Origin of the sequence: Enterococcus sp. 9D6_DIV0238, from assembly GCF_002174455.2 — a bacterium.
Taxonomy (GTDB): Bacteria; Bacillota; Bacilli; order Lactobacillales; family Enterococcaceae; genus Enterococcus_L; species Enterococcus_L dunnyi.
Genome location: NZ_CP147246.1, coordinates 2,635,343 through 2,750,685, shown reverse-complemented (window position 1 = coordinate 2,750,685; position 115,343 = coordinate 2,635,343). Strand labels below are relative to the sequence as shown.

106 protein-coding genes, 2 pseudogenes and 1 other annotated feature (2 of these 109 running past the window's edge) are annotated in these 115,343 nt (G+C 37.6%); of the genes and pseudogenes, 32 read left to right on the top strand and 76 right to left on the bottom strand.

Annotated features, from left to right (window positions below; genetic code table 11):
- On the bottom strand, nucleotides 1-849 hold the 5' portion of the coding sequence (locus A5889_RS12890) for a glycosyltransferase family 2 protein (RefSeq protein WP_087642274.1). 90 nt of this gene lie to the left of the window's left edge; the window shows 849 of its 939 coding nt (coding positions 1-849); the start codon lies at nucleotides 847-849; its stop codon lies off the left edge, out of view.
- Between the two features lie 411 nt (nucleotides 850-1,260).
- On the opposite strand from A5889_RS12890, the gene A5889_RS12885 reads away from it, so the two are divergent.
- A complete protein-coding gene (locus A5889_RS12885; protein ID WP_087642273.1) occupies nucleotides 1,261-2,748 on the top strand; it encodes a helix-turn-helix domain-containing protein in 1,488 nt (495 codons plus the stop codon).
- A gap of 57 nt (nucleotides 2,749-2,805) precedes the next feature.
- Here the strand turns inward: A5889_RS12885 and A5889_RS12880 are convergent, their stop codons facing one another.
- The 8 genes from A5889_RS12880 to nox all read right to left on the bottom strand — a co-directional run bounded on the left by A5889_RS12880 (nucleotide 2,806) and on the right by nox (nucleotide 10,778).
- Nucleotides 2,806-3,117 carry a HesB/YadR/YfhF family protein gene (locus A5889_RS12880; RefSeq protein WP_087642272.1) on the bottom strand — a complete coding sequence of 104 codons (312 nt, stop codon included), beginning with the start codon at nucleotides 3,115-3,117 and terminating at the stop codon, nucleotides 2,806-2,808.
- A 75-nt stretch (nucleotides 3,118-3,192) separates the two neighbouring features.
- Nucleotides 3,193-3,858 carry a potassium channel family protein gene (locus A5889_RS12875; RefSeq protein WP_087642271.1) on the bottom strand — a complete coding sequence of 222 codons (666 nt, stop codon included), beginning with the start codon at nucleotides 3,856-3,858 and terminating at the stop codon, nucleotides 3,193-3,195.
- 153 nt (nucleotides 3,859-4,011) lie between these two features.
- Nucleotides 4,012-4,644 (bottom strand): response regulator, encoded by a 633-nt coding sequence (locus A5889_RS12870; RefSeq protein ID WP_087642270.1) that lies wholly within the window; start codon nucleotides 4,642-4,644, stop codon nucleotides 4,012-4,014.
- 359 nt (nucleotides 4,645-5,003) lie between these two features.
- Nucleotides 5,004-6,068 (bottom strand): sensor histidine kinase, encoded by a 1,065-nt coding sequence (locus A5889_RS12865; RefSeq protein ID WP_087642269.1) that lies wholly within the window; start codon nucleotides 6,066-6,068, stop codon nucleotides 5,004-5,006.
- Nucleotides 6,065-6,796, bottom strand: a complete 732-nt coding sequence (liaF, locus tag A5889_RS12860) for a cell wall-active antibiotics response protein LiaF (protein WP_087642268.1) — start codon at nucleotides 6,794-6,796, stop codon at nucleotides 6,065-6,067. The genes A5889_RS12865 and liaF overlap by 4 nt, the downstream gene beginning before the upstream one ends.
- 296 nt (nucleotides 6,797-7,092) lie before the next feature.
- Entirely contained in the window at nucleotides 7,093-7,566 is a 474-nt protein-coding gene (greA, locus tag A5889_RS12855; protein ID WP_087642267.1) for a transcription elongation factor GreA, read from the bottom strand.
- 234 nt (nucleotides 7,567-7,800) lie between these two features.
- The gene (mltG, locus tag A5889_RS12850; RefSeq protein ID WP_422389718.1) at nucleotides 7,801-8,967 is read right to left on the bottom strand and encodes an endolytic transglycosylase MltG; all 1,167 of its coding nucleotides are present in this window, start codon (nucleotides 8,965-8,967) and stop codon (nucleotides 7,801-7,803) included.
- A gap of 473 nt (nucleotides 8,968-9,440) precedes the next feature.
- A complete protein-coding gene (gene nox / locus A5889_RS12845) occupies nucleotides 9,441-10,778 on the bottom strand; it encodes a H2O-forming NADH oxidase (protein ID WP_087642265.1) in 1,338 nt (445 codons plus the stop codon).
- A gap of 360 nt (nucleotides 10,779-11,138) precedes the next feature.
- Between nox and A5889_RS12840 the strand changes: the two genes are divergently transcribed.
- The gene (locus A5889_RS12840; protein ID WP_087642264.1) at nucleotides 11,139-11,642 is read left to right on the top strand and encodes a cupin domain-containing protein; all 504 of its coding nucleotides are present in this window, start codon (nucleotides 11,139-11,141) and stop codon (nucleotides 11,640-11,642) included.
- Nucleotides 11,643-11,748: 106 nt separating this feature from the next.
- Here the strand turns inward: A5889_RS12840 and A5889_RS12835 are convergent, their stop codons facing one another.
- Complete coding sequence (locus tag A5889_RS12835) at nucleotides 11,749-12,402, bottom strand: HAD family hydrolase (RefSeq protein ID WP_087642263.1); 654 nt, start codon at nucleotides 12,400-12,402, stop codon at nucleotides 11,749-11,751.
- A 17-nt stretch (nucleotides 12,403-12,419) separates the two neighbouring features.
- Nucleotides 12,420-13,289 carry an SPFH domain-containing protein gene (locus A5889_RS12830; protein WP_087642262.1) on the bottom strand — a complete coding sequence of 290 codons (870 nt, stop codon included), beginning with the start codon at nucleotides 13,287-13,289 and terminating at the stop codon, nucleotides 12,420-12,422.
- Nucleotides 13,290-13,451: 162 nt separating this feature from the next.
- Here A5889_RS12830 and A5889_RS12825 point away from each other — a divergent pair, with 162 nt between their 5' ends.
- Together A5889_RS12825 and A5889_RS12820 are read left to right on the top strand one after the other, a co-directional pair.
- Entirely contained in the window at nucleotides 13,452-14,423 is a 972-nt protein-coding gene (locus A5889_RS12825; RefSeq protein WP_087642261.1) for a ring-cleaving dioxygenase, read from the top strand.
- Nucleotides 14,424-14,444: 21 nt separating this feature from the next.
- Nucleotides 14,445-15,065, top strand: a complete 621-nt coding sequence (locus A5889_RS12820) for a flavin reductase family protein (protein WP_087642260.1) — start codon at nucleotides 14,445-14,447, stop codon at nucleotides 15,063-15,065.
- Nucleotides 15,066-15,186: 121 nt separating this feature from the next.
- On the opposite strand, the pseudogene A5889_RS12815 reads toward A5889_RS12820, so the two are convergent.
- The 6 genes and pseudogenes from A5889_RS12815 to A5889_RS12790 all read right to left on the bottom strand — a co-directional run.
- Nucleotides 15,187-15,327, bottom strand: a pseudogene (locus A5889_RS12815) (DUF3788 domain-containing protein); the annotation flags it as partial.
- A complete protein-coding gene (locus tag A5889_RS12810) occupies nucleotides 15,324-15,677 on the bottom strand; it encodes an iron-sulfur cluster biosynthesis family protein (RefSeq protein WP_087642258.1) in 354 nt (117 codons plus the stop codon). The gene A5889_RS12810 and the pseudogene A5889_RS12815, both read right to left, overlap by 4 nt.
- A 35-nt stretch (nucleotides 15,678-15,712) precedes the next feature.
- Entirely contained in the window at nucleotides 15,713-16,858 is a 1,146-nt protein-coding gene (gene wecB / locus A5889_RS12805) for a non-hydrolyzing UDP-N-acetylglucosamine 2-epimerase (protein ID WP_087642257.1), read from the bottom strand.
- Nucleotides 16,859-16,873: 15 nt separating this feature from the next.
- Nucleotides 16,874-17,365, bottom strand: coding sequence for a gamma carbonic anhydrase family protein (locus A5889_RS12800; protein WP_087642256.1), 492 nt, complete (start codon nucleotides 17,363-17,365; stop codon nucleotides 16,874-16,876).
- Between the two features lie 116 nt (nucleotides 17,366-17,481).
- Nucleotides 17,482-19,248: a multidrug efflux ABC transporter subunit EfrB gene (efrB, locus tag A5889_RS12795; RefSeq protein ID WP_087642255.1), complete on the bottom strand. Its 1,767-nt coding sequence runs from the start codon at nucleotides 19,246-19,248 to the stop codon at nucleotides 17,482-17,484.
- Entirely contained in the window at nucleotides 19,245-20,975 is a 1,731-nt protein-coding gene (locus tag A5889_RS12790; protein ID WP_087642254.1) for an ABC transporter ATP-binding protein, read from the bottom strand. Before A5889_RS12790 ends, efrB begins: the two co-directional genes overlap by 4 nt.
- A gap of 190 nt (nucleotides 20,976-21,165) precedes the next feature.
- Here A5889_RS12790 and A5889_RS12785 point away from each other — a divergent pair, with 190 nt between their 5' ends.
- The 3 genes from A5889_RS12785 (at nucleotide 21,166) to rnjA (ending at nucleotide 23,730) form a co-directional block, all read left to right on the top strand.
- On the top strand, nucleotides 21,166-21,558 hold the full coding sequence (locus A5889_RS12785; RefSeq protein ID WP_087642315.1) for a YbaN family protein: 393 nt from the start codon (nucleotides 21,166-21,168) through the stop codon (nucleotides 21,556-21,558).
- Nucleotides 21,559-21,845: 287 nt separating this feature from the next.
- Entirely contained in the window at nucleotides 21,846-22,058 is a 213-nt protein-coding gene (locus tag A5889_RS12780; protein ID WP_010770914.1) for a DNA-directed RNA polymerase subunit epsilon, read from the top strand.
- A 1-nt stretch (nucleotide 22,059) separates the two neighbouring features.
- Nucleotides 22,060-23,730, top strand: a complete 1,671-nt coding sequence (rnjA, locus tag A5889_RS12775; protein ID WP_087642253.1) for a ribonuclease J1 — start codon at nucleotides 22,060-22,062, stop codon at nucleotides 23,728-23,730.
- Nucleotides 23,731-23,877: 147 nt separating this feature from the next.
- Here rnjA and A5889_RS12770 read toward each other — a convergent pair whose 3' ends face one another.
- Nucleotides 23,878-24,327, bottom strand: a complete 450-nt coding sequence (locus tag A5889_RS12770) for a universal stress protein (RefSeq protein ID WP_087642252.1) — start codon at nucleotides 24,325-24,327, stop codon at nucleotides 23,878-23,880.
- Nucleotides 24,328-24,495: 168 nt separating this feature from the next.
- On the opposite strand from A5889_RS12770, the gene A5889_RS12765 reads away from it, so the two are divergent.
- On the top strand, nucleotides 24,496-24,645 hold the full coding sequence (locus A5889_RS12765; protein WP_087642251.1) for a hypothetical protein: 150 nt from the start codon (nucleotides 24,496-24,498) through the stop codon (nucleotides 24,643-24,645).
- Nucleotides 24,646-25,023: 378 nt separating this feature from the next.
- Here A5889_RS12765 and A5889_RS12760 read toward each other — a convergent pair whose 3' ends face one another.
- The 4 genes from A5889_RS12760 to A5889_RS12745 form a co-directional block, all read right to left on the bottom strand.
- Nucleotides 25,024-25,224, bottom strand: a complete 201-nt coding sequence (locus A5889_RS12760) for a cold-shock protein (RefSeq protein WP_069636133.1) — start codon at nucleotides 25,222-25,224, stop codon at nucleotides 25,024-25,026.
- Between the two features lie 146 nt (nucleotides 25,225-25,370).
- Nucleotides 25,371-26,072 carry a RadC family protein gene (radC, locus tag A5889_RS12755; protein ID WP_087642250.1) on the bottom strand — a complete coding sequence of 234 codons (702 nt, stop codon included), beginning with the start codon at nucleotides 26,070-26,072 and terminating at the stop codon, nucleotides 25,371-25,373.
- Between the two features lie 54 nt (nucleotides 26,073-26,126).
- A complete protein-coding gene (locus A5889_RS12750) occupies nucleotides 26,127-26,789 on the bottom strand; it encodes an HAD family hydrolase (RefSeq protein WP_176372908.1) in 663 nt (220 codons plus the stop codon).
- A gap of 54 nt (nucleotides 26,790-26,843) precedes the next feature.
- Nucleotides 26,844-28,145, bottom strand: coding sequence for a bifunctional folylpolyglutamate synthase/dihydrofolate synthase (locus A5889_RS12745; protein WP_087642248.1), 1,302 nt, complete (start codon nucleotides 28,143-28,145; stop codon nucleotides 26,844-26,846).
- A 365-nt stretch (nucleotides 28,146-28,510) separates the two neighbouring features.
- Here A5889_RS12745 and A5889_RS12740 point away from each other — a divergent pair, with 365 nt between their 5' ends.
- Both A5889_RS12740 and A5889_RS12735 read left to right on the top strand, forming a co-directional pair.
- Entirely contained in the window at nucleotides 28,511-31,078 is a 2,568-nt protein-coding gene (locus A5889_RS12740) for a YfhO family protein (RefSeq protein ID WP_087642247.1), read from the top strand.
- Between the two features lie 20 nt (nucleotides 31,079-31,098).
- Nucleotides 31,099-31,692 (top strand): TVP38/TMEM64 family protein, encoded by a 594-nt coding sequence (locus tag A5889_RS12735; protein WP_087642246.1) that lies wholly within the window; start codon nucleotides 31,099-31,101, stop codon nucleotides 31,690-31,692.
- A gap of 49 nt (nucleotides 31,693-31,741) precedes the next feature.
- Here A5889_RS12735 and A5889_RS12730 read toward each other — a convergent pair.
- From A5889_RS12730 to A5889_RS12695, 8 genes and pseudogenes are all read right to left on the bottom strand, one after another.
- Nucleotides 31,742-31,861, bottom strand: a pseudogene (locus tag A5889_RS12730) (DUF3788 domain-containing protein); the annotation flags it as partial.
- 13 nt (nucleotides 31,862-31,874) lie between these two features.
- On the bottom strand, nucleotides 31,875-34,520 hold the full coding sequence (locus A5889_RS12725) for a valine--tRNA ligase (RefSeq protein ID WP_087642244.1): 2,646 nt from the start codon (nucleotides 34,518-34,520) through the stop codon (nucleotides 31,875-31,877).
- Between the two features lie 90 nt (nucleotides 34,521-34,610).
- Nucleotides 34,611-34,833, bottom strand: a binding site (T-box leader).
- Nucleotides 34,834-34,877: 44 nt separating this feature from the next.
- A complete protein-coding gene (tpx, locus tag A5889_RS12720; RefSeq protein WP_087642243.1) occupies nucleotides 34,878-35,369 on the bottom strand; it encodes a thiol peroxidase in 492 nt (163 codons plus the stop codon).
- Between the two features lie 627 nt (nucleotides 35,370-35,996).
- Nucleotides 35,997-36,650 (bottom strand): redox-sensing transcriptional repressor Rex, encoded by a 654-nt coding sequence (locus A5889_RS12715; protein WP_087642242.1) that lies wholly within the window; start codon nucleotides 36,648-36,650, stop codon nucleotides 35,997-35,999.
- Nucleotides 36,651-36,804: 154 nt separating this feature from the next.
- Entirely contained in the window at nucleotides 36,805-38,010 is a 1,206-nt protein-coding gene (thiI, locus tag A5889_RS12710) for a tRNA uracil 4-sulfurtransferase ThiI (protein ID WP_087642241.1), read from the bottom strand.
- A 133-nt stretch (nucleotides 38,011-38,143) separates the two neighbouring features.
- The gene (locus tag A5889_RS12705; protein ID WP_087642240.1) at nucleotides 38,144-39,289 is read right to left on the bottom strand and encodes a cysteine desulfurase family protein; all 1,146 of its coding nucleotides are present in this window, start codon (nucleotides 39,287-39,289) and stop codon (nucleotides 38,144-38,146) included.
- A 113-nt stretch (nucleotides 39,290-39,402) separates the two neighbouring features.
- A complete protein-coding gene (gene ezrA / locus A5889_RS12700; RefSeq protein ID WP_087642239.1) occupies nucleotides 39,403-41,124 on the bottom strand; it encodes a septation ring formation regulator EzrA in 1,722 nt (573 codons plus the stop codon).
- A gap of 224 nt (nucleotides 41,125-41,348) precedes the next feature.
- Nucleotides 41,349-42,023 (bottom strand): HAD family hydrolase, encoded by a 675-nt coding sequence (locus A5889_RS12695; RefSeq protein ID WP_087642238.1) that lies wholly within the window; start codon nucleotides 42,021-42,023, stop codon nucleotides 41,349-41,351.
- Between the two features lie 192 nt (nucleotides 42,024-42,215).
- Between A5889_RS12695 and A5889_RS12690 the strand changes: the two genes are divergently transcribed.
- From A5889_RS12690 to A5889_RS12680, 3 genes are all read left to right on the top strand, one after another.
- Entirely contained in the window at nucleotides 42,216-43,577 is a 1,362-nt protein-coding gene (locus A5889_RS12690) for an aspartate kinase (protein WP_087642237.1), read from the top strand.
- A 143-nt stretch (nucleotides 43,578-43,720) separates the two neighbouring features.
- A complete protein-coding gene (locus A5889_RS12685; protein WP_087642236.1) occupies nucleotides 43,721-44,485 on the top strand; it encodes an ABC transporter ATP-binding protein in 765 nt (254 codons plus the stop codon).
- The gene (locus A5889_RS12680) at nucleotides 44,478-46,061 is read left to right on the top strand and encodes an ABC transporter (protein WP_087642235.1); all 1,584 of its coding nucleotides are present in this window, start codon (nucleotides 44,478-44,480) and stop codon (nucleotides 46,059-46,061) included. Before A5889_RS12685 ends, A5889_RS12680 begins: the two co-directional genes overlap by 8 nt.
- A gap of 174 nt (nucleotides 46,062-46,235) precedes the next feature.
- On the opposite strand, the gene A5889_RS12675 is transcribed toward A5889_RS12680, so the two are convergent.
- The 4 genes from A5889_RS12675 to A5889_RS12660 all read right to left on the bottom strand — a co-directional run bounded on the left by A5889_RS12675 (nucleotide 46,236) and on the right by A5889_RS12660 (nucleotide 49,664).
- Complete coding sequence (locus A5889_RS12675; protein ID WP_087642233.1) at nucleotides 46,236-46,754, bottom strand: HAD family hydrolase; 519 nt, start codon at nucleotides 46,752-46,754, stop codon at nucleotides 46,236-46,238.
- Nucleotides 46,755-47,069: 315 nt separating this feature from the next.
- Entirely contained in the window at nucleotides 47,070-47,921 is an 852-nt protein-coding gene (locus tag A5889_RS12670; protein WP_087642232.1) for a Cof-type HAD-IIB family hydrolase, read from the bottom strand.
- A gap of 34 nt (nucleotides 47,922-47,955) precedes the next feature.
- Entirely contained in the window at nucleotides 47,956-48,789 is an 834-nt protein-coding gene (locus tag A5889_RS12665) for a DUF72 domain-containing protein (protein WP_087642231.1), read from the bottom strand.
- A 134-nt stretch (nucleotides 48,790-48,923) separates the two neighbouring features.
- A complete protein-coding gene (locus A5889_RS12660) occupies nucleotides 48,924-49,664 on the bottom strand; it encodes an acyl-ACP thioesterase domain-containing protein (protein ID WP_087642230.1) in 741 nt (246 codons plus the stop codon).
- A 399-nt stretch (nucleotides 49,665-50,063) separates the two neighbouring features.
- Here A5889_RS12660 and A5889_RS12655 point away from each other — a divergent pair, with 399 nt between their 5' ends.
- The 3 genes from A5889_RS12655 (at nucleotide 50,064) to A5889_RS12645 (ending at nucleotide 52,772) form a co-directional block, all read left to right on the top strand.
- Complete coding sequence (locus A5889_RS12655) at nucleotides 50,064-50,909, top strand: helix-turn-helix domain-containing protein (protein WP_087642229.1); 846 nt, start codon at nucleotides 50,064-50,066, stop codon at nucleotides 50,907-50,909.
- A gap of 197 nt (nucleotides 50,910-51,106) precedes the next feature.
- Nucleotides 51,107-51,691 (top strand): lytic polysaccharide monooxygenase, encoded by a 585-nt coding sequence (locus tag A5889_RS12650; protein WP_087642228.1) that lies wholly within the window; start codon nucleotides 51,107-51,109, stop codon nucleotides 51,689-51,691.
- Nucleotides 51,692-51,722: 31 nt separating this feature from the next.
- Complete coding sequence (locus tag A5889_RS12645; RefSeq protein WP_087642227.1) at nucleotides 51,723-52,772, top strand: chitinase; 1,050 nt, start codon at nucleotides 51,723-51,725, stop codon at nucleotides 52,770-52,772.
- A 72-nt stretch (nucleotides 52,773-52,844) separates the two neighbouring features.
- Here the strand turns inward: A5889_RS12645 and A5889_RS12640 are convergent, their stop codons facing one another.
- From A5889_RS12640 to A5889_RS12620, 5 genes are all read right to left on the bottom strand, one after another.
- On the bottom strand, nucleotides 52,845-53,465 hold the full coding sequence (locus A5889_RS12640) for a recombinase family protein (protein WP_087642226.1): 621 nt from the start codon (nucleotides 53,463-53,465) through the stop codon (nucleotides 52,845-52,847).
- 62 nt (nucleotides 53,466-53,527) lie between these two features.
- Nucleotides 53,528-55,666: a peptidase domain-containing ABC transporter gene (locus A5889_RS12635; protein WP_254909579.1), complete on the bottom strand. Its 2,139-nt coding sequence runs from the start codon at nucleotides 55,664-55,666 to the stop codon at nucleotides 53,528-53,530.
- 19 nt (nucleotides 55,667-55,685) lie between these two features.
- Nucleotides 55,686-58,799, bottom strand: coding sequence for a type 2 lanthipeptide synthetase LanM (gene lanM, locus A5889_RS12630; RefSeq protein ID WP_087642224.1), 3,114 nt, complete (start codon nucleotides 58,797-58,799; stop codon nucleotides 55,686-55,688).
- 123 nt (nucleotides 58,800-58,922) lie between these two features.
- Complete coding sequence (locus A5889_RS12625; protein WP_140405352.1) at nucleotides 58,923-59,111, bottom strand: serine-rich class II lanthipeptide; 189 nt, start codon at nucleotides 59,109-59,111, stop codon at nucleotides 58,923-58,925.
- Between the two features lie 134 nt (nucleotides 59,112-59,245).
- Entirely contained in the window at nucleotides 59,246-61,696 is a 2,451-nt protein-coding gene (locus A5889_RS12620; protein WP_087642223.1) for a SpaA isopeptide-forming pilin-related protein, read from the bottom strand.
- A 231-nt stretch (nucleotides 61,697-61,927) separates the two neighbouring features.
- Here A5889_RS12620 and A5889_RS12615 point away from each other — a divergent pair, with 231 nt between their 5' ends.
- The gene (locus A5889_RS12615; protein WP_087642222.1) at nucleotides 61,928-62,800 is read left to right on the top strand and encodes a helix-turn-helix domain-containing protein; all 873 of its coding nucleotides are present in this window, start codon (nucleotides 61,928-61,930) and stop codon (nucleotides 62,798-62,800) included.
- Between the two features lie 22 nt (nucleotides 62,801-62,822).
- On the opposite strand, the gene A5889_RS12610 is transcribed toward A5889_RS12615, so the two are convergent.
- The 6 genes from A5889_RS12610 to A5889_RS12585 all read right to left on the bottom strand — a co-directional run bounded on the left by A5889_RS12610 (nucleotide 62,823) and on the right by A5889_RS12585 (nucleotide 69,348).
- A complete protein-coding gene (locus A5889_RS12610; RefSeq protein ID WP_087642221.1) occupies nucleotides 62,823-65,069 on the bottom strand; it encodes a vWA domain-containing protein in 2,247 nt (748 codons plus the stop codon).
- A gap of 31 nt (nucleotides 65,070-65,100) precedes the next feature.
- Nucleotides 65,101-65,760 carry a hypothetical protein gene (locus tag A5889_RS12605; RefSeq protein WP_176372907.1) on the bottom strand — a complete coding sequence of 220 codons (660 nt, stop codon included), beginning with the start codon at nucleotides 65,758-65,760 and terminating at the stop codon, nucleotides 65,101-65,103.
- A 17-nt stretch (nucleotides 65,761-65,777) separates the two neighbouring features.
- The gene (locus A5889_RS12600) at nucleotides 65,778-66,635 is read right to left on the bottom strand and encodes a BsaA family SipW-dependent biofilm matrix protein (protein WP_087642220.1); all 858 of its coding nucleotides are present in this window, start codon (nucleotides 66,633-66,635) and stop codon (nucleotides 65,778-65,780) included.
- Nucleotides 66,636-66,664: 29 nt separating this feature from the next.
- Entirely contained in the window at nucleotides 66,665-67,423 is a 759-nt protein-coding gene (locus tag A5889_RS12595; protein WP_087642219.1) for a hypothetical protein, read from the bottom strand.
- Nucleotides 67,424-67,461: 38 nt separating this feature from the next.
- Nucleotides 67,462-68,508: a BsaA family SipW-dependent biofilm matrix protein gene (locus A5889_RS12590; RefSeq protein WP_087642218.1), complete on the bottom strand. Its 1,047-nt coding sequence runs from the start codon at nucleotides 68,506-68,508 to the stop codon at nucleotides 67,462-67,464.
- A gap of 96 nt (nucleotides 68,509-68,604) precedes the next feature.
- Nucleotides 68,605-69,348 carry a signal peptidase I gene (locus tag A5889_RS12585; RefSeq protein WP_087642217.1) on the bottom strand — a complete coding sequence of 248 codons (744 nt, stop codon included), beginning with the start codon at nucleotides 69,346-69,348 and terminating at the stop codon, nucleotides 68,605-68,607.
- Nucleotides 69,349-69,931: 583 nt separating this feature from the next.
- On the opposite strand from A5889_RS12585, the gene A5889_RS12580 reads away from it, so the two are divergent.
- Nucleotides 69,932-70,501, top strand: a complete 570-nt coding sequence (locus A5889_RS12580; protein WP_087642215.1) for a recombinase family protein — start codon at nucleotides 69,932-69,934, stop codon at nucleotides 70,499-70,501.
- A gap of 70 nt (nucleotides 70,502-70,571) precedes the next feature.
- On the opposite strand, the gene A5889_RS12575 is transcribed toward A5889_RS12580, so the two are convergent.
- The 3 genes from A5889_RS12575 to A5889_RS12565 form a co-directional block, all read right to left on the bottom strand.
- Entirely contained in the window at nucleotides 70,572-70,886 is a 315-nt protein-coding gene (locus tag A5889_RS12575; RefSeq protein ID WP_087642214.1) for a DMT family transporter, read from the bottom strand.
- Between the two features lies 1 nt (nucleotide 70,887).
- Complete coding sequence (locus A5889_RS12570; protein WP_087642213.1) at nucleotides 70,888-71,217, bottom strand: DMT family transporter; 330 nt, start codon at nucleotides 71,215-71,217, stop codon at nucleotides 70,888-70,890.
- Between the two features lie 634 nt (nucleotides 71,218-71,851).
- Nucleotides 71,852-73,180 carry an aminopeptidase C gene (locus A5889_RS12565; protein ID WP_087642212.1) on the bottom strand — a complete coding sequence of 443 codons (1,329 nt, stop codon included), beginning with the start codon at nucleotides 73,178-73,180 and terminating at the stop codon, nucleotides 71,852-71,854.
- 145 nt (nucleotides 73,181-73,325) lie between these two features.
- Here A5889_RS12565 and A5889_RS12560 point away from each other — a divergent pair, with 145 nt between their 5' ends.
- The 3 genes from A5889_RS12560 (at nucleotide 73,326) to A5889_RS12550 (ending at nucleotide 76,033) form a co-directional block, all read left to right on the top strand.
- On the top strand, nucleotides 73,326-73,700 hold the full coding sequence (locus tag A5889_RS12560; protein ID WP_087642211.1) for a GntR family transcriptional regulator: 375 nt from the start codon (nucleotides 73,326-73,328) through the stop codon (nucleotides 73,698-73,700).
- Nucleotides 73,701-73,713: 13 nt separating this feature from the next.
- The gene (locus A5889_RS12555) at nucleotides 73,714-75,096 is read left to right on the top strand and encodes a PH domain-containing protein (RefSeq protein ID WP_087642210.1); all 1,383 of its coding nucleotides are present in this window, start codon (nucleotides 73,714-73,716) and stop codon (nucleotides 75,094-75,096) included.
- 430 nt (nucleotides 75,097-75,526) lie between these two features.
- Nucleotides 75,527-76,033 carry a GNAT family N-acetyltransferase gene (locus tag A5889_RS12550; protein ID WP_087642209.1) on the top strand — a complete coding sequence of 169 codons (507 nt, stop codon included), beginning with the start codon at nucleotides 75,527-75,529 and terminating at the stop codon, nucleotides 76,031-76,033.
- 123 nt (nucleotides 76,034-76,156) lie between these two features.
- On the opposite strand, the gene A5889_RS12545 is transcribed toward A5889_RS12550, so the two are convergent.
- The gene (locus A5889_RS12545) at nucleotides 76,157-76,357 is read right to left on the bottom strand and encodes a heavy-metal-associated domain-containing protein (RefSeq protein WP_087642208.1); all 201 of its coding nucleotides are present in this window, start codon (nucleotides 76,355-76,357) and stop codon (nucleotides 76,157-76,159) included.
- 36 nt (nucleotides 76,358-76,393) lie between these two features.
- The gene (locus A5889_RS12540; protein ID WP_087642207.1) at nucleotides 76,394-76,840 is read right to left on the bottom strand and encodes a CopY/TcrY family copper transport repressor; all 447 of its coding nucleotides are present in this window, start codon (nucleotides 76,838-76,840) and stop codon (nucleotides 76,394-76,396) included.
- A gap of 332 nt (nucleotides 76,841-77,172) precedes the next feature.
- Here A5889_RS12540 and A5889_RS12535 point away from each other — a divergent pair, with 332 nt between their 5' ends.
- On the top strand, nucleotides 77,173-77,787 hold the full coding sequence (locus A5889_RS12535) for a type II CAAX prenyl endopeptidase Rce1 family protein (protein WP_087642206.1): 615 nt from the start codon (nucleotides 77,173-77,175) through the stop codon (nucleotides 77,785-77,787).
- Between the two features lie 71 nt (nucleotides 77,788-77,858).
- Here A5889_RS12535 and A5889_RS12530 read toward each other — a convergent pair whose 3' ends face one another.
- From A5889_RS12530 to nirB, 7 genes are all read right to left on the bottom strand, one after another.
- A complete protein-coding gene (locus A5889_RS12530) occupies nucleotides 77,859-78,392 on the bottom strand; it encodes a dihydrofolate reductase family protein (protein ID WP_087642205.1) in 534 nt (177 codons plus the stop codon).
- A gap of 101 nt (nucleotides 78,393-78,493) precedes the next feature.
- Entirely contained in the window at nucleotides 78,494-79,174 is a 681-nt protein-coding gene (locus tag A5889_RS12525) for a uroporphyrinogen-III synthase (protein WP_087642204.1), read from the bottom strand.
- Nucleotides 79,171-80,079, bottom strand: coding sequence for a hydroxymethylbilane synthase (gene hemC / locus A5889_RS12520; protein WP_087642203.1), 909 nt, complete (start codon nucleotides 80,077-80,079; stop codon nucleotides 79,171-79,173). The genes A5889_RS12525 and hemC overlap by 4 nt, the downstream gene beginning before the upstream one ends.
- A gap of 47 nt (nucleotides 80,080-80,126) precedes the next feature.
- Complete coding sequence (locus A5889_RS12515) at nucleotides 80,127-80,912, bottom strand: formate/nitrite transporter family protein (protein ID WP_087642202.1); 786 nt, start codon at nucleotides 80,910-80,912, stop codon at nucleotides 80,127-80,129.
- A 263-nt stretch (nucleotides 80,913-81,175) separates the two neighbouring features.
- Nucleotides 81,176-82,165, bottom strand: coding sequence for a uroporphyrinogen-III C-methyltransferase (cobA, locus tag A5889_RS12510; protein ID WP_176372906.1), 990 nt, complete (start codon nucleotides 82,163-82,165; stop codon nucleotides 81,176-81,178).
- Nucleotides 82,166-82,167: 2 nt separating this feature from the next.
- A complete protein-coding gene (gene nirD, locus A5889_RS12505; protein ID WP_087642200.1) occupies nucleotides 82,168-82,473 on the bottom strand; it encodes a nitrite reductase small subunit NirD in 306 nt (101 codons plus the stop codon).
- A 1-nt stretch (nucleotide 82,474) separates the two neighbouring features.
- Nucleotides 82,475-84,877, bottom strand: a complete 2,403-nt coding sequence (nirB, locus tag A5889_RS12500; RefSeq protein ID WP_087642199.1) for a nitrite reductase large subunit NirB — start codon at nucleotides 84,875-84,877, stop codon at nucleotides 82,475-82,477.
- 175 nt (nucleotides 84,878-85,052) lie between these two features.
- Here nirB and A5889_RS12495 point away from each other — a divergent pair, with 175 nt between their 5' ends.
- Complete coding sequence (locus tag A5889_RS12495) at nucleotides 85,053-85,292, top strand: hypothetical protein (RefSeq protein WP_087642198.1); 240 nt, start codon at nucleotides 85,053-85,055, stop codon at nucleotides 85,290-85,292.
- A gap of 225 nt (nucleotides 85,293-85,517) precedes the next feature.
- Here the strand turns inward: A5889_RS12495 and A5889_RS12490 are convergent, their stop codons facing one another.
- From A5889_RS12490 to A5889_RS12470, 5 genes are read right to left on the bottom strand one after another with little or no spacing between them, the layout of a single operon-like run.
- A complete protein-coding gene (locus A5889_RS12490; protein ID WP_087642197.1) occupies nucleotides 85,518-85,964 on the bottom strand; it encodes a precorrin-2 dehydrogenase/sirohydrochlorin ferrochelatase family protein in 447 nt (148 codons plus the stop codon).
- Nucleotides 85,952-86,689, bottom strand: coding sequence for a sirohydrochlorin chelatase (locus tag A5889_RS12485; RefSeq protein WP_087642196.1), 738 nt, complete (start codon nucleotides 86,687-86,689; stop codon nucleotides 85,952-85,954). The genes A5889_RS12490 and A5889_RS12485 overlap by 13 nt, the downstream gene beginning before the upstream one ends.
- Before the next feature lie 9 nt (nucleotides 86,690-86,698).
- Complete coding sequence (locus A5889_RS12480) at nucleotides 86,699-87,346, bottom strand: response regulator transcription factor (protein ID WP_087642195.1); 648 nt, start codon at nucleotides 87,344-87,346, stop codon at nucleotides 86,699-86,701.
- Entirely contained in the window at nucleotides 87,343-88,362 is a 1,020-nt protein-coding gene (locus A5889_RS12475; protein ID WP_087642194.1) for a sensor histidine kinase, read from the bottom strand. Before A5889_RS12475 ends, A5889_RS12480 begins: the two co-directional genes overlap by 4 nt.
- 9 nt (nucleotides 88,363-88,371) lie before the next feature.
- Nucleotides 88,372-88,800 (bottom strand): GAF domain-containing protein, encoded by a 429-nt coding sequence (locus A5889_RS12470; protein WP_087642193.1) that lies wholly within the window; start codon nucleotides 88,798-88,800, stop codon nucleotides 88,372-88,374.
- A gap of 102 nt (nucleotides 88,801-88,902) precedes the next feature.
- Between A5889_RS12470 and A5889_RS12465 the strand changes: the two genes are divergently transcribed.
- The 4 genes from A5889_RS12465 (at nucleotide 88,903) to A5889_RS12450 (ending at nucleotide 94,532) form a co-directional block, all read left to right on the top strand.
- A complete protein-coding gene (locus tag A5889_RS12465; protein ID WP_087642192.1) occupies nucleotides 88,903-90,408 on the top strand; it encodes an amino acid permease in 1,506 nt (501 codons plus the stop codon).
- Nucleotides 90,409-90,602: 194 nt separating this feature from the next.
- Nucleotides 90,603-91,373: a MurR/RpiR family transcriptional regulator gene (locus tag A5889_RS12460; RefSeq protein ID WP_087642191.1), complete on the top strand. Its 771-nt coding sequence runs from the start codon at nucleotides 90,603-90,605 to the stop codon at nucleotides 91,371-91,373.
- 276 nt (nucleotides 91,374-91,649) lie between these two features.
- On the top strand, nucleotides 91,650-92,981 hold the full coding sequence (locus A5889_RS12455) for a PTS sugar transporter subunit IIC (protein ID WP_087642190.1): 1,332 nt from the start codon (nucleotides 91,650-91,652) through the stop codon (nucleotides 92,979-92,981).
- Nucleotides 92,982-93,101: 120 nt separating this feature from the next.
- Complete coding sequence (locus tag A5889_RS12450; RefSeq protein ID WP_087642189.1) at nucleotides 93,102-94,532, top strand: 6-phospho-beta-glucosidase; 1,431 nt, start codon at nucleotides 93,102-93,104, stop codon at nucleotides 94,530-94,532.
- A 42-nt stretch (nucleotides 94,533-94,574) separates the two neighbouring features.
- On the opposite strand, the gene A5889_RS12445 is transcribed toward A5889_RS12450, so the two are convergent.
- Nucleotides 94,575-96,800, bottom strand: coding sequence for an ATP-binding cassette domain-containing protein (locus A5889_RS12445; RefSeq protein ID WP_087642188.1), 2,226 nt, complete (start codon nucleotides 96,798-96,800; stop codon nucleotides 94,575-94,577).
- 442 nt (nucleotides 96,801-97,242) lie between these two features.
- Here A5889_RS12445 and A5889_RS12440 point away from each other — a divergent pair, with 442 nt between their 5' ends.
- Complete coding sequence (locus A5889_RS12440; protein WP_087642187.1) at nucleotides 97,243-97,974, top strand: MerR family transcriptional regulator; 732 nt, start codon at nucleotides 97,243-97,245, stop codon at nucleotides 97,972-97,974.
- Nucleotides 97,975-98,097: 123 nt separating this feature from the next.
- On the opposite strand, the gene A5889_RS12435 is transcribed toward A5889_RS12440, so the two are convergent.
- From A5889_RS12435 to A5889_RS12395, 9 genes are all read right to left on the bottom strand, one after another.
- The gene (locus A5889_RS12435; RefSeq protein ID WP_087642186.1) at nucleotides 98,098-98,625 is read right to left on the bottom strand and encodes a DNA-3-methyladenine glycosylase I; all 528 of its coding nucleotides are present in this window, start codon (nucleotides 98,623-98,625) and stop codon (nucleotides 98,098-98,100) included.
- A 116-nt stretch (nucleotides 98,626-98,741) separates the two neighbouring features.
- Nucleotides 98,742-99,665, bottom strand: coding sequence for a transketolase family protein (locus A5889_RS12430; protein WP_087642185.1), 924 nt, complete (start codon nucleotides 99,663-99,665; stop codon nucleotides 98,742-98,744).
- Complete coding sequence (locus tag A5889_RS12425) at nucleotides 99,665-100,495, bottom strand: transketolase (RefSeq protein WP_087642184.1); 831 nt, start codon at nucleotides 100,493-100,495, stop codon at nucleotides 99,665-99,667. The genes A5889_RS12430 and A5889_RS12425 overlap by 1 nt, the downstream gene beginning before the upstream one ends.
- A complete protein-coding gene (locus A5889_RS12420; protein ID WP_087642183.1) occupies nucleotides 100,495-101,862 on the bottom strand; it encodes a PTS ascorbate transporter subunit IIC in 1,368 nt (455 codons plus the stop codon). The genes A5889_RS12425 and A5889_RS12420 overlap by 1 nt, the downstream gene beginning before the upstream one ends.
- A gap of 54 nt (nucleotides 101,863-101,916) precedes the next feature.
- Entirely contained in the window at nucleotides 101,917-102,198 is a 282-nt protein-coding gene (locus tag A5889_RS12415) for a PTS sugar transporter subunit IIB (RefSeq protein ID WP_087642182.1), read from the bottom strand.
- Nucleotides 102,195-104,246, bottom strand: a complete 2,052-nt coding sequence (locus tag A5889_RS12410) for a BglG family transcription antiterminator (protein WP_087642181.1) — start codon at nucleotides 104,244-104,246, stop codon at nucleotides 102,195-102,197. The genes A5889_RS12415 and A5889_RS12410 overlap by 4 nt, the downstream gene beginning before the upstream one ends.
- A 293-nt stretch (nucleotides 104,247-104,539) precedes the next feature.
- On the bottom strand, nucleotides 104,540-104,983 hold the full coding sequence (locus A5889_RS12405; protein ID WP_087642180.1) for a hypothetical protein: 444 nt from the start codon (nucleotides 104,981-104,983) through the stop codon (nucleotides 104,540-104,542).
- A gap of 48 nt (nucleotides 104,984-105,031) precedes the next feature.
- Nucleotides 105,032-105,463, bottom strand: coding sequence for a DUF2188 domain-containing protein (locus A5889_RS12400; protein ID WP_087642179.1), 432 nt, complete (start codon nucleotides 105,461-105,463; stop codon nucleotides 105,032-105,034).
- A 17-nt stretch (nucleotides 105,464-105,480) separates the two neighbouring features.
- Nucleotides 105,481-106,368, bottom strand: coding sequence for an SDR family oxidoreductase (locus A5889_RS12395; RefSeq protein ID WP_087642178.1), 888 nt, complete (start codon nucleotides 106,366-106,368; stop codon nucleotides 105,481-105,483).
- A gap of 332 nt (nucleotides 106,369-106,700) precedes the next feature.
- Between A5889_RS12395 and A5889_RS12390 the strand changes: the two genes are divergently transcribed.
- From A5889_RS12390 to celB, 3 genes are all read left to right on the top strand, one after another.
- Nucleotides 106,701-107,300, top strand: coding sequence for a LemA family protein (locus A5889_RS12390; protein ID WP_087642177.1), 600 nt, complete (start codon nucleotides 106,701-106,703; stop codon nucleotides 107,298-107,300).
- Between the two features lie 6 nt (nucleotides 107,301-107,306).
- Entirely contained in the window at nucleotides 107,307-108,125 is an 819-nt protein-coding gene (locus A5889_RS12385; RefSeq protein ID WP_087642176.1) for a TPM domain-containing protein, read from the top strand.
- A gap of 175 nt (nucleotides 108,126-108,300) precedes the next feature.
- Entirely contained in the window at nucleotides 108,301-109,563 is a 1,263-nt protein-coding gene (gene celB, locus A5889_RS12380; RefSeq protein WP_087642175.1) for a PTS cellobiose transporter subunit IIC, read from the top strand.
- Nucleotides 109,564-109,716: 153 nt separating this feature from the next.
- On the opposite strand, the gene A5889_RS12375 is transcribed toward celB, so the two are convergent.
- A complete protein-coding gene (locus A5889_RS12375) occupies nucleotides 109,717-111,234 on the bottom strand; it encodes a zinc ABC transporter substrate-binding protein AdcA (RefSeq protein ID WP_087642174.1) in 1,518 nt (505 codons plus the stop codon).
- A gap of 242 nt (nucleotides 111,235-111,476) precedes the next feature.
- On the opposite strand from A5889_RS12375, the gene A5889_RS12370 reads away from it, so the two are divergent.
- Entirely contained in the window at nucleotides 111,477-112,199 is a 723-nt protein-coding gene (locus A5889_RS12370) for a GntR family transcriptional regulator (protein ID WP_087642173.1), read from the top strand.
- A 334-nt stretch (nucleotides 112,200-112,533) separates the two neighbouring features.
- Here the strand turns inward: A5889_RS12370 and A5889_RS12365 are convergent, their stop codons facing one another.
- From A5889_RS12365 to A5889_RS12355, 3 genes are all read right to left on the bottom strand, one after another.
- Nucleotides 112,534-113,949 carry a glycoside hydrolase family 1 protein gene (locus A5889_RS12365; protein ID WP_176372905.1) on the bottom strand — a complete coding sequence of 472 codons (1,416 nt, stop codon included), beginning with the start codon at nucleotides 113,947-113,949 and terminating at the stop codon, nucleotides 112,534-112,536.
- Nucleotides 113,950-114,104: 155 nt separating this feature from the next.
- The gene (locus tag A5889_RS12360) at nucleotides 114,105-114,863 is read right to left on the bottom strand and encodes an ABC transporter permease (RefSeq protein ID WP_087642172.1); all 759 of its coding nucleotides are present in this window, start codon (nucleotides 114,861-114,863) and stop codon (nucleotides 114,105-114,107) included.
- Nucleotides 114,844-115,343: the 3' portion of an ABC transporter ATP-binding protein gene (locus tag A5889_RS12355; protein ID WP_176372904.1), read on the bottom strand. Its footprint extends 163 nt past the window's final position; 500 of the gene's 663 nt are visible here — the last part of the coding sequence; the start codon falls outside the window, past its right edge; its stop codon occupies nucleotides 114,844-114,846. Before A5889_RS12355 ends, A5889_RS12360 begins: the two co-directional genes overlap by 20 nt.

Genomic DNA, 115,343 nt, shown 5'->3' with positions numbered 1-115,343 from the left:
GATCCCAAGACAAAGAAGTTGCAGTCCGCCTACAAACAAAATGATACAAACCATAGACGGCCATCCGCTAGTTGGGTCACCAATAATGATCGTTCTAAAGAAAATCACCAGCATCGCAATGACTGATCCAGCACAAGAAAGAGCGCCTACATAAGAAGCTAGGTTCAAAGGCATTTCCGAAAAGTTAACGATACCGTCGATAGAATAACTCAATAAACTCCAAAATGACCAAGAAGTAGATCCAGCTACACGTTCACGATTTTCATAAGATAAGTATTCTGTATTAAATCCGACCCAGCTAAAAATCCCTTTTGAAAAGCGATTGTATTCTGTCAATTCTAGAATCCCATCTACCATTTGACGCGTCATCAAACGAAAATCTCTGGCACCATCGACCATCTCTGTTTCACCGATTTTATTGACTAAGCGGTAGAACATTCGAGCAAAAAAACTACGAATTGGCGGTTCACCTTCACGATCACCACGTCTAGTACCAATACAGTCCAATTCTTTATTTGCTTCCAACATTTGAATCATTTGCGGTAATAGTTCAGGCGGATCCTGTAAATCAACATCCATCACAGTAACTAGACTGCCGCGAGCTTCCTTGAGCCCTGCATACAACCCTGCTTCTTTCCCAAAGTTGCGAGAAAAAGAAAGATAGCGGACTTTATCAGGATGAGCTCTATACAATTTTCTTAATGATTCCAACGTCCCATCTTTTGACCCATCGTTAATAAAAATATATTCAATGTCATATTTGATCTGCACGCTGATTTTTTCCACTTCTTCAAAGAATAATGGAATGGATTCCTCTTCATTATAACAAGGAACAACAATCGACAACATAAGCTTTCCTCCAAAAAACATTCTTTTTTGATTATAACATACATCTAACGGTGAGTTACAAAAAAATGGACAGAGATCTTTGTTTCCTTCTGCCTCCAATTTTTTCTAAAGAAAAAATCACCGATCACCAAAAGAAATATTATTGAAATAAATAACCAATATTTTTTAATTAAAACAAAAAAATATAGCTATCAAGGTTAGAAGAATACCCGATTCACCAAAAAAATTAAAGGATTAATCTAATTTTAAACAATCATTACATTTTCGTTTCTATTTAATTATATAATTGAAATTTGGTCAAAAAGTGGTTATTATAATACCATAGATTAATTTTTATACTTTAAATTTATATGTTATGAATTTTTATATGATCTTTTTTTCAGAATATTTTAAATAGTAGGGAGACTAAATATGTTAGAAGAAATTTTATTAGATGATTCTGCTCAGCGCAAGCTCATCGTTTTCAATCAGCTCATAGCAACTGCAGACGGTACATATAGTGTTCATTATTTTGAACAAATCACTGATTTTTCTTATGCACGTTTAAATTCGATTTTTGCTGATGTCCACGACGATCTTTTAGAAAAGCAAAATATCGAATTGTTGAACAAACAAGGCAAAGTCCAGATCGATAATGCTGCTTTACGGGATATTCCCTATCATCAGTTTTTATTCAGGAAGAGCTTGTCTTACCAATTTTTACTTGCAACCATCTTAGAACGTAACTACACTATTGATAATTTCTGTAAAGATCATTATATCAGCCGAGCGTCCATCATCAGAAAACTTCAACCACTTATCCGCTACCTAAAAAGCTTTAACGTCCAACTAAACTGCTCCCAACTTCAATTAAGCGGAGAAGAGAATTTGATCCGTATCGTCTATCTAAACCTCTTCTGGATCGCGTCTTATGGAGAAGATCTTTTTATAGCTTTGGAAGAGCCTAAACGCGGAATGGACTTATTTGACTCAGAAGACCATCAATGGATGACCTATACCGAACCTAGAGAATGGTACTTATTAAAAACCATCTCAAAATTACGGATCAAGAAAAAACATTACATAATAGAACCGCCATTTAAAGAATTGATTTTTCCCGAGGTAAATGCTTCATTTGTCAGAGAGTTACAGCAAATGAACGTACCTTCACATTACATAGAAAGAGAAAAAACCTTTTTATCTTTCATGATGTTCTACTGGAGTATTTATTTTTATGCAGATGACCCTAGAATCCATTATGTGAAAGAATACATGAACAGCGATCATCAGCCCTTTGGAAACCTGATCGAACGATTTGAAGAATTTTATCTTCCACTATGTTCAGAAAAAAAGTTATCACCCAATGAACAAGAAATACTAAATATCAATTTTTTCAATACTTGCCTCAATCATTCTGTAGTAAAAGGATCTTTGCCATTAGCTATCAATTTTATGGAAGATTTCATCAAAGATCAACAACCTTTATTTGTTCATCTTTCAAAAAAAGTCAGAACATTTTTAACGTCTCTTACATCTGAGCCGGAATTTGCCTGGATCAAAAATAATCTGAATGATTTAGTCTATATCTGTTCTTTTTTCCTACTTCCTTTTTATCAAAGAAGTAACACTAAATATCGTTTAAAAGTTGGAATCATTCTATCGCCGAATGCTATTTTTCTGCAGTCACTTTTTGACTTCCTTGAAAAACTATCATTTATCTCCGTTTCATTTGTTACTTCAACTTCTGACGACAACTATGACTTTTACATCGCAACATCGAAACTTTTACTGCCGGATAAGGCGAAGCAAGAAGAAAATTACCAAATCATTCCTTTGTCTCCATTACTGGATTATCAAGTAAATCTGATTGATAATCTACACCAAAAATATACTGAAAAATCTACCGCTTTGATTGCTTAAGTAAACTAAAAAGGAAAGAGTTGCGTGGACCATAACTCTTTCCTTTTTATGTTGATTTTACTGCTGTAAATCTTCTTTATTTTCAGCAAATACATATTTAGGCTCGTCTTTTTCATGATCATAATCAACTAACAGATCGTATCCTTTAAAAAACCAGTCATCCGTTTCTTCAATGAAATAAGTGATATCATCAATAACCTCTTTCACCATCGGTTGATCTGGTGCCTCGACAGACATCGCAATGGAAAATCCATCATGGACATCTGTTTTTCCATAAATTTTACCGAAAAAGCGAATACCACTATCAGAAGTAACACCTACTTCATTTTTAAACCATTCTTGTGCTTCTGGTGTAATCGTTAATTTCATCTCTATCTCTCCCCTTTGCTCTCACTTGTTATTCTAGCATAAAGTTTAAGGTTCATAGAATAAAGTGCTTACGTTTTATTGATTCATCTTTTCATCCAATAAATCAACGTCATCTGTTTCGCCTACTACTAATAAATTATCATTTTCCCGAACAATTTCTTCCGCTGCTGGTGAAGCGATCACTTCTGATTTAGAACGTCTGATTGCAACAACGGTCAAACCAAAACGCTGACGGAAGTTTAATTCACCTAACGTTTTCCCATAAAATTTCGGATTCGACACACGTACTTCTGCCAAGGAAACATCATTCGATAATTCGATATAGTCCAAAATATTTCTGGACACTAGTTTATGAGCAACTCTGATTCCCATATCACGTTCTGGATGAACGACTAAATCGGCACCGATTTTATCCAATACTCTTGCGTGATATTCATTGACTGCTTTCGCCAATACATTGGGGACACCCATTTCTTTAACCATTAAGGTGACTAAAATACTAGCTTGAATATCTTCACCAATTGCCACAACTACATGATCAAAGTTACGAATACCTAAAGACCGCAGTGTCGTTTCGTCTTGGGCATTTGCTACAACTGCATGTGTTGCAATATTCATATATTCATTTACACGATCTTCATTACTATCAATAGCTAAAACTTCTTGGCCAGATTCGATCAGCGTCTGACATATACTCCCGCCAAATCTCCCAAGTCCGATAATTGCAAAATTCTGTTTCATGCTTACTTCTCCTAGTTTCAAATTTAATCTAAGTATATCAAACCAATAGGTAATTGAACAGGAACACCAATCAATCTAACCCTTCTCTATACCTACAAAAAAAGCGAATAAAGCAACCACTATGAGGCGATTTTATCCACTTTCGATCTTATTCTATTTTGCCAATCCGTGCTGAAACGCGTAAATCGCTGCTTGTGTACGATCTTCGACATCTAATTTTGCTAATATATTCGACACATGCGTTTTTACTGTTTTAAGGGTAATAAATAATTCATCGGCAATTTCTTGATTACTGCGTCCTTTAGCAATCAACATCAAAATTTCATGCTCACGATTCGTCAAGTCTTCATGTAAAACAGGTTCTTGCTTTTTCGTTAAACGCTCCATCATCTTCGTCGTCACTTCCGGCTCTAAAACACGTTCACCTCTAAAAATTTTACGAATCGCATCAGCAATTTCATGCGCTGTCGATGTTTTTAATAGATAGCCAGCAGCCCCAGCTTCAATTGCAGGATAAACCTTTTCATCATCAATAAAACTGGTTACAATAATGATCCGAGCTTCAGGCCAGTCTTTTAGAATCGCTTTCGTGGATTCAATACCATCCATCTCATCCATAACTAAGTCCATCAGTATCACATCTGGTCTTAACTCTAATGCCTTCTCATAGCCGATCCGTCCGTTTTCAGCTTCACCGACGACCTCGATATCATCTTGAATCGATAAATAAGAGGATACACCTAAACGTACCATTTCATGGTCATCCACTAACATTACTTTGATCACTTATACATACCTCCTTAATTTAAAAGCGGAACAAGCTGATTAGCCTTGACAGAAAAATAGGAAAAATGAAATGTGGTGCTTTTTGCCACAATTCATTTTTATCTTTTTTCCGAAAGGCTGGCTTGCGCAGCTGGATAACGATAATAGCGGAACAAGCCGCTTAGCCTTGTCAGAAAAATAGGAAAAATGAAATGTGGTGCTTTTTTGCCACAATTCATTTTTATCTTTTTTCCGAAAGGCTGGCTTGTGCAGCTGGATAACGATAATAGCAGAACAAGCTCTATTAGTCTCAACTAGAAGAGACGCTTTAGGACTCTCGCAACAATCATTCTTCTTCTAAGAGTGACCAACCTCAATACCTAAATCACAGGCACTTTGATCTCCACACTCGTTCCCTGCCCTTTAAAGCTTATGATTTTAACAGTACCACCCATTCCAGCAACTCGTTCACGAATATTTTTCAAGCCGTAACTTCCAGCTTTATTTCCATTTTCACTCATATCAAATCCAACACCATCGTCAACTAATCTAAGTAAAACATTCTTATCTACCTGATGCAGATAAACTTCTAACTCTTTTGCCTTAGCGTGTCGCAATGTATTAGACAACAGTTCTTGGACGATTCTGAACAAATGATCTTCAATGCTACTGTTGAGATGCACATCTTCTACATCCCAAGTCAGTTCAATTTTTATTTTTGTTTGTAATTCTATTAATAATTGCTCGATCCCTTTACGTAGGCTCTTTCCTTCTAAACTTACTGGACGTAAGTGCAGTAATAATGCCCGCATTTCAGATTGTGAAGCATTGATGACGTCTGTTACTGTCACTAACTGCTTTCGAAACATTTCTGGTGTTTCACTGCGTTGGGCCTGCTCGTTTAAAGCCGATAACATCATCATTGCAGCAAACAGCTGTTGACTCACAGAATCATGTAATTCCCGCGCCAAACGATGACGTTCTTCTTCCAGAATTTCTTCTTTTGTTTCTCCATCCACCATTTGTGGTCGACTATTCAATAATTGCAATTCTTTTGACATTTCAACTAATTTTTTTCTGATACTTAAAATGTCCTGATCCACCTCACCGATATATTGATCATTATCGGCATGAGGAACCTTTTTTTCAATCACTGGATTTTCATAGCTGCCTCTGGCAAGTAACCGTAGTTTTTCTTCAATTCTACCATACTGAGCTTTCTGAACAATAGATACGAGTAAAAAAGTCGACAAACCGACCAGCAGTGAAATCAAAAGCATGTGAAAGATCAATGGAATGTAAAAGACTTTTCGCTGAATCAACTCCAGCATCCAGTTTTTTTGTTTGATCGAATAAAAGTATGAAAACAGCGTAAGCAGCACAACAATAAATGTGCTGCAGGCTGCATAAAGAGATAGCATTTGTCGAGACATCCTACCACTCATACACGAATCACCTCGACATCTCCGACCAGCGTATTTGTTATGATTTTCAGACGACGATTATTAGAGTCAAAATCATTACTGTAGACTTTCAACGATTCATTTTTCAAATGATATTTTTCTTCTTCAAAATTAACACTGCCATAAAAAGTAGAATGCTCCAAGGTCACCGCCACTCCTAGAGGAACTAAAATCCTCGTACGGCCAAAGCCTTTGCGAATAATGATAATACTGTCATCTTTCGGAAGTAAAGTATTCCCTAAGTCAACGATCGTATCACCAGAAATAATATCAATATTGATATCGTCCCATTCATAGACATTGCTGCCGATACGTTCATTGGCAAACCAAGGACGCTTAAAACGACGGCCGCCTTTAGGTTCGACATTGGCCGTTTCAACCATAATCATTTGTTTCTTACGCCATGGTGCCCGTTGTGTGATGTCCACTCCTGCGATTTCGACACCTTTTAGCCCGATGAATAAAACACCAATAACTAACATTAGCCAAAATGCCGGACTATTCATTACACCGATCAAAATCAAAATGATTCCTAAGACAAGTTGAAAATTATTAAAATTAGTACGATGAACTTTCTTCATCGCATAGACAACACTTAAAATACCTAAGACCATCAAAACTGCCAGGCCAGGGTTATGTATAATTTGCCACAAAGCAAAAATGAAAAGTAATGATTCAACGACGATAAAAAAGCGCCATGGATTATTCATGAAGATCCCCCCTTCTATGGAACTAGTATAGCTTAATTCCCGTATTAATGTTAGTTGCTAAAGCCCCATTTGGCTATAGGACTTTAGCCCTAATTTTTGAAGAAAACGAGAGGTTGAGCCAAAAAGTCGATCAGGTTCGAACAATTGGTGTAAAAATCGAACAATACACTTTTCGTATTGCTCGATTTTCAGGAAATTGTTGAAGATCTTGACTCTTCTCCACCGTTTATTAAGTTTTAGAGTGCGAAACAAACCGAAAAATCAGTTTTGTTTCGCACTCTCTCAAAGGGTCAAATTTAGCTGACTTTGATAATTTTTACCTGCATATCTCCGCCAGGAGTAGCGATCGCTACTTGATCTTCTAATCGTTTACCGATCAATGCTTGAGCAATCGGTGAATCATTGGAAATTTTCCCAGAAAACGGATCTGCTTCTGCACTTCCAACGATCGTATATTCTTCTTCTTCACCATCCGGCAACTCAATAAACGTCACCGTTTTTCCGATAGAAACTTCGTCAGAATCAACGCCATCATTATCGATGATTTGAGCAAAACGGATCATGTTTTCTAAAGTTGTGATGCGTCCTTCTACAAAGGCTTGTTCATCTTTAGCTGATTCATATTCTGAGTTTTCAGATAGATCTCCAAAGCTTCTTGCGATCTTTATACGTTCAACGATTTCTTTTCGTTTAACTGTCTTTAATTCTTCTAATTCTTGTTCTAATTTTTCTTTTCCTTCAAGTGTCATAGGAAATACTTTTTCTGCCATGTTGAATTCTCCTTCTTAATCTACTACTATGGTTTATTTGAGTCTTTTTTGAAATTCCGTATTCAATCCACAAAAGAGTACCACGCTTTAAGCAAATTGTAAATAATATTCGCTTATTTTTTTATGGTAATTCGATCCAATCTTCCAGTTCTCTTTTACAGCTTGATGGGAAAGCGAAACGAGCCCCGCCTATGTTCTAGGTTGGCTCGTAATTAAGATACGCACGTTTAACTATTATTCACTTTTTTCAGTGTCAGTATTGTTTACATATTTTTCTACATATTCCTGATGCTCTTCATATGTCTCAGCAAAATATACATTTCCTGTTGAAATATCTGCCACAAAATACAAGTAATTATTCGGTGTTGGATTCAATACAGCATTGATTGCCTGCTCACTTGGACTGTCTAGAGGTCCCGGTCCATAACCAGTATTTTTGTATAAGTTATATGGTGAATCAACTTCTAAGTCTTGATATGTCACTAATTCTTTATGTTCTCCTAGAGCATATAAAATAGAGATATCGGACTGCAGCGGCATATTTGCTGAAATTCTATTGAAGAAAACCTGCGCAATTTTTTTGCGGTCGTCTTCTTTGACACCCTCTTTTTCAACCAAAGATGCTAATGTCAAGACTTGCTGGATCGTCATTCCTTTTGCATGCACCATCGGAAGATACCCTTCCATCACACTGTTGGTTTTTGCAATCATTTGCTCTACAAAATCTTCGATCTTCGAATCTTTATAGTAATCATACGTTGCTGGGAACAAATAGCCTTCCAAACGGTAGCGAACATCTGCTGCTTCTCCAGCACTTCCTAGTAATTCTGGATACTTCTGGTTCATCGCATCGAAAAATTCTTGCTTCTTCATCAATTCGATAAACTGATCCTTTTTGAAGTCTGTATTTTTCTCGATGGCATCTCCGATCTTGTCGATATCAAAACCTTCCGGGATCGTCACCTTGCCGTCTGCCAGTTGTGTTGGTTCTGCGGTGCCGCCTTCTCTTAAAAGTGCTCCGATTTCATCAAGTGTCATATCCGGCGACATTTGATAGTAACCAGCTTGAAAGTCAGTCAGATTTTTGAATTTTGCATAATAATTGAATACCATGCCACTTTTGATGACTTTGCTTTCTTCGAGTATATTCGCGATCTTCTTATTAGAAGAGTCTTCAGGGATGTGAACCTGCACAAGTTTGGAATCCTTTTTGTTCAATGGCTCCAAGCCTGTTGTGACATATTTATAAAACGTAAAACCGAAAATCGCAATCACTAAAAGCAAGACTGAGGCTACGATCAACACGATCCGCCCTACGATTCGATCTTCTTTTTTCCTTGTACGTTTTTTTGATTTTTCATCCTGAGATTGTGCTGAATCTGTCGATTTCGATTGATCGATTCGCTTTTGTTGTTCCGAACTTCTTGAGCCGACAGGTTCGATCTCTGGTACGCCAGTTGGCTCCTCTGTATGATTATGTTGCTCTGTATGTTCAGTCTTATGATATTCTGCTTCATTATGCTGTGGTTGATTAGCGTTAGGATCAAAGGAAGCTGAATCATCATTACCGATCTCTTCGCCGCGTAAAGAACGTAGCACTTGATCTTTGAATGAAGAGTTGGAATGATCTTGATTATTTTGGTTATCTTCTGCCAAAACAAATCCTCCTTACTTTCTATGTATCGTCTTTAACTTTTACCATTATACATGAAAGCTTTTTAAATTTAAACTTTTTTAGAGAAAAGTCACCAACTTGTAAGATTTGCTTGTACTTTTTTCATTCAAAAAATGAGACTAAGGTACAACTCTGTGAGTCGTCCTTAATCTCTTTAAATGCCTGTAAACATTCGGTTCAAAGCTTTCTGATCAGATAACTACTCAGCGCTAAGCGCCGCCATCGTAATGTAGTTATATGGTTGATTAAAATGCGGTAAGAAAAAGATATCTAAGAGTTTTAATTTGTCGATAGTCACTTTTTCTTCGATCGCCAAGGAGAACATATGAATCCCCATCGAGATGTCTTCGTAAGAGGCCATTTGAGCGCCAACGATCCTACGAGACTCTTCTTCATAAACGATTCTGATTTTCACAGAGTTGTTTTCTTTCATGAAGCCTGGTTTTTGTAAATCTTCAAATTCTGTATGTTTGACTTTCAATCCTAGTTTTTCTGATTCCTGTACAGTCAAACCAGTCGAAACCATATGATAGCCAAAAATAGAAATACCATTTGAACCCTGAACACCGATCGATTCCAGCGCTGTTCCGCCGACATTATGCGCAGCAACGATACCTGAACGGACAGCATTTGTTGCAAGCGCGATATAGGTCGTTTGTTGAACTGCATTAGAGAAGATCGTTGAACAATCACCTACGGCATAAACATCAGGATCACTTGTTTGTTGGTGAAGGTCTACTAGATATGCACCATTAGTAAACAATTCTAAGTGGTCTTTGCCTAATCCATTATTTGGTCTAAAACCAATTGCATTGATCACTAAATCAACAGCATATTCTCCTTTATCTGTGACAAGTGTTTCGACGTGATCACTGCCTTTGTATTCTTTCGCTAACTCATTATAATGAAGGTCGATCCCATTATCTGCCAACACTTTATCCATGTCTTCTGTGAACCATTTATCATAGTAATTTGGCAAACATCTTTCAGCCGCATCAAATAATAAGACATTTTTCCCACGGCGTTTCGCTGCTTCGGCGATCTCAACTCCGATATAGCCTGCACCGATCACTGCCACTGTTTTGACTTCTGCTTTAGCCATTGCCGCATCAACGGTTTGTCCATCTTGGAAAAGTTTGAGAAATTCTACATTTTTTAGATTTCTTCCAGGAATATCCGGATTGATCGGTGCTGAACCTGTTGCTAAAATCAATTTATCATAGGATTCTGTTAGTTCTGTTCCATCGTGTTTTTTACAACAAACGATTTTTTTGTCAAAATCGATCCGCTCAACTGTTGTCTCCATATAGATTTTAGCGCCTTTTGCTTCAAAAGCTTCTTTATTCGTATAAAAAAGATTTTCGTATGATTCAATTTGACGTCCGACCCAAAGTGCTGTCCCACACCCTAGGTAACTAAGATTCGTATTTCGATCGATCATAACAACTTCTTGGTCTGGGTAATTATCCAACAACGTGTTTGCTGCAGCGATACCTGCGTGATTTGCACCGACGATAACTGTTTTTATTTTGCTCATAAGACTCTCCTTTAAATGTGATTTATTGAACTTAATTATAACCGAAGAAAAGGCTTTCTTTTTTTCAATTTATCAGCGTTTGGCTAAAATATTTGAGAATATTTAATTTTTTTCATCAAAAACTCAGAATTTAAGACTGATTTATAAATAAATATCGTTATAATAGAAGTAGATGGAATACAAAAAATGACTACTCGCGTAGAAACTATGTCGATTTCCTTACCGCTAAATATTTACATTATTTATAAAAAAGGAAACGAGGCATCACTTTCAAGCAACCATACGATGATGTTTCATGATAAGATTGAATCATCAATCATACTATAAAATTTGATCAAAAAAGAAAGCTGGAGGTATTTTATGAAAAAAGATCAACAGTATTGGATCGAACAACTACAATTAGAACCTCATTCAGAAGGAGGCTATTTCAAACAAGTATTAAGTAGTGATCAATCGCTTCAAACATCTGAAAAAGTAGTTAGACCCTATTATACAAGTATTTATTTTCTTTTAACGAGTGAAAATCCGTCGCATTTTCATCGGTTGAAATCTGATGAAGTCTGGTACTATCACGCGGGTTCGCCCCTTAGTATCCATTTGCTTTACCCCGATGGTCACTATGAAATCATTCGATTAGGAAATGATTTGGAAGCTGGAGAGGTATTACAAGCTGTTGTTCCTAAAAATGTGATTTTTGGTTCGACTGTTGACACTGATCAAGCATTTGCTTTAGTTAGTTGTATGGTTTCACCTGGATTTGATTATCAGGACTTTGAATTGTTTACGAAAAGACAGCTTTTATCTTTATATCCGGAACATGAAAAGGTTATTGACCGTCTAGCTTATGATCATTTACCTGATTAAAAAAAAGTGCTTGGGACATAACTTTCCTAGTTATGCCTCAAGCTCTTCATAATCGAATAAACGGCCGGGACAGAAGTGATCACTTCTGTCCCGGCCTCTTCTTTTTCTATTTTTCTAAAATAATGTTTGCTATTTCTTTCGGAGTTGCTGCAAGGTAATCTGCTCCTGCAGTTGTTAGCTCGTCCTGATCTCCAAAACCGTATAACACACCTACACTAGCCAATTGATTTTCCTTCGCTCCAATGATATCATGACTTCGATCACCGATCATCAGTGCTTTTTCTAATGAAGTAACCTTTGCAGATGACAAGGCGTAACGTATCACGTCCCCTTTTTTGGAACGATCGCCATCTAAGCTTGCGCCATAGATACCATCAAAATAGGTATCCAAATCGAAATGAGCTAAAATTTGTTTTGCATACACTTCTGGTTTAGATGTAGCAATATACAACTGACAACCGGCTGTCTTCAAGTCATCCAGTAATACTGTTATACCCTCATATACATGGTTTTCATACATTCCCTTGTCTTGATAATTTTCACGATAGTAGTTCACCGCTTGATCAATAGCTGATCCATCCAATTGATACAGCTTACGAAATGAATCATTCAGTGGTGGTCCAATAAATGAATAGAGCTGCTCCTTATTTGGAACAGGTAAGTTCATTTTTTCTAATGCATAGCTCACAGAATTAATGATCCCTTCACCTGAATCTGTGATCGTTCCATCTAAATCAAATAAAATCGTCGTGTACTTCATAGCAAAACTCACTTTCTTTAGCGCTCAGTCACATCGCCTGTATTAATGACAGGCTGAGTGCCTTTATCAGTAATGATTGAGACTAATAAATTATTGATCAATTGAATCTTACGATCGTCGGTAAAATTGATTTCCTGTCCATCTTCAATTTGCTCTAAAGCCATCTGAGTCATGGACACTGCACCTTCAACGATTGTTTGGCGTGCTGATAAAATAGCTTTCGCTTGTTGTCTTTGCAGCATCGCACTAGCAATTTCAGTCGCATACGCCAGATGATTCAAGCGAGTTTCAATCACCTCAACTCCAGCAACTGCTAAACGCTCTTGCAATTCTTTCGCTAGTTCTTCTGAAACCTCATTAGTATTTCCTCTCAAGGTCAAATCATCGTCATTAAATGTATCATATGGATATTGTGTCGCAATGTGACGAATCGCAGTTTCACTTTGAATTTCCACAAAATCCTGATAACGATCTACATCAAACAATGCTCTTGCTGTATCGACGACTTTGAAAACAATGACTGCAGAAATTTCAACTGGATTACCATCTGAATCGTTTACTTTCAGCAGAGAACTATTAAAATTTCTGACCTTCAATGAAACATTGATTTTTTGAGTTAAAGGAGTCGTCACAAATAGACCGTTTTCCTTGATCGTTCCTAAATACTGTCCAAAAAATAAAATGGCTTTGGCTTGATTCGGGCTAACGATCGTCAACGAGCTTAAGAATAATCCGGAAATCACCCACAAAACAATACTGACTGTGATCATTCCAATACTTTCATCTGTTACCCCAAAATAAAAACAATAACCGCCGATCACAATCAAGATAATCAAAACAACTAAAGCAATGTATCCATTGACATGAAACGTTTTTTTCTCTTCCATTTTTGTCCCTACTTTCCTTCATAGAATGATTATTCTCATCTTACTCTTCTTTCAAGGTTCTATCAATAGTTAGAGAAAGTCAAAGTAGTTGATAAATCAACTATTTTAATGTAAACTTACTTTTAGTAAGTTTACTATTTAAAACATTTGGAGGTTTCTATCATGAATACAACTATCAAAGGCATTCATCACGTTACTGCAATGACATCTAGTGCAGAAAAAATCTATCAGTTCTTTACGGATATCTTAGGGTTACGCTTGATCAAAAAGACAGTCAATCAAGACGACATTCAAACCTACCATTTATTTTTTGCAGATGATTTAGGCTCTGCTGGTACAGACATGACTTTTTTTGATTTTCCTGGTCTACCTAAAGGAACAAAAGGAACGAATACTATTTCCCGTACTTCTTTTCGTGTAAAAAATGATGCTTCATTAGACTACTGGATCGATCGCTTTAATGAACACGACATAGATCATGGTCCAATTCAAGAACGTTTTGGGAAAAAATATCTAGAATTTGAGGATTTTGACAATCAACGTTATCAACTGATTTCAGATGAGCAAAACCATGGCGTGGCTGCTGGTGTTCCTTGGAAGAAAACAGATGTCCCTGCTGAACATGCTTTGATCGGCTTAGGTCCAGTTTTTGTGACAGTAACGAATTTTGAGCATATGCAGTTGGTATTAGCTGAAGTATTAGGATTTAAATTAGTCGATGCGGAAGGAAGTTTTCACTTATTTGAAGTAGGCGAAGGCGGAAATGGTGCCAGCATTATCGTTGAACATCGTGAGGATCTTCCAGAAGCACAAGAAGGCTTCGGAAATGTGCATCATCTGGCATTGCGTGTTGAAGATGAAGATACATTACGTTTTTGGATCGATAAAATCGCTAAACTGCGCTTCCCTAACTCCGGCTTTGTCGAACGCTTCTATTTTAAATCTGACTACTTTAGAGCTGCTCCACAGGTCTTGTTTGAATTAGCTACTGACGGTCCAGGATTTTTAGAAGATGAAACCTATGAATCTGCTGGTGAAAAACTATCTTTACCACCTTTTCTAGAAGGTAAACGACAAGAAATCGAAGCAGATGTTCGACCTTTTGATACTTCTTCGGCTAATATTCAGCGCTAAAAAAAGAATGGGAGAAAAAGAATGCTACATTATTCAACAAAAAATTTATCAAAAAAGCAGAGTTACAAATTTTTATCGGGCAGTATCATCCCTCGTCCGATCGCGTGGGTAACATCTATGAATCATGAATCACAGGTGATCAATGCTGCGCCTTTCAGTTTTTTCAATGCTGCAGCTTCTGAGATTCCCTTAGCAACGCTATCCATTCTTAGACAAAATACTGAGATGAAGGATACTGCTCGAAATATTCTGGATACAAAAGAGTTAGTTATCCATTTAATCAATGACGCACACGTGGAACAAATGAATCAAACCTCTGCTCCATTGCCACCTGAACAAAGTGAAATCAGCCTGAATCAGATCGAAACTGTTCAAAGTCGTTCTGTTAAGGTTCCAGGTATCAAAGGAGCACCGCTTCGAATGGAGGCTCGGCTGCATCAATATGTTCCGATCAAAAATCAACAAGAGCAGATCATTACGGATTTGTTCATCGTTGAAATCACTGACTTTTATTTCGATGAAGAAATTTTCGATCAAGAAAATGAGTATATTTTACCTGAAAAATTCAACCCGCTTGCACGATTAGCAGGTGCAACTTTTGCTCATATCGATGGACTGTTTGATTTAAAAAGACCGAATTAAAAGAAGCTGAGACAAAAGTCGATTTTTAGGAACTTAGCGAATAACCTGACTTTTGATTTCCGTTTATTAAATTTTAGAGTGTCTGGAACAAAACTCTGCGAGTCAAATCCCGTACACCTGTAATCCGGATAAACGGTGAGAGCAGAAGCAATCCCTTCGGAAATAAGAAAGAATTCACAAAAATTTGGAAAGCAATTTTCGTGAATTCTTTCTTATTTCTCGGGATTAAACACTTCTTTCTCAACCTCTCATACTTTTTCACTTTCCTCTTAAATCTACGATTGGAACATTTCCATCTAAAATCCCACTGGAGCTATTTAGCTTTAAAACCTGTAAACGAGGGTCCACTGCTAAGGTCATTTCCTTATCCAAATAACGATGAGAATAATCTTTGATGTAAATTGTTCCTAAATCTGATTCTACCGTAGCGTTAAAATCTGAGCGATCCTGCGCTTGATCCAGTAATAAAATCCGAAAACTTGTATCCAATGAACAAACACCCATTTTTGAATATCTTCCAACACCATCATCTAAATCCAAAACGATCACTGCATTATTTTTCGCATACGGCATCAACTTTTGTTTCGCTTCTTCACTAATATTCAAGTACATATAGATCACTCCTACTCTATTTTATTTAACGATTTTTAAGCTTGAAAGGCAGATGGTGCCTTTTCTGTTTGTTGGAACTCATAAGCGATTGCTTCAAGAATCCTCTGACTTGCTTTACCATCACCGTATGGATTTTCAGCATGAGCCATTTCTTTATAAGCCGATTCATTCGTCAATAACTCAGCGACTGCTTCATAAACGATTTGTTGGTCTGTTCCGACTAGTCTCAACGTCCCTGCTTTGACACCTTCCGGGCGCTCTGTTGTATCTCTTAAAACCAATACAGGAACCCCTAAAGATGGCGCTTCTTCTTGAACACCGCCAGAATCTGTCAATATCAAATAGCTACGTGCTGCAAAATTTTGAAAATCAACGACATCCAGTGGTTCAATCAAGTGAACACGGTCTAGCCCGGCTAAGTAAGTTTCAGCAACCTCACGAACTTTTGGATTTTTGTGCATTGGAAAAACCACATCGATATCAGGATTTTCTTCAACAATTTGATGAACAGCTTTAAATACTTGTTCCATCGGTATGCCTAGATTCTCACGTCGATGCATCGTCATTAAAATCAAACGTTGGCTTTCCCCAATTGCTTCCAAAACCTCATTCTGATAATCATCAGTGATCGTATAATCCATGGCATCGATCGCCGTATTTCCGGTTACATAAATATGCTTTTCCGGGTGATTCTCTTTCAATAAGTTCTCTTTACTTTCAATTGTCGGTGCAAAATAGATATCAGTCAAATCATCTACAAGCTGACGATTCAATTCTTCTGGGAACGGAGAATATTTTTCCCACGTACGTAATCCTGCTTCAACATGTCCGATCCTGATCTGATGATAAAAAGCAGATAAAGCAGCAGCAAATGATGTCGTTGTATCCCCATGAACCAATACAATGTCTGGTTTTTCCGTCTGTAATACATCGGTCAAATTAGTCAGAACCTGACTTGTGATATCAGCGAGTGTTTGTCCAGCTTTCATGATATCCAAATCATGATCGGGTGTGATCTGGAAATCAGCCAGTACTTGATCCAGCATTTGCCGATGTTGCGCAGAAACAGTCACTACGGACTCAAATTGTTCTGGATGCTGTTCTAATTCTTTAATCAGCGGAGCCATTTTAATAGCCTCTGGTCTAGTACCGAATACGGTCATTACTTTGATTTTTTTCATCAGCGATTCATCCTTTCACGTTAAACGGGGATATTTTTCTTCAAGAAATTCTTTTGAGCGTGCGACATACTGTTGAGCATTTTCTTTATTTTTGCGAATCTCTTCTCTCGTCAGCGGTCGAATCACTCTGGCTGGACGCCCAAAGGCCAGCACATTCTCTGGAATTTCAACTTCTTCTGTGACTAGAGAACCTGCTCCGATCAAACTATTTTTACCTATTTTTGCATGATTTAAGATTGTTGAAGCCATACCGATCAACGCACCGTCTTCAATTCTACAGCCGTGGAGCATACATTGATGTCCGATTGTTACATTTTTGCCTATCGTGACCGCCGCGTCCGCATCGACATGGATGATCGTACCATCCTGAACGTTACTTCCTGTATCGATCTTAATCGTATTATTATCTCCTCTTAGTACCGCTTGAAACCAAATACTAACATCTTTGGCTAATTCAACCTCTCCATATACATCAGCACTTGGTGCAATAAAATACTCTTTTGTCATCTGATCCACCTCTTTTATTATCTTTAGTATAACAAATTTTGTGAAATAGTAAGATCAATACGTTCCTTCAAATCAAGAAAAAAAAGGACACCGAATTTGATGTCCTTTTGTAGATACTAATCGTAATCGCCGTCTTCAGCGAACTGACTGTTATAAAGTTTTTCATAAAAACCGCCCTGCTGCAGCAGTTCATTGTGTGTGCCTTTTTCAATGATTTCTCCTTGATTCATCACAAGAATCAAATCAGCTTCTCTGATCGTTGATAAACGATGGGCGATCACAAAGCTTGTCCGTCCTTCCATTACTCGATCCATTGCCTTTTGGATCAAAGCTTCCAATCGAGTATCGACAGAACTCGTTGCTTCATCTAAAATCAAGATTTTTGGATCAGAAATCACAGCTCTGGCAATCGTCAATAATTGTTTTTGACCGAGTGAAACATTATCGCCTTCAGAATTGATTTCCATATCGTAACCATCCGGCATCGTACGGATAAAATGATCTACATTCGCCGTTTTGGCTGCATCGACGATTTCATAATCTGTTGCATCCAATTTACCAAAACGAATATTATCCGCGATCGTTCCTTCGTATAGCCAAGCATCTTGTAAAACCATGCCGAAAACAGAGCGAACATCACTTCGATTTATGGTTTTCGTATCGATCCCATCAACTTTGATGGCTCCTTCATTTACATCGTAAAAACGCATCAATAAATTGATCAATGTTGTTTTACCTGCTCCTGTAGGTCCGACAATCGCCACTGTTTGACCAGCTTTTACTTCAAAATTCAGATTTCTGATCAATGGTTTTTCAGGATCATAGCTAAAGCTGACATTTTCAAACTGAACAGAACCATGTAGCTCCGCTGGTAAAGGAATATCTTGTTCATTCAATTCTTCTTCCGGCTCATCTAAAATTTCAAAAACTCGTGTCGTTGCTGCCGAAGCGCTTTGCAAAGCTGCTGATAATTGGGTGATGTTCCCCATGGGCTGACTTACTTGCCAAATATATTGAATAAAGGCTTGTAATTGCCCCACAACGATCACACCAGTAATAACGTAGTAACTTCCTAAAACAGCCATACCGATATACGTTCCATAAGCAGTCATTTGCACAAGCGGCAACATCAATCCAGAGATAAACGATGCTTTAAACCCAAAATTATTTAAATTGTGGTTGACCTTTTTAAATCCATTCAATGTTTCCTTTTCACGGCCATACAATTTCAATACGCTAAAACCAGTCATATTTTCTTGAACATATCCGTTCAAATCACCAAGGGCATTTTGCATCCCTTGGAAGTATTTTTGTGAAAATCCAACGATCGTTTTTGAAATAAATAGTGATAACGGAATCATCACAAGAGAGATCACTGCCATCAGCCAGTTGATATAAAACATCATTGCGATCGCCATTACGATGCCCAATACTGCAGAGACAATATTGATAAAGCTTTGTTGCATCGCGTTACTTACTGCATCTACGTCATTTGTTACACGAGATAAAATATTCCCTTGTTGATTCTTATCAAAATAAGATACAGGCAAACGATTGATTTTTTCGTCGATGTCCGTACGCAGATCACGCATCGAATGCTGAACCACGGATGCCATCAAATACCCTGATAAAAACTGTGCCGCACAATAACCGATCCCAACAATCAAAATCCAAATCAGGCATTGGATGATGTATGGATAATTCAACCCTTCACCGGCTGCTACGTTTTTACTGATTTCTGTGATCGGCAAACCAGAGACATATGGCATCGCCGCATTAAAAGCAACTGTCAGGATCGTAAAAATAATCACTAAGATAAACGTTCCTTTGTAAGGATTGACGTACCTTCCTAAACGTTTTATAGAAGAGAATGCGTTTTTCATGCTAATTCCTCCTCTGACAATTGAGAAGCCGCAATATCATAATAGATCGGGCAATTCTCAAGTAATTCTCGGTGCGTACCGATACCGACTACATCACCTTCATTTAAAACGATGATCTTATCGGCATGCATGATCGTACCCACACGCTGGGCAACAATCAAGACCGTTGATTCTTTTGTTTCTTTTTTTAATCGAGCTCTTAAATTAGCATCTGTCTGATAATCTAAAGCGGAAAAGCTGTCATCAAAAATATAGACTTCTGGACGACGGATCACTGCTCTAGCAATAGCTAAACGTTGTTTTTGTCCTCCAGAGAAGTTTGTTCCACCTTCTGAAAGCAGTTCATCATATCCATCTGGTTTTTGCGAAATAAATTCTGAAGCTTGCGCAATATCTGCCGCCTGTTCCATTTCTTCCAGCGTCGCATCTTCTTTTCCATACCGCAGATTTTCTGCGATCGTTCCAGTAAACAGCAATGCTTTTTGCGGAATATAGCCGATCTTGTTTCTTAAAGCACTTAGCTTATACTCACGTACATCAATACCATCAAGCAACACTTGGCCTTCTGATACATCGTAAAAGCGTGGGATCAGTTGGATCAATGTTGATTTGCCGCTTCCGGTACTTCCAATAAAGGCAACTGTTTCACCCGGTGAAGCTTTAAAACTCACATTGCGGATCACCGGACTTTCAGAATGACCTGGATAAGCAAATGTTACATTCTTAAATTCTAAGTAGCCCTTTGTTTCTGTTTCTGTGATACCTGCTTCATTTTCACGAATCACAGGCTCCATATCAAAAGCTTCTTGTATCCGACGGGCAGATACAGCAGCTCTCGGATACATCATAAACACACTTGCAAATAACATAAATGAGAACAACGCATGGAAAATGTACTCGATAAAAGCAATTAGATCTCCTATTAATAAGCTGCCGTGATCGATTTGAAGCGCACCATTCCAAATGATCAATACCATCACGATATTGAATAAGAAAAAGAAGCCAGGTTGCGCTGCTGCCATCAAACGGAACAGACTTTTTGAGCTTTTTGTATACTCTTCATTGACCTTACTAAATCGGCTTTCCTCAAATTTCTCATTGACAAAAGCCCGAATCACCCGCAAGCCCGAAAGATTTTCTCTTAAAATACCATTGATTCCATCAAGATTCTTTTGCTGCTTATTAGATAATGGTTCAGAGACTTTAGCAATCAAAACAACCGCGATCAAAAGAAATGGCAAAGCACCCAATACAAACCAACCTAAAGATGGGCTCGTGCGTACGACCATAAACAAACTGACAAAAAACATCATCGGCGTCATAAAACCGATACGTAAAATATTCCCCATAAACAACATGATTTGATAAGCATCATTCGTTGTTCTTGTGATCAAAGAAGAAACACCGATCGTTTCATATTCACGATGGGAAAAAGTCTGTACCTTTTCAAATAAATCATCGCGAATATCCCGAACGATATTCGTCGTTATCCGAGCGCCGAAATATCCCAGCATGATATTCATCGCTACCCCAATAACGGTGATCACAATCATCAATAATCCTTGCTGCTTTACATAATCATAGTCGTTATTTTTAATACCAACATCGATCATACGTGCTAAAATCGTTGGTAAGCCTAGCTCTATCAAAATAAATCCAAACACACAAATGAAATCTAAAAACAATAATTTCTTGTATCTCATCGTGTAACGCCACATCAATTTCAATCAATCATCTCCTCTTTCATTTTTTGATCCAGTACTCCCACTATAGCATAAACATGAGGGGTAGGTAAATTATATTTAGGTGAAATTTTTTATGGAATTATATGTAGGAAAAACAGAACAGCCTCAGCTATGGTATAATGATGATTCCTTGATTTTTACATTATTTAATGAAAGCGATGGACATATTCGAATGAAAAAATTTCTTTATATTTCTTTAGGCAGTTTTACTTTTGGTTTAGGTACTCTAGGAATCTTTTTACCCATTTTACCGACAACCGTCTTTTACCTTCTAACAGCCTTTTTCTGGATGCGCAGCTCAGAAAAATTATATACAAGATTCATCAATTCTAGCTATTATCAAAAATATATTCAAGAATCGATCGTGGAAAAGAAAATCACTCCTCTAGGACGAGTAAAATTATTCACAACTTTATTCATTATTTTCGCGATTCCCTGCTTGATCGTGCGCAATCCTTTTATGACTATGACTTTGAGCTTTGTCTATGTAGTCCACTTGATCGCACTGAATCTATACTTTAATAAAAAGAACGGAAAAGAAACAGAAAAGCCCGAACGATCGTAAGTTTTTCTTTAAAGTCGTAAGTCTGTTTCTATACTTATTTATTATTCTGTGATAAAATACTTATTAATTGTTGTTCAGTACAACACAACGGACGGTTGAAAGAAAGATAATTTCCATAATAAGAACAATGAAGCAAAGTCGAGGCTTCATTACATCATCAACGAATGTTTTTGGTGGCAATTGTTTTTTTAAGGTGGTCAGCCACCTCGTTTTGTTGTGTTCAAAATTACTGTAAAAAATAAGACATACATAATCAACTGCTGAGGCAGATAAAGGAGAAGATACTTATGATCTATAAAGTTTATTATCAAGAAACAAAAACACGCAATCCAAAAAGAGAAGATACAAAATCAATCTATGTTGAAGCTGAAAATGACGTTATCGTGCGTCAGCAAGTAGAAGAAAATACCCCATACAATATTGAGTACATCCAAGCACTTGATGAAAATCATTTAGCTTATGAACAAGAGCATGCGGAATTCTCATTAACGGAGTTTTAATATGAAAGTAAATATTAAAAATAATGAAACCGGCGTTTTTGCAATCGGTGGTTTGGGCGAAATCGGAAAGAACACTTATGGGGTTCAATTCCAAGATGAGATCATTATTATTGATGCCGGAATCAAATTTCCGGAAGATGATCTTTTAGGGATCGATTATGTTATTCCTGATTACAGCTATATCGTCCAAAACCTGCACAAAGTTAAAGCGCTGATCATCACGCATGGACACGAAGATCATATTGGAGGCGTACCGTTTCTTTTACGCCAGGCGAACATCCCAATTTATGCTGGTCCATTGGCGTTAGCTTTGATCACTAATAAATTGGATGAGCACGGGTTATTACGAGATGCTGATCTACACGAAATCAATGAAGATACAGTAATCCGTTTTCGTAAAACGTCTATCAGTTTTTTCCGTACGACGCACAGTATCCCAGACGCTTTAGGTGTTGTCGTTAAAACACCTTCGGGCAATGTCGTTGCTACAGGAGATTTCAAGTTTGACTTCACGCCTGTCGGTGAGCCTGCAAATCTTCATCGTATGGCCAAATTAGGAGAAGAAGGCGTATTGTGTCTATTATCGGATAGTACCAATGCTGAAATTCCAACCTTTACAAAATCAGAAAAAACCATTGGCTCTTCTATTTTGAAAATATTTGAAAAAATAGAAGGACGAATCATTTTTGCCAGTTTTGCTTCAAATATTTTTCGTCTTCAACAAGCTGCAGATGCAGCTGTCAAGACCGGACGTAAAATTGCCGTCTTTGGTCGAAGCATGGAAAATGCAATCGTTAATGGCGAACAGCTGGGTTATATCAATGTGCCTAAAGGAACATTTGTCGATGCATCTGAGCTGAATCAGCTTCCTGCTGGAGAGACGATGATTTTATGTACAGGTTCTCAAGGTGAACCGATGGCTGCACTAAGTCGTATTGCTAATGGTACTCACCGTCAAATTTCTATTCAACCTGGAGATACAGTTATTTTTTCAAGCTCTCCAATTCCAGGAAATACAACAAGTGTCAACCGCTTGATCAATCTGCTTTCAGAAGCTGGTGCTGAAGTGATCCATGGAAAAATCAATAATATCCATACTTCTGGTCATGGTGGACAAGAAGAGCAAAAATTGATGCTGCGTTTGATGAAGCCTAAGTATTTTGTTCCCGTTCACGGTGAATTTAGAATGCTAAAGATCCATGCATCACTTGCTCAGGATGTAGGCGTTCCATCGGAGAATTGCTTTATCATGGAAAATGGAGATGTCTTGGCTTTGACAGCTGATAATGCGCGTATTGCTGGTCACTTTAATGCCAATGATGTTTATGTCGACGGCAATGGCGTAGGAGATATCGGAAACGTTGTATTGCGTGACCGCCGTATCCTTTCCGAAGAAGGGCTTGTTCTAGCTGTTGCTACAGTTGATATCAAAAATAAAGAAATATTAGCTGGTCCAGACATCCTATCACGTGGTTTTGTCTACATGAGAGAATCTGGGGAAATGATCCATGAAGGTCAGCGTTTATTGTTTAATGCAATTCGTGAAGCGCTTCGTGATGAGAATTGTACAGAAGCAAAATTGTGTGATGCAATTTCAGCAGCCTTACAGCCATTCTTATTTGAAAAAACAGAACGACACCCAATGATTTTACCGATGATCATGACATCGTAATCAATATGACAACAAAAGGGTCCGTTTGGAATAATTCCAAACGGACCTTTTTTTATTAGTCTTATTTAATTTTCAGTTCTTACTGTATCTTCAAATATTTGTAAGAAAGTAGATAACTTGCCGATTGTTCATCTTTTTCCAGGTTATTTACATTGTATGATTGACCACCAGTACGTTGGCTTTGGTGTGATTGACAACATAAGACGTTGTTGATCCTACCATCATTCTTTGGAAGCCGTTCAAACCAGTTCGACCGATGACAATTAAGTCAATCGGTTCTTCAGATTCTGAAAAATCAGCAATCAATGTTTTAGGATACCCGTACATCACATAAGTCAATACATTGAACACACCAGCATCTAGAGCTTTCTCTTTTCTTTTTTTCATTTCTTCTTCTTCTTTTACTCGAAGTTCTTCCATCATTGTGCCCATCGACATCGTTAACTCGCCAAAATAGTTTCCCATTTCTTCAATCACATATAAAACATGTAGTGCAGCATTGTTTCGTTTGGCTATCTTGATTGCTTCTTCAAATGCTTTCTCAGCTTGTTCTGAACCATCCACAGCAACTAAAATATTTTTGTACGATTCGCTCATGATAAAAACCTCCTTTGGTTGTATCTCTATTATACAACGAAAAAACGCTTTCAACAAAAGAATTGAAACTTTTCTCTTTACAGCTTTGATAAATCATGATATAGTAACCGTGGAATTTCGTTATCAGATATCGTTGCCTTTCAAAGAACTACGAAAGGAGAATCAACTATGACATTTGGTAATAAAGTATTAAAATACCGTGTAGCGCTTGATACAGAGAAAAATTTGTTTATGGCTATCGATGCAAATAACCAAGCAAATGTTGCTTATGGTATCACGATTACACAAGCAGTAAAGAAATTGAAAAAATCTATTTAAGGAGTTACAACCTAAATGAGCGATTCAAGTTCTAATACGATTTAAAGGCATCTAGTGGATAAATAATCACGGATGCCTTTTTTGTTTGTCCAAAAATTGATTTCTCTGTTTTTGTTTATGTTGAAAAGTATTGGCTTTTTTATCTTATCGATGGCAGGCTATTAACTCAACATCTGCTTTGAACTACTTCCTTATGCTTAGGTGTACTTATCTTCTCATATCCTCATTTTGATTGAATTTCTCCAGGTGTTTCACTAGTAGGGTAACTACGCTCTCTTCGCTCGCCTAGTACTGTTCAACATCTGCTCTGCGCAGCAGTCGCAGTGTTTCACAGCAAAAAAACATCCGACTTTCGTCAGATGTTTTGGAATGGATGAATTAGTTTTTTTCTACGTTAACTGCTTGAGGTCCACGATCTGAATCTTCAACGTCGAAGCTTACTGATTGACCTTCTTCTAAAGTTTTGAATCCGTCTCCTTGGATAGCTGAGAAGTGTACGAATACATCGCTTCCGTCTTCGCGAGAGATAAATCCAAACCCTTTTTCTGCATTAAACCATTTTACTGTTCCTTGTTCCATTCTTTGTTCCTCCTCGTGCTTAAGCACTAAATATTGTAACATTGCCCGTGTACGATAGAGGGTTTTTTAATAAAAACTTCTATATGCCCCAAACAAGATTACACATCCATTGTACATGCGAAGCCTTATTTTTGCAAGAAATCTAATTAGTCTGAACTGAAAAAATTTTCTTCTCTCATACTGATGTAAGATTGCTCACCAATGATGATATGATCAAGAACTTCAATTCCCATCATTTTTCCACAGTCCTGTATTCTTTGCGTAAAATGAACATCACTTTCAGAAGGAACCGGATTACCACTTGGGTGATTGTGGGCAAGAATCAGACGCGCGGCAGAATATTTCACAGCACTACGAAAGATTTCTCTTGGATGAGCCACACTTTGATTCAATGATCCTTTAAAAACAGTTTCTTGTTTTATGACTTCATTCTTTGTATTCAAATATAAACAGACGAGATGCTCCTGCTGAAAATCTTGTAATTCATACATCAGATTTTGGGCAATCTGATAGCTTGACGAAACTTTTCCCAGCTTCATTTGTGTGCTCTGTTGAATGCGATAACCAAATTCGATTGCCGCTCTTAATTCAATCGCCTTTATTTTGCCGATCCCTTTAATTTCCATCATTTCAGTGATCGTCGCATTTTTCAGTTCATAAAGATGATGAAAATAATTCAAAAACTTTGATGCAACTTCCATGACATTTATACTTTTCGAACCTGTTCTTAATAAAATCGCTAATAGTTCTTGATTTGATAAAGCCTTTTCTCCCACAACCTCTAATCTTTCTCTTGGAAGGCAGTCTTCCGGCATCTCTCTGATAAACAGCTTTTCTTCTTTAATCAAAAAATCACTCCTTCATACGTTTCTCTCTATAAGATACGCAAAGGAGTGAAGAAATTATTTTTTCAAAAAGTCAGGAGCTTGGGTCAAGCTTTCAAAGATTTCAATCGTTTTTTCTCTGATTTCTTCTGTTGGCGGTAAAAGATCTGGTACCATGATCACAGGTATACCAGCTGCAGCAGCTGCTGTTACGCCATGGAATGAATCTTCAAAAATCAACGTATGTTCAGCCTCTGTTCCTAGAAAAGCTAATGCCTTTTGGAAGATTTCCGGATCTGGTTTTGCACGAGTCACATCTTCAGCAGAAACAATTCCTGAAAAACGTTCTTTGATCCCTGCTCCATCTAATAAAAGCTCAATAGCTGGACGGACATTGCTTGAAGCAACCATTCTTGGAATTTTTTGTTCATCAAGATAATCCAGTAACTCTATAACACCTTCTTTTAATGGAACTTCACCAGATTCAAACACTTTGATCGTATCTGCATAAGAACGTTCGATAAACTCAGCTACTCGCTCTTCACCAAATTCTTTATAAATTTCATGATAATTTGCCTGTACCTCTTCATCTGATACGCCCAAAAATTTTAAATAGAGTTCTTTGCTATACGGAAATTCCATCACATCGGCAATTTTTTGCGTTGATTGATAGTAAATCAATTCTGTGTCAAACAACAAACCATCCATATCAAAAATAATCCCATCTGTCTTTCTCATCATTTCCTCCTAAATTAAAAGCATCAGGTCATCTTTGTAAGATTCCCTTTGGCTAAATTATAAGTTTAGTAATAACTCACGAACCTGAGAAACAAAGTAAAGTGAACCTGTCACTAGCATAACATCATCCGAAGACATTTTTTCTAAAATTTCACCTAAACCAAACTGCCATAAAGAAACAATCTCGGTCTTATGATCTTCAAGATGCTCCATTTTCGTCAAATCAATGGCTTTTGGATATTCAAAAGTCGTCAAATACAGATGAATATTCGGAACTTGTTTTAGTATACTGATCATCTGATCGACATTCTTTGTAGAAAGAGCGGAAAAAAGAATATGTATCTCACGACCAGAAAATTCCTTTTTAAGATTGTCCGCCAAACGACGAACAGCATGATCATTATGAGCACCATCTAAAATAATCAACGGCTCATCGCTGATTTTTTCCATGCGAGCGGGCCATTGGGCCTTAGCAAGTCCTTGATACACATCTCGATCTCTAAAATTGATCTGACGCAACTGACAATATAAATAGAACAATTGGATCGCAACTGCAGCATTTTCTATTTGATGGCGTCCTAGTAAAGGAATTTTTATATTTGGTAATTTGCCAGCGTCTCCATAAAAATGAAATGTTTCGCCCCAACTTTTATCAGGATGTAGGTAATCGACCTTATAGTCTTGATTATAACGATATATTCGACTATGTCTTTTGTGAGCCTCTGCTTCAATAACGGCTAAGGCATTTTCTTCAATGTTACCTGTGACGACTGGTATATTTTCTTTGATGATACCTGCTTTTTGGAAGGCGATTTTTTCCAGTGTGTCACCTAAAATTTCAGTGTGATCTTTCCCGATCGTCGTAATTGCTGTCAAGATCGGCTTTACTATATTAGTGCTATCTAATAATCCACCTAATCCAACTTCGACAATCGCAATATCTACTTGCTTATCTAAAAAATAATCCAGCGCCATTACTGTCAATGTTTCGAATTCTGTAATACCTGATACGGAAGCATCCTGATCCATTTCCTTGATCAGCGGCTGATATTTTTCTACGTACTTTATGATTTGATGATCAGGTATCCCTTGTCCATTGATCGCTATCCGTTCGTTAAAATGTTCAATGTAAGGAGAGGTAAATGTACCTACCTTTAAGCCCAGCTCTTCTAACATACAACGTAGATATGTAACAGTCGAGCCTTTTCCATTCGTTCCGGCAATATGAATCGTGGGGACTTTTTCTTCTGGGTTTCCGACACGTGTCAATAAAGCTTCGACACGATCAAGTCCTGGTCTTGAGCCAAATGGCAGTCTACTATGGATCCATTCAATTGCTTCTTCTATCGTTAGTGTCATCATATCAACTCCTCATTCTCCATTATAGCGAAAGGCTACCTTCTTTTCACTAATTAATGTTTTTAATTCTGAAAACAGTCAAATTTGTCCAAAAACTTGGACATTTTTTAAAAAAAGAGTAAAAAAATGAGGGGCAACGTCAAATCGTGGGCTGCTATGATAAAATAAACAAGACTATATGTATAAAGTGAGATGCAATATTTTGCCTCATTATTATGTTTCATGCTAGACTTATTTTTTAGGTCTTGTCCAATCTTTTTTTATTTCATAGCTTTGTTGCAGGTAGTTCGTTTGATTTTTTTGATTGATTGAACCTTTATCCTAAAACAGCGATAAATCATTAGTATAAAGGAGTATTATGAACCATGTCGAAAAGAAAAAAGTATTTTTTACTAAGCGGAAGCTTTCTATTTCCATTTTTCCTGCTGATCATTCTTTGGTCTTGCTTAAATCTAGCGCCTTTTGGAAATAATAATTTATTAGTCAGCGATTTAGGAACACAATATATGCCTTTTTTAAGTGCGTTCAAACAATTTTTCCAAGGAGATTCCTATTCTCTCTATTCATTTTCAGATGCTCTTGGCGGAACTATTCTACCGTTGACTGCTTATTATTTGTTAAGTCCTTTCAATTTTCTGGTGTTATTATTTCCTTATGATCAACTGCCGATCGTGATTTTATTGATCATCACATTGAAGATTTCTTTCATGGGAACTTCAATGTTCTATTACCTTAATAAAACATATTCACAAGCATCCACAGCTACCCTATTATTTTCAACTTCTTATAGCTTATGCGGCTTTGTGACTGTTTATAGTTTGAATTTCATGTGGCTGGATGCTTTGATCCTGCTACCACTTCTTGTATTAGGTATTCAGCGATTATGGGACAAGAAGAAATATTGGTTGTATGCCAGCGTTCTCTTTTTCTCCATTGTCACCAATTATTATATGGGCTATATGCTTTGCATTTTCGCTGTTTGTTATAGCCTTTATTGGTACTATCAAAAATCATCTGTTTCTGAGAAAAAATCACTTTGGCATTTCATCAAAGAAGGTCGTTTATTCTTTGTGACTTCTTTCTTTACCGGGATCAGTACTAGTTTCATCCTGATTCCCGCGGTGGAAGGAATGCTTTCGACGAATAAAACAAACTTTGAGTGGCAAACTTTTTTACCTAAGCCCAAATTTGGTCCCGATGTTCTTTCACAATTTGGTTTAGGCAATGTCAATTTTGATACACGTTTAGATCACTTACCAACTGTCTTCTCAGGCATATTGATGGTCTTGCTTTTTCTTGCCTATTTCCAGCTTAGTACGATATCCAAAAAGGAAAAGCTTGGAGCTGCAGCTTTGGTAGGGTTCATTTTCCTTAGTTTTTGGCTGGAGTTAGTCAATACCATTTGGCATATGTTCCAAAGTCCAGCAGGTTTTCCATATCGAAATACATTTATCTTTAGCTTTTTGATCATCAAATTTGCTTATGAAGCCTTTCTGGAATTAAAAAAAGGAGAGAAATTAAGGATCATCGTTCCTAGTGTTTTTTCAGCTTTATTGATTATCGGATATATCTCTTTGAAGTTTTCAAATCACAGAGATTTTTTACTTGAAGATCACTACTATCTTTTTAGTTTGTTCAGCATTTGGATCATTTATGGATTAATCACATTCATTCAGCGAAATAATGGTAGAAAAAAAACAAGTGCATTTATTATAATGTGCCTAGTTGTCAGTTTTGAATTGAGTTTCAATTTTTGGATCAGCTTCAAGGATATTCCTTTTGGAAACCAAGAAACGTTTAGTAAAACAGCAAAAATTCAAAATGAAATCATTTCAGATTTAGAAAATAAGCAGTCTGGTTTATCTCGTATCAAACAAACGATCAATTCTAAAGATGCTGGGTATCAAGAAAAAAATAACGGGTACAACAACCCACTTTTTTATGGCTACGCTGGTGTTTCAAGTTATACATCGACTTTAGAAGCTAAGACTCAAAAAACATTGCAGGAACTAGGACTCTATCAAAAAAATGATCGAAGAATCGCTTATGTCGATGAATCAAATGTGATCAATCTATTATTGAACGTTGGCTATCAAGTGACACCCGATAAAAAAGCGAATCAAGAAGATATCTCCAGAGATCCTTCGACTCACGTTTATCAAAATGCTGAAGCGATCGGCATGGGCTTTCTAGTGCCAAACGAATTTGACTCTATCAAACTTACCAAGAATCAACCGCTAAAAAACCAAGAAACAATTTTACAAAGTATCAGAAAAAAACAGTCCAATTACTTTCAATCTGCCGAAAAAACATTTTGGTCCGTTCAATCTGAGAATAATTATACGTTGACAGTAAAAACAACTGCTAATGGTGAATTATACCTTTATATTCCTGATATCAATTGGAAGAAAATTACCTCTTTCAAGGTAAATGGGAAAAAAATCGAACCCTCTATCTATATTGCAACGAATCAAATTTTCAATTTAGGTTATTATAAGAAAAATGAGATCGTACAATTGCAATTAGAAACGGAAAAAACACTAAAAAAAGATACGATCGACCTGAAAACATTGTCTCAGTCACAGTTTGATTCTTTAGTGGCACAACAAAAAGAACAAGCACTTCAGCTTACCAGACATACTTCTGGTGTATTAACTGGTACGATAACTGTGGAAAAAGATGATTCATCATTACTTTATCTGTCCATTCCTTATGATAAAGATTGGAAAATAACAGTTGACGGAAAAAAAGTGGACAGTCACCGTATTTTAGGCAATTTCACTGGAATAGAACTACCATCAGGTACACACAAAATCAGTATGCGTTATTATCAGAAGAATTTGATCATAGGTACTTTCATTAGCATTTCTGTACTTTTAGGCGTATTCTTTTATCAACTGTTCAAAAGAATTTCAAAGAAAAAATCAGCTTGAGTAAGAGAGGAATTTCCAGTATGGAGAGAACGTTTTTAAAGCGAATCATTTATGTATTGCCGATTCTAGGAGTTCTATGCTTTACAGCTTTAGTAATTTATGGCTATTCTATAGGAATTTTTCGTTCTGTTCAGTCACTTCAAACGTTTATCGATCAGTTTGGTGAATATGCTGTGTTTATTTTCATTTTTTTACAAATCCTTCAAGTCATTGTCCCGATTCTTCCTGGTGGAATTTCCACAGTTGTCGGTATGCTGATGTTTGGTAATCTTCAAGGATTGTTTTATAGCTATATTGGTTTGATCATTGGAGAAATCATTGTTTACTGGCTTGCTCGCTATTACGGCAAATCCTTTGTACGATTGATTTTATCAAAAAAACGTTACCTCAAATTTGAACGAATGGTCGACCGTCCTGAAAAAGGGATCAAAAAACTTATGATCTTAACGTTGTTAGTTCCTTTTGCACCAGATGATTTGGTCTGTTTAGTTGCTGGATTAACTGAGTTGCCATTTAAAGAGTATATGAAAATTCTGTTGATTTTCAAATTTTGGTCTGTAGCTACTTATGGGTACGCTATATTATTTTTATTCAATCGATTCTTGATACGCTAAAAAGGGACTGGGACATAACTCTACGAGTTACACCCCAGTCCTTTTTAAAACGAATAAACGGTGGAAACAGAAGTAACTCCTTCGGAAATAAGCTGAAATTCACAAAAATTTGAAGAGCAATTTTCGTGAATTCCCTCTTATTTCTTGGAGTTGAACACTTCTGTCCCATCCTCTTTTTTCATTTATTCAACGGTACGTAATTGGGCAATTCGTTCTTTCACAACTACTTGTTTTTCTAGATAATCTTTTTCTTTTTCTTTTTCTGCTTGAACCACTTCATCCGGCGCATTCGCTACAAAGCGTTCATTCGCTAATTTTCCTTGCACGCGTTTTACTTCTTGCGTCCACTTTTCTAATTCTTTCTCTAAACGAGCAATTTCTTCTTCAATATTGATCAGTCCTGCAAGCGGCAAATAAAGTTCTGCTCCTGTTAGAACAGCAGACATAGCTAATTCCGGTGCTGTAATATCACTTGAAATCGTCAACTCTTCCGGGTTACAGAAGCGTTCAATATAACTTGTGTTTTCGACCAAAAACTTGTCGACAGCTGCATCATTTGTTTTGATCAATAAGGTGATTGGTTTAGATAATGGTGTATTCACTTCTGCTCGAATGTTTCGGACTGCACGAATCAATTCTTTTAGAACTTCCATTCCGCGAGCAGCCGTTTCGTCAGAAAACTCTTCATGTACGACTGGGTACTCTGCAATGACTAGAGATTCTCCTTGATGCGGGATGTTTTCCCAGATTTCTTCGGTTACAAACGGCATGATCGGGTGTAACAAACGTAAAATCTGATCTAGTGTATACACTAAAATGCTACGTGTTGTTTGTTTAGCCGCTTCATTTTCACCATATAAGATTTCCTTACTCATTTCAATATACCAGTCACAGAAATCATCCCAGATGAAGTTATACAATTGACGGCCGGCTTCACCAAACTCAAACCGTTCAAAGAAGTCAGTTACTTTTTCAACTGTTTCATTCAGGCGTGTCAAGATCCAACGATCAGCAACTGTCTTCTCACCGCTAAAGTCGATGTCTTCAAAAGTCATCCCTTCAACGTTCATGATCACAAAACGGCTGGCGTTCCAAATTTTGTTGATAAAGTTCCAAGCAGCATCCATTTTTTCATAGCTAAAGCGCATATCCTGACCTGGTGCTGAACCGTTTGACAAGAACCATCTTAATGCATCTGCACCATATTTTTCGATAACTTCCATCGGATCGATCCCGTTACCTAAAGACTTACTCATCTTACGCCCATCTTCTGCACGGATCAATCCATGCATCAAGACATTTTTAAATGGTCGCTGTTCTGTAAATTCCAAACTTTGGAAAATCATCCGGCTTACCCAGAAGAAAATAATGTCATATCCTGTAATCAGCGTACTTGTTGGGAAATAACGTTGGTAATCTTCAGCATTCGTGTCCGGCCAGCCCATTGTTGAAAATGGCCATAGTGCTGAACTGAACCATGTATCTAAAACATCGGCATCCTGAATCCAATTTTCTGCATCTTCCGGCGCTTCCATACCAACATACATTTCGCCTGTTTCTTTGTGGTACCAAGCCGGGATTTGATGACCCCACCATAATTGACGGGAAATAACCCAATCGTGGACATTGTCCATCCAGCGCAAGAACGTTTGGTCAAAACGCGGCGGGAAAAATTCAACTGCATTGTCTGTCTTTTGATTTTCGATCGCCTTTTCAGCTAATGGCGCCATTTTAACGAACCACTGTGTAGATAGTCTTGGCTCAACAACAACACCTGTCCGTTCTGAATGACCGACACTATGGTTCATTGTTTCAATTTTGATCAAATGACCCATTTCTTTTAAATCAGAAACGATCATTTTTCTTGCAGCAAAACGGTCCATACCTTCATATTTACCAGCAAGCTCATTCATGGAACCATCTTCATTCATGACATTGACACGAGGAAGATCATGACGGTTACCAACTTCAAAGTCATTTGGATCATGAGCTGGCGTGATTTTTACAACACCTGTTCCAAATTCCATATCGACATATTCATCTGCAATGATCGGGATTTCTTTATTTACCAAAGGCAATGTTACTGTTTTACCAATTAAAGCTTGATAGCGTTCGTCTTCCGGATGAACGGCGATTGCAGTATCTCCTAACATTGTTTCAGGCCGAGTTGTCGCAATTTCTACCACTCCAGTTCCGTCAGTCAGTGGATAACTCATATGGTAAAACGCACCTTCGATATCTTTGTGGATCACTTCGATATCTGATAAAGCGGTCTTCGCTTTGGGGTCCCAGTTGATGATGTATTCCCCACGATAAATCAGATCTTTTTCATATAACGAAACAAACACTTTGCGGACAGCTTGAGATAATCCTTCATCTAAGGTAAAACGTTCACGGCTATAATCTAAAGACAAACCCATTTTTGCCCATTGTTCACGAATATGGGAAGCATATTCTTCTTTCCAGTCCCATACTTGTTCGACAAACTTTTCACGCCCTAAATCATAACGAGAAATTCCTTCTTCAGCTAACTTTTCTTCAACTTTTGCTTGAGTAGCAATTCCAGCATGATCCATTCCAGGTAACCATAATGTGTCAAACCCCTGCATTCTTTTTTGACGAATGATCATATCTTGCAATGTTGTATCCCAGGCATGTCCCAAGTGTAGCTTGCCTGTTACATTTGGCGGGGGAATCACGATCGAATAGGGCTTAGCTTCTTTATTGCCATTTGGTTTGAACAAATCCTGATCCAACCATTTTTGATAGCGACCTTGTTCGATCTCAGTCGGCTGGTATTTGGTTGGTAGATTTTTTTCTTCTGTCATACAAATTCCTTCTTCCTGTTTTTTATCGACTATTTTAGTGAGTATTGATTCAATGAAACACATAAAAATAAGCCCTAAAATACTTGCGTATTCTAGGGCGCATAATCTTTTTATACGTGGTACCACCTAAATTGTGTCTGCAACTACAAACACCACTTCATTCGTGAGGTAACGATCACGACTCGAATCATTCTACTAAATTCAAATCATCGACTCCCAAGCTACCTTCTTACTGGTTATGTGAAAATCTCCCACCAATCGATCTTCTCTCTAAAACGATGCCAGTAATACTCCTCTTGTTCAACGTCTTTGCTACATTCTACCATTGAAGGTGAACAGAAGTCAATTTCAAAAAAATCATCGAGCAGCTTTTGCTTTTTCTAAGGCCAAATCATAATCCGGCTCTTCAGCAATTTCAGTTGAGACAGCTTCGTAGACAAGTGTCCCTTCTTGATCGATGACAAAAATAGCTCGAGCCAATCGACCCATTGCTGGGATAAATAGACCGTAAGCTTCACCAAATGTTCCTTTTGTATCGTGAAGCAACTCCATATCTACACCCTCAGCAGCACACCAATTAGCTTGTTCTTCTTTAGTATTATTGGAAATTGTTATAAATACAACCTCTTCCACTTTAGCAGCTTCTTGATTAAATCGTTTTGTCTGTAAAGAACAAACGCGCGTATCGATATCCGGAACCACGCTGATCAACACTGTTTTACCAGCAATATCCTTAAGACTCACGATTTCATCATCAAGATTTGGCAACGAAAATGCTGGTGCTTTCATACCTACCTTAGGCTGTTCACCAATGATTTCAACTTGCTCACCTTTTTTAGTTACGAACATTAACTTCTCCTCCTTAATTTAAAAGCGGAATGAGCCCGTTTAGTCTCGACTAGAAAATAGGAAAACATGACTGAGGCGCTCTTTACCTCATTCAGGTTTTATCTTTTTCTCGCGAGACTGGCTCATGCAGCTGGATAGCATTAAAAGCGGAACAAATCGCATAATCCTGTAGAAAATTAGGAAATTGACTTTGAGACGCTTTTTGTCTCACTGGCAATTTATCTATTTTCCCAAGGATTGATTTGTGCAGTTGGATATGACAAATGATCAACACTTTCTTTCGAAAGTCTTGTACTGTTCAACATCAGTTCATTTTATTCACTGTGTTTCTCAGCAAAAGCGGAATGAGCCGCTCAATCTCGACTGAAAAATAGGAAAATATAACTGAGGTGCTTTTTGCCTCACACATTATTTATCTTTTTTCCGAGGAGCTAGCCTGTACAGCTGGATAATACAAATGAGCAACACTTTCTTGCGAAAGTCTTGTACTTTCAACATCCATTCAAATTATTCACTGTGTTTCCCAGCAAAAGCGCAAGACATTTTATTACCACTAAAATCCTTTCAACCATCCACATCTATATCAAGTATAGTAGATGCTCACCTAGATAACAATGTTCTTGCTTCTTAAGCTCTGTTACCAGTAAAGGTCTCGTCAAAGTAAATCAACGTCTGTAATTCTGTCGTCAAATCAATATATTGGACATTCACATTGTTCGGTACAGTCACGCGGTCTGGCGCAAAATTCAAAATAGCAGTGATTCCTGCATCAACAATCTTGTCGATGGCCTCTTGCGCATATTGACTTGGAACTGTTGAAATCGCAACAGTCACACCTGTTTTTTCAACTTCTTCCTTCAATTTTTCCATCGGCTGGATCACAATATCATCGATCGACAAACCAACGATTGCTTCTGACGAATCAAAAGCGCAAACGATATTCAGGTTTTCGTTACGGCGAAAATTATTTTTCACTAATGCTTTTCCTAGATTGCCGCAACCGATCAACGCAATTCTCTTTTCTTCTTGCGTATTCAAAATATGGCTGAATACATCAATTAAATATGGTACATCATAGCCATAACCGCTGCGACCTAATTCTCCTAAGTGAGAAAAATCACGACGAATCGTAGCCGGAGGCACTTGAATCACGTCGCTGAATTCTTTTGATTTGATTCTTGTGACACCAGAATCTCCCAACATTTTTAAATAGCGTAAATATAGAGGCAGTCGTTTCGCAGTTGCTTTTGGCATCTTTTTTTCTTTATGTAATTCTTTCATTTCCAGCTCTCCTTGTTACTCATTTCACATAACTAGTTTAGCATGCTTCTTGAGATGAGGCAACTTGTTTGTGAAAAAGAGAGCAGGTATGAGAAAAACCTAATAAATAAAAAGAACAGACTCGATAGCGTTATCAAGTCTATTCTTTCAACTTTTATAGTAAATCAGCAAATTCTTCTGATTGTTCACTCGTTTCAGTTATTTCACTAACTTTTAGACCAGCCATAGCACGTTTCATCAAGCCTTCTACATCTAGACGTGCTTCATACGCTTGTGCCTTATCCAGTCTTGGTCTCGTTTTTGGTTGCGGCGGAGCAAAAATCGTACAGCAATCTTCAAACGGCTGGATCGCAAGTTCAAAGGTATCGATTTTCTCAGCAATTTCAATGATTTCACCTTTATCCATCGAGACAACAGGACGAATGATCGGTGTATTTGTTACTTCATTGATTGCCACCATACTTTGCAACGTTTGAGAAGCAACCTGACCTAAAGATTCACCATTGATGATCACTAGTCCTTTTCTTTCTTCACGTATAGCATCTGTCAAACGTAACATCATGCGACGAGTAACAGTCATCAAATAGCCTTCTGGAACAACTCGTTTGATTTCTTCTTGAATTTCCGTAAATGGGACTTCTATAAATTGCATACTGCCGCCATAAGGTGCGATTTTTGCCGCTAAATCTTTGGCTTTTTGTAATGCTTGTTCGCTAGTATATGGTGGACTGGCAAAATGGACTGCTTCTACTTCCACGCCACGTTTCATAGCTAAATATCCAGCTACAGGTGAATCGATTCCACCGGAAAGCATCAACATACCACGACCTCCCGTTCCAACAGGTAAGCCGCCAGCACCTTTGATCGTTTCATAAGAAAGGTATGCACCTTCGTTTCGTATTTCAACTCGAATTTCAATATCGGGCTTTTTCATTTGAACAGTGATTTCTGGACAAACTTCAAAGACTGCACCACCCAACTCACGATTCAACTCATTAGAATCCAATTCAAAATTATGATCAGAACGTTTGGACGTGATTTTAAAAGTTTGACCTGGCTGATAGATTGTTTTGATGATTGTTTGCACCATTTCGCGAATGACAGGCATTTCTTTTTCTACTTGAATACTAGGAGAAAAATTTTGAATGCCAAAGATTTTTTCTAATTTCGGAATGATCTGCGTGCTGTCCTCTCCATTGAGCAACAAATGCATGCGATCACGGTCAGCATGAATCTTAACTGCGGGAAAATCACTTAGATTCCGTTTTACATTGTACGCAAGTTGAGAAATAAAGCTCTTTTTATTTTTCCCTTTTGTTGAAAGTTCGCCGTAGCGAACCATAATTTCTGTATAGTTCAATTTTCTTCAATCCTTCTTTATAAAGCTTGATTTATCAACGTTTTCAAGGCATATTTTTTTCGTTTTTTTCAAAGTGCTAACATTGAATATTTGCTTGAATTACTATAACATAGTGTTTTATATTTTTAAATGTCTAATTCAATATCGAAAACTTCTTATATAACTGATTAAAGATAATCATAAACTGTTCTGCTTCTGCAATCGTATTACTTTCATCTAAACTCACACGAATCGCGGAAGTCGCTAAGGAATCAGGGACCTTCATTGCGTGTAAAGTACTGCTGGCAATTTTTTTTCTACTAGAGCAGGCGCTAGTGGTCGATGTATAGATTTGTTTTTCCTCTAATGCATGAACTAAGACTTCTCCGCGCACGCCTTTTAGTGCAAAACACAAAATATGCGGAGCAAACGCTGTCGTATCTTTTGAAAAAATTGCTACATTGCTATACTCCTGTAAGGCTTCAAGAAGATAACGACGTATAATTGCTGTATGTTCTGGTTTCTCATTTCTTTTATCCATATATAAACGTAATGCTTTCGCCATTGAAACAATCCCAGCCACATTCTCAGTTCCACTGCGGTGATTCATTTCTTGACCGCCACCATTTAACAACGGCTCTAATTTTCGCCCGTGTTTCCAGTAAATAAAACCGACACCTCTGGGACCATGAAATTTATGTGCTGAAAAGGTCGCAAAATCAACTCGATCTGTCAACCATTGTTCTTGATTTACTTTGCCAATCGCCTGTACTGCATCAACATGAAAATGAATCGTTGGATAAGCTTCTAAACATTCGCTAATTTCCTGAATCGGCTGGATCGTACCAACTTCATTGTTAACAGCCATAACAGATACAAGGATCGTGTCCTTACGAATCAGTTTTGCCAACTCATCTACCTTGACACGACCATTTTCATCTACTGGTGCGATCGAAAGTTCAAAGCCATTTTCTGCTAATTGTTCGGCCGTTTCTGAAACTGCTGGGTGTTCCACATTTGAAATAATGATATGACGTCCGAACTGTTTTTTCTCCAGTGCAGTTCCTTTTAATACCCAGTTGTCGCCTTCTGTTCCACCACTGGTAAAAAAGATTTCACTTGTTTTGACGTGCATCAGCTCTGCAATTTGTTCTCGAGCTTTTTCCAGTAAGCGACCTGCCTGTGTTCCTAAATCATGAAGACTTGAGGGATTACCGATGATTCGTTGACTTGTTTTTACATAAGTATCCAAAACCTGAGGATAAATAGCTGTAGTTGCGCTATTATCGAAATAAATCATTACATTACCTTCTTCTCTTTGAAATTCTTTCTTATTATATACTTTTCGAATTACCAGTTCAACAGGCAGTTTAATAGAAAAGGGTGAGACGACCAGCGTCTCACCCTTTATTTTTAAATTGCATCAAGATTATTGAAATAGAAATCTTCGATTCTTCTGAATGCTCCCGGCTCAACTCGTTCCAGTGCTGTGCCAATTTCATCTAATGCATCTTGGTATCTATATTCTTTTGAGAACAGTTCTAAACTATTTTCCATTGCTACACGAATTGCTTCATGTGTATGGCGATAACGATTTGCATACTGCATCATTTGTTCTGTCAATGCAGCTGAATTAACCAAGTCATTGGTCTTTTTATCTAATAGTTCCAAATCTTCGTTACATAAATCAGAAAGCTTTTTGATCTCTTCCATATTGATTCGAATTCTATTCAATGCCTTGCTTAATTCTTCGATGCGGTCAGTTGCCACAAAGAAAAATTCCAAGTAGTCAGCTGGTAATCCTGGTAAACGTTGTTTTTCAACATAACGTTTGATATTACGCAAACGGAAATCATATTGATCGACTTTTTCTTGTGCTGCTTTTTCGCCTTTACGCAATTCTTTTAATGAGTCATCGATTTCAACTTGTTGATTTTCGATGTCATCGAGAATCTTGTAGCAATCCTTGAAGAATGCTTGAACTTCTGAATAAGGAATTGTATGCTCTTTTAATTTTGGCTCGAAATCTTCATAACGGCGAATCAATTCTTCGATCTCAGACTGGAAGCCTCTTGAGCGTCCTAGCTCATTATGATTCAACGTATAGCTTTGTGATGTGTGATCCAATTCGATCATCAATTGACGATTATTTTTTAGCGTATGTGCAATGTAGTCTCCAACAACTTTGTGATTTGTAACTACATATTTCTTCGCGTTCATCTCACGTTCCATGATTTCATACAATGCATCGATGGCATTGGCAGTATCACGATTCGCTACTTCTACTGCATCAACTTCTGTTTTTTCTAAGTCAACTGTTGAATTTTTCACGCGTTTTTGTACGCGTCTTAATTCTTCAGTAAAATTCTTTTCAGGGAATACATAGTGATCTGCAAGCAGACGTTTGTATCCTTCTTCGATTTCTTTCAATTGATCTGGGAAAGTTCTAGTCAGCTCATCATAAAGCGGTGGAATACGTTTCATGACATCATCTAATTCATAGGTATGACGTTCTGCATTCTCCAAGACTTCACGAGCTTCGATCGGATCACCCGATGTATTCAATGTAACGAATTGAGTAAACTCAAGTTCGATATTTTTGATTTGTTTTTGTAATTCTGGATAGGCTGAACCGAATTCAGCTTTTTCATCATGAAGCAACTTGCTAAGTTCTTCATAAACATCCAGCGCTTTTTGAACTTCAAGTGAATTACGTTCCTCACTTTCACGAAGTTCTCTTAATCCGTTACGGATGATCTCGACTTCTGACTCCATTTCGTCCATCGTATCTTCAGCTGCAGCAACGGCTTTTTTTGCTTTCATAAAACGAAAAGATTCATTCAACTCTTCAACTTCAAATATCTGACTTTCTAGTTCTGCAAAAGAACGAGTCGAAATTTCCGTCCAACGTTGATTCCATTCTCTAAATGTGTTTTGGCTTTGACCAACCATATGCATCTTTTTGACATCGTCAACTTCTTCGATCACTGGTAAGTCAAACAGCTCTTCTTTCCTCTTTTCCAGATTATCGAGTTTCATTTGATTTTTCTTTCTCATAAAAAATCCAACTAAATACAAAACAGCTGCGATGATTATTATAGCTAAAACTACGATAATGATCAGATTATTCTTCATTCAGGGAACCTCCGTTTATTAGTCCATCTATGCTATACGCCCTTCTCTCAGAAGCAACTCTTCTGAATGGATCGGATCGTATGATTCTCTTATCTACTTTAAATAGTCCTTAAAAACACCTACAGAAAATTATATCACAAACCGTTCTTTCAAGCACTAACTAATTGTATTTTTTTAAGAAATGTTTTGAGTTTGTAATATTGGCTCATTTTTTGGGGCAACCATTAGTCAGTGTAACCTATTTTGTCCAACTCTTGCAACTTTTTACACACATCGCTTAATGACTCCAGATCATCATCTGCCAATGATTGATCCATACCGAACTGAGTGTCTTTCAATGCCCAAACAGTCAATCCAGCACTATGAGCCGAAAGGATGCCTTTTTCAGAATCTTCGATAGCCAGACAATCTTCTACTGCTATACCTAACTCTTTTGCTGTATGCTCATAGATTTTAGGATCAGGCTTACTTTTCTCAAACTGAGATCCTGTTATGACTACATCAAAAAAACTTGTTAGCTGCCCGATCTTCAATACTTCCTGAATAACATCCATTTTTGATGATGAGGCCAACCCGATTTTGTAGCCTTTTCTTTTTAAAAATTGTAAAACTCTTTTAGCATCCGGCTCGATCAACTCACTATAGTCGATCGGATGGTTTATTTTATACTGATGGTATTTCTCAGTTAAAAAGACTTCATCATACTCTGTATCATTTTCTTCAAGGATCAATTGCCATAAACTGCGCATGTCTGCCCCAACAAACAATGCGATCGGTAACTTTTCGATGGATAACCCATATTCTTTAAGAAAGGCTTTTCGGCGCTGGTAGTAAAATGATTCACTATCAACTAAGACCCCATCCATATCGAAAATGATCCCTTCGTATTTTCGTCTCATTTTTGTGCTCCCTCTGCTTCAATTCTTGTCCAACTCTACTAGTCTAACAAAAGTTTGAAAAAAAATGAAGAAATTTGTTGAAAAATAACTGAAAATAACAAACAAATAACCTTTTGGTAGTTGATTTTCTATAGATATTTCGGTATCCTTTTACTATTAATGAAAAATTTATTAAAATTAGGAGTGAAAAAAGTGAAAGTCATAAAATTCGGAGGCAGCTCTCTAGCTTCTGCTGCTCAATTAGAAAAAGTTTTAACAATCGTAAAAGAAGACACTTCACGAAAGTTTGTCGTTGTTTCAGCTCCTGGTAAGCGTTCTTCAGATGATATCAAAGTAACTGATTTGCTGATAGCCTATTACAATGCATATTTAAATAATGAAAAAACGACAGCTGCTATTGAAAAAATCGTTGCTCGTTATGAAGCAATTCTTGATGAACTCAACATGAGTAAGGAAATTTTAGCAGATATTACCCAAGCAATCCAACGATTGGCTACATTACCAAAAGAAAATAATCCGCATCTTCTCGATGCATTTTTAGCTAGCGGTGAAGACAATAATGCTAAATTGGTGGCAGCATTTTTCCAGCAGCGCGGATTGAACGCTTGTTACAAAAGCCCGCTTGATTTAGGCTTGATCGTTACAGATGAACCGGGAAATGCCCGTATTTTGCCATCCTCATTAAGTAAAATCAATGCCTTTAAAGCAACTGAAGAGATTTTGGTCATTCCTGGTTTCTTTGGTTTCACAGAATCTGGAGAGATTTGTACATTTTCAAGAGGCGGGTCTGACATTACAGGATCGATCGTTGCAGCTGGTGTAGAAGCGGATATTTATGAAAACTTTACCGATGTCGATGGTATTTTTGTTGCTCATCCGGGCATCGTACGTGAACCAAAAACAATCACTGAATTGACCTATCGTGAAATGCGTGAACTAGCGTATGCTGGTTTTGCTGTTCTTCACGATGAAGCGTTGATGCCTGCTTACCGTGCAAATATTCCAGTAGTGATCAAGAACACGAATAATCCTTCTCATCCAGGTACATTGATCACAACTTCTCGGATGGTCAAACATGATCCAGTAGTTGGGATCGCAAGCGACCAAGGTTTTGCCAGCATTTACATTAGTAAATACTTGATGAATAGAGAGTTAGGATTTGGACGACGTTTACTACAGATTTTAGAAGAATTAGGCTTAAGCTATGAACATATGCCTTCTGGAATCGATGATATTTCGATTATTTTAAGAGAACGTCAACTAACAGTTGAAATCGAAGAAGAATTGATGAATCGCTTAGAAGAAGAACTTGAACCAGATGAATTACGTATCACTCACGGTTTATCTATGCTGATGATCGTAGGTGAAGGAATGCGTCAGCGGATCGGGGTGATGGCTGACAGTACAGCGGCACTTGCAGAAAATAGAATCAACTTGGAAATGATCAACCAAGGTTCTTCTGAGGTCAGTATCATGTTTGGTATTCGTGAAGATCAGGAAAAACGAGCAATACAAGCACTTTATCAAACATTTTTTGCCGACCAGAATAGTTGATCAACAGTCTATTACACAAATATATTAAAAACATGCCAGATTGAACGTTTTCTGGTCTGTTTTTTTATATGCTGTATGTTTTTAATACTCTAGCTGGAGTACAATAGATTTATAACTGAATTTGAAAAAAGGTGGGAATGTATATGATTGAATTGGTCAATGTAACGAAGAATTATGGTACAAAACAAGCATTAAAAGAACTGAATTTGAATATCAAACAGGGAGAAATTTTTGGCTTTTTAGGACATAATGGTGCCGGCAAATCCACAACGATCAAAAGTTTAGTAAGTATTATCCAGCCTTCAAGCGGTTCTATCGCAGTCGACGGATTATCATTATCTGAACATCGTGAAACAATCAAGAAAAAAATTGCCTATGTTCCTGATACACCAGATATTTTTTTACAATTGACTGCTGGCGAATATTGGGATTTGATCGGTGCAGCTTATGGACTTGATGCTTCAAAAAAACAACAGCGTTTGGACGAGCTTGCCACTTTATTTGACATGCAAAGTCATCAAGATGAAACCTTAGCCGGCTTTTCACATGGTATGCGGCAAAAAACAATTATTATTGGCGCCTTGCTGCCAGACCCTGATATATGGATCTTAGACGAACCGTTACAAGGGCTAGATCCGCAAGCAGCATTTGATTTGAAACAAATGATGAAAGCACATGCCGCTAAAGGAAAAACCGTCATTTTTTCAACGCATGCCCTAGATACTGCCCAACAATTGTGCGATGAGCTAGCCATTTTGAAAAAAGGCGAACTGATTTACAATGGTTCTGTAGAGGAATTACTGGAGCAATCTCCCAACGAGTCATTAGAAGAAATCTACTTAAAAATGGCTGGTCGTCAGTCGGATGCACAATTAGCACAAACGCTTGAAGGTGAAGACTATGAATAAAAGTCAGTTACTTGAATTAACACGTGTCAACCTGCGCTATGCCAACCCTCAGGTAACTGACCGAGCCAGAAAAAAAGGAAAAAGCGGAAAAGCCTTAACTCGTTCTTTGATCGGCCAATATCTACTTTCTGGTGTTCTATTTCTATTTATTTACGGCTTGACGATGTTTATCATCGATTTTAGTAAAATGCCTGGTTATTTTACGTATTATGTTGCTCTATTTGGAATTTTAGCGTTCTCTCAAGGCATTTCCGTCATTTATAATGTCTTTTTTGAAAGTCAGGATTTAGCTGCTTATCTACCCTTGCCATTTCGTCAACGTACGATTTTTTCAGCTAAAATTCTTGTTGTGGCCTTAACCGTTGTCCCATTTGTCTTTCCTATGTTTGTCGTCTTTTTATTAACTGGCTGGCGTTCTGGGATATTTATCCCCCTAACGCTACTGCTGTCCATTGTTCTATTTGTTTTGATAATTGCTCTGGTTTTTTCCATCTGCTGTTTGATCGTTTTTGGTTTGACTAGAACGGCTGTTTTTAAAAAGCACAAGAAAATCGTCACTAGTCTTTTGTTAGGTATTTCTATGGCCATCGCCATTATTGGTATCTTATCGATGAATGCTCAAAGTTCGTCGATCGAAACAAGCCAACTTGATAGACAACCAATCAGCTTTTTGATGCCTATTTTTCATATTGCTTCCACTCCATTTTCGGTTGCTGGAATGACAAGTTTTGCAGGGCTTTTGCTCGTGTTTATTTTATTATTAGGTACCATAAAACTATTTATTTTACCGAAACTATATGAACAACTTGCAGATGCTTCATCTGCTACTGAAACGCGCCGACGTAAGCATAAAACTGATCAATCACTAAATCAGCTATTCATTAACTATAACAAACAATTATTGAAGGAACCAAATCTGATCATGCAGGTGCTTTCCAGCTCTTTGTTGATGCCTGTGATTTTCATTGTTTCTTTTGCCTTTAGCGGTTCGCTAAATTTGAGTCATTTAGAAACGCGTTTTATTGGTGTTGTCTTTTTAACTGGTGTTGCACTGGCCTTTATGACAACGAATCAAACTTCTTTTATCAGTAATCTTATTTCATTGGATCAAGAAAATTTTCATTTTGTACGTTCATTACCGATTTCAATGCGTCATTATCTAAAACAAAAATTCAAAGTTGGACTGGTGGTTCAATCGATTTTGACTGGTGGGATCGCTTTGGCTGGCGGCTTACTTTTCCGACTTCCGATCTTATTTCTTATTAGTCTGATAGTCGGTGCACTTTTAGGTAGTTATCTGCTTTGTTTGAGATTTTTTGCTAGAGATCATCGCTTGCTTTTATTAGATTGGACTAATCTGAACCAATTATTCAGTCGAGGCAGCGGAAACGTGGGATTAGTTTTGACTCTGCTTGTTTCAATATTCGGAAGCTTGATCGTTTTAGCGGGTTATGGTTTTGCTGCGGCTTACTTCCCATTTTGGCCTTTGAATTTAGCGGTATTGGCTGTAGTTGGATTCATTTCATTTCTCTTGATTCTTTACTATCAAAAGAACTTTTGGCAACGATTTGATTGATTATTGAAAAAAGTGTCTGGGACAAAACTCTGCGAGTCAAATCCCGGACACCTGGAATCTGGATAAACGGTGAGAGCAGAAGCAATCCCTTCGAAAATAAGAAAGAATTCACAAAAATTTGGAAAACAATTTTCGTGAATTCTTTCTTATTTCTCGGGATTAAACACTTCTTTCTCAACCTCTTTTTGATTCCCGTTGTCGTTCAAGCTCAGCTTTGATCTTGGGTTCAGGAGCAAAGTCCTTTTCCCAATTATCTGGTTTAAGCACTTTGTGTGTGACGGGATGGTAGTGAGGTTTCCCGTCTGGAAATAATTTGCCCATGTTCGCTTCATGAACGATCGAAAAAATTTCTGTCGGATTCACACCTAATAGTGAAAAGGAACCATAAGTAAAATAAAGCAAATCAACTAGTGCATCTACTTGTTCAACTAAAGGATCTGTGACGATTTTTTCTTTACTCAACACTTTCTCTACAGCCTGATCGACAGACTCTTTCAGCTGTTCGATCATTTGTTCAAATTTTTCTGGATCATTATTCGCCGATCCATATAAAAACTCGACTAATTCTTCTATCTTAAAACCCGCTCGTGCTACTGCACGCTCAGGAGAAAACTCCGTTGGTACATCCGGCCGTCTATTATCAAACCGCTCGTGAAATGCCTCAGTTTTTTCAAATGGATCATCGATCTTCATAACATACCTCCTAAATTAAAAGCGGAACAAATCGTCTAATCCTGTAGAAAATTAAGAAATTGACTTTGAGACGCTCTTTGTCTCACTGTCAATTTATCTATTTTCCTAAGGATTGATTTGTGCAGCTGGATAACGATAAAAGCGAAATGAGCTCATTCAAGCGCGACTGGAAAATAGAAAAAATGAATCACTGCGCTCTCCGCTGAGTTTCATTTTTGTCTTTTTTCCGAGAGCTTAGCTCATGCAGCTGAATTATTAAAAATAAAATGAGCTCGATCATGCTCAACACCTTCACTTATTTTCTTCGTCTTGCTTTTAGAAATTATTATCAGAAATAATCCCATAATGCAGTAACGCTTGATAAATCCCGTCTTCTTCATTCGATCGTGTAACAAAATCAGCTGCTTCTTTCACTGCCTCTTCCGCATTTCCCATTGCAACACCTATGCCTACTCCTGATAACATCTCTAAATCATTCCAGCTATCACCGAAAGCCATGATCTCATCCATTTGTATGCCAAATGCTTCAGCGCACTGCTGAATACCGATCAACTTAGAACCACCTGCTGGAATGATATCTACTGTATAGGGATTGGAACGGGTCAGATGACAATCAGGCAATTGTTCTTTTAACCTATCCAATTCTTTTGGCGGACTCAATAATACACATTGATAGATCGGCTCTTTCAAAATACTTAGTTCAGCATAACGTTGATCTTTCCGATGGATCGAAAGTCGGCTTATCAAATTTTTTGTAAAGGTCATTGGTAATCGTTTAGGGATGAAGCGCGATAGCTTTTTAGCCCATTTATTTTGACCAAAGCGCATCAAGGAACTGCCCTCCATACTCCTTCGGCTGCCAAACATGATCTGACGATGGTAACGGTCAGAAAATTGAACAATTCTTTTAAGCGTTTCATCAGGAAAATGAGCAGAACGAATCGTCTTTTCATCATTGTAAACTAGCTGTCCATTATAAGTAACAAACACATCTAAATTCAAAGCATCGATTTTCTGACTAAGATGGATCGGTCCTCTTCCTGTTGCTATCCCGCAAATGATCCCCTGCTGTTGGGCTATGGCGATTCCCTGTTTAGTCGATTCCAGCGCTTTGCCATGCTTGTTCACCAATGTTCCGTCAATATCAAAAAAAATGGCTTTTATCATCCGCTTTCCTTTCTTTAAATTACTCATATTCACACTAAAACAAATCGATCTGCTTTGGATTCAGCTGGTCATACTCTATTCCAAGTGCCGCTTTCATCTCAAGCAAATTTCCTGCTGCATCGCCGCCGGAATTATTATTAAAAATCACCCCGACTTCTTTAGCTGACCCAGCAATCTTTTCCACCGCTTCACTCAAATCTGCAATTTCATCAACATTATAGCGATATAAGGTTCTCTTTTTACGCCAGTCCTTGTCGTTGGCCATCCAACCAGCTGCGTTACGTCCATGCAATCGAAATAAAACAAACTGTTCATTTGTAACAAATGGGAAAAAAGGGACTGGATTGGTTGGGATCTGCGGTTCATCAACGATCACTAGCGAAAATTCATTTTTCTTCATGAAAGACAATGTCTGCTTGAGATACTTCTCTGCATACCATGACCCATTTCGCAATTCGATCGCTAGCGGATAATCGGCAAACCAATGACGGATTTTTTCCAAATACTGAACATTCTCTTTTGTACAGCTAAATGTCCCTGAAAATTGAACCAGAAAAGCATACAATTTGCCGCTTTCGATCATTGGCTGCATGCTCGTTAGAAATGCCGTCACCATTTCCTGCTCATTTTGATAATATTGCTGCCACTCTCCCTGACAGCTGATTCCGCTGTATACTTTCATGACAAAACGAAAGTTATCAGGAACAGATTTTGTCCACTCTGTGACCGACTCTTGTCTAGGAATACCGTAATAAGCCGTGTCCATCTCAACGAATGGTAGATAGCCCGCATATTCATAAAGTGTTGAACGTTTTTTTCCGGTCAACGTATCATGCTCATTAAAAGAAGTCAAACCTAATCGAATCAAAAGAACATCTATCCTTCCTATTTTTAAATTATTACCAACAAATCGTTCAAAGGATCATTCTCTTATTTTATACTAAAAAAGACTGAGACAAAACAAAAAATTGTCCCAATCTTAATATAAATTTCGTGTGATGGCTATTGGCTCTTTTTCCATGTCATATTTGCTTCACAATAGAGTTGACCTGCGATCCGAATTTCATGACGCGTTTGTTTGCCATTTTCATCATCAAGTATTTCAAAGTGACTTTCTATCTCCTGACCATACTCTACTTCCTTATCAAACTTGACATTGATGAAGGTTGGCTCGTAAGTCGTTAAAAAGTCGTAGCCTAAAACGTCTAGTAACCAATTAAAGTAAATGGCATTATTTACATGTTGATTTCCATCAATATCAAAATAGCGAACGCGATATGGAAGAAACTCCCCTGCTTCTATTTTTTCAATTTTCTCACCGCGGTAAATTTTTGTGATTTTTTCACTTTCGTACGGCTCGATAATTTCTGGTAATACACTACTCATTTTTCGATTTTCTTTATCCATTAAAACAAACGTTGACTTGATCAAGACACATTCATTGCCTTCTTCATCATGGATCCAAAAATTTCTATAGCAAAAGTATTTATTATACGACATCGCCTGCGTCGTTATTGTCAGCTTTTCCCCTACTATAGGTAAACGAGTAATGTGGATTTCATAATTCGTAATGACCCAGCCAAGACCAAATGACGCGACGTAATCCGCTCCACGCTCTAAGGCATCACTTTGTTCCTCTGAGGTTTTGATCACCACTGCCAGCATAGATGGAATTGTCATCTTTCTTGTGATATCTCCATCATAGTATGCAACTTCATATGGTGTTGTAAATTTTTTTCCCACTGGATCTCCTCCTTTTTTCAACATAACCAGTTAAATTATAACATAAGACTTTTAAAGTGAGAATGCTGATCGTGGTTTGATCAACGTATTGAGAAAACAAAAGCTTAAAATATAAAAAAGATATTTTTGAAATCAAATAAAAAAACTTTCCAAAATCGAGAAAAAATATCTCCCATCTTGAAAAGCTTTCACCCTTATCTATTTGTCACATAAAAACTCCCAGGAACTAATTTTTTCAAACTATACGTGTCCAGTATTGCCGTAAGGGGACACTAAAGTCAGTAACTCTAAAAGTGTTTCCATCTCCATACCTCCAAAAAATTAGTTGCTTCTATAGGAATAATACCATACTATTATATAAAACTATAAATATAATGCATAAACATAGAGGGGAATTATATGAGAATCAAAGGAGACATCATCCGTTCCGTAAGAAAACAAAAAAAACTATCACAAGTCACTCTTGCTGCAGGTATTTGTACTCAAGGAACAATCAGTAATATCGAAAATAAAAATATCTGTGACAGTCTTGAAATCCTTGATGCGATCTGCAAAAGATTGAACCTTAGTCTAGAAAGTGTTCTAGATGATAACGAAGAAAAAAAATTAACAAATTTATTGAATACAGTAGAAGAGTTATGTAATACCTTTAAGCATAAAGAAGCACAAGCTCTTTTGAAAGAATCCACGATCAACGTTTCTGATTTTCAAAATAGAGAATTGGAAATTCGCTGGTTCTATTATATGGGGATCACAAATCTCTTAGGCTACAATAATACAACTGACAGCCTATTTTACTTTTATCGTGCGGATGAACTTGGAGATGCAAATTCGATTTATGCGATCCTTTCTGTCAATAGCTTAGGAATCGTCTATGAAATGGCAGATGAATTAGATAAAGCACAAGTTTATTATGAAAAATCAATTGAAATGCTGAATAAAATGACGGTCAAAATGCCAATCAAGGCGACAAAAGTTTACTTTAATACAGCTAAATTCTATTCTTTGATCAAAAACTACGAAGCAGCTTTTGAGCTTGCTTCAAAAGGAATGGCGCTGAATAAGACCTATCAATCACTTTATATGCTGGATCTTCTAGCTTATGAAGCTGCATTCAATGCGTTTATGTTGTCGGATGATTTGATTGTCCCAGACTACAGTAGTGCGAAAGCTTTTGCTGCTTTTAATGACAATCAAAGTCTTTTGAACGTGATCAAAAACGATGAAAAAGAATTAAAGCGCTAAAACGCTACACAATATACGTCTTAAAAAATGAGAACAGATAGCGATATACCACGTTATTTGTTCTCGTTTTTTTTAGGTATAAATCATACGTTTTTAAATTATTTATTTTATATTATATATATTATTTGAATAATATATATAAGAATGTTATAATCTTTTTGTAAGCGCTACAAAAACATTTTTTAGGAGGAATTAGAGTGAAAAAGACATTGTTAAAAGCTGTTCTGTCACTTAGTTTATTGGCCGGAGGATTATTCGTTACAACCGCAGTTGCTGATGCCCACGGATATGTTTCTTCACCTGGAAGCCGTGCATACTTCGGTAGTGCTGCTGGTGGAAAAGTCAACAAAAATGTTGGTCGTGCTGAATGGGAGCCTCAAAGTATTGAAGCTACTAAAAATACCTTTATTACTGGAAAGTTAGCAAGTGCTGGTGTGACCGGGTTCGATCCTTTGGATGAGCAGACTGCTGATCGCTGGGTGAAATCAGATATTACAGCAGGTCCACTTAGCCTTACCTGGACACTGACTGCACGCCACAGAACTTCGACTTGGAACTACTATATGACAAAACAAGGTTGGAACCCTAATCAACCTTTAGACATCAAAAATTTTGATTTGATCGGTACCGTAGATGATAATGGGACGATTCCTGAAGCAAGTGTTAAACACACGGTAACTGTCCCTGCTGATCGTAAAGGCTATCATGTTATTTACGCAGTTTGGAACGTCTATGATACAACAAACGCATTTTACCAAGCAATCGACGTGAACGTAAAATAATCCAACTTATCGATCAAAAGGAGAATTTAGAATGAAAATCAAACAACTTATTCCAGCGGCTTTAATCGTTTCCGGTATCCTTGCCGGTGGTCTGTTTACCAGCACACCTGTAGAAGCAGCTGATGCTGCCAGTGATATGGTCAGCGTAGCAAATAAAAAGGTTTTAGTTGGCTATTGGCATAACTGGGCGTCTAAAGGAAGAGATGGCTACAAACAAGGAACATCGGCAAATATCTCTTTAACAGACATCAACAAAGCTTATAATGTAGTCCCTGTTTCCTTTATGAAAAGTGACGGTGTCAGTCGAATCCCGACATTCGCCCCTTACAACAAAACGGATGCAGCATTTCGTCAAGATGTAGCAACGCTGAACAGTCAAGGTCGTGCTGTATTACTTGCTTTAGGTGGAGCTGATGCTCACATTCAATTACAAGCTGGCGATGAGCAGGCATTTGCCAATGAAATCATCCGCCAAGTAGAAACTTACGGGTTTGACGGACTTGATATTGATTTAGAACAATCTGCTATTACGGCAGGTGATAATCAGACTGTTATTCCAGCAGCACTAAAAATTGTAAAAAATCACTATAAAGCACAAGGTAAAAACTTCATTATCACAATGGCGCCTGAATTCCCCTATTTAAAACCAGGTGCTGCTTATGAAAAATATATTACCTCTTTGGATGGCTACTATGACTATATTGCGCCACAATTATATAATCAAGGTGGCGATGGTGTCTGGGTAGATGAAATCATGAAGTGGATCCCACAAAGTGACGATACACTTAAGTATGAATTCCTTTATTACATGTCTGATTCAATGATCCACGGAACAAGAACATTCTTAAAAATCCCTAACGATAAATTGGTCTTAGGTTTACCAGCAAATGTAGATGCTGCTGGAAGCGGTTATGTTATCGATCCAACGGCTGTCTACAAAGCATTAGAGCAATTGAAAAAAGATGGCAACCCAATCAAAGGTTTGATGACTTGGTCAGCAAATTGGGATGTCGGCACAAATGTCAATGGTGTATCATACAACAATGAATTTGCAACAAGATATGCGCAAATTTTACAGTAACAGGTCATAAAAGAAAAAGAGAGGAAAACTAAACGGATGTTTAGTTTTCCTCTCTTTTTTATTTAACTGACGTTAATTTTTAGTACCTCTAACCATAAATTCGCCCATATCGATTAGGTCATTCGTCGTTTTTGTTCGATAAACGCCTTCTTTTCTTAAATGATGATACAAGGTAGAAATCGAAATCCCGCAGCGTTTTGAAATTTGTTCAGCGGGAAGCTTCGTGTTATGGTATAACTCAAGCGCTTCATTGACCTGATCAACTAAAGGCGGTCGACCTAAAACCACTCCTTTTTGCTTTGCAGCATTCAGTCCTGCTAAAACACGTTCCCGAATCAATTCTGCTTCCATCTCGGCAAAAGCACCCATGATCGTAAAGAAGAATCGGCCCATTGGTGTTGAGGTATCGATGTTATTTTCAATACTGACAAAATTGATATTCAGTTCATTGAACCGCTCCAGTAAAACAAGCAACTGCTTTGTTCCCCTTGCTAACCGGTCCAATTTGAAAATCACAAATGTATCGCCCGGTTCAAGAATATCTAATGCCTTGTTTAGCTCATTTCGAAAGCTTTTCCGTCCACTTTCATACTCTTTAAAAATCATATCTACACCGTAATCATCCAGTGCCTGTTGTTGTGAATCAAATTTTTGAAGATGTGTACTAACACGCATATACCCAATAACTGCCATAGCTTTTCTCCCCCTATGATAACCAAGAGTTTTCTCCTATTTTTAAAATCACCTATCATCTCTTAACTAATATTTTGCGGATCAACATAAATGGAATAATAATGTCCTTTTAACTCCAATAGTTCGTCATGTGTTCCTTCTTCAACGATTCTGCCTTGATCCATTACCAAAATCCGATCGAAATGCTTGATCGTATTTAACCGATGGGCAACGATGATACAAGTAAAGTCATACATTTTTAGTCTATTCATAATGAAGTTCTCCGAAATATTATCTAATGAGCTTGTCGGTTCATCCATCAATAATAAACTTGTTTCCTTGACTAACGCACGAGCAATCGAAATCCGCTGCATCTGACCGCCAGACAAATTCATACCGCCTTCTGAAATTTGTGTTTCCAAACCTAACGGTAAGTTCATTATGATTTCGTCTACTTTAGAATCAAAAATCGCCTGTTCCACCCGCTCTTGCGCGACATCATTTTGATTCAACACGATATTTTCATAAAGTGATGCATTAAAAATCGTTGGCTTTTGATTCACGATACTCACACAGCTTTTTATAGACGTTTCATCAATTTTACTTATATCGATATCATTAAAACGAATGTCTCCAGCACTAACATCATATAAGCCTGCCAGCAGCTTCAATAACGTACTTTTTCCAGATCCGCTTTTCCCAACGATCGCAACTTTTTCTCCTGCTGCGATCTTGAAGCTAACAGACGTCAAGATTTCTTCTTCAAAATGACTGTATTTGAATGAAATATCATTTGCTGCAATTTCATCAATACGAGTGATCTTTTCATCTGCCTGTGTTAAGCGAGGACTCTCTTTGGCTTCTAAAATCTCATTCAGCTTACCAAAATAAGAGCGCAATAAAAGTAACTCCGTATAAGAATCAAACACTGTAACGATCGGTGTGATAAAAGCTCCTGCCAATGCATTAAAACTGATCAGTTCCCCTAAAGTCACCTGACCGGCTACGACCTGCATCAATCCGATATAAATCAATGTGATCGGTAAAATAAACTGAATCGAGGTTTGAATCGTTCTGACCCAAGTTGAAAAGCGACTCTTCTCAGCCCGTAAACCAATTTGATTTTTGAACTCATTCCGCCACTTTGTATAGAACTCGTTTTCAGAGCCTGACGACTTCACGGTCTCCATTCCTTCAAACAATTCAACTAAAATACGCTGCACTTTTGATTGGGCAATCAATTCTTTATTAGTGATGCTTTGAACTCTTCTCGAGTTGACTACGGAAATCAAGCCCATAAGCAATGCACCGAAAATTGCAATCAATGTCAATTTAACAGACATGCTGATCATCAAAATCAAGTAAATAAATACGAAAAGGAAATCGACAAAAATCGTTAACATTCGCTGGCTCATGATTTGCTGGATGATCACACTTAAATTCGCTCTAAAAATCAAATCACCCGTCGAACGATTAATGAAAAAGCGCAAGGGCAGATGAATAATTTTTTGCATAAATTCTTTCATCAAGGTTAGATCGAATAAGTTTTCCAATAAAATCAATACTAAACCTCTGGCCACCTGTAAAAAATAATAGGCGATAAATAACGCCAAAATAGTTAAGCCGATCTGAAGCCCGTTGCTGACCACAGAATCTGCACCATCGATGATCATTTGGGTGATTCGTGGAACGATGATCGTCACACCTTGTATAAGCAGCGTTAATAAAATAAAAACTGCTACACGCGCTTTTTTACTCTTTAAAATATCTTTCAATATGACCCATGTCGCATTTTTTGCTTTTTTTCTTTGTGACACAGTGACATCGATATCGACTAAAATCAGTGCAATATTTGAAAAACCAGCGATGAATTCTTCTCGTCTGATTTTTTTTCTCCCTGTAGATGGATCAAGGATGATGGCCTCTTTCGCTGTTAGCTTTTCTAAAACAACGTAATGTCGCTCTTCCCAAAAGCAAATCGTTGGTGCTGTTTGTTCTTCTAAAACATCTAATTCCAGTACTCGGATCGCTTTCGTTTCGATTCCTCTATCCAGTAAAATTTGGTAAAGATTGGTTAAGGTATTCCCACCTTTGGGTACGCCATAGACATCGCGCAAGTGGCTCAAGGTCACATGATCATCATAATAATTCAATACCATAGCGGTACAGGCAAGACCACATTCACTATGTTCACTTTGCTCAATAAATGGAACTTTTTTCACCAAAACAACGCCCCCTTTCTTATTTTTTTGGTAAAGTCAGTGTTAATACATCTGCTGTTGTTTCTGGGGTATGCATTCGTAAAATTTGATGGCCGATTCCAGATAAACCAGTAAATAAGCCGTATTTAGGAATTGTCGGCAACCCTTCGAAGGTATAGGCTTGGTTCATGATTTTCGTCTTTATTTTCTCTTGTTTCTCCTTGATTTTTGCTTTCTGTTCAGCAGTTGCAAAAGTTGTTTCTCCGAAAGCATTCAAAAAGGCTAGGTCCCCTAAATTTCCATGACAGAGACAGTCATCTCTTTTATCCTGTGCAAGTAGACGATCTGCCGCAAGTTGAACCTCTGACTGCAATTTTGAATCCGTAAACCCAGTATTCAAAAGATCCAAATAAGCTAAACCAATCCCCGTAGAACCATAACACCACAAGTCATTGACCATCGGCGGTACAGGTCTGAGATCCAGCCAACCTTTTTGCTTAGGATCAAAGGTGGTACGTTCTTTGATCAAACATTTTTTTATGATCAATTCAACTTCTAGATCATCTGTAACTGTCAGCAAACTATTGGCCGCATGGATCACTCCTGAATAACCATGAGCAAATCCACCTTGCGTTACCTTGTTTAAGTCCAAATCGAATAATAATCGTTTCGCAAAATCATAATAGCGCCGCTGCCCCGTTTCTTGATATAAAAGCACAAAAACTTTAATGATCGAGGCCGTCCCGCCATTCCAGTCATAGCTTTCAATCGTTTCCGGATCATAGTTGGTCATATATTTTTCAGCAATCGATTCCGCAGCCTGCAGCAATTGCTCTTCTTTGGTCATTCTATAGGTATAAAGTAAAGGATAGACTGCTGCAAAAGAACCGTAGAATGCAGAAACACTGTCTACATAATCTTCTTCAAGTTTCAGCACTAGCTTTTCGGCTAATTGATAAGCTTCTTTAAATTGCGGCTCTTTTAGTGCATAATAGAGTTCACTGAAATACAAATACATTCCTGTAATACCATCATAAAAATTCTCGTTCATCACATTGACCACATAATTGTCAGGCGAAGATTCTTCAATATCTTTCCAAGCGATCGAATCTTCTCCCAAAAAGGCAGCTTCAAGGATTGCTTCACCAATTGCATAGGCACCCTTTTCAAAAATCGTTTGTCCAGTGATGTCTTTTAACGGAACTCGTTTTTCTTGGAGATCTGTTGAGTGATACAGGCCAAAGGATGTTTTTAAATAATCCAGCTGTTCTGTTTCTTCTTGTTTGGAGTAACCTTTGACTTTTGCTACCTCTAAATCGATTGCTCTATCAGGATACATATCCTTGATCACTTCTCCTTGACTAGCAACAAGATCACGACTGCTAGTAGGATTGAAGAAAATCGGCACGTCATGCTGAAGCATATCTCTTACTTCAAACGGCACAGGCTGAGCATTGGAATATCCATGCATCCAAAGATTTTCGAATAATTTTTCTCTTTCGATGTAGTCGACCATACATGTCGGGTGTGTGGAATAATCAAGGAGATCTCCATAGCTTTGCGTTGTTTTGATCACATTACGAACAAGACAATCTGAAAAAATATTTTCTACGATTTCCGCCAATGTTTCTTGATTATTCAGTGCAAAAGCAGAAAACTCCTTAAAGCCTTTCACAATGGTGTCGATATATGGAACAAAATCAACTTTTTCTCCGTGATACATTGGAATATTTTCAGCAGCATCGGTGATATGCTCTTGATATAAAAACTGCATATTCACAGAATCAAAATTGACAAGCTTCAAAACCTTATACGGTAATTTTTGTTCTCCCCCACTCAAAGCACTCAGTTGAATTCCTTTTGATGCACCTTCGACATCTTCTTCCGCACGTTCTTCAAAAAGATAAATCGGCACTAAACCGCTCATCACTACGGATTCACCATTCTCCTGCATTACTTTAACGATCGCATTTTGGCTGTCTGGCATTGGAAAATGATTTTGAATGATCGTTTCCAAATCGATCAATACAGGATACTTTTCAAAAGCCAGGACGTTTTCTAAATGAAAATCATTACCGTTAAGCAAATATACTAAAGCAATCGTTTGACCAAATTGACGATAATAGTGATGCACGTCTGCCTCTGTTACACATTCCAGATAAAGCAAACGTTCTTCAAACGAATAGTTTTCTTTCACTATTTTAGTTGTTAAATAAAAATCAAATGACGCATCTAATTTTTGTACCTCTGCCACAAACCGATCAAAACGCTCACTAATAGCTAAATTTTTTGGTTTATAAACAAGTTCTGATTCTCCATGAAACGTTAAAATTGCCACTGATTTCCCACGATCATGTGAATCTCCAGCACCCATTTTTAACCCAGTCAAACTAAGAGGAAGTCTTAGTTTGAAAATGTCATTCAATTCATCCTGACTTTCATCAAGTGCTTCCATCAGCTCTTTAAAGTTAACAAGCTGAAAGCTGATAGTTTCTGCATATAGCCTTGCTAATACTGGATAGTGAGCAAAAAAGTCTGCTACTTTTTCTTTTGAATCAAAACGAGAGATGAGGTACTTTTGAAACGCCTTTTTCTCATCAAGTTCCGGCTCTATTTCCAGCTTTTCTTTCGTTACGTGTAAATCATATACATAGGTTCTAAGCCCGATATCCATGAATCGATTGATGACTTCACCGACATAATCCATCATTGCGCTCGCTTGCACCTCTACTTCTGAAAACTCTTTCAAGATTTCTTTGAGCTTCCGTTCAAAATAATCGATATGCAGACGTAAGGCATAAGTAAAATTAGCTTTGCTTTCGTCAAACACGTCATTGACAAGATGATCATCCTGTTCCAAAATCTCTTGTGTCATTTGAAGCCAATCATCTGTTTGAATTTCTGAAAAAATATAGTCTTTTTCTTCTTCTGTCAATTCTTTGATGGCCAGATCAAACTCTTCTTTTGTCAATCTTGCAGACTGGAGGATTTCTTCAAATCGTTCATCCGTTACCGTAGTCGGTCGGCTTCGCCATTTTTTATAGTTTTCAAGTGATGAGGTATTCGGTGATTCTGTTTTCCCAACATAGTATTTTTTTAATAGATCATATCGTTGACGGATCGAGGTTGCTTTAGCTAAATTATTAAGACTCATAGCTAGTCTCCTTTAAATCAATTTATTTATGTAAATTCTCCTGAATTAGTTCCATATTAAAAATAAGTGCTAGATAAATTGCCTTTTTTAAAGGCAACTTATCTAGCATCGAGTTATTTTAGATTACCAACCGCAACATCTTGAAGAGCAGCAGCTATAGCTACATCTTGTAGAGTAACAGCTACTTGATGATGAAGATGATGAAGATGAAGACCAGCTCCATCCGAAGAAGCTCCCTTGTACTTTATTCATTTCTTCTGGTGTTAATTCTTCAAAAGATTTTCCAACTTTTTTTTCAGCAGTTTTGTTCATAGTTTTTTTCCTCCCATTATGTTTTTTCCTAATAATAAAGTGTGCACATTTATTATTTATCTATTTAAACTGGACGTTTGCTTTGAACACCAATCGTCCAGCTTAAAACAAAATTTAGTATTTACACCCACAGATTAAATAGATAATCTAATGATCGTAAATTTGTTTGGTTCGATTTTAAAGCTTGTTGGTTTAACAACGGATGTTGTTTTTGCTTTGATCAATGGCGCAATTTCATACTCACCAGGCGGTAAGTAAATACTGATTTGGCCAAAACTATTGGTAATAGCAGTTGTTTCTAAGGCATTACCTTTCGTACAAGTAATTTGATATTCTAAACCACTTAAAACTTGCTTAGCATCTGTACTTGAGACATAGACTAAAGCACGTCCTTGAATTTGCTTCGGTTTATTGTAGAAAACATTTTCTGCAATTTTACCGACTTCAATGGTATTGGTTTGTTGTGGAGCATCTAGTTCATAGCCGTCCGGTGCTTTCGTTTCTGCGATGACAACCTCACCTACCGGCAAGTTAGAGAAGAAGACTTCTCCATTAGCATCCGTTGTTCCTGTATGAACATTCCCATTTGAATCTGTTACTGAAAATTCAGCGTTAGGTAAAACATTTTCTGTCTCAAACCCATCTTCATCCAATGCATATTTGGTGACTTTTAGACTACCTAAGTTTTCCTTTTTCACATTGGCATGTCTGATTTCAGCAACTTTTCCAGCTTCTACCGTGATTTCATAGAAGGTTGTATCTTCTTCAAAACCAGGAGGTGCTTGTACTTCTATTACATAATATTTACCAGGCGCCAAATCATTTAGGAGAATTTCTCCATTTTGATCTGTTGTATATGTGCCTAATAATTGTGTATCTGTATCATAGACTTCAAAGACTGCATCTGCTAAATATTCGATTGGATCTGATCCTTGAACATATTTGATGATTTTCAATGAACCAGTCTCAGGTACGACTTCTTTTTTATTCAAGACTTCGATCGTTGCTTTGCCGTTTGGATCTGTTTTAGAAAGTGTGACATATTTTGGTGTCGCATCCATTTCATAACCGTCCGGTGCTTTTGTTTCGATCAATTTGTACGTACCATATGGTAAATCTGCTAAAGTAGCGACTCCGTTAGCATCTGTTGTAACTTTCCCTACTAACTGATCATTACTATCGTATACTTCGAATTCTGCTCCTGCTAAGAGCTTCCCTTCTTCATCTTTTTTGATGACTTCAAGGTTACCTGTTGTTTGTTCTTTTTTATTCACCACTGTAATGCTGACTTTTCCGTTCGGATCATTTTCAGATACCGTCACATAATGCGGTGTCGCATCTAACTCATAGCCTGCCGGCGCTTTTGTTTCAATCAATTTATAGGTGCCAAAAGGTAGATCATTTAATGTCGCTACACCATTTGCATCTGTTGTAACCGTTCCGACTAATTGGTTATTTGCGTTGAATACATTGAATTCTGCTCCTGCAAGTAATTTTCCTTCTTCATCTTTTTTGATGACTTCAAGGTTACCTGTCGTGACTTTTTTCTTATTGACAATGGCAATACTTGCAACCCCATTTGGTGTATCTTTTGAGATAGTGACATAATGCGGTGTTGGATCTAGTTCATAGCCGTCCGGCGCTTTTGTTTCAACTAATTTGTAAGTGCCATAAGGTAGATCGTTCAACGTAGCAAACCCACTATCACTTGTAGTGACCGTTCCAACTAACTGATTGTTTGCATTGTATACTTGGAAAGTAGCACCTGATAGTAATCTGCCTTCCACACTTTGTTTAACGATCAAGATCTTACCTGTAGCTTTTTTATTAGTGACATAAATCGTTACAGTTTTATTTGTTGAAGAAATCGTCACATATTTCGGCGTTGAATCTACTTCATAACCGTTTGGTGCTTGAACTTCAACTAGTTTATATGTGCCAAAAGGTAAATTGCTTAACGCAGCTACTCCATTTGCACCAGTGGTAATTCTTCCTACAAGCTGATTGTTGGAATTATATACATCGAAAACAGCACCAGCCAACACTTGATTTGACTCATTCGTTTTGACTACTTGCAGTCCGCCTTTTTGCTCTGGTAGCGGAACATTACATTTCGTCAAGCAAAGTAGTTGACCACTTCTCATTAGAGAAAAATACATACGACTAGATTCAAGCTGATAGCCGCTCGGTGCTTTTGTTTCTCGGATCGAATAGTTACCTAAAGGTAAGGTAGTTGTTTGAGCAATCCCGTTTGCATTTGACTGGATGACTTGAACAGCACGCCCCCATGAATCATAGATCGTAAATTCTGCTCCAGCTAATCTTGCATTCGTTTTTGAATCATATTTGATTACTTGAACACCTGCATAACAAGTTACGCCTAAAAATCTAGCTGTCGGCTGTTGAGTCTGTAAAACATTATTTTGGACATCACCCAAGTTGGGAAGACCAACTGTTGTTGAATTTGTTGCTGTTGACCATGTTGCATTCGTACTTGTTGCTTCTGCTGTTGGTCCATTAAGCAACCCCAACGCAATGAAAACCATGATAAATGGAATAAGTACATAACTAAGCTTTTGTTTCATACTTTAATAAACGCCCCTAACTATTAATTAATTTGAACTCTACAGACAATTAAAATGTAATAAACCATACAAGTAACAGAACCATATTTATTCAGCTCCTTCCTAATCTAAAAAAATTAATCTAAATATTAACTTTTTTAATTAGTTATTTATTTTTTTGTTATAATAACACACAGGAAGTAAATTTTTTCAGTCGGTAAAGTATTTTATACCCAGAAAGGAGATTTTTTTTTGAATAATTATGGATCATTAATAAAAAAAATCAGAATTGAAAAAGGTCTCAGCCAAAAAAATGTTTATTCAGGAATAATGACTAGACAAACTTACTACTTAATTGAATCAAATGTCAGCATGCCCTCATTCGATAAATTCTTATTGATCTTGGAGAAACTATTTCTGTCTGTTGAAGAGTTTCTTAACTTACTTGACCCAGAGTATTTTCCCGCTGAAAACCAGTTATACTACGAATTAAGTCATGCTGTTTTTAAAAAAGATAAAGCTTACCTTGAGACGTTGAAACAGCTTGCTGATCAACGCTATCAAACAACAAAAAATGAAAAGTATTATCATCTTTTTTTGATTACGCAGGCGATGCTTCAAATAAATTTTACAAACGAAGAAACACCGCAAAATCCTTCTTTACAGCAACTTATGAGCCCAATCAAAAACTATTTGATCGGTGTAGATAAATGGTACCTGTATGAGCTAAAACTTTTGAACAATTCTCTTTATTGTTTTTCGCCCTCAGAGGCGATCGCTTTAGGAACATTAGTGACCGATAAAATCGATCCTTTGAATCAAATTGAAACTTTACAAGATACAAAACTGAGAATTTATTTAAATCTCTCCTCGTTATGTTTAAATTATAAAGACTATCAACATGCCATGGATTTTTCTAAACTTGCCATCGCTAATGCACAATCAGATTATCGGCTATTTGAAATGCTTATTGCCCGCTTAAATCATGCGATTGCCCATTCAGCTGATACATCTAAACAATTGACACCTGAAATAGCAAAATACTTAGATATCCTAGAGACCTTAGATTATTGTAAAATCGTTGAAGACTATCAAAGTATTTTGCAATCAAATCAAATTAATTGATTTTTATTTGTTTTTTATATTATTACTGACCAAATTGATTTACTTTGTATGCCCAACTATAAGGTCTAGGTGATGTTTCTTTGTCACCATCGTTAGTTGTTCCCAATTTTGGTGTAATAAACATCGTCAGCCAGTATTCTTCGTTCGTTTGATAATCTAGTTCTGCCTTATTCGTTTTCATTAATCCACTCGTATTACTTGAAATATGTGTTGTATTCAGATTCTGATTCGTTGAAGAAACAATATATCCTGCAAATTGATAGTATTCTGGAATGATATCGCTAATAGATACTTTTGTTTCTCCTTTTTTCAACATAAGTTCATATTTCATAAATAGGGATTCAGATACTTCGGCTGGCGTATCTTTTGTTGTGCTTTTAGAAATTATATTGCTCGTTTGATCAGTGTTTTCAATATCAGATGTAAAATATCCTTTTGAAGGGATCACCAGCTCTTCATTTGGGCCGATTACAGCTTGTCGAATATTTAGATACACTTTTCTTATTTGAGCGATTCTTGTATTTGTGACAATGATTTGTTGATCGGTGTATTGTCCATTTACCGAATCGAATTTGAAGACATCTTTGGTTCCTGCTGTTACTTGTCCGTTGATCTCTATTTGCGTCTCATAGTCTTGTGTCGACTTTAGTAGTTCTTCAATCGTGTATTCTTGACTAGCTTTCCATGGATGGACGATTTTTTTCACTTCAGTCGGGAAAAGTGTAAATGTATCGTTCCCTGTATATTGATCATTCCCATATTTAAAATCAAACGAATCAGACTTCTCTGTCACTTCCTTACCGTCTTCATCCAGGAGTTTCTTTTGTAAGCTTACAATAATTGGTTTGACACTAGGGACCTCAAATTCTGACGGTATGACCGTATCATCGTATCTTTTGTAAACGATCGTTGTTTTGCCATTTGTTTTAGCTAATCCATTTGTATCGATCACATTAGGTTTTAAGACATCATTTGTCGCATCTACTCGATAGGTCATTTCCGCATACATCACATCTTCATCTGGATCATTTGAAACAGGCGTTTTGAGTGTTCCTACATCCCAATTGATCGTTTTTACACCTAAAACATCCTTCGCTTCAGAATTCCCTTGAGTGACAGACTCACTGCCATTCATAACAAAACCTGTTCCCATCGGATCTACGACATGGGCTGATTTGATGGCACCGACGATTTCACCGGCAATGCCACTTAAAATGTCATCTAAATTATCTGCAGTTGCAGCAAAACATTTATCTTCTGATGAGGCAATTTCTTTCAAGGTCTGATTCCCCGTTTTGATTTCATCATCTTGAGAAGCGGAATCTAAATCCACACCGATCGTATAGAAATCTGTTACTAAAAAGTCACCATTCGACATTTTTTCGTTTTTAGTAATGGTTGCTTGAGCAATCGCGCTATGTGCATGATTGGCCATCAAACGATTTTTAGAGCCTGTGGGCATTTGCTCATATTCTGGTGCAAATGCACCAATACGATATTTAGCACCATTTCCGTAAGGTTTACTGTAGTCAAAATTGGCTTCTGGAATCGTTTTGACACTTTCATAATAGTTATATCCTGCAGCACCACTAGGATAATCAAAAAGCTCCATCCCGCTTAATTGGTTATAAGGTGCAGTAGGCGGATAGCTATAGGTTGGTACTCCATCAGAAATAAGTACGATGTTTCTCTTTTCTCCAGTAGCTTTTGCCATGACTTCTGTTGCAGATTTGATTCCAGCTTGTGTAAAGGTTCCTCCGTTGACAACGGGTTCTAATTCTTTGATTTTATCGATCAATAGACTTTTATGGGCGTAATCAACAAATTGATCACTCCATCCAGCCTGATTGAATGTATAATTCGTCACAGTGGAATTATAAGTAACTAAAGCGATTCGATTGACATAATCTTTGTGGAGCACCATGTTTACAAATTTTTCTGCGGCGCTCTTAGCTTTGATCATTCGATCATTTTCTTCCATACTTCCTGAAGTATCAATGATTAAAACAATATCCGTTGGCGGCGGTGGAAATTGATTACGTCCTTCGATCCGAACGGTGATATCCCACTGGTTGACCATACCCTCTACCGGTTTAGCGGTCTTACTCAATTTCACTTCCCCAGGTTGAAGATCAGTCTTCAAAGCAGCTTTGATAGGCGCATTCGTATATAAGAGTGCCGACTGTGCAAAATAAACTAATCCAATCAAACTTGCAACAATCATCATCCAATGAAAAAAACGTAATTTCTTTCTTCTTCCCTTTTTCATGAGTGCACCTTCTTTCTCTAGATTTTTACTCTTATTGACCGCTTGTTTGTCCTTTCAATGCATTATCAACATCTAAAAGCGGGCCGGTGGTCGGTGTCTCAGCGTTCCACCAAGCATCTCGATAAGAATATTTCGTTGTTCCGATGCCTTCTGCTTTGATTTCAATGGTCAATGAAACATTTTCATATTCCTCTGTAATTGCCGCCTGATTCATTTTTACTTTCGTAAAAAGAACTGCTGTCTGTTCATTTTTCGCTAGTTTCTTTTTATAATAGAAATAACCATCCTGTCCGTTGATCCAATCTGTCAGATTGTAATCGATCGTCAAAACCGGGTTGCTTCCTTCTGTAGTAGCTGGCAATAAGAGCGTTGAACCATTCGATTGTTGTTTGGTGATACTTGGTAAAGCTAACACTCGAATAAAGATATCCTGTTCACCAGTATTTGTTATCTGGACTTTTTTTGAATATTCTTTATCTGGCTCAAAAATACTTGGCGGATCAAATTCTTCTTTGATCTCTGTCTGAACATTTCCTACTCTAAAATCATTTTCTTTTTGATCACTATCTGTTAAAGCTGCATACGTTCGATGCAATCCCAATGACACCATCACCAAAATGATCGCTGCGCTCGTAAGTAAAAAGAGGGATTTCGCTATTTTAATTTTCTTTTTCGATTTTTTTGTTTTCAAAATGGCTCCTCCTCTTTTTAGTCACTTAGCCGATCTTTATATAAATTGGCTGCTGGGCTTGACGGTGTGATCTCCCAATTACTCAACAAAATTTGCGTGGCATCGTGAGCGTCCATTACTGGTTCTAACTTATAAAGAGCTCCCTTAAATTTGTTTGGTGCACTTTGATCCAGTGAAACACTCTCAACAATCGGTGTTGTTAAGTCATTTGGCTCTAATAATTCTGAGTAATAAAAATAACCATCTTGATATAGCCAGTAGTTTTGTGTCCCACTTGCTGGCAAACTTTCGTAGATATTCGTTGGAAAGTTCACTTTGAACCATTTCAAATCTGTTCCGTTGCGAGCAGCATCTTTGAACTTGTATCGATCTGCGGTATTAGCTGGGATCACTGCACTTTTAGCAATATAATAATGTCCATCATAAAGATATGTCCCGCCTCCTGCTGCTGCATTTGCCCAGTTTTTTGGATGCTCTATTTCTGCAATCGGCTGTACGGCATTGGGCGAAAGAGCTAAATTCCCATTCCCTGTCTGATCTGCCACATCTATTTTGAACATCAGTAAATATTCATATAAGCTGATCCGAACAAAGGCAGGCATGTTTCCAGTGTTTTTGACACGAACGACTTTTTTTACTGTCATTCCTGACTGCCATTCGAAATCCGGGACGAAATCTTCAACGATTTCAGCTGATAACCTCGCTCCCACAAAATGGTTGTTTTCTTCGTCTTCTGAAACGAACCAAGCATATGTACTTCCTAGAACCATCAAACCAGAAAAAAGAAACGCGCAGACTGCAATGATTAGTTTGGCATGGAGTTTAAACTTTTTTCTGCGAGTATTTTTTTTCTTTTTCGCTAACTTCTTTTTCACACGCTATTTCCTCCTGTCTTTTGATCGTTCTAAGAAATCCATTTTTTATTTTTCTTTCCTTGCTCATTTTTTTTATGCTTCAAGATCAATAGGACGATCAAGATCAAAAATAGGCCAATACACATGAATAACAAAGCTTCACGCCATTGTTCACCTGTTTTTGGAAATGACAGTCGATCTTTTACTGTGTCAATGATATTTTTAGGCTTGTCTGGTCCTTTTGTATCTGGTAATTCTGTTTTAACTGCTTTAAAGTTCCAAATATTTTCGACTACGTTCTTTTTGAAAAAATCCCGATTTGTGTAGGACTTACCATCCAACTCAAATTTGGCTTCTAATAAATGAGTATCGCCTCCCTTATAGATGCCTAAATTTAAGGGATTTGCTTTATCTTGTAAATTTCTTGCTTTACTAACACCTGACAAAGGTCCTTGATACACTTCTTTTCCATCAAGAAATAAACTCATTTGAATAGCTTTGGATAAATCAAGATTTCCTTCGATCAATGTCGGTTTACTGCTAGTCATGGTTAATTGATACGGGATATCTTTCTCCACATTGATGATCGTAATTTTAGTAGACCATTTTTTACCAGGTGCGACATCACGAATATCGATCAAGTATTTCCCATCACTATTGACTTTAATTCCTTGGTCATCGCCAACTACCATCCCAGAAGGAAGAGCGGACTCACCTCTAGCTTCAACAGGTTTAAAAGCAATCAATAGGCTAAATATCAATATAAGCCCGATCAAAAGCTTTCCTTTCCCCCTGTGCTGATTCTTCATCCTTCTTCCTCCTTAAAATAGATAGTTGTTTCTTTTTATTATTTAGCTGGTACTAAAGCTTTTAGTGCAGTTGCTAATGGGTCATTGACGCCTGCTGGCAACCATTGATCTACAGCATCTTTGTATGCTGAGATTCCTTGACCTTTAACAGTTAAATCGTAGATTAGTTTGCTGTATTCATTACCAGCAGTTCCAAGCAATTTAACAGCGTCCATCAATTGTGATGTATTTACGCCTGGTGCAACAACACTTGTGTAGTAGAAGTAACCATCAGCAGCATTGAAATACCATTTGTCAGCAACTGTAGGATCTGTTGTAATATTGTTGAATGATACTTGAATATTTCCAGAACCTGTAGCAGCTGGTGCATTCCAAATTAAAGTACCGTCTGCAGTGAATGTTGGTGTGTAGATCGGTGCATCTGTCCAAGTTCTTTCGTCTGCAGCATTATATTCTAATGAAACATAGCTTAATGATGGTGTGCCTGATTTCACTTTGATTTGATTAGACGCATTACGTTCAAATCCGTCAACTCCGCTAGCGTGGTAAAGTATGCCGCCTTTTTCAAACGCATAACGGTACGTATAAGTTGTTTTTGTGCCGACAGTTTCAGCTTTTTCTTTTACTTTTAATGTATAAGTTCCACTGAATTCACCCGCAGCAACAGTTAATGTTGGTGCAGCTCCATCAAAGACAGAATCTGTAAATCCTGCTGGTGCGTCTGTTCCTGGTAATACATAAACAGTTTTGCTTGTTTGATTTTCAAGCTCTGCACCTGTTGTTTGTTTTGCGTTATGATCTTTCAATAATTGTAATGACTCACTTAAAGATACACGGATCAATGTGTCATATTTACCAATATTGGCAATTGCCACATCTTTGTTTACTTCTGAACCTGGTTCCCATTCGGTCGGCGGTTCAAATGTTTCCACTACCTCGATATCTTTTCCTGTTGCGATTTGACCTTCAAAGTGGTTGGTTTTTTGGTCCTCACTCGTGAACCAGGCAAATGTCGCTGCCATTACAGCAACAAGCGCAAATCCGCTTGCTAAGGCCAATATTTTTTTCTTCTTGTTTTTTTGCATCTTTTTACTTCCTTCCCCAATTTTTTTATATAATTCACCTTTTGATCAAGTTGAAGTCGAGATACTCTTTTCTTCTTGATCAAAAAGAAATTACCGTTATTTGTTTAAAATGTAATAGCGAATAATCGTGATAAAACCAAAGACTGAAACTAAGAAAATGATCGACACCAGTAGATTTTCACTGACAAAGTTCAAAATGCCGCCTACTTTAGGTATCGCAAAAACTTTTTTACCAACTACTTGTTTTTCACTTATAGGGACGTCCTCCGCTTTATTTGCATCTCCTTGTGTGATATAGTAGGTCCCTTTGGTATCACCTAAATGATCCATTTTCTTTTTTACTCTATGTGTCAAAAAAGCAGTGCTGTTGATGCTAGGCTTAAAGGTAATGATGTCTCCCACCTTTGCTGAGTCACCTTCAATATTTTTCACGACAATAATGTCTCCAGAATGAAAGCCGCCTTTTTGAGTTTTAGGATCTCTTGGCACCATTGAATCAGTTAAAACACCAAAGAAACGATAACCAAGAACACTTCTGTCTGAACTCTTGCTTGTTGCAAACAATATCGATCCAATAACCATGAATGAAATAAAACTATAAAAGAAAACATTAAAAATAAATGTATACAAGGGATTTCTCTTTTGCTTTGGAATCGGTTTTCTTCTTTCTGAATGTCCCTTATTTTTACTCTTTTTAGAACTAGGAGGTGATTTTCTCGCTTTCTTTTTTGGGTTTGATTTTTTATTTTCTGAATTTATTTTATTTATGGATTGTTTTGATGATTTTATTTGCGCATTGCCTTTTTTTTTCTTCCTTTTTTTCTGTTGCTCTTCTACCATTTATCAAACCCTCATTTCGTCCACAATCACCTTGTTTTATTCATTCATGTTTATTAGAACCACACACTGTTAGCTTAAGAAAACCAACTTATCGCTGATATCATCATTTAATCTACTTGAGATTACCTATTCCTCAACATTCTTATCTGATCAAAGCTTCCAAAAAACTAATGATATTGAGAAAATCAACTAAAACGCAAAAAAGAAATACAGCGATCAGCATAAAGCCCATCAAACCGTATTTCTCGTGTGTTTCCTCTAAAAGTAAAAACTGGTATTTCATTTCTATAAAAAACATTAGTTTATTATAGAGAAAATCGAAAGTCAATATCATTTTAAAACTTTTTTTACATTTTATTTTTCATTTTTTATATAATCGAAAATAGCGGGAAAAAGTAGGTGATTCACATACATTCTTAAGTCAGATTGAGCTATTATACATATAAAATCAGTGTTCTAATTACATGCATAGAGCAAAAAATTTTATCTTTTATCGTTTTATATAGAATAATTCCTCGACCTTCGATTTCAAAAAAACAGATTTATAATATATTTCATTATAATTAAACAGGGGTGTTTAGAAATGACAGTTATCGGCTATATGCGCGTCAGTACACAGCAGCAGAAATTTGATTCCCAAAGAAAAGCTCTTGAAAAGTATGGTGTGGACGTGATCTACAAAGAAAGAGAAAGCGGGCGAAAAACATCTAGAAGTGAATTGAATAAGGCTCTAGCTCAATTAAAATCGGGAGATACGTTAGTCATTTTCAAGCTAGATCGTTTATCCAGAGGGACAAAGCAACTGTTAAGTTTATTAGAAGAGTTTGACCGGAAAAACATTCACTTTGTAAGCATCCAAAATAATATCGATACCTCTACACCGATGGGACGCTTCTTTTTCACGATCATGGGGGCCTTTGCTGAGATGGAGGCAGAATTGATCAGAGAAAGGGTGATTGCAGGTTTAGATGCTGCGCGAGAAAATGGAAAACAACTGGGACGACCGCCGCGTACGAAAGAAGTCCAACAGGCTCTGAAGCTTTATACCGAATCTGAGTTATCCGTTCCTGAAATTGCAGAAAAGTGTGACATCTCTATTCCAACTGTCTACCATCATATAAAGAAGCAAAATCTACATAGAAAAGTTCATTAAACAAAAAGTCAGCTTAGACTCACTCGGCCGATGATCCAAGCAGCCTAAGCTGATTTTTCTATTTTTTAGACTAAGCAATCAATTTTAATCCAATGACTGACGATAAAATGACTCCAATGAATAAAATTCTCCGCCAATCTTTTGATTCCCCATAAAGGATCATACCTAAAATTGCTCCACCTGCCGCACCGATCCCCGTCCATATTGCATAAGAGACGCCCATCGGTAACTGTTTCATTGCCAAATATAGAAAAATAAAACTGCTGGCAAAAGCTAAAACCAATAAAAGCAGTGATCTACTATCTTTTTTTTGATTAAACCGATTGATCGAAGCAACACCTAACATTTCAAAAATTCCAGCAATGACTAAAAAGAACCAACTCATTTTATTCCTCTCCTTTTTCACCTGTCACAAATTTCAATCCCATAACACCAGCTAATAAAACAATGATCAGTAAGATCTTGCTGATTTTGAATTCTTCACCGAAAAATAGAATGCCTGAAATAACCGTTCCTGCTGTCCCTAAACCGACGAACACAGCATAAGCTGTTCCGACCGGCAGTGTTTCACCCGCCTTTATCAACGCATAGAAGCTGATAAAGATGAAAATACCTGTCAGCAACAATTGCCACCAGTTAGAACTATGCTTCATTCCAATCACCCACAGCACTTCAAAAAAAGCACCCACGATCAATTTTATCCAATCTTTATTCATTACAAATCCTCCTGACTTTAAATAAACAGTCTGTCCGATCAACTAAAAAAAGCGTCAACCAACAATTCCATCTACGGCCTAAGAATTGTTGATTCACACTTTGAGTGACAAGTTGCCGGCGCAACCTGTCAAAAGTCTTTATTTAATTTGTTCGTTCAAACTGATTCTCATTCTACGCCACAATAATCCAGATAGCAATAGAGATACTATTTTTTCTATTAATTTCTAATGAATAGAATCAGTCTATTTCTGTGAAACTATTTTCACAGGCTGAAATTCTCAAACTAAAAATCTCAAAAAAAGCTCTTGATAATACCTATTTTACTATTATTATGAAAATCTTTTCGTTCTGTCAAAAAGTTCATTTCAAGCTAAGAATTTCTTAAAATATAACGTTCAGGATTTTGTAAATCCAAACAACATATGATACACTTACGTTATCAAAAAAAGATTCTAAGTGAATCGGTTAACGTTGATATTACTTACTTTAGGCGGTAGTAATATCAACGTCTTTCTTTATCTCTACAAATTATAACACACAAAAAGCTTTTTGAAAATATACATAGACCTTTGGTAACAAAAAAATCCTGAAATCGACTGTCGGGATTTTTTTGTTACCTAAAAGTGTGCATTATTATGCTAATGCACCCATTGGATCCCAAGGTGCTAACATGATAGGCTCTTGTTTCCAAACCTCTTGTAATTCTTTAGATAGCAACTCTTTACGCACTACGATTTGGTACGTATATTCATCCATCCAAGCATCACTCATCACGAAGAAGCCTTTATCACCAACTTTTTCTCCCCAGCTATTTTCAACTTTCCATTTTGTAGACACACCATTGATTAAATCAACACCTGTCAAGACCATTGCATGTGTCATTAGGCTTTCACCAAAATCCAAACGCTCTGCCTTCGTCATTGTAAAATCGATATCAAAAAGATCATTCATCTCATAAGCATCTAACGACATGATTCCGCTATCTCTAGTAGAAGATTGGCCCACATCACACCCAAACCAAACAGATTCTCCTTGTTCTAATTGAGCCGCTGCTAGTTTTTTAAAGGTTGTCATATCTACATTGATATATTTCACCGCTTTACTGCCGACCACGTTACCAAGCATTTCAACAGTATAGGTCTTGTTGTAAGGCTTATCCGCTGTCGGTGCATTGATCACGCTGACATAGTCGTCCAGATCAACACCAACATATTTTTCATAGAAGGACTGCGGAGTCAATCCTTGATCCAAATGATAATTTTTTTCCTCATCGCGGTATTCAAAATCAAAGGTTTCTGGCGGTGTTCCCAATGAGATCGCCAAGAAATTATAAATTTCTCCCAGCATTCTTTCTTTTGCTGCCAGCACTTCTTCTATTGTTTTACCATTATGGATCAGCTCGCGAAGAGTGACTGCATCTTTTCTTAACTTTTTATTTAGATAATTATTTAAATCACGAGAATTAGAACTGTTGCTGCTTTCCGGCATCGCAGTTTTTGGTACAACACCATATTTTTGAAAAATAGAGACGATCATATCCCACTGTCCGCCATCTTGTTGTGGTGTTGCTAAAAGGAAAGCTACTTTGCGGCTGTCTAATTCTTGATCAGCAGTTGCAATGATATTTTCATAAAAATAGTTGGATTTCTCATATTTATCCCAGAAAAAAGTATAATTTTGAGAAAGTTCAAAATCTTTCAAGTTAAAGCTGTTGATCATTTTGTGTCTAAACGTATTCAGTGCTGCAAACATCCAGCAACGTCCACTTTGTTTTTGGTTTGCTACTTTCCCAGTCGCAAGATCTACAGAAAAGACAGGAACGTTATTCACCTCTGCTGCTTGATTCTGAGCTGAAGCGCTGATTCCATTTTTTACGACACTTCTTTGCAACGCATTTTGCTTATTGTTTTCTGCAAAAGCAGCGCGAAATTTTTGTGTCATTGTTGGTTCGATTATTGACATATTCATTCATCCTTCCACTTTTTCATCGTTCTTTTTTATTATATGCCTGATGATTCATTCTCACAAGTTTTTGTAAAAAGTCATTGCTTTTTAATATCATCTGTATTAGTATATATAATACAAACAATACAAAAGAGGTGAAATCATGTTATTGGAAATAGATACGCAAAGTCAAACGCCTATTTATCAACAGATCTGTAATCAATTGATCATCGGAATCGCTAAAAATCAGTTGCAGGCAGGAGAACAATTACCATCTGTTCGCCAAATGGCAGATGAAATAGGTGTTAATATGATGACTGTGTCAAAAGCTTATACATCATTAAAGGCAGACGGCTATATTTTAACTGATCGACGCAATGGGACGATAGTCGCTGATCGGCAATCACCGACATCACAATTTCAAGAATACGTTTCTGAACGATTGGATTTATTATTAGCTGAAGCCGTTATCCATCAAGTAACCGAAGAAACTATCCAAAAAAATGTGAAACAGATTTATCAAAAATTTGACCAATAAAGGTGTGTTAAAAATGAATTTTTTATTATATGTCATTCTTGTAGGTGTTGGTTTTTTAATGGCTTTTTCAGGAAGGATCCCTGCCAATCCACACAAAAACATCGTTTTAGAAACAACGTTACCAAAAGAAAAACTCCAAGATCCGCAAGTTTTAGCTGTTAGTAAGTTGTATAAAAAACGGTTACTCCAATGGGCTATCGCTTTTTTATTTATTGCTTTACCTGTGATCTTCATTCCTTATGATTCATTGACCATGATCTATTTTTTAACTGTTCTATTTGGCTTTATCGGGACTTTTTTCTACTTGGAAGTGATCTATATTCGTAAAATGACTGCCGTCAAAGTTCAAAATAAATGGTTTTTACCTACTCAGCCGATCTTGGTAGATACTAAGCTTGTTGCCAATAAGAACCGCAAATTGATTAGTGTTTGGTGGTTTTTACCAAGCTTTGTACTCACTGTTGCTGGAGCTATTTATTCATTGATAGCTGTCGGTAAAGATAATGGTTCTTGGCTGCTTTTCTTTATCAGTCTATTCTTATTTGGCTTTTTCTTGCTTTTCTATTATTTTATCAGTCGTTTACCTGTTAAACCTTTGACAAGCGATGAAGCGATCAATCAACAGGTCAACGATCTAATGCGGCACCACTGGTCTGTCTTGATGGCTGTTTCAGCTTTGGTTTTGAGTCCATTACCTTTTATAGCTGGTTTGTCTGTCATTTTACCTTATGAACAAATGATGCTTTTGACTTTTGGTTTTGTTCTAACAATCTTACTATTTATTGTATTCACCTTCTATTATCTATTTTCTTCTCGTAAGAAACAGGATCAATTGATTTCTTTAGCAGAAGAATATCGCTATAGTGATGAAGACCAATACTGGAAATATGCGATTTATATCAATCCTAATGATAAAAGAATTCTTGTTCCTGACCGCATCGGTATGAATATTACAACAAATCTAGGGCGCCCAGCTGGAAAAATCATCATGAGCCTCGTCGGACTTTTTGTTTTCGGTGCACTCATTGCCGTTAGCATCCCGATGCTGATCAGTGATTTTTCAGCAAATCCATTTGAACTATCAACTTCTCATAACGGCATCCATTTATCTGCGCCATTTTCTAAGAATAGAGAAATCGAGTGGGAGGAGATCAAGTCAGTACAGTTAGTCAATGAACTGCCAAAAAATACGATTCGCGTCTATGGAACGGCTACTGAAAATTACCTAACTGGAGAATTTCAAGTAGATGATCACCCTGCGTATCTTCTCGTCTATCGAAAAGAACAACCGATCCTAGAAATAGAAACGAAGGATAAGCGTTATTACTATACAAATAAAGATAGTCAATTGACTAAAAAATATTATAAAGATATTCAATCTATTCGTGACAAATAGTAAAAAAGCAACCAGTCCAGAACAAAACTAAAAAACAGTTTTGTTCTGGACTATACTTTTTAATAGATAGTGTCAAAAGTTAGATTCTCGGATTTTTACGCCAATCGCTCGAATCTAAGGAGCTTTGACCTCATTCTCTCGTTATTTTCTGAAAAAGACATTACTGGATGACTTTTGACTTTGATTGTAGCTTAACTACTGAATAACCCATTCAACTCTTCCCTACTAGTATTTCTAGCTAAAGATACGATTTCACTATTTTCTATATGCTGCATGCCTTTTCACTTCATCTCTACTCTCACAAAACATTATTATAAGTGATCGTTCAATAACCAAAAATAAGTAAAAAATTGCACTTTTTTCTAATTATATTTTGACATATTCCTTTTGTATGATTAAACTGGTCTTAACGAATAGGAGTGATGAGCAAATGACTGTATTCAGTTTAAGAGACTATCAACGTTCTGACTTAGAAGAATTGGTGGCGTTATTTAATTCAACCGTTCAAGCGATCAATAAAAAAGATTATACGGAACAACAAATCGAACAATGGGTGCAGCCCACACCTGACTATGAAAAATGGGATGCTGTCTTAACTTCTACTTACACACGTGTTGTACTAGTTGGTATGAAAATCGTCGGCTTTGGAAATATATCAAAATCAGGTAAACTTGATTATTTATATGTAAGCAAAGAATGGATCGGTTATGGCGCAGGAAAATTATTAGCAAATGATTTGATTGACTATGCATTTAAAGCAGGAGCGAAGGAAATTACTGTCCACTCTTCGATCACAGCGAAATCATTCTTTGAATCACTTGGCTTCAAGGTAGTGAAACAAAATAACAATTATCGTAATGGTGTGCTCTTGCTAAATTATTTGATGGTCTATGCTAAAGAAAGCACGCCTAATACAAAATTCTTTCCTTTTATGTAAAAAGGAGCCTTAGACAAAACTGTTTTTTAGTTTTGTCTAAGGCTCTAATTCCGAAAATGGCGAGAAAAAAAGCAGCTCCTTTGGAAAAAAGAAGGAGCTGTTTTTTTCTCAGCCGTTTTTACATTAAGCAACCGTAAATTTTGTTTCTGACAGAGCTTGCTGTAGCTCTGTATTTGAAATTTCTCGATCACTTGTGATAGAAGCAGATTTTTTTTCAAGATCAACTGCGGCTTGTTGAACACCTGCAATCGATTCAAAATTTTCTTTGACGATATTTACACAGCCGTCACACTTCATTCCATTGATCGTTACTGTTTTTTCCATGTATAAACACTCCTTAATTATTTTAGTTTTATTTGATTAATGAACATGATGACACTGACATTGACCAGGAATACAGTTACAAGGAACAACTTCAACAGCCGTTTTTCTTTTCTCTTGCAAAAGACTTTCCAGCTGGTCGATATCTGAGAAACTTAAAGTACTATTATCGATGATCGATTCTAATACCTTTCCCACTTTTTTACTACAGATTTTTCTTAATAAATCTTCTGAGAGAACTTCGATGCTTCTACGCTCTTCTACTAACGGAAAATAGGTAAATTTATTTCCATTGCGCTTTGTTCCGAGCATTTCTTTTTCTACTAGTCTACTAAGCAACGTCTTCACAGTCGTACTTTTCCACTCAGTCTTTTCATTCAAAACCTCAGTGACTTCTTTACTAGTTGTCTCTTCTTTAGTCCAAACAACGCGCATGATCTCCCACTCTGCATCGGTGATCGCTGAAGTCTTTTTCTTATCAGACATAGGAAGTCTCCTTTACTCGTATCCTAAAAACAACTACATTCGTAGTCTTTTTATATTCTAATAATAGCTGTTTCTTACATCTTTGTCAACAGATGATTCTTTTTTCTTCTGATTTATCTGATTTGAAAATAAATCATGGTATTAAATATAGGACCTTCTTCAACGAACCGCTTTGATCAGTGTATACTCATATCGTTCCCTGATTTGTGAAAGCAACTTGTTTTTTTTATTAAGTGAAACCTATTATACTTAATTGAACACTTGAGTTTAATTTGGTTCCCTTAATGATCATTTCTTAGTACAATAATTACTTTTTAGAAAGAGGCATTTTTATGAATACAAACGAAACAATGCATAGTTCTACCGCTAGACTTACTGGTGCTGCCTTACTTTTATTGATTGGCTTCTTTAGTTTAACAACTATTTCTTGGGCTTGGAGCGGCCTTTTTGTCGGAGGTATTTTGGCTTGGCTTTTAGCATTTGGAAAAAGCAGTAAACAAGCTTTTAAAATGCCTCATAGATTATGGTTGATCCCCGTTGGTGTTATTAGCTATTTTATTATCGGACTTTTAGTAGGGCTACTTGCACAAGCTATCGGATTCAATTGGGCAGCAAGCCCCGAATCAGGTAAGCTAGGCTCAATCATTTTTATGATCCCTTTTATGTTGATGGGTGAGGAATTACTTGGTATCGGTGTCTTAGAAGGTTCGTTGAGTTCAGGTTTATCTTTAAGAAGCAGTACTTTGTTGAGTGCCCTTATTTTTGGTCTTCTGCACATCCCTTCTTATTGGGACGGCTCATTATTTTCAACAGTTATGCATGTATTATTATTACAAAGTGTTGCCCGTTTGATTTTAAACTTGATCTATCTAAAAGCTGGAAAAAGCATCTGGGCTTCTTGGATCACCCATTTATTGATCGATTTGATTGCTTTATCTATAGGTTAATAAGTAAAAAATCATTTGTTAAAAAAATAAGATCGGCCTGTCAAACTCTCCATGACAGACCGATCTTATTTTTATTGTTTCGAGTAAGTTGTATAAACCATATTGTTTTTTACGTAAACATTTTCGACTGTGAGATTGATTGGACCGTTAAATTCGTTGAACAAAGGAATTCCTTTACCTAATATTACTGGTATTGTTGTAATAATGTAGATATCAATCAAATTTGCTTCAACTAAAGGTGCAATAATACTGCCGCCTCCAACGATCCAGATTGCTTTTCCTTGTTCTTTTGCTAATGTTTTGACCAGATCAACTGGTTCTTGATTTGTAAAGATAAGGTTTTCTGAATCATCTTCCGTACGACTTGTGATAATGTAAGAGGTTTGCTCCTCGTATGGATACTGGCCAGGGGCTAATTCATTCACCACTTGGTCATAGGTCGTCCGCCCCATTACTACTGTATCGATTTTTGCCATCAATTCTTGGTAGCTTGTTTCATCTTCAAGCAATTCCGCTCCGCCACCTAAAAAATCAATACTACCATCCGTCTCAGCGATATACCCATCTAAACTTTCTGCAATATATAAAATAATTTCCCTACTCATTATGCTCCCCCTTTAAAGTAATCATGCCAGTCTACTCATTGTACTAGATTTGTTTTTCTAGTCAATCAGTTTGTCTACTTCGTTGGATTTGAAATGGAGCCCTATTTTACGATCGCATCATAGCCCATTTTTTTGATTGCTTTTTGAGTCGTTTCTCCCAAACAATAGAGTACTGGCATCTTTTCTAGTCTTAACTCTGAAAATATAGTGAAAAAACGAAGCCACAACGATGGGCTAGCAAAATATACGGCTGCGAATTCTTCTTCATTCAAGTATCTACGCAGTCTTTGTTTACTTTCAGCTGGAAAAAAGTTGATATAAATAATTGGTGTGTACAATGTATGTCCTTGTTTTAGCAAAATTTCTTCCCAAGCAGCATCAGCTAAATTACTTTTAGGATAAAAAATCGACGTAAGTTTCGTCTGATGCTTTAGCCAAAAATGAAACAAGCTCTTTTTAGTTGGTTCTGGTGCTACTAGAAAAATTTCTAATTGATTGTTCAGCAGTATATTTGCTGTTTTAGTCCCAATAACAGCAAATTTTTTTGAGTGCAGCTGTTGCATCATCCCATCTTTTTTCACTTGTTCTAAAAAAAATTCAGCTGCATGCTGACTCGTTAAAAAGATCCATTCGCATTGTTTTAACTCATCACCAAATGTAGGATAGACATGCCGCTTTAAACCAATCAACGGTATTTCAACAGTCTCAAACCCTTGCTCTTGAAAATAAACTCGATCCTCTCTATTGTCTTCAATCATTCGCGTTAAAAGTATTTTTTTCATTTTTTTGCCTGATTTATCTTTTCTAATAATCTTTTCGCCATCGTCTGTCCAACACCGGTTACTTCCTCTACCGTCGTCATTTCAGTAAATGATCGTTCTAGTTCTTTATCTCCCAAAAACCCTGAAAACTGATACCCTTGGTTTGTTTTTTCAGCATAAGCACCGATAGGAATATCACAATTTCCATTCAATTCAGCTAAGAAAGCGCGTTCTTCCATAACCAATTTTCTTGTTAAAGAATCATCGACCTGACCTAAAAATGCGATCATTTCTAGATCATCACTACGACATTCTAGCGCTAATGCTCCCTGGCCAACCGCTGGTATACACTGCTCACAAGTCAAATGAATATATGGATAGCTAGGTTCTTCAAACCAGTTTAGTCGTTTTAATCCAGCAGTTGCTAAAACAATAGCATCAAGTTTTTCTTCCTCCATCCGCTTCAAACGAGTACCTACATTGCCACGAATCGATTCTACTTGTATGTCTTCTCTAAGCTCTTTCATTTGAAATTCACGTCGTAAGCTGCTTGTACCGATTTTTGCCCCATAAGGCAGCTGATCTACTGTGTCAACTTCACGAAAAATCAGGCAATCGGTTGGATCACTCCTTTTTGGTAATGCTGCCAACGTTAATCCATCGACCATATTTGCCGGCATATCTTTTAAACTATGCACAGCAAAATCGATCGCGCCTAATAGCAGAGCTTGCTCTACTTCATTGACAAATAATCCCTTACCGCCGATTTTAGATAGGCTAACAGAAAGTAACTGATCTCCTTTAGTAGTCATAGGCACAATTTCAAAAGTAACATCTTTTTGCACCGCTTTTAATAATTCTAAAACAATCATCGTTTGTTTCATAGCTAGTGGACTATTTCTAGTACCGACACGGACAGTTTTCATCTTTTTTACTTCCTTTATGTTTTCTTATCCTATAATCATACTAGATTTTACTTGTTTGACAACTGACGTGTACCTACTTTGTAGGCCAGAAAATATAATCCTGCCACAAAAAGGCCGCCGCCAACGATATTCCCTAAATAAACACTGACCATATTTTGACCAAAAGCTGCCCAAGTATTTCCTCCTAGAAAAATCCCCATTGGAATCAAGAACATATTGGCTACCACATGCTGATATCCACAAATTACAAATCCCATGATCGGTAAAAAGATTCCTACGATTTTTCCGATAAAATCTTTCGCTGCAAAATTTAAATAAACAGCTGTACTGACTAAAAAGTTACAGGCAATTCCGGAAAGAAATCCTTGTAAGAAGGTATCTTTCGTTCTTCCTAGAGAAACCTGAATCGCCCGCTCAGCAAAATCGCCTTGTAACGCACCACTTAAATAACCAAAGAAATAAGCAACAAATAAAGAACCAAGCAAGTTAAAAATCGTGACGATCACAATATTACGTACCCATTCTTTTCCATTGATTTTTTTGGAAAACAGCGCCATGGAAACGACCATCATATTGCCAGTCACCAACTCACCACCAGCTAATAATAAACAGATCAAACCAAATGGAAAAACCGCAGCGCCAATCACATTAACTAGGCTCCCCCACTCCTTCGGCATCGTTCCCATTGCTCGAATCATCGCAACTCCTGCAACAGCAATAAACATCCCTGCTAAAAAGCCTAACACGGCCAATGTCAAAACACTTGCTCGGGCTTTTTGAATTCCTTTTTCAATTGTAACATCAACTATTTCCGGCGGTTGAAGTGCCCCCATAAAATTTCATCTCCTTAATTTAAAAGCGGAACAAGCCGTTTAGCCTTGACTGAAAAATAAGAAATTTGGTTGAGACGCTTTTTGTCTCACACCAAATTTATCTTTTTTTCGAAAGGCTGGCTTGTGCAGCTGGATAATATAACTGATTAACATCAACTCATTACTTTCGTTGTGTTTCTCAGTAAAAACGGAACAAATCGTTTAATTCTGTAGAAAATCAGGAAATTGACTTTGTGACGTTCTTTGTCACACTGGTAATTTATCTATTTTCCTAAGGTTATTTCTTTTTTCAAAACATCCCATTGTTTGTTATATATCGTTTTTAACTCCTGATCCAAATAAACAACTTCATCGAACGAATGGTCTTTCAAGTATTGTTGGTGGACCTCATCGTATCTGCGATCTCGAGCTTCACCAACTTGAATGGCGTAAACATCTGCACCTTCTTGCGTATACGAAAGAATCGTTTCGAACTTGATCTTCTGCGTATCGATCAACAAGATTTTATGCCCAAATAATGGCATTTCCTCAAACCAGTCTGCCCCTTTACGATAAGCTGCTACTTCTCCTAGAATAATCAATGACGGATTTTGAATGTGCTTGTCGTCAATCGTTTTGATCAACTCTTGAAGTGTCGTTGTTACAGTACGCTGACGACCAAGGCTTGCCCACTCAATGATAGCTACCGGTAAATCCTTTGAGACACCTTGCTCTAGAAGTTTTTTCTGCGTACTTTTTGCTCGCTCCACGCCCATGTATAAACATACCGTGCCATTTTCTGTCAACCCTTTAAAATCAACCATTTCACCAGCTTGACGATGAGCGGTTGCTAAAGTTACTTTACTACTGCACTCTCGGTGAGTTAAAGGGATACCGCTATAACTGCTGGCAGCAGATGCAGCAGTAACACCTGGGACAATTTCATAGCTGATGTTTTCACTTTTTAACGTCGTGATCTCCTCGCCGACGCGGCCGAAAATACCAGGATCGCCACCCTTTAAACGCACTACACACTGCTGTTTTCTTCCTTCTTCCAACAATAGCTCATTAATAGTTTTTTGCTTTAACACGTGATTCTTCGGGTATTTACCGCTATAAATAAAACGGGCCGAATCTTTAGCTAAGTACAATAGCACAGGATGAACTAAACGGTCATAGATGATCACATCAGCCGCTTCCAACACTCGTTTTCCTTTTAGTGTCAATAATTCTGGATCTCCTGAACCTGCACCGACAAAATAAACCTTTCCCATAATTACACCATAACGTAGACAAGGTTTTCTTCAACAATCGTTTCATAGGCACGAACACAGCCTTCGTCCGGTTCTTGAACTTGACCATCATTCAGATCGATCTTGTAATCATGTAGCGGACAAAAGACATATTCACCGGAAACCGTTCCTTCAGCTAAAGGTCCTTGCTTATGGGGACAAATATTTTCGATTGCTTTCACACGATCATCGCTTAAACGAAAAACAGCAATTTTCTGTTCTCCAACAATGACTTCTTTTCCCATTCTTGATGCTAATTCATCTAAGCGGGCAACAAAAACTTTTTCCATTTTAGACTCTCCCTACTGTATACAATTCTTCGCGTGTTTGTTGATCTTCAACGACTTCATCCCACGGATTGCCACGACGACCTTCGACTGCTTGATCTAATGCGGCTAATAATTCCTGACGTTTTTCAGAATTTAACAATACCTCTTTCACAACATCAAAGCCCATCCGTTCGATCCACGGCGCTGTACGCTCTGCATAAATACCTGTTTCTCGATAATATTGAAGCATTGCTCCGCAAATATCGATGACTTCTTGTTCTGTCTCAGCGGTTGTCAGCAATTGAGCTTCCTTAACTTCTGTCCCGCCATTTCCACCGATATAGATTTGGAACCCATTTTCAACACCGATGATCCCGAAGTCTTTCACGCCGCTTTCCACACAACTTCTTGGACAAGCAGAAACCCCCATTTTAAATTTATGTGGTGTATCAATAAATTCATACCGTTGTTCTAATTTGATTCCCAGTCCCATAGAATCCTGCGTACCAAAGCGACAAAAGTTTGCTCCAACACATGTTTTCACAGAACGAACAGCTTTAGCATAAGCACCCGCTGCTTTCATATCCAGTTCTTCCCAAATTTGTGGTAGGTCTTCTTTTTTGACACCATACAAACCGATTCGTTGACTTCCTGTCACCTTTACCATTGGGACATCATATTTTTCAGCAACTTTTGCAATCAGCAATAATTGTTGTGGATTCGTTTTTCCGCCACGCATTCTTGGAATCACCGAAAACGTTCCGTCATTTTGAATATTGGCATATAAGCGTTCGTTAACATAGCGAGATTCTTTTTCATCCTCATGTTCCTTAGGCCAAGCAACATTCAAATAGAAATTGATTGCCGGACGACATTTTGGACAGCCTTCTGGATTAATAAAGTTTAATTCACGATATACTTCTTCTGAAGACGTTAATTTTTTTGCATAAATTTGTGTAACGATCTGATCTCTTGTTAAGTCTGTACAGCCACAAATTCCTGTTGGAGCTGAAACCACTTCTCCGCCTAATGCATGTGCCAAAACATCACTGATGACTGATTTACATTTTCCGCAAGAGCCGCCAGCTTTAGTGTGCTTCGTGACCTCTACAACAGATGTTAATTCTTTTTCTCTTATAGCCGTCATGATCGTTCCTTTATCGATCCCGTTACAGCCGCAGATCACTTCATCATCCGGCCATTCACTAACATCGGCACTCGCTTCCTCGCCCACCATATGCAGTAATGAAACAGGTGTATAGTCTTCGATACTTTCATTTTTCTTTAAAATATTGTAGTAGCGATTTCCTTCACTCGTATCGCCATATAGTACAACACCGACCACTCGATCCTCTTTGACGAAAATCTTCTTGTATGTGTAATTGATACCATCAAAAGCTTCAATACTATTTACCCCTTCTTGCTGCTTGATATTACCAGCAGAATAAAGATCACAGCCAGATACTTTTAGCGAAGTAAATGTCGTACTTCCTTTATAAGGTTTTGCTTCACGTCCGGTCAGAACATCTGCTAAAACTTTGCCTTGCTCAAATAATGGTGCAACTAAGCCGTAGACATTGCCGTTATGCTCAGCACATTCCCCCACTGCATAAACATCTTCAATACTAGTATGCATGAAATCATCTACGACGATTCCTCTGTTGACTTCAATATTCGCTGCTTTAGCAACCGTTGTCTCCGAACGAATCCCGATCGACATTACAACTATATCTGTTTCGATCGATGTACCATCACTAAAAGCTAAGCCTGTGACACGATCTTCTCCTAGAATTTTTTGAGTCATTTTTTCCATCAAGAATTTTAGTCCTTGTTTTTCCAAATCAGCTTGCAGCATTTTGCCAGCTTTTTCGTCCAGTTGCGTTTCCATCAACCATTTTTCTAAGTGAACAACTGTGACGTCCATCCCTTGATCCAAAAGACCCTTAGCCGCCTCTAAACCAAGTAAACCGCCGCCGATCACGACTGCCTTTTGATATTTTTGAGCTGCTTCCAGCATGTTTTCTGTATCATCGATCGTTCTAAAACCAACCACACCCGGCAGGTTCGCTCCTTCTACTGGTAAAATAAATGCTCTAGAGCCTGTTGCTACAATACATTTATCATAAGAAATTTCTTTACCTGATTGTGTAATAACTTGTTTTGCTGCGGTGTCCATCTTTACAACTGGATCATGATTGATCAGCTCGATCTGATTTTCTTCATACCACTCCAACGGATTTGTAACGATTTCAGGAACTGTCATTTTCTTTTGCAGTACATTCGACAACATAATACGATTATAATTCGGATACTTTTCTTCACCAATGATCGTGATTTGATAACGTTTTGCATCCCGATCAAGAATTTCTTCGATCGTACGAACTCCGGCCATTCCATTTCCAATTAAGACAAGCTTTTCTTTCATTTTATTCATGATCCCCTTTTGTGATTACTTGAGCAATCTAGTCTATAATTTGCTGTTTTCAGCATAACAATAAGTATGAATACTGCCTATTAGGGAATTACCTAATTAACTGCAAGTATGTAATTTTCTATAGAAAAACATTATGATATACTAAGGGAAAGGAGTGAAAGAAAAAATGAACGAGCTTGGAAAATTATTATACAAATCCAAAACAGATAGTTTAAAAAACGGACTGGTTTTCACTATTTTAGGAATCGTAATTGCTGTCGGAGCTAATTTTATATATGCCAAATTATTTGGATATATTATTGGATCTATTTTTATTTTGATTGGGCTCTTTTTCCTTATATTCAAAAGAGCCGATCACATCGCCATTCATGAACATGCGATTTTATTGAATGTAAAAAACAAATAGTTATAAAAAGGGCTGACATCAAAGAGATTACTTATAAAGAATTAACCCCGCATAAAAACCCTATAACTAGTTATTATCCTGTTTTGCTTTTGAATAATGGTCAGGAAGTTTTTATCAACATTGCTTTTAACAACCTTATTAATAAAGACTTTGAAAAAATTATTAAATCCTATTTATAAAAAATAACCATGTCCTATCGTCAAACAGGTCATGGTCGTTTTTTACTTAATTTGTTGAATGGTTTAGATTCAATAGATTTTCCAATTTTTTTCGCTTCTCTTTTAGTTTAGCTGGATCCTTCCCATAAGAAGATAAAGCTATCAAATAATCTTCTTGTTCGATTGTACTCATGTTGTAAAAATTGCTATTTTCTTTGTGACTACAGTCATTGACCCACTGCCAGTCAACGGCATCCTTTACAATTTGCTGATTGATCGTGAAAGAATCTGTGCAAGCAAAAATCAAGTGTGCTGTTTCGATATACTTACGTTCATAGAGAGCCTCAATCAATTGAACATCACTAAGCTTAAAAAATTCCGGTAAGATGTTTGGTGCGATGATCGTAGCTGTACCATTCGCCTCTAAAACTGCTTTTGCTTTTCTTAAAGCAATTTTACCGCCACCAATAATCACGATTTTCTTTTCTGTCAAGTCAAGCATTACTGGATACATGCTAGTGCCTCACGAACGATTTCTTCTAAATCACTCAAAATTCGAAAATCAAACTCTAACGTTGGTGTAATAATAAAGCTAGTTGTTGGAAACACTTCTGCTAGTTTATTCTTCATGATCGTGATCAAGTGCCCGTCAAATAAAAAGAAAGGAACGATGATTGGTTTGTGCTCTTTATCCAGCTGCTCACCAATGATCTCTAAATAATTTTTTTGCCCTTTTAAGCTGACTGCTGTTACTGGATAGCCGACCTGCTGTTCAATTTCTGAAGCAATTTCCACTAATATTTGCTGAGGTTCTTCTGTTTGTTTTGTGCCATGAGCCACCAAAAAGCCAATCATTTCATCATTCGGCTGTTCTTCACAAACTGCCTTAAAGCGCTCGAGTAAAACAGCTCGGCTGCCTTTTTTACTGCCAAATGTTTTAGTTTGAATAAATTGAACTGTTGGATATGCTTTTTTAACATGCGCTAATTCTGCTGGAATATCAACCAATGCATGCTTGGCAGCAAATAGTAATACTGGCACAACGATTATTTTTTCAACACCAGATTCAATCAATCGTTCTGCGATAACTGCAATAGTATCGGGATGATTCTCTAGAAATGCTGTTTTTTGTACAAGGTTGGTTGGTAATTTTTCTTGCAGCTGTTGAATAAATGTCATTGCTGCCTGATTTTTTTCATTTTTTTGACTGCCGTGAAAGACATAAAGAATCCCTATCATTTTTTCACCTCATAAATCGATTAGTTGATGTTTCATACTATATTGCAAAAGTTCAGTAAAGGTTTCAAATTCCAGCTTTTTCATCACATGGGATTTATGGACCTCAACCGTTTTTACCGAAATGAATAACCGCTCAGCAATTTCTTTATTGCTGTACCCCAACGCTACCAATGGTAATACTTCCCGTTCACGTTTTGAAAGACGCTCATATTTATTATCTTTTTCGATCTTTTTCTGCTCATTGCACCAGTTTTCTTTGCTGTATTGTCCAAAAAAAGGATCGATAGTAGTCTTGCCCGCTGCAATCTGTTCGATCGCTTCGAGTAGAACAGTATCCGGTGAACTTTTTAGGATATACCCCTTGGCGCCATACTCCAAAGCTTTACGAACATATTCTTCTTCATCATGCATACTTAAAATAATCGTCTTGACTTTTGGAAAATGCTCTTTGATTCTGCGTGTTGTTTGTAACCCATTTTCTCCTGGCGGCATTCGCAGATCCATCAATACTATATCCACTGGAAATTTTTCCAGCAGCATAAAAGCTTCCGTTCCATCAGCTGCATCGCCTACGACAGTTATATTTTCATGTCCTTCCAGCAATAAACGTAATCCGCTTCGGACAACTGCATGATCGTCTGCTATGATAATGTTCATTTTACTTCCTCCCGTTCAATCGGTAAACGCAAAACGATCGTCGTTCCTTCACCTTTTTCAGAATGAATGTCTAGATGTCCACCAATCGATTCAGCTCTTTCCTGCATGTGTAAAAGCCCTAATCCCTGACTATTTTCATTGACCAAATGAACATCAAATCCTTTGCCATGATCCCGTACAGTCAACACCAAATGAGCATTCCGCTCACTCAAGGTTACCCATAATTCATCCACATCTGCGTATTTCACGCTATTCATCACGCTTTCCTGCAATACACGATACGTAATCGTTTCCAAGCTCTCTGCAAATCGTTTGCTGGGTACTACCGGAATAAAATGAATATGAAGGCCTGTCGTCTCCTTGTATCGATGAAGTAAGACTTCGATTGCCGGAATCAAACCTAAATCGTCCAAAGCCGCTGGACGCAGATCGACTGCCAATTGTTTCACTTCACTAAGCAATGAAACAAAATCATCATCGATTTTTTGCAGCTTCTCCGTAAGTCCATCTAATCGATCCATCCATTTCAGCTGCCGCGTTTCAAGCATCAAACTGTAAATGCTTTGTGCTAATCCATCATGAAGCTCCTGAGACAAAGCTCGGCGTTCATTTTCATGTGCTTGATTCACATATTCGATCAAACGCTTGTTTTGGATCATCTGCTGCATTCGTTCTTCTACTGCAATACGACGCAGACTCAATAAAGAAGTGGTCTCATTTACCTCAGCATAACTGCCGCTAAATTGTTCCTGACGACCAGTCACCGTCATTAAAATAAGTGGAAAAGCACCTTGATCCCAATCCGCTCTGACTTCGCAGTCCAAACATTTATCCATCGTTGAATGCAGCATACAGCCTTCACCTTTGGCAATTTCTAAAATCTTTGGTAAATGAATTTGAAAAGCTTTATTCAATTCATTCGCTGCTTTATTGTATTTGATACATCGATCATTTTCAAATAAGAATAATGCATCATTTGCAGCATCAAAAGTCTGTTCTAATGTGTTTTTTCTCATTCTTAACTCCTATAAATAAACCTTTAGTTCATTTGCTTTAACTTGTGCAGCAGTTATCAATTCATTTGATACTTCTTTTACCTCACGATATCCAACAAGTAAAACACCCTTGACCTCACCTATATCCATCACAGGATAAGCTACTACGGTCTCCAGTTTTTCCATTCGTGTGATTGGCAATTCGATCAATTGCTCCGGCTGACTTTGTAAATGTGTCGCCTGATAGCTACGGCCAGTCCGCCAAACAATTCCTCCGATTCCTTTCCCCACTTGAAGACGAATACGACGATAATGCTGATTGATATTACCTGAAACATACTGCCAGCGAATCACTCGTAAATTGGTTTGATCACTGATGGTAGACAACGCTAATGCCGTAAAATCAACGTGAAGCTCTGCTTTGATTTGATCGATTTTTCTTTGAATCTGATCTCCCATCTTCCTACTCCTATTCCCTAATTTTTAATAAAAAGCTTGTATTCCTTCTCACATTCTCTTATCCTTAAGCCTATATCAATTATATAAAAAAAGGATTTTTTTATGAAAACAACTACTGTATTTAGTTCTAAACGCTTGATCATGATCATTACGATGACCGTGTTTTCTTTCTCCAGCATGACTACCGCGTTTTTCTTGATGGGAATCAAAGCTATACCATATTTTATCGGTGCAGCACTCTTTTATTTTATTCCCTACGCCATCATTATATCAGAATTTACAGGTGTATATAAAAATCATATTGGCGGCTTGTATCAATGGCTGGCAGGCCATCTTTCAGAAAAGGTGGCTTTTATTGCCTCTTTCTTGTGGTATTGCAGCTATTTTATCTGGATGATCAGTTTATTTATGAAGCTATGGATTCCTTTATCTATCCTAGCGTTTGGTGAAGATCTAACAAAAAAGAACAGCCCCTTACCATTCTTATCAACTTCTGTTTTGATTGGGCTATTGTCTTTGTTTGCTGTTTGTGTGACCTTTTATTTTGTCAGTCGGGGATTCAAAGGAATTGCTTCCGCTTTGTACATGAGCGGGATTATGATGACCATTTTGATTGGTCTCAGTCTGGGTGGCAATTTATGGCTGTGGCTTACAAATAGTTCAGATATTTTACCTAATCTCTCAGCGAGTTTTGCTGGTGGAAACCCTTCTTCTGGTATCAAACAACCGATGATCGAACAATGGTCCTTCTTAATTTTTGCAATCACTGCTTTTGGTGGTTTAGATACGATCGCCAGCCTAGTAGATAAAACTGGTGAACAAAAAAAACACTTTCCAAAATTGTTGATTTTCAGCAGTATTTTAGTAGTTCTTAGCTATTTCCTAGGTATCTTATTATGGAGTGGCGGTAATAATTTAACTCATTTAAAAGCAAACAACACGATACACTTGGGCAATCTGATGTATGAAATGATGAAAAATCTAGGTTATTCCTTAGGTCAATCATTTTCTTTCAATGATACTTCTTGTCGATTATTGGCCCAACTGTTTACTCGTTTCACAGCCTTAACACTATTATTATCATATATCAGTTTACTATCGACAATTTCTTATCTGCCGATTCGAACACTAGTAGAAGGCACACCGAATCACTATTGGCATCCATGGCTTAAACAAAAAAATAAATATAATATGCCGACAAACGCTTTATTGGTTCAAGGTGTGCTAGTCAGTTTATTTATTTTAGGGATCAGTTTTGGGAGCCAGTATGTCGTCTTTTTGTATAACCAACTGACGTTGATGACGAATATTTCAAGAGCAATCCCTTATTTACTGGTTGCTCTTGCCTATCCTGCTTTTAAAAAGAAACAGCTTTCAACGATTGATTCATTCGGCTTTATTCAGTCAGAAAAGTCCAGTCAAATCATCAGCCGCAGTGTCGTTTTCAGCATTGTTTTAGCGATTGGCTTTCAATTATACCAGCCGATTTCTCAAGGGGAAGTGATGAAAAGTGTTTCTTTATTGATCGGCCCTTTACTATTTACTTTGATTGCTTACCTGCTCTATAACAATTTCCAGTTGAAACAGGAACAATATACATTAAAGTAACGGATTTTTTGAGAAAAAAATATTTATTTGTTTTTAAAGAGTGAGGCAAAATGAGAAAACTTTTCGTCTCACTCTCTTTTTATTCATGAAAAGTAGATAAACAAGCGAAAATACTCACTTTCCTGTACAATACAAAGTGAAGACTTCCCTATTTTTAGGCTAAACTATCTAATTTACATGTAGGAGGAATTTTTTTGTTTGATCTAGAGAAAGTTCAATCACTAAATGAGCTGGAAATGCTAGTTTATCATTATATACTAGAGCACATGACAACGATCCCCAAATTAACGATCCGGCAATTATCTGCTGATTGTCATGTTTCAACTTCAACCATTTTGCGCTTTTGTTCAAAGATGGGTTTTGATGGTTTTTCAGAATTAAAATATGCGCTCAAAAAAGAAGCTGAACAAAAAAAACAACGTTCTTTCGAGCAATATTATACAGCAACGATTCATGTTGATTCTTTTTTAAAACGGATCAATCAACAAACTTATTATGAAACCTTAAAACCAGCAATTACTATGATCATTGAAAATCGTCATGTCGTATTTACAGGGATTGGGACCAGCGGCATTTTAGGGAGTTACGGCAGTCGTTATTTTGCAAATATGGGGATCAATGCCTATAGTATTGATGATCCCTTCACACCTATTCCTCAAAGAGGGTTTGAAAATACTTTGGCTATCATTCTTTCAGTCTCTGGTGAAACCTCCGAAGTGATCAAGCAAGTGACTGATTTTAAACGTTCTGGGGCAAAAATCTTGAGTATCACAAACGATGAACACTCAACGATCGCTCGTTTAGCTGATTACAACATCTCCTATTATATGCCGGACGAACGCTCATCATTTGCCGATCCTTTTATCAATATTACAACTCAAATTCCAGTTGTCGCTTTAATCGAACTGCTTGCGCATCAAGCAAGTAAGGAATATTCAGAAAGAAGTTCTCAAAAAAGACCATAAAAACGAGCCAATGTTCGCTAAGCGACTGTTAACTATCGTTTATGAAGAATTAAAGTCTGAGCAAAAACTATAAAACAGTTTTTGTTCAGACTTTTTTTGTTTTTTCAGCTGGAACATGTTTCTCAAAACCGCAAAACTATTTTAAAAAAAGAAAAACTCCCTTATAGTATGTATGTAAACGTATTCAATCATTCGAAAAAGACGGCCACTTTTTTTGAATACACTACATGCACTTATTTTTATTTACCTAAACTCAGAACAAAGGAGAGATTTTTAATGAACGAATGGATCAATGAGAAAGTCCTACCCCCTGTTTTAAAATTTGTAAATACGAAAGCGATCACCGCACTAAGAAATGGGATGCTTTATACTATGCCATTTACGATCGTCGGTTCGATTTTCCTTTTATTAGCAAACCTACCGATCGAATCTGTTGCCAATTGGATCACAGAAAGTGGTCTTGTCGTTTATTTCAATCAGGCTTATGGAGCTTCATTTGCTATTATGTCTGTTTTTGCGGTTATAGGGATCGCCTATTCCTATGTTAAAACAGAAGGGTTTGAAGGATTGCCAGCTGGGATGATTTCTCTTGTTGTGTTTATCTTATTCATGTCTGCTGAAATCACAGATGCAGAAAGCGGTGTAACGATTGGCAACATCATCAATAAAGACTGGACTGCTGGAAAAGGAATGATCACAGCAATCATCGTTGGATTGATCGTTGGTTGGGTATACAGCTGGTTCTTACGTCATGATATCCGCATCAAATTGCCTGAAGCTGTACCAGAAAACGTAGCAAACTCATTTACAGCCTTGATTCCAGCGGGTGCTTTGATCACTGGTGCGATGTTTGTCTATATTTTCTTTGATAAAGTCTTTAATACAACATTCTTTGATTTTATTTATGAGGTACTTCAATCTCCGCTTCAAGGGGTTACTGATTCATTAGGCGGCGCATTAGTTCTCGGCTTCTTAGTTCCTTTATTCTGGTTCTTCGGCGTTCACGGTTCAACGATCGTCGGTGGAATCATGGGTCCTATCTTACAAGCAAACTCTTTAGAAAATACAGATATTTTAAAAGCCGGTAAAGAATTGACTGTTGCTAATGGCGGTCATATCGTTACCCAACAATTTTTAGATCAATTCTTGACCGTAACTGGTGCTGGGATGACGATCGGTTTAGTGGTTTATATGGTATTTTTTGCAAAATCTGCACAATTCAAACAATTGGGTCGTCTATCCATCGGACCAGCAGTCTTCAATATCAATGAGCCGATCACTTTTGCCACACCGATCGTAATGAATCCAATCATGGCGATTCCATTTATTTTGACACCGGTCGTTTCTTCGATCATTACGTATTTTGCTTTGTATACAGGTTTAGTTCCATTATTTACAGCCGTTCAAGTTCCTTGGACAACACCTCCGATCATTTCTGGATTATTAGTAGGCGGTTGGCAAGCAGCCTTGTTACAAGCATTTGTTTTAACGGTTGGTTTCTTTATCTACTTACCGTTCGCTAGAAAAATGGATGCAATCAACTATGCTCAAGAAACAAATCAACCGATCACAGAAGAAACATTGGAAGAAATCGAAGCACAAGCGTAACCTTTTTAAGCTAAGTTACCGACTAGTTCTCTCGCACAACTGATCCGTTCAAATGTTTCCTCCCAGTTGTGCAGAGATCTTTTTTTATAAAAATAGTAAATGCTGCAAGGAGTAGATTAGATGTCGATATTAAGAGAAAATTTCCTTTGGGGCGGCGCTGTTGCTGCTCATCAATTAGAAGGTGGTTGGGATCAAGATGGTAAAGGAATCAGCGTAGCTGATGTAATGACTGTCGGAGCAAATGGTGTTCCTAGGAGAATCACAGATGGCGTTTTAGCTGGGGAAAATTACCCAAACCATGAAGCAATCGATTTTTATCATCATTATAAAGAAGACGTAAAATTATTTGCCGATCTTGGATTGAATTGCTTCAGAACATCGATTGCCTGGACACGGATTTTTCCTAACGGAGATGAAGCTGAGCCAAATGAAGCAGGCCTTCAGTTCTACGATGATTTGTTTGATGAATGTTTAAAATATGGGATCGAACCTGTCATTACTTTATCTCACTTTGAAATGCCTTATCATCTAGTGACAGAATACGGCGGCTGGCGTAATCGGAAAATGATCGACTTTTTTGCTAAATTTGCCCGAGTTTGTTTTGAGCGTTATAAAGATAAAGTCACGTATTGGATGACCTTCAATGAAATCAACAATCAAGCGAATTATGCGGAAGATTTTGCGCCTTTTACCAACTCTGGGATCAAGTATCAAGATGGAGAAAACCGTGAGAAAATCATGTACCAAGCGGCTCATTATGAATTAGTAGCCAGTGCTCAGGCAGTCAGGATCGGTCATGAGATCAATCCTGATTTTCAAATCGGTTGTATGATCGCCATGTGCCCGATTTATCCTTATTCTTGTGATCCAAAAGATATGATGGCTTCAGTCAGTGCCATGCAAAAACGTTATTGGTTTACAGATGTTCATGTCCGCGGACATTATCCGAGTTTTATCGAAAAATATCTTGCCCGTAAAGGTTTTGATTTAGATATTTCTGAACAAGACTTAGCTGATTTGACACAAGGCTGTGTAGACTATATTGGTTTCAGCTACTACATGTCTTTTGCGATCAAAGATCAGGAGAAAGGACCTGCCTTTGACTATGATGAATCAAAAGATCTAGTCAAAAATCCTTATGTAGAAGCATCTGACTGGGGCTGGCAAATCGATCCTTTAGGTATGCGTTATGCAATGAACTGGTTTAATGAACGTTATGAATTGCCACAGTTTATCGTGGAAAATGGTTTTGGTGCCATCGATGAAATCGAACCCGACGGCACGATCAACGATCAGTATCGAATCGATTATTTGAAAGCGCATATCGAAATGATGAAAGAAGCTGTTGAATACGATGGAATTCCACTGATTGGCTATACACCTTGGGGCTTTATCGATTTAGTTTCGGCGGGAACAGGTGAGATGAAAAAACGTTACGGCTTTATCTATGTGGATAAAGATAATGAAGGCCAAGGAACCTTGGCACGTTCTAAGAAAAAATCATTTGACTGGTATCAACAAGTGATCAAGAGTAACGGTGAAGAATTATAAATTAAAAAGAGGTGAAGCAGAGGATCTGCTTCACCTCTTTTTTTATTTAATGAATCGTCCTGTAATCGATTCACTAAATTGAATATCAGCTGGTTGACCTTCAAACATGATCTGCCCACCTTGATTCCCGCCATCAGGTCCAATATCCACAATCCAATCTCCTTGCTTGATCAAATCGATATGATGTTCAATGACCACAACAGTATTTCCTTGATCTACCAAATGATCCATGATTTCCATTAAATGATCGATATCTGATAAATGAAGACCCGTTGAAGGCTCATCCAGCACATAAATACTCCCTTTTTTATAAAACTCACTGGCTAATTTCATCCGTTGACACTCTCCACCTGATAAAGTACTCGTTGGCTGGCCTAATGTCAAATAGCCCAAACCGACTTGCTCCATCGCACGAAGCTTTTTCAAGACAACTGGCTCCTTAAAGAAATCCAAAGCCTCTTCAACTGTTAAATTCAGCACCTCCGTAATAGATTTCTCCTGAAAACGATAATCAAGAACTTCTTGTTTGAAGCGTTTGCCCTGACAAACATCGCATTCTGTTTTCACTGCATCCATAAAGGCCAGATTCATTTCAATATACCCCTGCCCTTTACATTTCTCACAGCCGCCTTTTGAATTGTAGCTAAATAAAGAAGCTGACACGTTATTAGCTTTACCAAAGCCCTTTCTAATCGTATCCATAATTCCGATATAAGTCGCTGGATTGGAACGGGAGTTGGTTTGTGCAGCTGCTTGATCAATAATGATCGTTTCAGGATATGAAGCTAAAAACGAATCTTTGACTAAGGTACTCTTTCCTGAACCAGCCACACCAGTGATCATCGTCAAGGTCTGTTTAGGTACACGCAAAGCTGTCTCTTTCAAATTATGCAGACTAGATGGACGACCTTGATAGAACTCTTCTACCGGTCGAACTGCCTGTTTAAGCTTTGTTTGATTTTTTAAGTATTTACCAGTCAAGGTCTCTGATTCAAGCAAAGCTGTATAACTACCTTCAAACATGATTTCTCCACCATGCTTTCCTGCATGAGGTCCTACTTCGATCACATGATCGGCGATCTTTATCACATCAGGATCATGTTCGATCACAATAACGGTATTTCCCTTATCTCTTAATTTAAACAAAAGCTCATTTAAACGATGGACATCACGCGGATGCAGACCAATGCTAGGCTCATCGAATATGTAGATCAAATCGACTAAACTATTATTTAAATGTTTGACCATCTTGACACGCTGAGATTCTCCTCCAGATAACGTTGTCGTTGCTCTGTCCAAACTTAAATACCCTAAACCAATTTCAACAAGATGTCCAATTTTTTCTTGTAGATTATTCAATACTGGCTGAGCTTCCCGCAATTGGATCATCTTTAATGTTTCCATGAGTTTTGTTACTTCCATTGCCATAAGGTCAGCAATAGAATGACCTGCGACCTTTACTGCCAGAGACTCCTGAGACAAACGTTTGCCTTTACATAATGGACAGCACGCTTCAACTGTATATTCTTCGATCAGTTTTTGTGTTCGCGCAGTCAATTCTCCTTCTTTTTGTAAATACAATCGATTAAATTTAGTAAAAAGCCCTTCATAGCTCAAATTGTAGCCATCCACCTGGATCTTGAAATCTTTAGCGTAAAGCAAATTCTCCAGTTCTTCTTCTGTATACGCTTCAATTTTTTTATCGTTGTCGAAAAGTCCAGAGTCTAAATAGCCTTTCATATACCATTCTGTATTTTTAAAAACAGAAAATTGAACAGCTCCGTCGTTCAATGATCTAGAACGATCTAAAAATTTTTCTTCATTGATCTGAACTGTTTTTCCAATTCCTTGACATTTTGGGCACATCCCAGCTTGATCGTTAAATGAAAAGTAATTAGCGGTACCGATACTTGGCTGACCAAACCTTGAAAACAAAACCCGCAACAATGGATTGATATCTGTGATCGTTCCAAGTGTAGAGCGAGAATTTCCTCCCAATCGTTTTTGATTGATGACCACTGATGTCGCTAAATTTTCAATACTGTCTACATCCGGCTGCTGATATTTCGGCAGAAAATTTTGGACAAAAGCACTGAATGTTTCATTCAACTGTCTTTGTGATTCGTTTGCAATCGTTTCAAAAACAATTGAGGACTTTCCTGATCCGGATACTCCTGTAAAAACAGTGATTTTTCGCTTAGGGATCGAAACAGAAACATTTTTCAAATTATTTTCTCTTGCCCCATTGATCACTACATATTCTGTCATACTATTCCTCCTTAAATGTAAAAGTGAAACAAATCGTTTAATCCTGTAGAAAATTAGGAAATTGACTTTGAGGCATTTCTTGCCTCACTGACAATTTATCTATTTTCCTAAGGATTGATTTGTGCAGCTAGATAGCATCAATGATCAACACTTTCTTACGAAAGTCTTGTACTGTTCATCATCAGCTCAATTTCTTTCGCTGTGATTCTCAGCAAAAGCGGAACAAATCGCTTAATCCTGTAGAAAATTAGGAAATTAACATTGAGGTGCTTGTTGCCTCACTGGCAATTTATCTATTTTCCTAAGGATTGATTTGTGCAGCTAGATACCACTAGACTAACCTTATCGTAGCACATTCGTGCAAGTTCTAAGGTTATGAATTACAAAGTTATTTTTATCAGTTATAATAGACTCAAAACTTTGTTATCCGGAGGAATAGTTGATGATTCGCCCAATCGATATTGCACGAGAATTAAATATCAGTACCAGCTTATTACGCCATTACGAAAAAAATCAACTACTTCCCATACCTAAGAGAAGTAAGAGTGGTTATCGTCTGTATACAGAAGAAAGTCTCCACTACTTTCGAGCGATCCGAACAACAACGATCACATATGGTTATCATGCAACTAAAAAAATCATGACTGCTCTTCAAAAAGAAAAATTTACAGAAGCTTTTTGGCTATTGAATGAAGAACAAGTAAAATTGAATCAGCGCAAAAAGATTTCTGATCAAACCTTAGCATTGCTTCATGAAGAGGAGTGGCAGGAAATAAACCAAATGCCAAATAGAGGATGGTTAACGATTGGAGAAGCAGCTGAACGTTTGGCAATCACAGAAACCTCCATTCGTCACTGGACGAAAGAGCAACTCCTTGACGTTCCTCGTGATCCAGAGAGTAATTATCGAATGTTTGATGAGCACGCAATTCAACAGTTATTATTTATTCGTATGATCCGTGCCTCTACTTGGTCACTGGATGAGGTTCGGGAAATCCTTACTCAGTTTCAGGCAGATTCACCTAAGCGAATGATTGAGCTTGCAGAACAATCCCTACGGGCGCTCAATGAATTACTTAAACGTCAAATGATTTCTACCAAATATATTTATGCACTGATTCAGTTCTTAGAGCCGGATTTTTTTGAAGATTTTCCTAGCTCTGATTTTTATTAAAAAATAGAGTCCTGAACAAAACTAGAAAAGAGTTTTGTTCAGGACTCTATTTAACTCTTGATAAACAGCAACAAAAGCAACACCATGAGTAATAGGAACTGAATTCTTCAGTCCGATTTTCTTCTACTCTTGATTCAACACTTTATCTTGAATGAGTCCACTAGCTTTCATGAACATATACGTCACGACCGGCCCCACAAAGGTAAAGCCATGCTTTTTCATATCTTTAGCTACATGTTTCGATAGCGGGGTGATATTAGGTACCTCATATGCTTCTTCATAAACATTCAAATGGGGAACACCGCCAACAAAATCCCACATATACTCAGCAAAGCTGCCATATTCTTTTTGTACTGCTAAAATCGCTTGAGCATTTTGAATCGTCGCATTGATTTTTCTTGGGTTGCGAATCATTTCAGGATCCTGCATGACTTTTTCCACATCATCGGGCATCATTGCAGCCACTTTTTGAATATCCATATTGTGGAAATTTCTTAAAAAAGCATCTAATTTACCAGCTGCAGCCTTCCAGCTCAATCCTGCTTGAAAGGTACCTACCGTTAATAAAATAAAAAGCAAGCGGTCATCGTGGGTAGGCTTCCCCCATTGGTTGTGGTACCAATCAAATTTTGATGGTTGGTTCTTCCTCATTCTTCTCTCCTACAAATCACTATTTCTCTTATCATAACATAAAAAAATAGTAGCATGCGCTCATGGTTCTCCATAAAAAAGAGTTTGACTATCAGTCAAACTCTAAATGTGTAGCTTTATTTTAATAAATCTATCATCGCTTTTGAAATATCATTAGCCTTTAAGCCGTAGACTTCTTTCAAATAATCCAATTTACCTACTTGACCGAATTGCTCTTTTACACCGATCCGTTTCATTTTTGTTGGATGATTTTCAGCAATGATTTCTGCCACAGCACTCCCTAGTCCACCGATCACGTTATGATTTTCTGCGGTTATGATCGGGCCTAATTTGGCAGCTTCGATTACGACTTCTTCATTCATCGGCTTGATTCTAAATAAATCGATCACTTGAACGGAAATCCCTTTTTCTTCTAAATCATCCGCTGCCTGAAGCGCTTCTTCCACCATGATCCCACTAGCAAAAATGGTCCCATGTGTTCCTTTTTTCAATCTACAGTAGCCTTTTGAAAAATCTTCTTTTTCATTATACAGTGACTTTGCCTGCTTGCGTATCGTACGAATATAAAATAATCCTTTTGCCGTATGAGCATAGGTCAAAATGGCTTTAAATTGATACGGATCTGATACTTCATAGATATTGTTTCCTGGAATCACCCGCATTAATGCTATATCTTCAAACGGCATGTGCGTACCGCCATTCATTTCAGCTGTAACACCCGGGTCTGTTCCAACGATGACTGCATGATTTTTGGCATACCCAAGGGAAAGAAATACTTGATCGAATGAGCGTCTCGTTGCAAAGGGCGCAAAGGTATGGATAAATGGAATAAATCCCGTTACAGCTAATCCAGCAGCCGCACTCATTTCCTGAGCTTCCATGATGCCTACATTGATATAACGATCGCCTAGCTTTTCTTTTAATTTGCTGGTTCCCATCGAACTTGCCAAATCAGCTTCTAAAGCTAAAATTTTTTGATCTTTTTCTGCTAGCCCTTGTATTGTTTGGGTATAAACTTGACGCATTTCTAAGTCTTTCATTACTGCTTCACCTCGATCTTTTTAGCTAAGCTTTCAATCGATTCTTTGATCGCGATTTTAGTTGCTTCATCCGGACGAATATGATGGTTATCCATCAGCTCTTCAAAATAAGGAACACCTTGTCCTTTTACTGTATCTAAAACGATCGCTGTAGGAGCACCTTTTCCCTTTTTTGCTTGATCGATCGCAGCTTCAATAGCAGACACATCTCTCCCATTCACCCGCCAACTATTAAAGCCAAACGCCCGCATTTTCTCAACAAAATCAAAAGGATCACAAATGTCTGTGGTATAACCGTCCAACTGTTTTTTATTATCGTCGATCAACACGATCAAATGATCCAATTTTTGATGTGCGGCAAATTGAAAAGCTTCCCAGCATTGTCCTTCGTTTAATTCTCCATCACCCACAACTGCAAAAGTATAATTTTCTTTGCCTAACAGCTGGTTGCCTTTTGCGATTCCTGTTGCAGCTGAGATTCCTTGTCCAAGTGATCCAGTGGTCATGTCTACCCCAGGCGTTTTGATTCGGTCAGGGTGCGAAGGTAAATTAGTGCCATTTTGATTGAGGCTAAAAAGAAACGCTTCATCAAAATATTCTTTCAAAAACAACGTAGCATAGAGCGCGGGTCCAGCATGTCCTTTCGACAAAACAAAATAGTCACGGTCTGGATCATCTCGTTTTTCTGCTGAAACGTTCATAACTTTTCCATACAAGACAGCCAATGTTTCAACGATAGACAAGCTGCCGCCAAAATGACCAAAGCCTAAATGGTCCAACTCCCGCATCGTATAATAACGAATCTGATCCGCAAATTTTTGGATATCCATTATGCTGCCTCCTTCGCTTCAGTCCCTTTTTTCTTGCCGAAGACCGTTAACCCGATCAATAACGCTAATACTGCTAACACGCCAGCAACAACTGCAATTTGTCCACCCATATCCGCTAATTTTCCAAGGAAAATCCCTGTTACTCCATAATCGGTATCAGAGAATGTCGATCCTTGGAAGCCAAGATCGCCCATGACTGGCATCAATAGAATCGGCATGAAACTGATGATCACCCCATGGATAAATGAACCTACCACTGCTCCGCGTACACCGCCTGTGGCATTGCCAAAAACACCTGCCGTTGCACCACAGAAGAAATGCGGCACCACACCTGGAATGATCACGGTCGTACCTGTTGCCACCATGATGAGCAAACTCACGATTCCACCTACAAAACTAGTTAAAAAGCCGATCAACACAGCATTTGGTGCATATGGAAAGACGATTGGGCAATCCAATGCTGGTATCGAATTTGGCACTAATTTTTCTGAGATTCCTTTGAACGCCGGAACGATTTCCGCTAAGATCAAACGAACACCTGCAAGGATCACAAACACGCCCGCTGCAAACATTCCTGCTTGCTGTAAAGCATAAATAATGTAATTTGTGCCATCACTAAGGTTTTCTGAGATAAACGTGTTTCCTGCAAATAATGCGACAATCGTATATACGATCCCCATCGTTAACGTAATACTAACTGTGGAATCTCGTAAAAACGCGAGCCCTTTAGGAAAATTGATATCCTCTGTTGATTTTTCTTTGTTTCCAACATATTTTCCAATAAACCCACTAAGCGCATAACCAAAGTTTCCTGTATGCCCTAAGGCTACAGAATCATTCTTAGTGATTTGTTTGGTAAATGGTTGGGCAATTGCTGGAAAAATCGTATTTGCCAAGCCTAAAGCCAAACCGCCAACCAAAACTAATGGCACAGCGCTCATTTTTGTCACACTCATGATGACTGCGATCATACACGCCATATAAAGCGTTGCATGGCCAGTTAAATAAATGTATTTAAATTTAGTGATGCGGGCGATCAAAATATTGAAGGCCATACCAACTAACATGATCAATGCTGTATAAGTGCCGTATTTCGTCAAAGCTAATGCTACGATCGCTTCGTTGTTCGGTACAACGCCTTGCATATTGAATGCATGCTGAAACATTTCTCCAAACGGAGCTAATGAGCCTTCAATGACTCCTGCTCCTGCAGTGACGACTAAAAAGCCAACAAACGTTTTGATCCCTCCACGTACAACATCAAAAATCGGCTTTTTCTGTAACCCTAACCCCAGCACTGCAATCAAAGCGACCAAAATTGCTGGTGTACTTGCGATATCGATCAGTATATTTAATACCCCATTCATTGATTTTCCCTCACTTTCTTTTCCTTAAAACGCGCCTATGTTCTTTGATCATCGTTATAACAGTTCATTTTCAACACAAACAGCTCTAACCTTTTCCCGCAATTCATCCATATCGATAATGCTGTCCAGTACCACGACATTGCCCAAATGCTGGGCACTATCTGCAAGATCTCCTGCTACAAAGAAGACATCTGCCAAATCAGGTGTAGCACTTCCCATATCATAATGAGCGACCTCAATGCCTGTTACTCCCAGTTCATTCAACACACTGTTGATATTCATTTCCACCATAAAACTAGATCCTAATCCTGATCCGCACACCGCTGCCATTCTCATAATAATTCTCCTTCCTTTAATAGCGCCATGATCGTTTGTTGATCTGTCGCTGCCAATAATTTTTCTAAATTGTCTTTATTTGAAAGTATTTTGGTCAAACTAGCTAAAGCTTTTAAATGCATCTCATTATCGATGGCTGCCAAACAGATAAAAATCGTGATTTCATGTTTGGGATCATCTAAAAGCTCGATCGGTTCACTCACTTTTAACAACGACATCCCTAATTGTTTGACACCATCTTCTGGTCTGGCATGCGGCAAAGCAATCCCTTTGCCAATGTGAATGAAGGCACCATAGTCTTTGACCTTTTGGATCATTGCTTCTATATAATGATCGGTTATTTTTTCTTGTTTTAATAATGGGGCTGCCGCATAAGTAATGGCTTCTTCCCAATTCATTTTTTCATCCGTCAATTGGATCATTTCTTCGGTCAGCAACTCAGATAACATTGGTTTCTCATCTTCTTTCACTTTCAATTTTTTGATCATTTTACGATTTAAAATTCGATAGATTTTTTCTTTTGTGACGCCTTTTTTCAGTTCCACATACGGCAAGAGTGTTTCGATGATCTCATCCACAGAAGGAACGACAATTCCTGGAATCAATAAATCCTCCTGCACACACCGCATCAAATTGTTCTTCTCTAATTGCGACATGATCGGTTTGACGAGATACACATTCTTAGGAATCGTCAGTGGAACACTTGAAAAGATCACATCATACTCTGTCTCAGAGATATTTTCCAGCTGGTCAACAGTTGTCGTTAAACTAAAATCGATCGTCGGAAACAATTCTTTCAATTCAGACTGCATGATCAATGATGAACTGATTCCGCTGGGACATAAAACAAGCGCTTTGTATCGAATCACCCGGTTCAATTCCCGCTGATTGCCGATTTCTCCACCAAACAAAATAGTAAAATAGCCAATTTCTTCATCTGGAATTTTTTCTCCGGTCAGTACTTCTAAAGGATGCAGCGCGCGCTTAGTCAAAGCAAATATTTCACCATATTGTTCCTTGATCTCCTCAATCAACACATTAGATAACGAAAAATGATACTTGATCCGAAAAAAAGCAGGGACTAGATGGTAAAAAAGATCCAATAACAACTTGCGGTACGCTTTAAATTCGATCGCCGCTAAACGCTCCATTTCATGAATGATCTGACTAGCGCATTCCAATAAGAACTCTAAAGCCGTTTCTCTAACCTCACCTTGAATGATCGTCATAAAGATCAGTGAACAATAAAACGCCTCATCACTAGAATATTCAACTGTCGGAAACTGAGCTAAAAAATCCTGACTGCCTTGAAATACGGTCAATTGACTCAGCCATTTTTTACTTTCCTCATCTATTAAGACAGACTGTTTTGAATGTCGGTATAATATATAGGCTAAAAAATAGACTGTTTCTTCGATTCGGCTAGGCACGATCGACCAGTCATATTTTTTGATCGTTTCAAATAAATGAAAACGAACATCTGCTTCAACTGTTTTCGATTGTGTTAGTAAAGCTTTTTTCAAGCCCCATTTTCCTGCTTGTGTTCCAATGATTTTTGTGATCATCTCATGTGCTTTAAGGCGCAGCTGATTTTCCTGACCAGCCAAATGAAACCCAAGTTTCCTTGAATAGTCCAATGTGATACAGTCTTCTGAAAGAGCATCACGCAGTTTTTTGATATCTGATAAGATCGTATTTTTACTTACTTGAAAAAAATCTTGATAGTGGAAAACAGATAAATCTTCTTTTTCTAAAAATGTCAAAAGATATAATAGCGCCTGTCGTTCCTGTTCAGAATAACAAATGTCCCATTCGTGTTTGCCAAATTGTATTTCCAACCACAGCTCTGTCAGCTGATCCGAAAAATAGACACGATCCTTTTGCCAAATCATTGGTTGATAAGAATTCTCCTGTAAAAATTCATTGATCTTGCCTAGCTGATCGATCACTACTTCTGTTGTCAAACCTGTTTTCTCATTGATTTCTTGAATGGAGTAACCCACTCCGGCCGGCATTGCGATAAGATAACTCATTCGATAATCAATCATATGTGTTCCTCCTGTTTCCACTATATAATGTAAACGCTACAAACGAAAGAAGTCTTGGGTCTAATCTATTTTTTATTTTTCAAAAGAATTGGACTTAACTAAAAAAATAACAAAATAGCTATGGAAGTCAACGAAGAATTGATTCCATAGCTATTTTGTTTATAAAGAGAGCGGAACAAAACTAAAAAGCAGTTTTGTTTCGCTCTTTAAACTCAAATAAACAGCGAGAAAAAAGCAGTTCCTTTGGAAATAAGGAGCTAAACACTTTTGTCTCAGCCTCGATTATTACGCTGTTAAAGCCAAGCTAAACACTCAACCTCATCCAGATCAAGACCATAGCGTTGCGGTGAATCAGCGATCACTTGCTTAACTTCGTTTATTTGAGCCGATTCTTTTACCAGCACATCGATTCCTGCTGGCGTCAGAAATGACCGTTCGAATTTGATCACCAAAATCGTCTCTGTCAAGGCTATGATCGACCAGCGACTGCTCAATACTTTTAAGATTCCTACACCTCGCCAGACAAATGAATTCTGCTTCCAAGTATCTTTTCCAATAATCGTTTTGCTTTTTCCCTGCTGATTTTTATAGCAAACTGTATCTAAAAAAATGAGCGGATCGACGGATAAAAGCTTATAAGAAATCATTGGCTGCCGACGTTTTCCTGACAGCCACAAAGGAAAGGTCGTTCCTTTTATCAACCAGTTTCCTGACAATGCTTTAGCTTTCTTTTCCACGTCTCAACCACCTTTCCTATTGACGCCTTTCAACAAGCAAAGAGCTGATTATTTATCTGGTGTCTCATCTTTCTTATAGGTTATAACATGAGCGTTTTTATTTTCTGCAATTTCTTTCGCTCTATTTACCGCCTGCTCTTTCGTGCCGAAGGAATCTGCTGCTTTTTTAGCGTTTTTCGTTTGAACATACCAGCGATCGTCTTCATAATAAACCAACACGTCATTGTCCAAAAGATCTGTATTGATTTTGTTTGGGTGTCTATCGTTTTTTTGCGGATCAGCTGCGTGCTTAAATGCTGTTTTCTCCGAGTCAGACGCTTCAGCATACCATTTTTTTGCTTGAGAGATAGCAATCGGAATGGCATCACCTTCGGGATACCCTTCACTCACAAGCGCATTGACAATATCGATAGCCTTTTTCTTAAGAAGCGGTTCAAAATGTTTGAATGACGCTGGATAATCATTTAGATCCCAAGGCATAAGTCAGCTCTCCTTTCTTATGCAAAAAAGCTTCCGCCAGTAATGGCATACACTTGTCCGGTGACATAGCTGGCTTCGTCAGAGGCTAAAAAGACATATACAGCAGCTAATTCAGCTGGCTGGCCTGCTCTTTGAAGCAACTCATTTTGACCAAATTCCGGAATCTTCTCTTGCGGCTGTCCTCCGCAAATCTGCAAAGCCGTCCAAATCGGACCTGGCGCCACAGTATTGACACGAATGCCAGATGCGGCCAACTGCGCAGATAGTCCTTTACTGAACGAAGTGATCGCGCCTTTCGTCGCTGCATAATCAAGTAAATGTGCACTAGGTTCTGCACTTTGGATAGAGGTAGTGGTGATGATACTCGCTCCCTTTGGCAGATAATCCAATGCTTCCTGAACAGCCCAGTACATTGAAATGATATTCGTTGTATAGGTATCGACGATTTGTTGTGTCGATAGATCCTTGATCGATTCAACTGCTTGCTGCATCCCGGCATTCAAAACTAAAATATCTAAACCATCCAATTCCTTAGCAGCATCATGAATCAATTTTCGTGTAAAGTCTTCTTCTTTTAAATCTCCAGGAAGCAGCACTGCTTTGCGTCCTTCTGCTTCGATCAATTGTTTTACTTGCTGCGCGTCATCTTCTTCAAAAGGCAGATAGTTGATAGCAACATCCGCACCTTCTCTCGCGTAAGCAATTGCTGCTGCACGACCGATACCGGAATCCCCGCCTGTAATCAATGCTTTGCGGCCTGTAAGTTTCCCAGACCCGTGATAAGATTCTTCCCCACAATCAGGAATAGGAGTCATTTTTTGCTGTAATGCCGGTGCTTCTTGAACTTGCTTCTCAAATTTCCCATCATAGAATTTCGTGAGCGGATTTTCAATTTTCTTCGTCATACTGATTCCTCCTAATTTTTTTGTGTAGATTAATATTTTCCTATCTATTTACCCTAATACAAAAAAGCCAGCTTCACAAATCATATGATTCTAATAAAAAATCACATTCTTTGGTTTATATAAAAGAACTACGTATAATGAAGGTTAGAGATGTTACAATAAAAATAGGTCTTAAGATGGATGTCAAAACATTTCATAAATATTACAATAACATTACACTATACTTTAATAGGGATCGTTTCGTTGGCCATCCGATGACTATTTGATGAATGAATCGTATAGTCTTTTTACAAAAAAGTATTGATGATTTTTAAATTTGAGGAGGAATTTTTATGAAGAACAGTAAATCGAAAATTGGCTTGATCGTTTTGATTGGTGTCATTTTATTAGGGGTATTCGGTGTCAGTCAATATAACGGCTTAGCTAAAAAAGAACAATCAGTAGAATCACAGTGGAGTCAAGTAGAAAATGTAATGCAGCGTCGGGCCGACCTAGTCCCTAACTTAGTCAATAGTGTTAAGGGCAGCATGCAGCAAGAGCAAAAAGTCTTTGGCGATATCGCTAAAGCACGTGAAGCATACGGCTCAGCAAACAATGACTCAGATAAAATCAAAGCCAGTCAGGAGTTAGATCAATCGGTTGGTACATTGATCAATGTCATCAACGAAAGTTATCCGGAATTAAAATCAAATGATAATGTCCAAACATTGATGACACAACTTGAAGGAACTGAGAATAGAATCTCAGTTGAGCGTAAACGATACAATGATGTTGTGAAGGAATACAATGAACAAGTCGTTTCATTCCCTAAAAATATCTTTGCAAATATGATGGGCTTAGGTAAAAAAGATTATTTTAAAGCAGATCCGACAGCTAGTAGTGTCCCTTCTGTCAATTTTGATGATTCAACCAGCACATCCAGCGGGAAGTGAAACTAAATGACTACAAATAGACGAGGCCTTTTCATCAGTGTTATTCTTTTCCTTGTCACCATTTTTGCCGGCTTTCAATTGCCGGCTTTTGCAAAAGAGCTGCCAGCAGCACCTAGTCATTTCTATTTAGATCAGCCGGGTATTCTTGATGAAACAACAAAAAACTTAGTTGATCGAAAAGGAGCAGTGTACAGGGACAAAGCTGAGGCTCCCCAAGTTGTTTTAGCCGTTATCGATTCAACGGATGGTGATAGCATCGATAGCTATGCGCCTGATCTTTTCCAAAAATGGAAAATCGGTAATCAAAAAGAAAACAATGGGATTTTGATTCTTTACGCTGTTAATGATGGCGAACGAAATGTCCGCATCGAGGTAGGATATGGGTTAGAAGATGTGATAACAGATAGCCTTGCGGGAAATATTCTGCAGCAGGCAAAAGATGATTTAAAATCGAACGATCCAGCTGCGATCAACAAAGGATTACAATATACATTCAATGCTGTTACGACTTTGATCGATAAGCATTATGATTATCCAGCAGACGAAAATGCTCTGTCAGAAGATGAGCTGGATCAAGTAACTGCGGCTGATTCTGGTATTCCCGACTTTTTCTCTTTTGGGATCGTAGTGATTATCATCTTGATAGCAATCTTTGGTTCCGGCGGACGTGGTGGTCGCGGTAGACGCGGCGGTCCTTGGTATTGGGGCGGTGGCGGTTATGGCGGCGGCTTCGGCGGAGGTTCATCAAGAGGCGGTGGCGGCTTCGGCGGAGGAGGTTTCTCTGGCGGTGGTGGTTCATCCGGCGGCGGCGGTGCTAGTATTTAGACTGTTGAGTATAAAATGAATAAAAAATAGAGCAGACATTTGGATGTTTGCTCTATTTTTTTACTCTCAAAATAAAACCAGATTTAAAAATATAAAAGTATAGACATTTATAATTAAAGATGGTATATTATTTTTGTAATCGATTACAAATTTATGATAAAGGATCGTGATTTTCGTGAATGGTTTTATGGATTCTCTTGCTGAAAAAATTATGCCTTTGGCTAACAAGCTTGGGCAAAACCGTTACCTGTCTGTACTTAGAGATGCGTTTATGCTGTCTTTCCCTTTAACAATGTTTGGTTCGATCATCGTTGTGATCAATAATTTACCGTTTTTCAGCGATGCAACGAAAGGCACATTATCTTCATTATTCGGTAATGGACAAAATGCCACAATGAGTATTATGTCCGTGTTTGTCACATTCGGTATTGGCTATTATTTATCAAAATCTTACGATGTTGAAGGTATTTTCGGAGGTGCTGTTTCCTTCGCAAGTTTCCTATTATTGACGCCTTTTATGATGACAACAGCTGAAGGTGTAGAAGTTTCTGGTGTTTTATCTTTAGACCGTTTAGGCGCTAAAGGTATGTTTATTGGGATGATCGCAGCATTTTTAGCTGCTGAAATCTATTGCCGGATCACAAAAAAAGGCTGGCAAATAAAAATGCCTGATGGGGTTCCCCCAGCAGTTGCAAAATCTTTTGCCGCATTGATTCCAGCTATTTTGACTCTTTCTGTTTTCTTATTCTTAAATGCCGCTGTGACTGGTCTATTTAATACGAATCTTCATGATGTCGTGTATGAAATCATCCAAAAACCACTTGTTGGTCTAGGCAGCAGCTTGCCAGCAACACTGATTGCATTGTTCTTTGTACAATTTTTATGGTTCTTTGGTTTACATGGTCAAATCATCGTCAACTCTGTGATGGACCCAATTTGGAATACATTGATGCTGGATAACTTAGAAGCATATAAAGCAGGGCAAGATCTGCCTCATATCATTACCAAACCTTTTATGGAAACTTTTACTGTGGGGCTTGGCGGTTCTGGTATGACCTTAGCCGTTGTGTTGATCATGGCATTTATCATGAAGAAAAAACAATATCGTGATATCGGCCGTTTAAGTTTAGCACCTGGTATTTTTAACGTAAACGAACCTGCTATTTTTGGTTTACCGATCGTATTGAATGCAACGATTCTAATTCCATGGGTCATCGCGCCTTTGATCGTCACAGTCTTTAACTATCTGATCATGGCAGCAGGCATCGTACCACCGCCAACGGGGGTTTCTGTCCCTTGGACTGTACCGATCTTCTTTAGCGGTATGTTAGCTACAAACTCTATTTTAGGCGGTTTACTGCAGCTTGTAGACATGCTGATCGTCGGCTTCATCTGGTATCCATTCTTACGTATTTTAGATAAAGAGAAACTAAGTTAATTTATTCTTATGGTCACAAAGTGAAGCTGTATGCGTTGGCTGATGTGATCGAAGCAGTTGCTTCTTGTCTCGGCGTTCATTCCTATTTAGAGAGCGAAACAAAACTGATTTTTAGTTTTGTCTCGCTCTCACTTTTCTATTTTATAGTTAAGCTCAATGAGCTAGCATTTCTTGTGCTATTTCAAATCCTGTCATCGTCTCAGGATAGTAGGTCGGCCAATTGTCCATTTGCTTCAGCAGATTTTCTTGACTGTCATTGCCAAAATAGATATGGAAATGTGCCGCTTTGTTAGGTGCTATTCCATGATCAGAAAATTGGACATATTTGTAAGGTGTATCTTCAGTGGTTTCAAATAGAAAGCGTACCCCGCGATTCCCTGCTTCATAGGTCAAAATTTGCTTTCCAGCATAAGTATAATTCGCTTTATATTCTTTCTTGCCTACCACAAACGTCATTGTATTTTCAGTAATGTCGATTTGATCTACATCTGTTTGGTAGCCATGGCGATAATACTCTTTGTATTCTGAGGCAGACATTTTTTGAGTCAATTTTGCTTTATAATCAAAAACTTGATCAAAGGTTCCTTCTTCTAAATAGGGATAAACAGATTGCCAGTTCCCAGCATAGTCTGACAGTTCACGGTCTTTCACTTGTTCATCTTCAAAATAGCCATTATAGACCGTTTTCTCTGTAGCAGAAGCAGTCAGTTCCTTTTTAGGCGTTGTGTCAGTTGACTTTGTTAATGCACTTAAATTTTCCTTCATTACACTGATATAGGTTTTGCCCGTATCCATATCTTTTTGCGTCAACCCCTCAAGCGGATTGAGTACGAGAAGGTCTACATTTGCTTCACTCGCCAATGTTTTTGCGACACGGTCATTAGCATTTTCTTCAAAATAAATATATTTGATACCTGTTTCGTCGACTATTTTTTTTAATTCTGCCAGCCTTGAAGGCTGTGGCTCTTGATCTGGCGAAATCCCTGCAATCGGTAATTGTTTTAATCCATAATCCAATGCCAAATATGAAAAAGCTGTATGTTGAGTAATAAAATTTTTCTGTTTCGCTGCTGATAGCTTTTCTTCAAAGTCTTGATGAAGGGCTGTTAGTTCTGAAATGTAAGCAGCAGCATTCTTATTAAAAACAGTCGTTTGTTCTGGAAACTGTTCAATCAAACCATCTCTGATTTTTTCTACTGCCTGGATTGCGCGATATGGGCTCAGCCAAATATGAGGATCGTAATCGTGAGAATGTCCGTCATGGCTTTCTTGTGATCCATGATCATGATCTTCTGTCCCTGGAAGTAAGAGCATTCCTTCAGTAGCTTTGATACTATTGACATTTTTTAAAGATTTCTCTGTTTTTGGAACCCAGGTTTCCATGTACTCACTAAGATAAATAAACGCATCGGCATCTTGTAGCTTAGCAATTTCTTTGGCGGAAGGTTCATAATCATGTGCCTCTGTTCCTGCTGGAATCATCAGCGAAACGTCTCCAGCATCGTCAACGATATTTCTTGTAAATTCATACATAGGATAAAAAGAGGTTACGATCGTAAGCTCCTTATCTTCGCTATCAGTTTTATCCTGAACGCTAGGAGTCGTGCATGCTGTTAAAATCCCTACTAAAAAAAGGACGCTCCAAATGATTGTTTTTAGATTTTTTTTCATTTATTTTCCCCTTGATTCTAGAATGAATGCTTTCGCTTCTTTGTCTTATTTCGATTTGCGCAAATCAAAACGTAATAATTACGATTTAGACATTCGATACTATAGCAATTCATTTTTTTATTGTCAAGGATTTATATAATTTTTTTTGCACATCATTCAAACAAATCGATTTAGTTTCACTTTATTACAATTGTCTATACATTCATAATCAGGTACAATACAGAGTAGGAGGTAGTGAAATAATGAAGCCAAAATACGAAGAAATTGCAGATACGATCCGTGAAAGAATCAAAAATAATGTCTATAAAGCAGACACTCTTTTACCAAATCAAACAGATCTAGTAAAGGAATTTGGTGTCAGTCGTATGACTGTCAAAAAAGCCATCGGCATTTTAGTAATGGAAGGTCTGCTATACTCTCAAAGAGGTTCTGGAACGAAAGTATTGAATCGCTCATTTTGGGACAAAGACACTTCTCCAGCAAATGAATATGGCGGACTTAGTAAACAAATGGATGAGCGCCATAAGGATCTTAAAAGTCAGGTGATTTTATTCGAAGTCGAGTTTCCAACTCAGGAAGTCCAAGAACGTCTGGCGATTTCAGAGGAACAACCTGTTTATAAGATCATCCGTTTACGTATTCTTGAAAATGAACCATTCATTCTAGAGCATACTTATATGCCCTGTGATCTAGTGCCGGGCTTAACAACAGATATATTGAAAAAATCGATCTACACATACGTTAAGGAGGAATTATCCTTAAACTTTGCCGGTGCTTATCGAAATATTCAGGCCAGTAAATCTGATGAGTATGACCAAAATTATTTGAATTGTAAAATAGATGATCCTGTTCTTGAAGTACAGCAAGTCGTTTATCTAAAAAATGGACGACCGATCGAGTTCTCGTGCAGCCGGAATCGATATGATCAGCGCGGGTATTCTATTTTAAATGTAGATTATAATTAAAAAGAGACCTAGACAAAAAGCGGCTAGGTCCGATAACCAAGTAGGTACTGTGCAATACTGTTTATCTGCGACGAGTCTTTGACGAGAAAGCATCAACTCGTTCCACGTTGTGTTTTACAGCAATTTCGGCTTATTTCCGAAGCCTTCAACTCTTAGTGCTTTAGCACTTAGAATTTTGCTAGCTTCACTTTGTTCTTGGAACAATAGTGAAACTGTATGCGTTAGCTGATGTGCTCGAAGCGTAGCGTAGTAGCTGCTTTTTTCTCGCCGTTTATTCAGATTTAAAGAGCGAAACAAAACTAAAAATCAGTTTTGTTTCGCTCTCTTTTATTCTTTAATCGCTTAAGCTGTTTGTTTCAGCAACTTGTTTAAACCAATGACCTGATTTTTTGATGGTTTTGATTTGTGTATGGATATTTGTTGAAATAAAACCATAACGATTTTTATAAGCATTTGCCCATGACCAGCAGTCGATCGGTGTCCATAAGTGATAGCCAAAACAATTTGATCCTTCTTCGATCCCTTGATGCACCCACTCTAAATGCTCGCGGATAAAATCGATACGATAATCATCTTGGACAACGCCTGATTCATCCATGAAACGTTCTTCCCCTGAAATCCCCATCCCATTTTCAGAGACAAACCAAGGAATATTATTGTAGTTATCACGAATATTGATCGCGATATCATATAATGCTTTAGGATAAATTTCCCAGCCGCGGTCGATATTCATTCGACGTCCAGGCATATTGTATTCGTCAAAATAACGATTTGGCAACCAGGCACCCACACTATTTGGTGCAACGTCTGGCGCTTTGACACGATTTGGATGATAAAAATTAACCCCTAGCACATCGATCGTATTTTCTTTGATGAGTACTAACTCTTCTGGTGTACTTTCCCAAAGAACGCCATCCTTTTGCAGTAGTTCCACCAATTCTTTTGGAAATTCTCCGAGAACAGCTGTATCTAAAAACATCCGATTGTTAAATAACTCTGCAATATTAGCAGCGGCTAAATCTTCAGCATTTTCTGATCTTGGATAAGTCGGTGTCAAATTAAGAATGATCCCGATTCTTCCACCTTCATTTTGTAGGCCTAACCTTCTGAAAGCTTGAACTGCTTTTGCAGAAGCTAAATTCAAATTATAGGCAACTTGTACGGCTTTTTTACCATCAACGATTTTAGGATAATGGAATTGATGTAAATATTCACCTTCCACTACAACGATCGGCTCATTATGTGTGAACCAGTCCTTCACTCGATCACCGAATAATTCAAAACATTTTTCTGCAAATTTTACATACAGATCAACCACATGTTTTGATTCCCAACCACCGTATTTGTGATAAAGCTCCACAGGTAAATCAAAGTGATGCAGATTCATCACCGGACGAATTCCTGCTTCAAGAAACGCATCGATCACTTCATTATAGAAACGAACACCGTCTTCATCGACTGTACCTGTCTCAAAATCATCGATCAAACGGGTCCATTGGATCGATGTTCTCACACTATTCAATCCAATTTTTTTCATCATTGCGATATCTTCTTTAAAACTATTATAGAAATTTGAGGTTACATCCGGACCCACTTGATCATAAAAATCTTGTGGTTCGATCTCATACCAATGATCAAACATGTTGGCATGTTTTTTATTAAATCTTCCTTCACTTTGCGGGCCTGATGTTGCTGCGCCCCACCAAAAATCTTCTTTAAATGTTTTCACTATGAAATTACCTGCTTTCATTTAATAATTAATCATTCAGCTATATTATAAAGGGAAAATTTATAAATGTCTAGACTTTTAATTTTAAAAACCATCACAAAAAAAGATGTAACACACAAATAGAAATTTTTTTGTGTCATACCCTACATCCAGATATCTGTAAAAAATCCGATCTATTAAACGATCAATTGTTTTCTCTCATTATAATATTCTTTATACGCCAGATAAGTTGCAATCACTGAACCAATACTTGTTGCAGACAGCAACATAAAGGTCACCATGATTTGATATTTAATCGCGTGTACTGGATCGACACCTGCAAAAATCAACCCAGACATCATTCCCGGCAGACTAACGATTCCCACTGTTTTAGCTGAATCGATGGTCGGTGCCATCCCCGTACGGATACTTTCTTTGACGATCGTAATAGATGCTAATTTGATCGAAGCACCTAACGCAAGTTTTTCTAGAACAGCCTGTCTTTGATCATGAAATAGACGATCCAAGCTTCTATAGCACAAACCTATCGCAATCATCGAGTTACTGGCGATCATTCCGCTGATCGGTACGATTTGGGAAGGGATAAAGCGAATCGCACCTGATAAAATCAAAACACCGATCGTTATGATCGTACTCGAAGCAATGGCGATCAATGAAATCCAAAAACCTTTTTTTAAATGCCCATTACGTTTTTTAGCATTCAAAGAAGCATTGATAATAATAATTGCGGTCATTGCCAACGTCAAAAAAACATTGTTGACTTGAAAAATATATTTAAGTAAATAACCAACGATCACTAATTGAATGATCGCCCGAAATACACTAATCAAAATATCCTTCGTAAATCCAAGTTTTTCTTTATAGCTAATAACGATCGAAACAAGCACAAGAACTGCCGCTAATGTCAACGACAAATTATTTACTGCTAGATTCATTTTCCACTACCTGCCCCTCTTTGATTTGGATCAGCTTTTGCGCATTTGCTATTTCCTGATTATCATGAGTGACCCGGATCAACGTCACTTTTCGTTCACAGTTTAGTGCCATCAGCCACTGATTGACGATTTCTTTGCTCTGTTGATCCAACCCCGCTGTCACTTCATCGAGTAATAAAACCTTTGGTAAAAAAAGCACATTTCGAATCAATGCCACGCGTTGTTTCTCTCCACCTGATAGTTCTTTGATCGGCTTATTCAAATAATCTGGTTTCAACTGCATATCATCCAAAAGCTCTATCGCATGCTTTTCATCAAATGACTTCTTACGAATTTGATAAGGAAATAAAAAATTGTCCTTTACCGTATCACCAAATAATGATGGTTGTTGAAAACAATAAGAGACTGCCATACGATATTCTTCGATCGGCAAAGTCGAACTGTCCGCTCCTTCAAAAATGATTTTTCCTTTTGTCGGCG

What these genes read in the sequence shown, in the direction of transcription:
- A5889_RS12885 (WP_087642273.1), top strand. Translation starts at nt 1,261, where the DNA reads ATGTTAGAAGAAATTTTATTAGATGATTCTGCTCAGCGCAAGCTCATC.
- A5889_RS12880 (WP_087642272.1), bottom strand. Translation starts at nt 3,117, where the DNA reads ATGAAATTAACGATTACACCAGAAGCACAAGAATGGTTTAAAAATGAA.
- A5889_RS12875 (WP_087642271.1), bottom strand. Translation starts at nt 3,858, where the DNA reads ATGAAACAGAATTTTGCAATTATCGGACTTGGGAGATTTGGCGGGAGT.
- A5889_RS12865 (WP_087642269.1), bottom strand. Translation starts at nt 6,068, where the DNA reads ATGAGTGGTAGGATGTCTCGACAAATGCTATCTCTTTATGCAGCCTGC.
- liaF (WP_087642268.1), bottom strand. Translation starts at nt 6,796, where the DNA reads ATGAATAATCCATGGCGCTTTTTTATCGTCGTTGAATCATTACTTTTC.
- greA (WP_087642267.1), bottom strand. Translation starts at nt 7,566, where the DNA reads ATGGCAGAAAAAGTATTTCCTATGACACTTGAAGGAAAAGAAAAATTA.
- nox (WP_087642265.1), bottom strand. Translation starts at nt 10,778, where the DNA reads ATGAGCAAAATAAAAACAGTTATCGTCGGTGCAAATCACGCAGGTATC.
- A5889_RS12840 (WP_087642264.1), top strand. Translation starts at nt 11,139, where the DNA reads ATGAAAAAAGATCAACAGTATTGGATCGAACAACTACAATTAGAACCT.
- A5889_RS12835 (WP_087642263.1), bottom strand. Translation starts at nt 12,402, where the DNA reads ATGAAGTACACGACGATTTTATTTGATTTAGATGGAACGATCACAGAT.
- A5889_RS12830 (WP_087642262.1), bottom strand. Translation starts at nt 13,289, where the DNA reads ATGGAAGAGAAAAAAACGTTTCATGTCAATGGATACATTGCTTTAGTT.
- A5889_RS12825 (WP_087642261.1), top strand. Translation starts at nt 13,452, where the DNA reads ATGAATACAACTATCAAAGGCATTCATCACGTTACTGCAATGACATCT.
- A5889_RS12820 (WP_087642260.1), top strand. Translation starts at nt 14,445, where the DNA reads ATGCTACATTATTCAACAAAAAATTTATCAAAAAAGCAGAGTTACAAA.
- A5889_RS12810 (WP_087642258.1), bottom strand. Translation starts at nt 15,677, where the DNA reads ATGTACTTGAATATTAGTGAAGAAGCGAAACAAAAGTTGATGCCGTAT.
- wecB (WP_087642257.1), bottom strand. Translation starts at nt 16,858, where the DNA reads ATGAAAAAAATCAAAGTAATGACCGTATTCGGTACTAGACCAGAGGCT.
- A5889_RS12800 (WP_087642256.1), bottom strand. Translation starts at nt 17,365, where the DNA reads ATGACAAAAGAGTATTTTATTGCACCAAGTGCTGATGTATATGGAGAG.
- efrB (WP_087642255.1), bottom strand. Translation starts at nt 19,248, where the DNA reads ATGAAAAACGCATTCTCTTCTATAAAACGTTTAGGAAGGTACGTCAAT.
- A5889_RS12785 (WP_087642315.1), top strand. Translation starts at nt 21,166, where the DNA reads ATGAAAAAATTTCTTTATATTTCTTTAGGCAGTTTTACTTTTGGTTTA.
- A5889_RS12780 (WP_010770914.1), top strand. Translation starts at nt 21,846, where the DNA reads ATGATCTATAAAGTTTATTATCAAGAAACAAAAACACGCAATCCAAAA.
- rnjA (WP_087642253.1), top strand. Translation starts at nt 22,060, where the DNA reads ATGAAAGTAAATATTAAAAATAATGAAACCGGCGTTTTTGCAATCGGT.
- A5889_RS12770 (WP_087642252.1), bottom strand. Translation starts at nt 24,327, where the DNA reads ATGAGCGAATCGTACAAAAATATTTTAGTTGCTGTGGATGGTTCAGAA.
- A5889_RS12765 (WP_087642251.1), top strand. Translation starts at nt 24,496, where the DNA reads ATGACATTTGGTAATAAAGTATTAAAATACCGTGTAGCGCTTGATACA.
- A5889_RS12760 (WP_069636133.1), bottom strand. Translation starts at nt 25,224, where the DNA reads ATGGAACAAGGAACAGTAAAATGGTTTAATGCAGAAAAAGGGTTTGGA.
- A5889_RS12750 (WP_176372908.1), bottom strand. Translation starts at nt 26,789, where the DNA reads ATGATGAGAAAGACAGATGGGATTATTTTTGATATGGATGGTTTGTTG.
- A5889_RS12745 (WP_087642248.1), bottom strand. Translation starts at nt 28,145, where the DNA reads ATGACACTAACGATAGAAGAAGCAATTGAATGGATCCATAGTAGACTG.
- A5889_RS12740 (WP_087642247.1), top strand. Translation starts at nt 28,511, where the DNA reads ATGTCGAAAAGAAAAAAGTATTTTTTACTAAGCGGAAGCTTTCTATTT.
- A5889_RS12735 (WP_087642246.1), top strand. Translation starts at nt 31,099, where the DNA reads ATGGAGAGAACGTTTTTAAAGCGAATCATTTATGTATTGCCGATTCTA.
- A5889_RS12725 (WP_087642244.1), bottom strand. Translation starts at nt 34,520, where the DNA reads ATGACAGAAGAAAAAAATCTACCAACCAAATACCAGCCGACTGAGATC.
- tpx (WP_087642243.1), bottom strand. Translation starts at nt 35,369, where the DNA reads ATGTTCGTAACTAAAAAAGGTGAGCAAGTTGAAATCATTGGTGAACAG.
- A5889_RS12715 (WP_087642242.1), bottom strand. Translation starts at nt 36,650, where the DNA reads ATGAAAGAATTACATAAAGAAAAAAAGATGCCAAAAGCAACTGCGAAA.
- A5889_RS12705 (WP_087642240.1), bottom strand. Translation starts at nt 39,289, where the DNA reads ATGATTTATTTCGATAATAGCGCAACTACAGCTATTTATCCTCAGGTT.
- ezrA (WP_087642239.1), bottom strand. Translation starts at nt 41,124, where the DNA reads ATGAAGAATAATCTGATCATTATCGTAGTTTTAGCTATAATAATCATC.
- A5889_RS12695 (WP_087642238.1), bottom strand. Translation starts at nt 42,023, where the DNA reads ATGAGACGAAAATACGAAGGGATCATTTTCGATATGGATGGGGTCTTA.
- A5889_RS12685 (WP_087642236.1), top strand. Translation starts at nt 43,721, where the DNA reads ATGATTGAATTGGTCAATGTAACGAAGAATTATGGTACAAAACAAGCA.
- A5889_RS12680 (WP_087642235.1), top strand. Translation starts at nt 44,478, where the DNA reads ATGAATAAAAGTCAGTTACTTGAATTAACACGTGTCAACCTGCGCTAT.
- A5889_RS12675 (WP_087642233.1), bottom strand. Translation starts at nt 46,754, where the DNA reads ATGAAGATCGATGATCCATTTGAAAAAACTGAGGCATTTCACGAGCGG.
- A5889_RS12670 (WP_087642232.1), bottom strand. Translation starts at nt 47,921, where the DNA reads ATGATAAAAGCCATTTTTTTTGATATTGACGGAACATTGGTGAACAAG.
- A5889_RS12655 (WP_087642229.1), top strand. Translation starts at nt 50,064, where the DNA reads ATGAGAATCAAAGGAGACATCATCCGTTCCGTAAGAAAACAAAAAAAA.
- A5889_RS12645 (WP_087642227.1), top strand. Translation starts at nt 51,723, where the DNA reads ATGAAAATCAAACAACTTATTCCAGCGGCTTTAATCGTTTCCGGTATC.
- A5889_RS12640 (WP_087642226.1), bottom strand. Translation starts at nt 53,465, where the DNA reads ATGGCAGTTATTGGGTATATGCGTGTTAGTACACATCTTCAAAAATTT.
- lanM (WP_087642224.1), bottom strand. Translation starts at nt 58,799, where the DNA reads ATGAGTCTTAATAATTTAGCTAAAGCAACCTCGATCCGTCAACGATAT.
- A5889_RS12625 (WP_140405352.1), bottom strand. Translation starts at nt 59,111, where the DNA reads ATGAACAAAACTGCTGAAAAAAAAGTTGGAAAATCTTTTGAAGAATTA.
- A5889_RS12620 (WP_087642223.1), bottom strand. Translation starts at nt 61,696, where the DNA reads ATGAAACAAAAGCTTAGTTATGTACTTATTCCATTTATCATGGTTTTC.
- A5889_RS12610 (WP_087642221.1), bottom strand. Translation starts at nt 65,069, where the DNA reads ATGAAAAAGGGAAGAAGAAAGAAATTACGTTTTTTTCATTGGATGATG.
- A5889_RS12595 (WP_087642219.1), bottom strand. Translation starts at nt 67,423, where the DNA reads ATGAAGAATCAGCACAGGGGGAAAGGAAAGCTTTTGATCGGGCTTATA.
- A5889_RS12590 (WP_087642218.1), bottom strand. Translation starts at nt 68,508, where the DNA reads ATGCAAAAAAACAAGAAGAAAAAAATATTGGCCTTAGCAAGCGGATTT.
- A5889_RS12585 (WP_087642217.1), bottom strand. Translation starts at nt 69,348, where the DNA reads ATGGTAGAAGAGCAACAGAAAAAAAGGAAGAAAAAAAAAGGCAATGCG.
- A5889_RS12580 (WP_087642215.1), top strand. Translation starts at nt 69,932, where the DNA reads ATGACAGTTATCGGCTATATGCGCGTCAGTACACAGCAGCAGAAATTT.
- A5889_RS12575 (WP_087642214.1), bottom strand. Translation starts at nt 70,886, where the DNA reads ATGAGTTGGTTCTTTTTAGTCATTGCTGGAATTTTTGAAATGTTAGGT.
- A5889_RS12570 (WP_087642213.1), bottom strand. Translation starts at nt 71,217, where the DNA reads ATGAATAAAGATTGGATAAAATTGATCGTGGGTGCTTTTTTTGAAGTG.
- A5889_RS12565 (WP_087642212.1), bottom strand. Translation starts at nt 73,180, where the DNA reads ATGTCAATAATCGAACCAACAATGACACAAAAATTTCGCGCTGCTTTT.
- A5889_RS12560 (WP_087642211.1), top strand. Translation starts at nt 73,326, where the DNA reads ATGTTATTGGAAATAGATACGCAAAGTCAAACGCCTATTTATCAACAG.
- A5889_RS12555 (WP_087642210.1), top strand. Translation starts at nt 73,714, where the DNA reads ATGAATTTTTTATTATATGTCATTCTTGTAGGTGTTGGTTTTTTAATG.
- A5889_RS12550 (WP_087642209.1), top strand. Translation starts at nt 75,527, where the DNA reads ATGACTGTATTCAGTTTAAGAGACTATCAACGTTCTGACTTAGAAGAA.
- A5889_RS12545 (WP_087642208.1), bottom strand. Translation starts at nt 76,357, where the DNA reads ATGGAAAAAACAGTAACGATCAATGGAATGAAGTGTGACGGCTGTGTA.
- A5889_RS12540 (WP_087642207.1), bottom strand. Translation starts at nt 76,840, where the DNA reads ATGTCTGATAAGAAAAAGACTTCAGCGATCACCGATGCAGAGTGGGAG.
- A5889_RS12535 (WP_087642206.1), top strand. Translation starts at nt 77,173, where the DNA reads ATGAATACAAACGAAACAATGCATAGTTCTACCGCTAGACTTACTGGT.
- A5889_RS12530 (WP_087642205.1), bottom strand. Translation starts at nt 78,392, where the DNA reads ATGAGTAGGGAAATTATTTTATATATTGCAGAAAGTTTAGATGGGTAT.
- A5889_RS12525 (WP_087642204.1), bottom strand. Translation starts at nt 79,174, where the DNA reads ATGAAAAAAATACTTTTAACGCGAATGATTGAAGACAATAGAGAGGAT.
- hemC (WP_087642203.1), bottom strand. Translation starts at nt 80,079, where the DNA reads ATGAAAACTGTCCGTGTCGGTACTAGAAATAGTCCACTAGCTATGAAA.
- A5889_RS12515 (WP_087642202.1), bottom strand. Translation starts at nt 80,912, where the DNA reads ATGGGGGCACTTCAACCGCCGGAAATAGTTGATGTTACAATTGAAAAA.
- cobA (WP_176372906.1), bottom strand. Translation starts at nt 82,165, where the DNA reads ATGGGAAAGGTTTATTTTGTCGGTGCAGGTTCAGGAGATCCAGAATTA.
- nirD (WP_087642200.1), bottom strand. Translation starts at nt 82,473, where the DNA reads ATGGAAAAAGTTTTTGTTGCCCGCTTAGATGAATTAGCATCAAGAATG.
- nirB (WP_087642199.1), bottom strand. Translation starts at nt 84,877, where the DNA reads ATGAAAGAAAAGCTTGTCTTAATTGGAAATGGAATGGCCGGAGTTCGT.
- A5889_RS12495 (WP_087642198.1), top strand. Translation starts at nt 85,053, where the DNA reads ATGAACGAGCTTGGAAAATTATTATACAAATCCAAAACAGATAGTTTA.
- A5889_RS12490 (WP_087642197.1), bottom strand. Translation starts at nt 85,964, where the DNA reads ATGTATCCAGTAATGCTTGACTTGACAGAAAAGAAAATCGTGATTATT.
- A5889_RS12485 (WP_087642196.1), bottom strand. Translation starts at nt 86,689, where the DNA reads ATGATAGGGATTCTTTATGTCTTTCACGGCAGTCAAAAAAATGAAAAA.
- A5889_RS12480 (WP_087642195.1), bottom strand. Translation starts at nt 87,346, where the DNA reads ATGAACATTATCATAGCAGACGATCATGCAGTTGTCCGAAGCGGATTA.
- A5889_RS12475 (WP_087642194.1), bottom strand. Translation starts at nt 88,362, where the DNA reads ATGAGAAAAAACACATTAGAACAGACTTTTGATGCTGCAAATGATGCA.
- A5889_RS12470 (WP_087642193.1), bottom strand. Translation starts at nt 88,800, where the DNA reads ATGGGAGATCAGATTCAAAGAAAAATCGATCAAATCAAAGCAGAGCTT.
- A5889_RS12465 (WP_087642192.1), top strand. Translation starts at nt 88,903, where the DNA reads ATGAAAACAACTACTGTATTTAGTTCTAAACGCTTGATCATGATCATT.
- A5889_RS12455 (WP_087642190.1), top strand. Translation starts at nt 91,650, where the DNA reads ATGAACGAATGGATCAATGAGAAAGTCCTACCCCCTGTTTTAAAATTT.
- A5889_RS12450 (WP_087642189.1), top strand. Translation starts at nt 93,102, where the DNA reads ATGTCGATATTAAGAGAAAATTTCCTTTGGGGCGGCGCTGTTGCTGCT.
- A5889_RS12445 (WP_087642188.1), bottom strand. Translation starts at nt 96,800, where the DNA reads ATGACAGAATATGTAGTGATCAATGGGGCAAGAGAAAATAATTTGAAA.
- A5889_RS12440 (WP_087642187.1), top strand. Translation starts at nt 97,243, where the DNA reads ATGATTCGCCCAATCGATATTGCACGAGAATTAAATATCAGTACCAGC.
- A5889_RS12435 (WP_087642186.1), bottom strand. Translation starts at nt 98,625, where the DNA reads ATGAGGAAGAACCAACCATCAAAATTTGATTGGTACCACAACCAATGG.
- A5889_RS12430 (WP_087642185.1), bottom strand. Translation starts at nt 99,665, where the DNA reads ATGAAAGACTTAGAAATGCGTCAAGTTTATACCCAAACAATACAAGGG.
- A5889_RS12425 (WP_087642184.1), bottom strand. Translation starts at nt 100,495, where the DNA reads ATGGATATCCAAAAATTTGCGGATCAGATTCGTTATTATACGATGCGG.
- A5889_RS12420 (WP_087642183.1), bottom strand. Translation starts at nt 101,862, where the DNA reads ATGAATGGGGTATTAAATATACTGATCGATATCGCAAGTACACCAGCA.
- A5889_RS12415 (WP_087642182.1), bottom strand. Translation starts at nt 102,198, where the DNA reads ATGAGAATGGCAGCGGTGTGCGGATCAGGATTAGGATCTAGTTTTATG.
- A5889_RS12410 (WP_087642181.1), bottom strand. Translation starts at nt 104,246, where the DNA reads ATGATTGATTATCGAATGAGTTATCTTATCGCAATGCCGGCCGGAGTG.
- A5889_RS12400 (WP_087642179.1), bottom strand. Translation starts at nt 105,463, where the DNA reads ATGCCTTGGGATCTAAATGATTATCCAGCGTCATTCAAACATTTTGAA.
- A5889_RS12395 (WP_087642178.1), bottom strand. Translation starts at nt 106,368, where the DNA reads ATGACGAAGAAAATTGAAAATCCGCTCACGAAATTCTATGATGGGAAA.
- A5889_RS12390 (WP_087642177.1), top strand. Translation starts at nt 106,701, where the DNA reads ATGAAGAACAGTAAATCGAAAATTGGCTTGATCGTTTTGATTGGTGTC.
- A5889_RS12385 (WP_087642176.1), top strand. Translation starts at nt 107,307, where the DNA reads ATGACTACAAATAGACGAGGCCTTTTCATCAGTGTTATTCTTTTCCTT.
- A5889_RS12375 (WP_087642174.1), bottom strand. Translation starts at nt 111,234, where the DNA reads ATGAAAAAAAATCTAAAAACAATCATTTGGAGCGTCCTTTTTTTAGTA.
- A5889_RS12370 (WP_087642173.1), top strand. Translation starts at nt 111,477, where the DNA reads ATGAAGCCAAAATACGAAGAAATTGCAGATACGATCCGTGAAAGAATC.
- A5889_RS12365 (WP_176372905.1), bottom strand. Translation starts at nt 113,949, where the DNA reads ATGAAAGCAGGTAATTTCATAGTGAAAACATTTAAAGAAGATTTTTGG.
- A5889_RS12360 (WP_087642172.1), bottom strand. Translation starts at nt 114,863, where the DNA reads ATGAATCTAGCAGTAAATAATTTGTCGTTGACATTAGCGGCAGTTCTT.